We start from the raw sequence: 114,843 nt of genomic DNA, 5'->3' as shown, positions 1-114,843 counted from the left end.
GCGCCGAGTTCAGGTACGCCGCCCGGACGCCCAGCTGCCGCAGCGTGTCCACCTGGTCCTTCATCAGGGCGATCAGGGGCGAGACGACGATGCCGACGCCGCGTCTGAGCAGGCTGGGCAGCTGATAACACAAGCTCTTGCCGCCACCTGTGGGCATCAGGACGAGGGCGTTGCTGCCCCCGGCGACCGTCCGGACGATCTCCTCCTGCACGCCGCGAAATTGGCTGTACCCCCAGACACGCTGCAAGATCTCCAACGCTTGAGGGAGGACAGTGCCGGTCATCTCCTCCAGTCTACTGCGTTCTGCCATAAACAGAATCAGCACCAACACAAACCTCCCGTCATTCGTTTCCCTGAAGCATCCCCCTCCAATGGCGGCAAATTGGCAGAGATCACAATTTCCTAAGGCACGAAACCCTGTTGGCAATTCTGTTGTAAACTTAGTAAGAGTTGAGGACGTACGTCCTCCAAGGAGACCTATGGCAAAGGAAACCACAAAAGAATTCGGTGTTCCCACCGACAGCAAAGAGCGCACCAAGGCCATCGAAATGGCCATGACGCAGATCGAGAAGCAGTTCGGCAAGGGCAGCATCATGAAGCTCGGCGCCGACAGCAAACTCGACGTGCAGGTCATCTCCACCGGCAGCCTGAGCCTCGATGTCGCCCTGGGCGTCGGCGGCATCCCCAAAGGCCGCGTCACCGAAATCTACGGCCCCGAGTCGGGTGGCAAAACCACCCTCGCCCTCTCCATCATTGCCCAGTCCCAGAAAGAAGGCGGCACCTGCGCCTTTATTGACGCCGAGCATGCGCTGGACCCCGTCTACGCCCGCGCCCTGGGGGTGGACACCGATCAACTGCTCGTCTCGCAGCCCGACAACGGCGAGCAGGCGTTGGAAATCATGGAACTGCTCGTCCGCTCGGGCGCCATCGACGTCGTGGTCGTGGACTCGGTGGCTGCGCTGACGCCGCGCTCGGAAATCGAAGGGGAAATGGGCGACTCGCTGCCCGGCCTCCAGGCCCGCCTGATGTCGCAGGCCCTTCGCAAGCTGACGGCGATCCTGTCCAAGACGGGCACCGCGGCCATCTTCATCAACCAGGTGCGCGAGAAGATCGGCGTGATGTACGGCAACCCCGAAACCACCACGGGCGGACGGGCGCTGAAGTTCTACTCCAGCGTGCGCCTGGACGTGCGCAAGGTGGGCGGTAAATCCAATATGGTCGATAACGTCGCCGTCTCACACACCGTGAAGGTCAAGACCGTGAAGAACAAGGTCGCGCCGCCCTTCAAGGAAGTCGAGCTGACCATCGTGTATGGCAAGGGCTTCGACGCCATGGATGACCTCGTGACCCTGGCCACGAACTTTGAAGTCATCAAGAAGTCGGGCAGCTTTTACAGCTACCGCGAGGAACGCCTCGGTCAGGGCAAGGAGAAGGCCATCGCCTTCCTGGCCGAGCGCCCCGAGTTGCTCGCCGACATTCGCGAGCAGGTCCTCGCCCAACTGCGTGGCAACACGCCTGCCCTTCCCACCACCGCAGAAGCCCTCCCCGCCGACTGACCCTCAACTTGAAAGAGCGGCGTGCCCGTTCGGGCACGCCGCTCTCCATCTTCCTGTGAGCTCCTCGGCCTACATTCCCTGCGCGGCAGCGTACTGGGGGCGTGCTGGAGCAGCGATCAAGCCCTGGGCAGCACGCACGGCATTTATATACCACTGCCCTGAAGCGCTTTGCTGAATACATGCGAGGGCTTTTTGAGCTGCCTCGCAGCGGTCCTTCCCGTAGACCTTGAGGCTCGTCTGAGTCAGCTCGGCCGTGACCCGGTCCGGCATGACCCGCAGGAACAGCACGACACCCTGATATACGAAGCGCACCGTCGCCCCTGTCTGGTCCACGAGGGTGTTGGGCACCAAGGTAAAGTGCGGAGGATCAACCTCTCGAAGCGAGTCCGAAAAGGCCTGGAAGGTCGCCTTCAGCGCGGAATTGAGCTGCATACGCTCCTCCGTCGCAGCAGCGCGGAGCACCGTGCGAGCCGGATGCCGGGGCAGCCCGTATTGCACCGTGATTCCCCCGTTCCCATGGCGAGCCAAGCAGACGATCCGCGGTTCGCGCTGCCGGTGACGGTGCCGATCAGCAAATGCCAGTAAGGCGACTTCCCCCCACTGCGCTTCCCGCATCAGGGGGTTCACGACAGCGTTGCCCTCACCCCCTGCGACTTGCGTGCTGGGTCGCCCCACGGCCTTACTTCAGTTCGCCGTGCAAGGTGGACGCCACCTTCTTCACTGCACCTTCGTGCAGCGCGAGGAGTTCCTCAGCCGTGGCGCGCTGCAGGGCACGGAACGCATCAAAGTCACGCGCAGCACTGCCCGTGAGGCGGCCGACGTTGCCCTGTACCGTGAAGTGCGCTTCAGCCAGGGTCGCGAGGTTCGTGGCGGCATTCTTGTGCCGAGCACTCAGGAACGCCTGAAGGATGCCCCCGTCCTCGCTGCGCTTCATCAGGTCGCGCTGCAGGCTGCGGTCCTTGATCCGGGTGATGACGTCCCAGGCCGCGTCAGCGAGGAGTTCCGCGGCGCTGGTGGGACGGGCGTACTCGACGGTGAGTTGCTCACCTTCAATGGTCTGGGTGCGCCAGACGCGGTAGGTGAGGCTGTTTTTCTCAGGGGTCCAGAGCGTCTCGAACTCCCGGGCGTCCTCGATCAGCACACGCAGTTGAGCCGGGCTTTTGATTGCGGTTCGGTGGCCTTCACCGAGAACAGGCCAGGAGCTGAGGCCGTTCTCGTCAGGGGCGCTCATACTCGCGTAGGCAGAAGCGATGCGGGCCGGGTCAGCATTCAAATCAGCGGCGACACGGCCGTCCGCGAGCAGTTCAATCGTCTGCCCAGTCCAGCGCGCCGTGTGCTGCAGGTGGTGCAGTCCGAAACCCCAGCGGTCCTGTGCCTGACGCAGCAGGTGCGTGAGTTGGGCGTCCACGTCGTTGGTGTCGGGCTGAGCGGTGATGGTCTGGACGTCTGCGGTGATGGCGGCGGTGGCGAGGAGGGCCTGGAAGCGGTCGATGCCGATGCTGCGGGTGTTTGTCTTTGCCATTTTTATTACCCCTTTTTCTGCTAATGGCGTAATTATAGATGAAAGAAGAGATGAAATCGAGGCCTACGCCTCCTCGCAGACGCACAAACAGCTCATCCTGACGTTCACGGCTCAGCATCGAACAGCCCAGAAGTCACTAACATCCATAAAGCTCGAGGGCTGGTCAGGAAGCAAAGGGATCACTACCATACAGCAGGAATTCTCCAGGCCCAAGCTGAACACGGTAGGTACCAGGAGATCCACCAGGGACGGTCTCGTGCCTGGAAGACGAGGAGTAACGTATGCCCGCAGGTCGAGTGAAATGGTTTAACGCAGAAAAAGGCTTTGGATTTATTGAGACTCCGGGGAGCCCGGACGTGTTCGCGCACTTTAGCGCGATCTCGGGAAGCGGCTTCAAGAAGCTGAACGAGGGCGACGAAGTCGAGTTTGAGGTGGAAGAAGGCCAACGCGGCAAGGGCCCTCAGGCCAAGAACATCGTCGTGACGAAGGCCGCTCCGGCTCCCGCCTACGGCGATCGTCCTCAGCGCCGCGACGACCGCTGGTAAGCCAGACAGAATGGGAAAGAGAGCCTGAAACGGCTCTCTTTTTTCCTTTTACCCGCTTACACCATCTTCTACGGTCGCGCCTCAGCTCACACGGCCTCATCAGCCCTGCTGGACGCCGCGCCCAAAGAGCTTCAGGTCGACCCATGCTTTTGGCAGTGGCCGCACCCGGTGGTGAGCCCGGCCGAGGTGAACGAGGGGCGGGCGGCGAAGGAAGCGGGCGACCTGTATCTGCGGTACGACGGGCCGGCCGTGGTGCTTCAGGAGTTCTGGGCGCCCCTGAGGCAGCGTGACTGAGTCGCCTGGAAGGGTCGGCGAATGAGCGTCAAGCTGGCGTAAAGCATCCTGAGCGCCGTTCAGGCCTCATAGAACCCGAGCCGGTGCCCACTGGGGGTGCGAACCGTGAACGTGCGGCCGAAAGGCATGTCGTGCGGGGGCTCCACGACGTCGGCCCCCCGGTCCACGAGCTGGGCGTGGTACTGCTCGAGATTCGGCACGATGAAATAGACGCTGACGCCGGTCCCCACGGGTGGGGTGAGGCCCCCATCTGTGCGGAGGGCCAGCCCGGCCCCACTGGCCTGCACAAAGGCGTTGGCACCGGGGCGCTCCTCGGTGACCTCGAAGCCCAGCACCTCGGTGAAGTAGGCGCGGGCGGCAGCGTAATCGGGCGTGTGCAGCGTGACGAAGGCCAGGATGGTTTTCATATCCCCAGTCTTTGCCCTTCTCGTGACAGCCCTATGTCAGGAGCTTCGTTGCCTGTGACGAAGTCGAGTGTGTCGTGAGCGGGATGCTAATCAGTGAAGACCTGGTGGGTCACTTGCCTTAGGTGAGCGGTTTCCCAATCTCGAGGATGCCCAGGGGGACTTAGGCCAGGACAGGTTTGCGTTCTCTCATCCTTCAGGTGTCTGAACACCTACGTCCGTGGCGAGTGATCCACTACGCTCGACCTGTTGTCTCGAACCGATCCAGCGCTTTATCAGGCCAAGCGCCAGGCGCGCAGCCATGACGCGCGAGGCGGGTGACGCCACCCCTCAATCAAGGCCGTATGGGTGGCCCGATTTGGCACACATGGAGATAAGCGTCGTCCATCTGGGGACACCCTCATGACGTCCCGCAAACTCCATACCGCTGAATTCGAGCGTTTTGGCTGCACAACTCGCTCAACACAGCTGAGGGAGATCCCTCCAACAACTGGATACGAGCGCCGCATCGTCCTGCGCGCCCGGAAAGGGACCTTGCGCCCTTATCCCTGCACCCAGGAGTCTCCATTCTCGTCGTCAATGACGAGACCTAAGGGGCGGAACTTGACGCGCTGCGCTAGGGAACACTGCTCCGCGACACCGGAAAAGTCACGATTCCGGACGATTCCCCACCTGCTTGCGTACCCATACCCCAGGATCACAAGCCGCCGATTGACTGGACTTGTTTGACTCAAGACAGCAAAGAAACACGCCCAATTCAGGGCGCGTTCTCCTTTATGGTCGGGAAGACAGGATTCGAACCTGCGACCCCCTGGTCCCAAACCAGGTGCGCTACCGGCCTGCGCTACTTCCCGATTATTGGGGTGATCAGCCAGACTTGAACTGGCGTTTCCTGGTCCACACTCAGGCGTCTTGCCGTTGGACGATGACCACCATACAGGGAAAAGATGAGTCTTTGCCTTTGGTCGAAACGGAGGGAGCGAGGGCCCTCAACAACACGGTCCTTCATCGTGGGCGTCTACGAGGTGCGCCACGTTTCGAGAATGGAGCGGTCCTAACGGGATTTGAACCCGCGACCTTCCGGCTGACAACCGGGTGCGCTCCCCCTGCGCTACAGGACCACGAAGATGACCTCAGCCGGGTTCGAACCGGCGCTCTTCTGGGTGAAAGTCAGATGTGTTTACCACTCCACCATGAGGCCAGAGAAAGGCGACGAGCAGATTTGAACTGCTGAAACCCCCTTTTGCAGAGGTGGGGGTTAAGCCGCTTCCCTACGTCGCCGGGGACGGAGAAGCAGGGCAACCAGAGTCTGAGGGGCGCGCTCAGACCCTGAGGCGGTGTTCTGGACAGACGAGAGATTCTCGGAGATCTCGCGCCGCTGGCTGGCCACCGTGTTCCGAGGGGCATACGCGCGGCCGCTCCAGATCCTCCAGGCGGCCAGCAAGATGCGGCGCGAGGTGGGGGTGGAAGTAGAGGAGCGTGTTCATGCTCGGCAGTCTACGGGCGCGGCAGAAGCCCGCCATGCGCCAGGTGGCGGGGCAGATCTCTAGGCCACGTGGTCAGGACGCTTTCCGGCACAGGCGCTGGATGGCCAATTTACGTACATGGTCGGTAGGCTGGTGACGTGGGTCCATCTTTGCCGTCCTGGCATTCCACGCGTCGCGGGCGGGCCGGCTGACCGCCCACGACCTCTCGGGCCCCGGCTCTGCCCAGCTCTGTCCCACGGCGCGTGGAGTGAAGCCATCAGGAAGAAGCATGACCGGGCCCACGTGCGCGCGCCACCACCGGGAGCGCGTCATTCGTCGGTGTCTTTTGCTGGCCTCCACCTGGGCAGCGCCCCAGGAACCTGGCCGCTGGACGCTCTGGGTCTTCAACAGGTGCCTGGGCGTCTTATCACCGCGATCTCCCCCCACGGGCGGTATGGTTCTCCAAATACAGTCGGTTGACCGCCTCAGGACACGGGCGGGTAACTGCCTGTCAGGTAGCGCTGTACCGACGGCGCAACAGCGTGAATCAGTGCGTCGAATTCGACTTCGACCATCGCTTCAACCTGCACGATGTACCGTGCCAGAGCGACCCCTGTGAGCTGGGCGGTGGCCAGAGCGACGCGAAGATGAGGTGCGTCTGCTGGAAGGTACTTCGCTGTGGGGGCCAGCAGGGCCGCTCCCAGAAATCCCCGGAGGAGCTGGGCTGCGGATTCGTGCGAAACTGCTGAGCTCAGCATGGCCCGCAGCGCCATACCCGTTTCCGGTTCTTCCCAGAGGGAGAAATAGGTGCGGGTAAGACGCTCTCCAATCCTGGCCGGGTCACCCTCAAAAGCGGCGGGCATCCGTGCCAGGACGTCAGGGGGGAATGAGAGACAGGCAGCAAAGAGCTCATCTTTCGTTTTGAAGAAATGCATGACCAATGCAGGATCAACTTCTGCTGCAGTGGCGACAGCGCGAATGGTTGTTCCCGCGTAACCGTATCGCGCAAAGCTTTCGCGGGCGGTAGAGAGAATGGCCTGGCGGGTTTCGCTGTTTCCGGGCCGGCGGCCTCCTGGACGCTTCATCCCCAAAGTATATCAACGGCTGTTGAATTCAACAGTTGTAGAGTTTATGCTGGACCCAAGCGTGAAGGACGTCGGCGTCCACCTCGCCCCATCCGCACTGCTCCGTGCATTGCCGGTCACTGCTTCATACCCCTTCGAAAGCTTCATCTGAGGAGCGCACCGTGTCAGAGAAACTGCGAATCATCGGCCTTGAGGAACACATCGCCTTACCTGTCGTCCTGGAAGCGTGGGCACGCGCGGGTGTCCCACAGCTTGGACACAGCGGTTTCGGCGACGATCCTTTCGCCCTCCGACTGCGCGACTTCACTGACCAACGCCTGGCTGCCATGGACAATCAGGGAATCGACGTCGCTGTTCTGGCCCTCAACTCCCCCGGCGTCCAAAACCTTCCGGCTGCCGACGCTGTCACAGTTGCCCGTGAGGCAAACAACGTCCTGGCGGAGATTGTCAGAGGCAATCCGCAACGCTTTCAGGCGCTCGCTGCCCTGCCGACCGCTGACCCTGACGCCGCTGCGGAGGAACTCGAGCGCGCAGTCACGCAACTCGGCTTACGCGGCGCGATGCTCTATGGCCGCACCGGTACGGTTCTGGCAGACGCTCCTGAATTTGATCCCGTATATGCCGCGGCAGAGCGGCTCCGCGTCCCCCTGCACTTTCACCCACAGACGCCGGTGCCGGCTGTCCTCGACGCATACTATTCTGGTCTGGGCGGCACGGGAATGGGCCTCGCCACCGCTGGACTCGGATGGTATTACGACCTGGGGGTACAGTTTCTGCGCATGATCTTTTCTGGTGTCTTTGACCGTCACCCAACCTTGCAGGTGATCGCCGGTCACTGGGGAGAGGTCGTGCTCTTCTACCTCGACCACACGGGTATCCTCGCGCACAACGCGAAGCTCGAACGTCCCCTGATTGATTACTTCCGCCAGAACTTCTGGGTTACCGGCAGCGGCACCGTGAGTGAGCGCTACATGCGCTGGGCAGCAGAAGTCATGGGAACGGAGCGAATGATGTATTCGACCGACTATCCGTACACATTCGGCACTCGGCCAGGTGGTTTCCCCTATCTGGATACGAGTCGGGGTGTCGCAAGGTCCTTCCTGGAGCAAGCACCGTTTACTCAGGCCGAGAAGGCCGCTATCGGTTCTGGAAACTGGGAACGCCTCACCGGTCACGTCACAGCGAAAAGTTCAGCCTCATTTCCGCGTACTCGCTGAACGTCCGCTTCATTGGCACTTCGAATTTCGGCATATCCACTCCTGGTGGCAGCGCCTTCGTGGGTTTCTTTCAGTCTCGCCTCAAATCCAGCCAATCACTCTGTGGTGAGGTTGAGGTGTAGCGCGGGTGTCCCCTCACTGGGACGCTGGCCACACATCGCTTTGAGCACGTCGCCCACCCGCTTGAAGGGGAGGAACTGGAGCCTGCACGCTCCCTGGGAACGCCGCCTGTCGTCTGTGGTGACAGCGTGGACAAACCTTCACCTCGGCCGGGTACTCGGTCACGCGCAACCAGACTTCGGGCAGGTCGAGCACTTGCCAGGCCATTACGCCTTGCACTTTCGACTTCGTTCCAGTGCTGCCCGCAGGGACACGTTCCCGTGACAGGCAGCACCACGACTTCATTGGGTGAGGCGCTCATCTTCGAGGTGGTTCCTGGTGCCCTCCCTGACCACCAGGAGGGCGAACGCCCTTCTGAAGTTCTCTTCTGCCAGGCTTGGTTTTGCTGGGGGTTGATGGGAGGTCTGGCTGGTCTTCGCGAGGCTGGCTTCCAATTCGCGAATCTGCGCTTGTAGACGTTCACAATGGCCCGTCATGTTGCCGGAGTAACTGTTCCGGTCCCTGGGAAAGAACGCTCATGCTCCGATCTGCCGCTTCCTCCGTCTGCCTGTTCTCGGAAGCGGCAGGGCTCGCGTGTGGCAGAACATCGTCGGTGCGGTAGGTCGTAGGCTGCGCAGCGATGATTGACGCCGTAATCTCTTCCGCTCACCGCGCAGTCCTGTGGTCTGCCCTCACGTCTCTGCCCGTCGCCTGGGACGCGGTGCCCCAGGCGGGCGTGACCTTGCCCGGGGCATTCGTCTCGTACACAGCAATGCGCCGGACAGCGAAGTGGACCATCTGATTGTGACGCTTCACGAGTCCGAAGCCCTTGAGGATCTCACGTACGGGATTGGTGATTACACCGAGGAGGAGCTGGCAGATCCCTACGGGGTGATCGACCGGTACTACGCGCAGGGTCTTGAGCTGGTGCGCGACATGGTGGCTGAGGCCGCAGGTGTCCTGGGCGAGCCCACGGAGACCAACCCGGAGGCCCGGGTCAAAGCGAGAGCGGGCTGCTGCGGGACCGCACCATCTCGGTGGGACTCACGCAGGCAGATAAGGAGTGCCCGATTGAGGTGTGTGGCTGCTGCCTCCGGGCATCACGGCGTACGGCCTGGGGCTTTGAGCGGCCTCTGCCTTGAGGGTGGCGATCAATCTCCCGGATCTCGGTCTGGACCGCTGCAGGGGCCGTGCCAAGGCGCTCTTCGAGCACGCGTGTGCACCTGGGGGCGAAGTGATTGATCAAGGAGGCGCCGGGATCTGCCGGGCTTTTGCAGGCGCGCCTGCGCTCGTTCTCGACCCCTCTGAGCAGGCGGTCAAATCCAGCGGTGCGTGTTCCAAGGAACACGCACCGCTCGTCACTTGGGCGGATCCACACTGCAGGCACAGGGATAATGACCGCGGTGGGGCAGGAAGACTCGCCTACCCCCCCACATGCACCATTGGGCGGAGCTGCCGGTTGGGCTCAGCCCGGCGCAACACCTCCCGGGTGAGTGGGGCGATGTCACCCTCACCAAACAGCAGGAAGCGTCCTGCCGCTGCCACCGGACTATCCTCGATCCACTCGAAATACACGTCTGGACGCTGCTTGTAGGTGTCGCGGACATGCAGCAAAAACGCCGCGATGGCATTGGGGACCGCGCTCGACTCAATCCGCAAAATGCGGTACCCGGCCACCTCCACCCCCTGAACCTCCAGCACATCGCTGAACTCGCTTGGATCTGACACCGTGACTTCCAGGAACAGGACGGGCTCGCCGCTCGGGATGTGCGTTTCGGCGCGCACCTCGCGTTCCTTCTCGGTGTATTCGGCGGCATCACCGGCATTGAGTTCGTTTGCAATGAAGCGCAGGTCCTTCGCTGCCGCTGCCTCCTCCAGAAAGCGGCGGGCCAGATCGTCGAGTTCCACCCGCTCGGTCCGCAGTTCAGTCGCGCGGCTAATGCGCGAGATAATGGATACCGCCAGGATAGCCAAGATGAACAGCGCACCGAGTCGCAGGCCGCTCAAGTCATCGATAAATGTGACAACGAGGGTGTAGCCAAAGACCAGGCTCACCAGGCCAAAACCAAATGCTTGTCCCCGGGCCTTGCGCCGGAGCGCCGAAAGGGTCACCGCCACCGAAGCGCTGCCGATCAAGACCAGGACGCCCGTGGCATAGGCGGCGGCCTGGGCGTTGACGTTGGCGCGAAAGATCAGGGTGAGCAAGACGCTGACCGCCGTATAGATCAGCACCAGAGGACGGTTTGCACGTGCCCATTCTGGAGCCATGCCGTAACGTGGCAGGTACCGGGGCACGATGTTGAGCAGCCCCGCCATCGCGGAAGCGCCTGCAAACCACAGGATGAGGATGGTGCTCACGTCGTACACCGTGCCGAACGTCTCTCCCAGCCGCTCGTGGGCCAGGTAAGCCAGGGCACGTCCCGACGCCTCGCCGCCCTCCTTAAAGGCCTCAGGCGGAATCAGCAAGGTGGTCGCAAAAGACGAGCAGATCAGCATGACGCTCATGATTAACGCCGCACTCGTTAGCAGCGTGCGGGTGTTCCGAATGCGGCCGGCTGGGTTCTCCTCGGTATCCTTGGAATCTCCCTTGACGAGGGGCATGACGACGACGCCCGTCTCAAATCCCGAGAGCCCCAGCGCGAGGCGGGGAAATACCAGCAGGGCTGCGCCAATCAGGGCGAGTGGATTGGCATAGCTTCCTGAAAGGGCCTGCATCCAGTGGGAGAACACGCTGGGGTGAGCCAGCACATACCGAAAGGCGTCTACGATGACCACGGCGTTCAGACCCAGATACGCGATCACGAGGACCACCGCGATGCCGATGGCCTCGCCAAAACCCATCAGGAACACACCGCCCAGAAGCAGAATCAGAATCAGGGTGAGGGGGACGTTCCAACCCTCGACGTAATGGGCAACGAGGGGGTTTTCGACGATATGTGCGGCCGCATCTGCCGCCGACAGGGTGATGGTAATGAAAAAGCCTGTGGCGACGAACCCCAGCAGGGCGAGCACAAGAAGTTTGCTCTGCCAGCGGGTAAGAAGGCGCTCCAGCATGGAGATGGAGCCGTCACCGTGTGGACTTTCCCCAGCCACCCGCCGGTACATAGGTAACGCGCCAAACAGCGTGACGAGGACGAGGACGAGGGTGGCAATGGGGGAGAGGGCGAGCGTCCCAGCGGAGATGGCGGCCAGAGCCGCGATGCCCGGTTGATAACCGAGGGTGCTGAAATAATCCACGCCCGTGAGGCACATGACTTTCCACCAGGACTGGGTGTGGTGCTGGGCATGGGGTTCGCGTTCGTAGAACCCTTCGGGGTTTTCCCGCTGTCCCTGGAGCAGCCATCTGCGGAAGGAGGAAGGCTTTTGGGAGACGGTCGGACGTTCAGCCATACCGCCCATAGTGGGGGACGAAAGGAAGCATGCAAAGCAAAGGTGACTCTGAGCACGCTGCTCGTCCTCGTGCTAATCAGTCACGAGAGAGGTCAGGACAGCCCATAACGCCGTCCATTTCGTATTTTTTGCTCTCGGGGTCAACCCCTATTCGCGGTGAAGTTGTCAGCGCTGTTCTGCGGGCGGACACAGAGGTCATAGGTGGCGGCAGGACCACGTTCAGATCGCACCGATAACGGCGCTGCCACCGTTGCCCATTGACCGTGCGCAGGTAAAAACCTTTTGGAACCTCGAAGTGTGGAGCTAGTGCGTCTGAATCAGATTGGGGTGAACGTTTGGTCCAGGGGCGGGCCATCAAGCGGATCTTCACCTGGTACACGAGGTTCTCCACTGTTTCCGTTGTCCCCTACCGTGGGTCTGGACTTCGAGGGCCAGGCAGAGGCCAGCTCCATCACCCAGCGCCGCTTCAATACCACGAATCCCGTGGGCATGGGAGCGGTGGGAACGACGCGCACACCATACCAGGCTTTCGCTTCCTGCACAATCTCCAGATCAGCCGGGTCCCGTTCCTCGAAGGAAAGGCCGCGCCGCGCGAACCACAGGCGCAGGGCGTGGCAATCGGGGCAGGTAGGGAGTGTAAAGGGGCAGACCCACATCCGCCCCTCTGCACCGAGCGTGCGGTGTCAGAGATACTTGAAGACGTCCATCAACTCGTCCACGAGTTCTTTTTCGTCGCCGCGGGTCGCGGCGGTCGCGACGTGCGCTTCGAGGTGCCCGCGCAGGACTACGCCCGCCGCTCCGTCCAACGCGCCCTGAACGGCCTTGATCTGCCGCAGCACGTCCACGCAGTACACATGTGGGTCTTCGAGCGAACGCCGGATGCTCTCCAGATGGCCCCGGGCAATAGCGAGACGACGCGCGGCCCGCTTGCGGCTGTCCTCCGGCATGCAGAGATGACCCGCATGTTCGTGGCCCTGCGTCCCCTCCTCGGGGATTTCAACGGGTAAGGGGATGGTCGTCTCTTTGGCCATCAGAGGTTCGCCACCTGAGCGCTGTAGCCTTCTTCCGCTACGGCGGCGATGAGCTGTTGCGGTTCGGCATCCCCCTGCACGACGGCTTTGCCGGTCTTCAGGTCCACCTGGGCGTCCTGCACGCCAGGAACACTTCTGAGGGCCCTGGTGACGCCCGCCTGGCAGTGACCGCAGGTCATCCCAGTGACGTTGAGTTCAATTTGGGGCATAGGTCTTCCTCCTAACCCTACGTTATATCCCCCCCCCAGGGATGTCAAGAAACATAGGGAGATAACGCGAACAAAAGAGGATTATTGCTTCTTCTACTTGCCAATCCTCCTAACATGGGTCTATGCTGACGCTATTCGGACCCCCTTAGGGGGGATAGGGGGAACAGGGCAATGTTGAAGACCATTGAACTCGGTGTGCAGGGCATGACCTGCGCGAGTTGCGTGGGCCGCGTGGAGCGCGGACTGAGGAAGGTCGAAGGCGTCTCGGAGGCCAGCGTCAATCTCGCCACCGAGCGCGCCACCGTAACTTTTGATCCCAGCGTCACTACACCGCAGGCACTGCTGAACAAGGTGCAAGACGTGGGTTATGAGCCCGTTGCCAGCACAGTAGACCTGAGCGTGCAGGGGATGACCTGCGCGAGCTGTGTCGGAAGGGTGGAACGCGCTCTACAAAAGGTGGACGGGGTAGTGGGCGCCAGCGTCAACCTCGCCACCGAACGTGCCACGGTGCAGTACCTCCCCTCCAGCGTTAGCCCCGGTCAGCTCAAGTCCGCCATCAGAGAAGCCGGATACGAGGTGTTGGAAGAGCAGGTGGGCCTCAGCCGTGAGGACCAGGAACGCGAGGCGCGCGAGCGCGAGGTGACGCACCTGCGCCGTCAGGTACTGTTCAGCGCCGTGTTCGCCGTGCCCCTGCTCCTTCTGGCGATGGTGCCCATGCTGGTTCCCGGCGTTGAGGACTGGCTGATGAACACCTTCGGGCACGGCGTGATGACCACCTTGAACTGGGTCATGCTGGCCCTCGCGGTGCCGATCCAGTTTGGCCCGGGGCTACGCTTTTACCGCCTGGGGTGGAAGAGCCTGAAGAGCAGGTCACCCGACATGAACGCGCTGGTCATGATTGGCACGTCCGCGGCCTTCTTCTACAGCCTGGTCGCCACGCTCGTTCCCCGTATCTTTCCTGAGGGCACCGCGCACGTGTACTACGAGGCGTCGGGCGTCGTGATCACGCTGATTCTGCTCGGCAAGTATTTCGAAGCTGTTGCCAAGGGCCGCTCCAGCGAGGCGATGAAGAAGCTGCTGTCCCTGCAGGCCAAGACGGCCCGGGTGGTACGTGGTGGGCATGAACTGGAACTGCCTACCGATGAGGTGTTGGTGGGCGACCTGATCTCCGTTCGCCCCGGCGAGAAGATTCCTGTGGACGGCGAAGTGGTGCAGGGCGCGAGCTTCGTGGACGAAAGCATGATCACCGGTGAACCCGTCCCCGTCAGCAAACAGGCCGGAGCGGGCGTGGTCGGCGGCACCATCAACGGGAATGGAGCGCTGACCTTCCGGGCGACCAGGATTGGCGCGGATACGGCACTGGCTCAAATCATCAAGCTGGTAGAAACGGCACAGGGCAGTAAGCCGCCCATTCAAGGTCTGGCCGACAAGGTGGTGGCAATCTTCGTTCCAGTTGTCCTGGGCATTGCGGCCCTGACCTTCCTGCTGTGGCTGATCCTCGGCGGGCAAACAGCGCTCTCCTTCGCCCTCATCACAACGGTGGCGGTGCTGATTATCGCCTGCCCCTGCGCGATGGGACTGGCGACCCCCACCAGCATCATGGTGGGCACGGGCAAGGCCGCCGAACTCGGCGTGCTGTTCAAGGGCGGCGGCGCGCTGGAAGGCTTGCAGGACGTGCAGGTGGTGGCCCTGGACAAGACGGGTACCCTGACGAAGGGCAGGCCGGAACTGACCGATCTCGTCGCCGCGTCCGGCTTTGACCGCATCACCGTCCTGAAGCTTGTGGCTGCTGCTGAGGAGCAGAGCGAACATCCCATTGCGCGGGCCATCGTGGACGCCGCGAAACGCGAAGGGATCGCGGTCGTGAAACCCGAAACCTTTGAGGCGGTGCCTGGATACGGCCTTGAAGCGCGTGTTGAGGGGCACCTCGTGCAGGTGGGAGCAGACCGGTACATGGCAAAGCTGGGGCTGAATGTGGGTCTCCTTGCATCCAAGAGCGGACAGCTCGGCGACGAGGGCAAGAGTCCGCTGTACGCGGCTGTGGATGGTCAGCTTGCGGCTGTGATTGCGGTGGCCGATCCCATCAAGGCAGGAACTCCGGAAGCGGTGCAGGCCCTGCACCGGATGGGCCTCCAGGTCGCCATGATTACTGGAGACCATGCCCGCACCGCCAACGCCATCGCCCGTCAACTCGGCATTGACACCGTGCTGGCCGAGGTACTGCCCAGTGGCAAGAGCGACGCCATCAAGGAACTTCAGTCCGGGGGGCGGAAAGTCGCCTTCGTTGGTGACGGGCTCAATGACGCTCCAGCGCTTGCTCAATCCGATGTGGGCCTCGCCATCGGTACTGGCACCGACGTGGCCGTCGAGACAGCGGACGTGATCCTGATGTCGGGAGATCTACGCGGTGTGCCGAACGCCTTTGCCCTCAGCCGTGCGACGTTGCGCAACATCCGCTTGAATCTCTTCTGGGCCTTTGCCTACAACATCGTCCTGATTCCCGTTGCGGCGGGCGCGCTGTATCCGGCATTCGGCATGCTGCTCAGCCCTGTTCTCGCCGCTGCTGCAATGGGATTTTCCAGCGTCTTCGTCCTGACCAACGCCCTGCGGCTGCGCGGCTTCCGGCCTCCTGTAAAGCCTGACGCGCTCCCCGTCCGCGGAGTCTCCCCCGTACACGCCTGACCACCTTCATCCGGCGGGAAGCTGTCACTTCCCGCCTTTTCCCCAAGGAGATCCATGCCCAAGTTGAACGTTGGCCCCTATGTCGCTTCCCTCAAAACCACCCCCGCCCTCGTCCGTGACCGTCTGGCCTTTCTCGAACGTGCACGCTTGCGAGACGAAGTGCCCACTGTCGCTGGAATGCCCCTGGTGGGGCTGGGTGGCTCCTGCGGCAAGCCCGCGTTCTTGTTGCCCTACCTGGTGCAGTGGAACGAGGAAAGCACCCTCACGTTGGAGGAGGTGGCCACTGAGTTCGACTGTTTTGTGGAATACGGCGCGTATCCCCACCTCAAGCTCAATGATGGAGGGCAGGAGGTGGCAGCGGTGCAGGACTGGAGCAACATGGGAATGGTGTTCGTCCGGCCAGGTTACGAACGTGGCGAGGAACTGTTGGTGCGCCTCAAGCTGGCCCTGGCTTCCGCCGTGGGCGCCTGATCCACCGCAGCAGTAAAAGGCCCGAGCTTAGCTGCACTTCGGGGAAGATTCACAGGCCACGCGCGTCCTAGTCGTGCAACAGCCTTGTCGGCCTGAGCACTCAGGGCCGAATGGTGCTGTTTTGAACCCCTTGATCTGGGTTTCACGATTGGCGCCGTGAGCCCATTCCTCCGCCCGATCGAAGGGCAGCCGCGCCTTCTCTCCGTCACAGCACGAAGTCGTTTCAACATTGTACGGGTGCGGAAATGCTGTGCCATGCGGTTTCCGGATCATCCGTTCCATCCCCTTCCCTCCGCCCCGGTGATTCCACGCCTCTCCGTCACCGTTTTTCCTGCATGCTCCGCTCGGGTTCATTGGTTGTGAAATAACGGATGAACCCGAATCATTGGCACACAGCAAACGCACGCTCTCCTGAATCTCCCCAAAGTACAGTTAGGGGACCTCTTTTTGCACCGTAACTTTCTCGCGAACAGCGGGGAGGGTAAACGTGAATGTGCTGCCCCCGTAACTGGACGTGACGTCTATTCGCCCACCCATCTGCTCGACAAGGCTCCGCGCGATGGTGAGACCAACGCCACTGCCATCCCCACGTGTTCGCGCCGCATCCACCCGGTAGAAGCGCTCGAAAATGCGGTCCAGATGCTCGGGAGGAATGCCGCTGCCCGTGTCCTGCACCTCAAACGTCACCTGCTCTGCTCCTCCCCGGGCCACCATGCTGACCCGCCCACCTTCAGCAGTGTGCCGGAGGGCATTTGTCAGCAGGTTTGACAGCACCTGCAACGCGCGCTCGAAATCGGCGTGCACGGCCAGAAGTTGCGGTGCTCCCGTCCATGACAGCGTGACTCCCCGCTCTTGGTAGGCTTCACCAAAGCGGTCTACAGCTGCAGTGAACAACCGTTGTGAACTGAACGTATGGGGATGCAGCGTGACTTGCCCCGCTTCCACCCGGGAGACGAGGCCCAGGTCCGCGGCCAGGCGTTCCATGACGTGAACTTCCCGCTGGACGGCTGGGGCCACTTGCTCCGGCCGCATCACACCATCGGTGAGGGCCTCGGTGTACCCCCGCAACGCTGCCAGAGGGGTACGGAGTTCATGCCCAACGTTCCCGATTAAGGTGATGCGGTCCTGCTCCACCCGTCCCAGCGAAGCAGCCATGACGTTAAAGTTGTGGGCGAGTTCCGTCAATTCGTCCCTTCCCGTTTCGGGGAGTCTCCGGCTGTACTGCCCAGCGGCAAGGGCCTGACTCCCCGCAGACAGGAGCTGTACGGACCGCACGATGCGGCGGGAAGTCAGAAAGGCCGTCAGCGCTGCCATCAGAACCGCGAAGGGCAGGGCGGCGATGAGGGCATTGTTGAGGGTGCCGCGCATGCCGCGTTCCAGGTCCGGGCGCAGGGCACTTCCCTCCGGACCGAGGAGCGTGACCATCTGCTCGACGTGATGCCGGTAAAAGCGTGGGGCGGTCAATTCAGCGATCAGGAACAAGGCGGCCAGGGCGATGAGGATCACCAGCAGGTGCCCGAGAAACAGGCGCGGAAACAGCTTCACCAGACTTACCCTACCGCCTCGTCCCGGAAGCGGTAGCCCATGCCGCGCACAGTCTCAATGAAGCGCGGCTGCTCCGGCTGCTCGCCCAGCTTTTTTCTCAGCCCGGCCATATGAACGTCCACCACACGTTCTACCCCTGGAAAGTCGGCTCCCCAGACCCGTTCCAGGAGACGGTCCCGGGACCAGACAAAGCCCGGATGGCGCGCGAGGGTCAGCAGCAGGTCGAACTCCAACTTCGACAGGTTGAGGTCCCGGCCATCCAGGCGGGCCGTACGGGTCTGTTCCGCCAGTTCCAGTCCTCCCAGGATCACGCTGTCCTGAATGCGGGCGCGGCGGAGCAGGGCCCGAACACGGGCCACCACTTCACGGGGAGAGAAAGGCTTGGCGACGTAATCGTCCGCCCCCACCTCCAGGCCCTGCAACCGGTCCTCCTCCTCCCCCCGGGCAGTAAGCAGCAGCAGGGGAAAGTCTGGCTGCGCCCGCCGCTGCTGCCGGGCCAATTCCAGACCACTGACGCCCGGCAGCATCCAATCCAGAATCGCCAGGTCAGCCTCCAGAAGTCGCGCGCGTCCCATCAGACCGTCCTGCGCCTCCAGAACGGTGTGTCCTTCGGCACGCAGGTAGGCCCCCAGAATTTCCAGGATGGCAGGGTCGTCATCAACAATTAAGATGCGCGCCATGGTCGCCTCCAGCGTAAGGGTGGCCCGACCATCTGATGGGGCCGCGGGCCTGGCAAGGCCAGTTTTATTTGGTGAGCCACTGCTTGAAGGCGTACATCTCGTCAGCTTGCGCCTTGATGATGTCGCGTGAGAGCTTTAGTACCCGGGCGTCACTGCTTTTTTGCAGGGCAAGGCTCGCCATATCGAGCGCGGAGGCGTGATGGAGCAACATGCCCTGTAAGAAGACCTGATCCGGGTTCTTGGCCGTTTTCACCGAAGCCGTCATGCCCTTCATTTCGCTTGCCATCATGCCCTGCATCCTCGTATCCGTACCGCCCAGGGTCCCCAACCACGGATTCATGGTGTTGATCTCGCGGGTCTGGTCCCGGATGATGGCGGCGGCCCAGGCCTTGACCTGCACGTCCTTCAATCGGCCTTGCGCGGCCCTGCTCATATCGGCGGCCCTCTGATGGTGGGTGACCATCATGGAGAGGTAGGCGCGGTCAAAGGCTTTCCCGCTGAGTGTGGCGAGACCACCCATGTCCTGCATCTGCTGGGAAACAGGGGCTGTGCTGGAGGTCATGCTGTGCATGCCGTGGTCCATCTGGGCCCGACCGGGCACGCCCGTGAGGGTCAGGGCCGTGAGGGTCAGGGCCGTGAGGCCGATTCGGAAGAAGGAACTCGTCTTCATGCGGCCAACCTACAGCGGCTCTGTTCAGCTTCTGTAAAGGCAGTGGCAGGGCGAGAACTCCCATCAGCACAAAGAAAGTTACCTCTTTATCTGCTCCTCGGGACAGCGTTACAGCAGTTTTACAAAAAAGAGTCGGGGCGGAAAACCTATGGCATGGGGGATGGATAGGCCAGCCGCCCGAATTCCAGGGGCTGCAAACCGTGCCCTCGCTGTGGCCACGCTACTACAGGGCCAGCACAGCGGGCAACGTCAGCTCGGAAGTCATTCAGCGGTACAACGCGGAACAGAAGACGAGGGATTGATGGACTGCGAGGCATTTTGGCCAGGAAAGCGTATTGTGAGGCATACGCGCACCATAGGGCAGCGCTCCTATGGTGCTGGCTTTCCATCTCATGGGAAGGGCGTGTCCTTCGCAGCCCAGGCGCACCCAGTTCACTCCGTCGGCTCCAGGCCCCCCCTGAAGCCTGACAGGGCGGCATCGCCGGTGAGGAGCGTCAGGAAGGCGGGCACGATCTCCGGGTCGAGGTGCGCTCCAGCCACCCGTTCAAGCTCAGCCCTCGCCTCCTCACGGGTCCACGCTGCCTTGTAAGGCCGCTCACTCGTCAACGCGTCATACACGTCCACCACCGCGAAAATTCTGGCGAGCAGCGGAATACCCGTCCCCGCCAGTCCATCCGGATATCCCCCGCCGTCCCACCGTTCATGGTGGTGCCGCACGACCCCCAGCGTCTCGGCGGGAAGCGTGGGAATAGGGGCGAGGATGGTGTACCCCACCTCTGGGTGCGTCCGCATCTCCCCCCACTCGCCTTCGGTGAGCATGCCCGGCTTGAGCAACACCCGGTCTGAAATGCCCATCTTCCCCACGTCATGCAAGTACGCCCCCCACCGCAACGCGTCGAGTTGTGCTCCACTCAACTCAAGCGTTCGGCCCAGACGCTCGGCCAGATCCACAACACGTGCGGTGTGACCGTGCGTGTCGTGGTCCCGGTATTCGAGCGCCCGGCCAAGTGCTTGAAACGTCTCCTCCCGCGCCGTATCCAGTTGTTGCACATGCTGCTGGCGCTCCAACATCACGTTGACGTGGTCAGCGAAACTTCGCATCAGCTGCCGGAGGTCAGGACTGATCCGGTCCTCCGTTCCAGACGCGAAAACGAACACACCCCGGACAAGCCCACCCGTTATCAGGGGGACCGAGCAAAATGACCGCCAGAAGCGCCGCGGCAACGCTTCTGCTGGGTCAAAAAGCGCTTCATCAGCCGCCGCGAAAAAGAGTTCACCCCTCAGCGTGGCCAGGCCAGACCGGCCAAGGGCGCGTAAGTCGTTCTTGTGGGGCAACAGGGCCAGCGCCTCATCGGTGTGGGAACCCCGTGCCCACCGGAGGGTGAAGACCGTGTCCACGATGTCAACGTAGAACGCCTGTGGAAATCCCGTGACGGCCATGGCCCGCTCGAGCACCGTCAGGATGAGGGCGGCCGGGTCCACGGTCAAATCAAACGCGTTCACGAGGTCCAGCAGGTGCCGGTAACGGTCAGCGGCTTGCCGGTGTGCACGGTCTGATGCCCTGAGTGCCTCAATGGCCCGTACACCGCTGCTGACGTCACGCGCGTTCACCACGAAACCCTGCACGTCCGGATCCGCCAACAGGTTTTGCCCCATCACGTCCAGCCAGATCCACCCCCCTGCCTTGTGCCGTACGCGAACCCGGGTTCGCAACGGAGCGCCAGGTTTCGTCAGAACGTCACCCACCATGTGCGCGTCATCGGGGTGCAGCACGTCCAGCAGTTGGAGGTGATGCAGGTCTTCCTCGGTGTACCCGAGTAGCGCCGTTACGCTGGAACTCAGGAAGTTGACCTTCCCGTCCTCTCCGAACACCAGCACGATCCCGCCGCTGTACTGGAGCACCTTCTGGTCCCATGCCGCCCGGCGCAGACGGTACAGCACGCCCGCACACTGAAGCGCGAACCCCTCCACAAAAGCCCACTCAAACCCATCGAGGGTACGCCCGCTGTCCCAGCTGAACGTCAGGGTCCCGTTGACCTTCCCCTCGAGCAGGAGGGGAAGGGCGACAATGGCCTGCATCTCCGGAAGACGAATGAACGTGAGGTGCGGATACCGCTCCTCCCAGTCGCGCACTGTCAGGTAGATGGTACGTTGCTCAAGGACAGCGTCCGTAATGGGCAGGCCCGGTTCTACGGGAACATCACGGAACTCGTGGAGGCGCTCCTCGCTGTATCCCATAGCGTTCACCCGGTGCAGGCTTTGGGTTCTGGGGTTGTAGGTGCAGATGCTCGCGGAGTGTGCCCCCAGGGCTTGCCCTGCCCACTCCAGAACCTGCTGTATGACGTCATGGGAAGCGGGATACACCGTGAGGTGCCGCGTAATTGCGCGCTGTATGGTCGACAAATCCGCAGACGTCACTGACTCTTCGCTGTTCACGAAGCCCTCCTCAGCGGCCCATCTCGCCGGCGGCCACCGTCAGCTTAACGTCTGCCTCTGGTCTTGACGTGCTGATTCACGCAAAGGGGTTGTCACAGCAGCGAATTGCGCCCCAGGCCACAGAGTAATCAAAGTTCTTCAATCGTGACTCCCCAGCAGCCCCTAAAGTATTTATCTAAATTACGCCGCGAGTGGAAGGGCGCCCCTCACGGTTCCATTCTCCCCGATGATCGTTCACTTTCACTCGCCCTGCTCGGTCAAAAAGGGAACTTCTTTTTGACAAATGCTGTAAGCCGCGTAGTATCTCTAGCGGTTGTTCCTCACACCCAAAGGTGTTGGGACGCACGGGGTATGCTTGCCCGTTAGTCCCGTTCCCGCCAGCCATTGTCGGGGACGCTCTTCGTCTTGAACGTTGCCGCCAGACCGCTGGGCAGCGCATTCTTACCCGTTGTGGTCAAGGGGCACGGTGGTCAGGGCAAAGAGCCCTGGAGTGGGAAGGACCAGGAGCGGAATTCAAGGTTGCCCCAGCCATCAGGGCTATGGCGAAGAGTGTTGTGGGCCCTGAGAGAGGGAGCGCAACAGTTGGAGTGTCTCCCGTTTGCGCTCCGTTGGGAAGAAGGCCCGATCGACTGCCTCAACGACTGCAATCGCGCGAGGAGCCAGCGCCTCACCCTGTTCGGAGACCGTCAAGCGTTTGGCACGGGTGTCTTGTGGGTCTGTTGTCCGCTCGATGAGTCCTTTCAGTTCCAGGGTACGAAGGACCGGGGAGGTCATTTTGACGTCGATCTCTGCCTGTTGTGCGAGGCGCAGCTCATTCGGCTGCCCCTCGTGGGTGTTGAGCCACCAGGTACATGCCAGAAGTACGAACTGCACGTGGGTCAGGTCGAGCGGATCCAGTGCGGCTGTGACGGCGCGCTGCCAACGTAGAGTGGCGTGCCAGAGGAAAAACCCTGGACTGTCACCAGGGGCGAGTGCCATTCGGCCTCGGCGAGACGGACCAGCGCGGCAATCGTCGCCGGGAAGTCTCCTGTAATGGCCGGTCCGATCTCAGGGCCGAGTTGGTCGGCGTTGGCCCCCTCAATCTGAAGACGGTAGCTGATTTCGGTTTGCCCGTTCGGCAGGTCTCGGAGCGCATGCACGGTGCGGATGCCTAGGCCCTCCATAGCAACTTCATCCGTGAAGCTGGTGTTCTCCTGCACGTCGTCCAGACGAAGGCTGAGGGTGTCGTTCGCCGTCATCATGTTGATGTGACTGTCGACGGCGAACGGGCCGGTGAGTTTGGCTTGGACGACATCTGCATTCCAGCGGGGCCAGTTTTGGACATCTGCCCAGAGGGCATAGATGTGTTCTGGTTTGGCGGTGGTGGTCATGGTGTGCCCCTAGGTCCACATGGTCTTTTCCTCTTGTCTCTGCTTAGATTATCTATATGTGGACTACCGTCAAGAGTCGACGGGATTGCGCCTGCCAACCCCTGGGGGAGTTTCGCCGCCAGCTCACCAACAAGGCCCAGTGGGACCGGAAGTGGTTGGCGGTCATAGAGCGCTGGTTTCCGTCCAGCAAGCTGTGTGGAGAGTGCGCCGGCATCAACGCGAATCTGAGACCCTCCTGGACCAGGAGTGGCCGTGCGGGTGCGGAGCGGTTCACGACCGCGACCTCAACGCCGCCCGGAACGTTAAGCGGGAAGAGCGTTCGCAAATCGTCGTCGCGGGGCACGCGGTGACGTTCAATACCCGGGAGAGGGTGTCAGACCTGCGAAAGCAGGCAGTCCTCGATGAAGCGAGAATCCGACGGCCAGAGCCATAGGATTCTTAAACCCAGCAGTATCAAAGCAGATGCCTGGACCCTGATCTTCGGGACTGGGAAAGGTCACGTGAGTCCCGCGTGAATGCAGGTGTTTCCGGATCACCTGATAGCTGTGGCCCTTGTCAGCCACGCGGTGGGCTGGGCAGGACGAAGCCTGGGCCGTCCTCGTCCTGTACGGAGAACCGATCCAAGTCGGCATAGTGGAGGGGAAGCGAGCGATCCCGCTTCCCCTCCAGTCGTTGAAACAGCCCGTCCTCAGCGGCTGGCGTCCTTGGCGTCATGCTCACTGGCATTTTCGTGAAGTTCAGCCTTCCCGCGATCGACCAAGCCCTTGCCCTTTTCAACAGCACTCTCGATGGGATTGTCGGTGGTCTCTGCCTTGAAGTCGTGCCCTTCGGCACGGGCACGATCTGCACCCTCGTTGACCTTGTGTTTGACCGCGTCTACAGCATTCCCCAGGCGTTCGCCGATGCTCTTGTCGTCGCTCATACCTCAACTGTAGCCAGCGCCTGCCCAGTTGGATGACACTATCCTCAAGAGGCACCCCCCTTTGAGGTGGCGTGGGCTCATTTCCTCTGCGTTCGACCTCCAGGGCAGGGACGATCTTTTGGCAGGAAAGGCGCGCCATGCGGCCGCGTTCCAGTCCAGATGGCGTGAACCTCCACTTTGTGCCGTTCTACCTTGGCTTCAGGAGTCACGGATTTTTCAATACATGGAGTGCAGGCGTTTGAAAGCGTTCTTGGAGAAACCGCCCGTGCGTTTCGAGGGCTGTCGCGTCGTCCCCCGCGAGGTCCTCAACGACCTGGTTCATCACGCCTTCGAGCAACGCGAGTTGGACAGAGAGTGACTCGGCGGGTGTCTTGCCATCTGGACGGCGGTGCAGCCGGGCGTAAGCTGGGGGAAGCGTAAGGTAAGCCTCGACCGCTGTGGGAAGGTAGCTCAGCGCTGTTTCCCGGACCAGGTACGCGCCCCGGTCACCGAGTTTTTCCAGGTTGCGTAAGCGCGGCAGGGCTTCACGGATGGCGCTGATCACTCCGTGCAGACGAGTCTCTGCTTCCCGGGGGAGACGTCCGCGCGTTCGGTCTTCGAGTTCCTGCAGGCGGGCGAGAACGTCGGCAGTGTGTACGGGTGCCGGGGTGGGGAGCGCACCCCGTGGCTCTCCAGGCACCGCCAGCGCCCCTGCGGCGTACAGCGCGAGCGTAATCAGTGGCCACCCTACGCCAATCACCCCCGTGAACATGAGCAGCAGCCCCAGCAATGCGAGGGCACTTCCCGCCAGGTGTTTGTTCGAGTACAGGTACAGGACAGCGTTACTGGTACGCACGAATTTCCTTGAAGATGCTGGGCAGCGGTCTGGAACGCGCGTCGAACACTCGCCCACCGGTCGCGCGGGCAAGCTCTTCCATCTCATCTGGGCTGGCTTCACCGAACAGAATTGGGAAGATTCGTACGTCCCGCACGTGCTGAGGCTTTGCGGCGCGTACCGCGAGAAAGTCGTGAAGGCCCATGCCCTCGTTGTTCTCGCCATCCGTCATCAGCACCACAGTGCGGATGCGGTTTGGTTGTGGCCCTTCGCCCTCAAGCTGTTGGAGTGCACTGGTCAGGGCGTCGTAGATCGCCGTTCCGCCCTGAATCTGTAGCTGTTTCGCGTAGTCCTTGATCTGCTGCAGGGCAGCTCCCTCATGGCCGCTTGACCCCACCTGGTACTTTTTCAGGTCGTGAACCTTGCTGGAAAAGGTGAGGAACCGGACCTGCTCGCGTGGAGCGAACTGCGCGTATCTCCCCGTGACGCTCACATCACCACCCGCCAGGGCCTGCAGGGAGCTTTTGAGTGCGTCCAGTCGCTCTCCTTGCATTGAGCCGCTCACGTCCAGCACAAAGGTCGTGCTCGCTGGACGGCGGTTCTCGTTGAGGTAGGCGCTCAGCGTCGCCTCAATGGCTGCGAGTGAGCCAGGAAAGGCCAGTTCAAGCGGCATGTCTTCCTGCCCTCCCAGTGGGTGGCGGCCCGTCCTTTCCTTGACCAGGGTTTGCGCTGCTGATGTTTTCAGGTAATCCGTTACCCGTCCGTAGGCCTCGCGGGCGTCAGGATTCAGGAGGATCAGCGGGTAGTCCGCAGTAACAACGCCTTCGTCGGGAATCAGGACGCGCAGCGGCTGGCGCAGCTTTCCGGACGCGTTGAGTTGTGTGATGACGTTCTCGTAATTGATCATCCCCCCAAGTTTGTCTTGATCACGGATGTACGCCTCGCCGAGAAATCCACTCGACCCCGCGCTCAGCACGACCCCTCTGGCGAAGCCGCGCACTTCCGGCGTGTCCAGTTTGTCCAGTGCGACGGCGTCGCTGCCACCTGCAAGCGCAGCAGTGACGCCGACCAGAGCGCTGAATCCAGAGTTGGAGGCCACGGGGTTGGTCATGGCAAAACGGAATTCCCCGCTGCCTGCCTTTCTCGCAACGTCTTTCCAGGAGACCGCCTTATCCCAGCCCCACTTCTGCGCGAGGTCTGCGCGGACGGCCAGCACCACCGGACTGAGCATGGTGGGGGTACGCGTCAGCAGGCGTTTGGCAACTTCCGGTTGCAGCCGCAGGTAGCGGTCGCTGGACAGCCACGCGAAGTCCGCTTGTTCGCCCGCAGCGAGGCGTTCAGCAGCGTCGATGGTGCCCGTGTACTTCAACTGGAGCCGCACGCCCGTCTGGGAGGCAATCGCGTCCAGGACTGGACCTTCGAGGTCGCGAAGTTCCGATCCCGCAAGGACCGTGAGCGTGGGCGATGTGGGGTGCGGCGCGCAGCCCGTGAGCAGTGCACCCAGGAGGAGACTCAGGCCTCTGCCAGCGCGCTTCACTGCGTTCCTCCCGTGACGCCCTGTACGAGGGCGTCGAGCACCGGTGCGGCGGGGAGATCCACGGCGTCACCCGTATCTTTGGCTGACGTGTTCGTGTTACCGCTTTGCATGGCCGCTGTGAAGACCTTGGGGTCAAGGGTGCGCCAGCCGTGTTTTGCTGCGAGAACCTGCAACTCCGGTTCGGTCATCGCTTGCGCGAGACGCTGGCCGCCGTCACTGAGGGACACCAGTGCGTGCCGCGTGTAGGTGTTGGGCGTTGGGTAGACCAGGCGCATACCGCTGCTCAGGCGACCAGCGCGTCCAGCGGTGATGAACTGGGCCTCATACACCAGCACCAGCGGCGCTTTGCCCATTCCGATGGCGAGGTAATCCTCGAAGGGCCCCTGGGAGGTGGCGTCCTGGTAGCCCTGCAGTGCGAACAGTGGCCGCAGCTTCGGTAGCAGCCCGGGGACATTCCGCGCGTCAGGCACCTGCTCTCTGTTCTGCGTGAACGCAGCCACCCCGAGGAATGCCGCGGCAGAACTGGACGTCCTGGGGTCAGTGGTGGACACCAGGACGGTCCTGGCACTGCGGTATGGACTGCCTGTCAGGTCCCGCCAGCGTTTCCCGTTCTGCGCGAGGGAGAGCAGGCGCGCGACGTTCAGCGTCTCTCCCTTCAGCGCGCCTGCCCGTCCCAACGTTGGCATCAGTTTCTTCCAGGTAGCGACGGCCAGCGGCGTGTAGAAGACTTCGGTCACCTGCGCCTTTTTCCCGGCTATGCGCGCAGTCTGCTGCGCGGCGGCACTTCCAGAAGGAAAAGCGAAGTCATAGCCGATCAGGGCGCGGGTGGCGATATCACGCGATCCGGCAGTCTCGGCCGTGACCCTCAAACCACGTCTTTCCAGCGCAGCGATTACGTCCGGGTCAGCGAAGAACTCGGCTTTCTCTGAGCCAATGACGCCTTTAAGGACTGTGACTCCCGGGGAATTGTGCACGTAACTGCGGTATCCGCCGTAAACAGCACCGAGAAGTAGGGCAGCGCTCAGCAGTGGAGCGAGGGCGCGCTTCATCAGTCACTCCGCTGCGAGAAGAGGGTAGGCCCGCTGTGCGGGGCCCGTGCGCAAGCCCTGGTCATCGTTGCCGGGCCGTTCTGGGTCGTGTAGGCGCTCATCCTGAGTTCAGGATGAGCGCGTTATGTCACGCTCTTGTCAGCACATGTAACGTTAGGGAGGGCCACGAGTAAAGTGTGTCACGGCAAAGTACGTTTCAATCCAACCGCTTTTAGAAACGGGGGTAAAGCGTCAGGAGCACCACCCTTCATGGACCCACATCCCCCTAAATAAGGACAACAAAAAACAAGCCGCCCAGGACCGGGGAGCCGGCATCTCTCCCCTGGGCTACTTGCTGCCTTCGGAGTTCGAACGCCAAGCTGTGGTGCTCAACTTCAGTTGCCCACAATCGTGACAGACCCAAAGCCCGATTTATTGATACCGGCTCAAGTCTGGAACGAGTGGTAGGGTAGACTGGGGTCGTGGTGCAGGTCTGGCGACCCTTGAGGCTGAGCCGGGCGCAACCCGAAGAACGACGGCTATATGTGCAGCAACTTCTCCAAGATCCTGAAGTGCTCGACCGCCTTGGTCTCAGAAGGCACTGTGCGGACTTGAATACAACGACTCCGAGAACGAGGCAGTCTCGAGGCAACGCGGGCCACTGGTCCTCGGCGTCGCCTGACTGCTGAACAACTCAAGCAGCTCCAAGCCCTACTCGGGGCGGGTTCGAAGGCCGCGGGGTACAAGGATGAGCGCTGGATCACCTCCCGCGTGCGGGAGGTGATCGGGGTGCTATTTGGGGTGTGGTACCACGGCGATCACGTGAGGAAGGTACTCCATCAGCTGGGCTGCCCTCCTCAGAAACCCGATCCACGCGCGATGGAACGGGACGAACAAGCCGTTCAGACTTGGGGGCAGATCGTCCGACCCGAGTTGGAAAAAAAAGGTCGCTCAGGGCGCAACGCTGGTCTTCGTTGACGAAAGTGGCTTCAGCCTGAAACCGACGGTCACGCGGACCTGGGCTCCTCGTGGGCAGACCCCCATCATTCACGCCAAAGCTGGGTGGGATAAGCTGTCGACCCTGGGTGCAGTGATGACGGGTGGTCAATTCCTGCAGCACACTGTACCAGGAGCCGTTCGAGGGCCTCAAGTGCTCGCGTTCTTTGAACATCTGCTCCGACATATCAAAGGCGACTTGGTCGTCGTCCTGGACAACGCTCGCATTCATCACACGAAGGCCCTCTTGGCCTTCGTTGAGCAGCAACAGCGTCTCACCATCCAATACCTGCCGCCATATGCTCCTGAGCTCAACCCGATCGAGCACCTCTGGGCCCATGTCAAAGGGCACCTGCTCGGCAATTTCTGCCCCAAAGATCAGGGCGAAAGGTCGCTTGAACTTCGCCGGGCGTCGCGTTCGCGCCTCACGACTTCCCACCAAGCTCACCCACGCATATCGCTCGTCTCAAACCTGAGCCGATAGCAATAAAAGGGTGGGATTCTCGCATCAGCGACAAATGGCGGCGTGGGCTGGTCTTCTTCTGTCTCCACAAGCGTTTCGGGAGTCGCCTCCCCCGTTCTGGTAGGACACACCAGACGGAGTCCGAGCTTCAGGATGTTGAGAGCGGCGTTGTGGTCCTGTTCCGCTCGCGCTGCTCCTCAATCTTGTGACAGAGCGATGGGTTGGATTCGAGGCGTGAAAGAAGCGCTACCTGCTGAGCTGGTCCTTCAGGCGGAGGAGACGGGCAGCAAGGTCGGGGGTAAGCGCGCGGCGCGTCATTCAGTACTATTGAGCAGTCTCTCAAAGGAGAATACCTATGACTCGATATTCCATTGCTGCTGGCCTGCTTATGACCGTCCTTGCGCCCGCATCTGCGGTACGCGCCCCATCCGAGCAGAACGATTTGAATTTTAAAATGTTCATCACTTCGACAGAGCAGCGCTACAAAACAATGAACGACCCTGACAGTAGGGTGGTAAAAATAGTGAGAGGCTGCGATCCCGATGGGAGCAACAGTGTCTACACCTGTATCTACGGGGTTGTGGTAGAAAACACCCAGCCTGGAAAGAAGACCACCACAATTGATTTGTACGAAGACAATTCGGGGGTACGCATCTGCTGGATTACCTTGCCACGACAAAGCTTTAGCACACAGTACAGCATCGTTTTCAAGGGTGAGAACTGGAGTGTATATACCAAGACCAGGGGGAAAACGATAGACCTGCACGATAAAATAGAGTGCCCTAAGGACTAGGCGTAATTACTCAGGGGTACTGTTGCACAGCTTCTTCATCTCAAACCATCTGCTTGGACTGGTGTAGCCTAATACCGACCTCTCCGATCAGAGCCCGAGATATTAATGTAACCGACTTGGCTCATCTATAATAAGTGGCTTTGTGTTTTACTTAATATGACTTCTTGGCAACATATCATTTCCCATGCCAAGTAGTCTCTACAAACCTTCAGCCATAAGAGTAAATAGGTCTGTGTCTCTGTAGGCTTTGCCATAAGGCTTAAGATGGGGCGACAGCAGTGGTGACCTACTTATAGAGCCAGAAACTACCAAGATGGATTCACCTGACATTAACCGCTTTCAAAATGCGAAACAGTGTCAAAAAGGAGATAGCAACTTCATAATAAGACTCCCTTTAGCTCTTCAGCAAATTACTACTGAATGAGCCAATTATACTCCACCAGGCAGGAATTGTCTCTATTACACCTTGACCTTGTCCGCAAGGATGGAAACCGGGCATCTTACAGGCTAGAACTGAGCGAATGAACCACGAACGATAATTCTCGTTCCACTATTCACCGTTTTCCCCTTTCTTTGAAGCTCTGGGGATCCACCTGGTTCATGTTGGCAACTACACTTCTAGGGTACCGTTAATTCCAAAGTTGCCAAGCTGAGGTCCGCTCCCCACAACGTTATGGAATAAATGCGTGAGACGCGTGACGCCTTCGCACAGTTCTTCTACGGGACGTGTAAATGGAAGGCGTACGTGCCGCGCAAGGAGACCGTCGTGTGCGAAGCGCTCTCCAGCTGTCAGGCGCAGTCCAAAGCGATCGGCGTGAGCAACCAGGGACATTCCGACCGGCTGCGGGAGCATCACCCAGAATGACAACCCACCTTCCGGCAAGCGGTACGTCCACTGGGGAAGATGCAGGGTAAGTTGCTCCGCCAACACGTCCCGCTGCTCCCGGAGTTGTTCACGGCGCCGCTTTAAGAATGGGTCCGGATTTTGCAGTAGCCAGGCACCCGCCAGTTGCTCCATCACTGGCGTGCCCAGATCAACAGTTGAGCGCGCCGCCCCCAGCCGCTCAGCAAAGTGCCGTGGGGCACGGATCCATCCCAGGCGTAAGCCACCCCAGAAAGATTTGCTCATTGAGCCGATGCTTACCACCACGTCATGCTGGTCGTAACACGCGAAAGGAGATGGAGGCAGAACATCCAAGGCCAGTTCGGTGAGCGTTTCGTCCACTACGACGAGGGTGCGAGTGTTTCGAAAGAGACGCGTGAGTTGCATCCGCATGGCGGCCGGCATCAGGTGCCCAGTCGGGTTGTGGAAGTCGGGAATGAGATACGCCAGGCGAGGCGAGGTCTGCAGGGCGGCGGCTTCCAGCCCTTCAAGGTCCCACCCCTCGGGTGTCAGGGGGACGGGTACAGGTCGGCAGGACGCGCCCCTCAAAGCGTCAAGGGCGTGAGGATAGGTGGGTTGATCAATAAGGACGCGGTCCCCCGGACTGGTGAACGTACGAACAATGAGGCTGAAGGCGTGCTGGGCACCGGATGTGACGATGATTTGTTCCGGAGTGGTGGGTAAACCTCGGGCGGCATACCGTGCAGCGATGGCCTCCCGTAAGACGGGTAGTCCGAGCGGTGTGTACCCATGCGTCGGAAGGTAGGCAGGCAGCGCTGTCAGGGCATGCGTGAATGCCTCGTGGATAACGCCTTCTGGAGCATTCGGGGCAGCTGCGGCAAAATCAATGAGGTGCGGGTTGGACAGCGGGGGAAGAGGGACGCCCGGCGTGCTGGCGAGTGGTGGGAGAGTAATGACACCGCGCACACCTGGCCGGAGTTGCAAGAACCCTTCGTCCTGAAGGACGTCATACGTCGCCTTGATGGTATTGCGGCTGAGCCCCAGAGCTTCGGCAAGCGCACGCTCACTCGGGAGTTGCGCCGCCAGGGGAAGGCGGCCGTCAAGAACCAGGTGTTGAATGCTGCGCGAGAGGTTGAGGTACGCCGGTCCGCGGCCTGTCCATGGTCCAAGAAGGTGTACCAGGGCCGTTGCGGTGATTTTGCGCTGGGTCATGGTACCAGTTTATCCAAACTGGCTCTATCCAGTAGCACCAGATTCTCCTAGATTACATCAAGGGGGACCAGAAGTGACGATAGCAATTAACAGTCAGTTGAACGTTGACACCCACAAGGCTGTGACGATTGCTCCGATGAAGGACGCAAATGACCAACAGGCCTTTTATGACCTGAACGTGGAATGGATTACAGCGCACTTCGAACTAGAGGAGAGTGATTTGGACATTCTCCATCATCCCCAGCGAGAGGTGATTGGGCCGGGTGGACAGGTGTACTTGGCTTATTGTGAGGGCAGGGCTGTCGGATGCGTTGCACTGATGGCTTACGGACCGGGGATTTACAAGATCGCAAAGATGGCAGTGACGCCTGAATACCGTGGGAAAGGGATTGGGCGAAAACTGCTCTTGCATGCCATAGAGCAGGCCCGGTCGCTTAGGGCGCGCACACTCTTTCTTGCCAGCAGCGATATATTGGTGCCCGCGATAGGCTTATACGAGACAGTAGGATTTCAGCGCTTGAGCATTGAAGAATGGCCCTTTATGCGGTTTGCCCGAGCGAATGTATTTATGCGCATGCACTTGTGACACCAAGCCGACAGATCTGATTGAGTTTGATACATACACTTGAGCCGTCTTACCAATTAATTCATTTTAACAATTTATACTAGACTCCTACAAGTGTTATCACCAACTGTGTCGTGTTTGGCGTGAGGTGGTTAAGCAAGAGGCCTGAACTTCAAGTTCAGGCCTCTTGCACATGGGTGTCAACTTCCTCGGTGGTGGAATTCTCGGAGCTGGCCGTGCCGCACGCCATTTGCACTCGGGTACAACCCCCCAAACAAGTCGCGGTCCTCCAACCCGGGCGGCGACCGATCATCACGAGGTGCGCGCCTTCCGTCACCGTTGCTTTAAATCGCGCTCGTCGTCTTGAACGTCGCTGGTGGCCCGTGAGCAGCACGTTCTCGCCTTGCCGAATCCACCGAACAAGCCGCGTGACAAAGGGGCTCGGTGTTGCCGTGTACACCGGTATTTTCGATTCGGGCCGAACAGCCGGGCAGTCCCTTCCTTTCGGGGAACCACCACGGCCTCCTCTGCGAGGGTGACCTGTTCCTGCTCCACTCGGGCTTCCACATGTGCGGAGGCTAGAGAAGGGGTATGCCGCACCTATCAAGGCTCAGCTCTGGGCATGAAACACCTCCCAAACACCATCAAGTCCTTCTCCCATGCCATGGTGGACGGGTACGCAGGGATTAAGGCACCGCAGCAGTACGCGGAGAACCAGCGAGCGGACCGTGGGTTCGTCGCCCATCTCAACTCTGGCGTATTGAATGAATTGCTCTGCCTTCTCTGGGGCGAAGCGCAAACTCACGCGGGTGGCAGTTGCGGGAGTATCACGGTCCAGGGCATTGGCGTGATCGCGGAGACTCCTGCGCAGCTCAACCCCAGCTGGAAGCAGGTGACGAATGCACAGGAAACCAGTGCGCTGCACATCGCGGAGAACGGGATCCCCCCGGAGGACACGACGGACCCCTGGTGAACGTTGGTCCAGCGAGTGCTCTCTGGTGGGTACACTCTGCCCACTTCCAGACAGGCCTGGAACACGCTCAAGGGCTGCGAGGCCAGAACAGGGACGCTGGTCCGGTGCCCGCTGCTCAGACCGTCGCTCCCGGACGGCGACGCCGTCACGCCAAGCGCCGTTGACAGAAGTCGCCCTGAGTATTAATCTCCTAATATTAAGGACTTAAGACTATATGACTGAATCGGCCTCGTATCTTCTCCACCGGCTCGTCTTCGAGCTTGATCGCGCCGCTGACCGACTGCTGCGCAGCCACTTCGGCATCTCATACAGTCGCGCACTCTTCCTGTTCATGCTCCAGCACCATGGAACCGTTACCCAGCACGAACTCGCTACCGCGCTCGGCTACAGCGACCCGGCGATCAGCACCATGCTCAAGGGACTCATTCAAGACGGTTACGTACAGGTCGTGCCCAGTCCAGAACACGCCCGCAAACGCCTGGTCAGCCTCACGCCTCAGGGAAGCCACTTTGTGGCACAGGGGCGGAAATTACTCGACGGCAAATTTGACGAACTCATGACCCAGGCCGGGGTTGACCTTCAACACTACGCCGACCTGACGCAGCGGCTGAACCAGGCTCTGGTCGGCCAGAGGAGCCCCGATGAATAACACTCCACTCCCCTTTGGCGAAGCCTCCACTGTCCTTTCCCGGGACGGCACGCGGATCGCATATCACACCCTCGGCCAGGGGCCGTCGGTGATGGTAGTCCCCGGAGTCCTTTCGACGGCAGCCAACTATGCGCGCTTTGCTGATGCCCTCTCACGGCGCTTCACAGTTCATACCGTTGAACGGCGCGGGCGAGGCCTGAGCGGCCCCCAGGGCAAGGATTACAGTGTCCTCAAGGAACAGGAGGACGTCCTCGCTGTCCAGGAGGCGAGTGGCGCAACATTTCTCGTCGGCCACAGCTTCGGTGGCCTGATCGCCCTTGAAGCGGCCCGCACCCAGCGCCTATTCTCCCGAATTGCTACCTATGAGCCTGGCGTATCCATCGGCGGCTCCATCAATATGAACTGGATTCACACGTACCAGCAGAAACTCCTCCAGGGGAAATCCCTTGATGCCTTCGTGGAGTTTATCCGAGGTACGGGCCCAAAACGTGCCCAACGGACTCCGAGTTGGCTCATGAAGTTCCTCCTCCCACGCCTCGTCAAGCCGGATGAACTCCGCGAACTGCTCAGCCTGCTCCCCGAGAACCTCAGGGAGCATCAGGCCCTGGCAGCACTCGACAGCACCCACCACCACTACCGGGACGTGGCAGCGGAAGTACTGCTTCTCCGGGGAGGACGCGATCCACTCGACTGGGTAGAGCCCACCATTAGGCAGCTCAGCGAGGTTCTACTCCACGCCGAGGTGCAGGTCTACCCGACGCTCGATCATTTTGGGCTCGATAAGGGCGCGCCTGAAGAGGTCGCGCGTACCGTCGGTCACTTCTTTCTTCGCTGAGCTCCTGGGCCGCCACAGCGCCGGTTGACCGATAATCACGTGCGCCCCTGGGCCGACGACCCAGTCCTGTTCCCCGTGCAATGCTGCCCGCATGTGACCAAAGGCGTCCGAGATCAACCAGCCCGTGGTGCACCAGGGCTTCTAAAACGGGCTCAGGAAGCCTCGCAGGTCATGCTCGGCATCTCCCCCTGCGCTACCAGTCGGCAGGGTGCCCTTGGCCTCCTGGGTGCCCGGGGAGGGGAGCGGGGTGGTGTTGGGACGACGGTCCTGCACCAGCAGTTCCCGGCGAGCCTGTTCGAGCAACCGCCCAAGTACATTCCGACTTTCCCCGTTGCAGATCTCTCCATACGTATTGCCCCAGGTGTTCCCTTCCGCGGTGGGGGAAGAGGCGTTCACGAGCTGTTGAGCGAGTTCCGGGCGTCTGAGCTTCTCCCGGAGGAGGTTCAGCATGAGGTCAAGTTCGACCTCATGCTGGTCAGGGCAAATCCCGACGGTCTTCCCGAGCTTCTTGGCTTATGCGGCCGTGATGCTGAGGAAGCGTGCAGGAGCCAGGAAGTACTGCTACTTCAAAGTTTGCAAAAATCGGACAGGCAGGTCGAGCGTCTCTCCCGCCCCCACGTGCTGAACGAGTAGAGCAGGTTCAATTGCCGGGTGGTGCTCGTGCTTTTCTCCTGGCAGGGATCGGCGAACAGCTTGATGCCCGCTTTCTTCAGCCCGTCAGCGATCACGCCATACGCTTCCTCCGCGAAGTCATCGTCTTCGCCTCCAAGCCGACATCGGCGCACACTATGCGGAAGTCCTTGATGTCGGCGCTGGTGTGGTCGGCTCTGGCAGCAGGGGAGAGCCGCAGCGCGGCGAGGAATGGCAAGGCCCTGCGTTTCAGGTTCATGGGCCTCCTGGGTGGCCAGGGAATGGCACGGTCCACATGCCCCTGAATATGAAGGCAAATGGCTTTTCTACCAGGCCGGTGGGCCAGATTCAGCGCCCGTAAGCATGTCCGTTCGACGCGACGGACACCGTTTACCAGGGAAGGGGCTTGCGGTCATGGAAGAACCCGCCGGTGGGTCCGCCCTCAGGCAGGGTGGCGAGCCACACGACCGTGTCCGCGCCCTGCTCGACACTGCGCGGGGCCCGAGGGCCCCCCATGTCGGTCCTCACCCATCCGGGATCCACGCTGTTCACCAACACCCTTGGCCCCCCCGCGTGCGCCATCAAGCGCGTCAGGGCGTTCAAGGCGGCTTTGCTCGCCGAGTACGCTGGGGCATACCCACCCATGCTGGAAAGCTGCCCGGCGCCGCTACTGACATTCACCACGCGGCCGTACCCCCGCTCCCGCATGCCTGGTACGAACGCCTGGCACAGCCGGAGCGGACCCATAAAGTTCGTCTCCAGGCTGTCCTGATACGCCTCAGGTGGCGTCATCAGGGCACTGTCCCCCTCACACAGCAGCACCGCAGCATTGTTTACGAGAATGTCGAGGCGCCCGAAGGCACGCTGTACGTGGGCCGCGAGCGTCTGAATGGAGGCGTCGTCCCGCACATCGAGGGAGACGGCCGTGACGGCTCCCCCGCCCGAGTGCAGGGCCGCAGCAGCCTGCTCTCCCTGGGCCTCACCCCGCGCGGCAAGCAGCACGTGCAGGCCCTGCTGGGCGAGCTGGCGGCAGACTTCCAGACCAATACCGCGGTTACCCCCGGTCACGAGGGCTACCTTCTGTCTCGTCATGTTTCATTCTCCCCGGTTTTGCACAGCGGGAGAGGGCGCCCGCATGTTCTCGGCGCGCCACTGACGGTTCGTCATAGTCGCCGAACCCTTGGTAACGTCGGCTGACCACACGCCCGTTTGGCGTGTGGTCCATCAGGTGGAGCGTCGAAGTTTCCCATACAGCGCCGTTGCTTCGCACCCGATCACCCTAAACAGCTCCAAGGCACGACGTGAGCGCCGTTCAGGGAAACCAGCCATGTGCCGCTTTGAAGTTTCCTTCCGTCCGTGGCGGCGAGGGACTCCTCGCCTCGCCGCCGCAAGTACCTTCCTGAACCTCTGCAGCAAAAACAGAGGTGGTGAGAATCACCAGTGTTCGGCCGCCACCGGTAAGACCCGGCAACAGACAGGAGCGCACCGCATGAATGATGTTTTTTCTTTAATAAAAGAAGAAAAAGATTGATGTCATCATCATAGAGCAGAGGTAAAGTCCGTCTGGCACAGCGCTTTTGGCACTTTTCCCCCAAGTTCCACGATGTTTTCCCCCAAGTTCCACGGTACTTTTGAGGCGTGTTCCCCCAAGTTCCACGATAGTCCAGACGTTGAATCCCCCAAGTTCCACGATATTTTTCCCCCAAGTTCCACGAGGGTCACGGCGGACACTGCCGCACCTCATACGCCCTTTCTCCTTGATTCCCCCAAGTTCCACGATACAGCGAGCTCAAAATCCCCCAAGTTCCACGTGAGTTGAGGGGAGGTGGGTAAAACATGTTGTCAGACGAGTTTGACGAGCCGTTTCCCCCAAGTTCCACGATAATAGGAATTCCAAAACCCCCCAAGTTCCACGATTGGCCCCCCACGTTGAACCCGAGAAATATCTCTCCAGATCCCCCAAGTTCCACGAGGGCTGAGGGGTGAAGCTCAGCCGCGTGTACATACGCCGGACGGCAAAAACCACCTCGCCGAAACGGCTCAGACAGACGAGGGGAAGGAGAAGTCAGAGCAGCGCGCGGAGGTCGCGGATTCCTACCTCCGGCGACATGAGCACCCGGTTGAGAATGGCGTGCATCTGCGCCGCGTCCACTCGGCGTTCAAGGACCGCGTTGCGGACTTGATCAATTTCATGCAGTTCCAGCCCGTGCCGCTGAAGTTGCCGGACCTTGAAGGAGGTAAGCATAAACTCGACCGCCGCTTCTGGCCCCTCTTTCTGGATGGCCAGGTGCAGCTCTTCCTCAAAAAGATGGTTCTGCTGCGCCTCTGCCTTGACGATTTTCGCCTGGGACGCCTTGCGGGTGCGTTGGATATCCTGCTTGCGCAACTCGTCACTGCGGGTTTGCGCGACGATCGAGTCCACGTCCTTGAGCAGGCTGACGAGGTATGCAGCGGGATTCTCGATCTTCTTGTTTGGGCGCTTGAGTTCCTCTGCAAATTTTGCGACGACGACGACAACTTTCTCCCCCAAGTTGCGGGCGTACTTCTCGGCCACACCCCGGTGAACACCGTGTTTGACCAGCAGGGCCACGTGTTCTTGGTTGATGGGAGAGGTGGTCTCCCCATACGTGTAGTGAACGGTGGTCTTCAGACCCTTCCCGACGTAATTGACCGTGGCGAGGTAACCCATCTTGATGAGGGGCTCGTGCATGCTGTCGAGCGCCCGGCGGACGTGGTCAGGACGGCGGTTGAGGACGCCGCAATTCTGCGCGTGCGTCATCAGGGAGACCGCCATCCGGTAAGGTTTGGGATCGCCGCGCGTCGCTGCTTCGTCGAGGTACATGTCCAGCAGGCGGTACAGCGTGCGGGAGCCGACCGTGGGCAGGCTCTGGTAGTCGGTGAGGTTCAGGGGCTTGATGTAGCCGTTGCGGATGGACTTGGTAATTTCCTCGCTCAGACGAATGCGCAAGACGCTGCGGCTGTCAAGCGTAATGTCCGCGCCTGTTTCCTCACGATGTGTGCGCGTCAGGCTGTCAATGATGCGAAACGACACCGTCGTGTACCGCTTGGCGTGAAAATCAAACCAGCCGTCTGTGATGTGGTACGTCGTGTTGAAGACCCGGGCCAGACACTGGGAGAGGGCCTGGTAGTGTTTGCCGCTGGTTCCCTGCCCCGAGAGCTTAAGCAGCGCATACGCACTCGTGGTGATGATCCCGTCGGCAGGGCAACCCGCGTCAATGTACACGTTGATCAGCGCCACCAGCAGGTCGTTGTCGCTGCCGCGGGCCATGCCGATGCCGGGCACGCCAGTACACACAATTTTCGCCGGTTGACCGTTGGTGCGGATGACCATGCGTTCCAGGCGCAGCAGGTCCTCGGGCAACCGCTCCTGAACAGGAATGAAGTTGAGGGCCGCCACGTTCCGCTCGTCGTGGCCCCTCAACACGTCCTTCTCCTGATCCTTGCCCCGCGGCTGCCCCATGCGGTCACTGTACTTGCCGCGCCACTCCGCGGTCTATTGGGAAAGGAACGCAGCGCATCGTGAGATGGTGGCGTGGGGCAAACCACATCTGACCTTCTGGTCAGGCGGTGTTCTCGCAAGTCCTGGTGCCGGATTCTCAGACGTTTATGACCCACACGGGCTGCGGGGGCCGGTCCTGGGCGAGGCGGCGCGCGAATTGCTCCAGTACTGCGACGAATTCAGGCGCTCCACCCAAGCTGACCGTTTCCCGACGCATGTGGCTTCAGGGTGACGGGAAGGAGCGCAACCGTGCAGTGCCGGGCAGGGCAGCGGCGCACGTTTCTACCCGTGCGGCACCTATACCCGGCAGTCTGGTGGGGCCTGGGCCATGTCACGCAAACATAACGCTGTCCCCCCTAATGCGTTCGGGAAGGGGCTCCTGTACGCCCGACGTTGAGGTCATGCGCTCCCACCTCCACGGTGATCCCCGGGCGGCGCAGCGGATTCCAGGGGCTCCGCGGTGCAACTGCCTCTCGTCTCTGCCCGGGCCTCGCCTCAACAACCTCTGGAAACTGCGCAGACTCGGTCAGGCCGCCTGGACTGTTCTCCCGCAGGCGGCTGACGGTCTGTGGGTGGACGCGCGCGTTTCATGTGGGCGTTAAGGCCCGCAGGTACGGTGCGAGACTGAAAGAACCCTGGACCTGTCGGTTGGGCAGCAGGCCCCGGAAGAGGTGCGACCTTGATCTACTTCATGTTTGCCACGGGCATCGAGAACTCGTACCCCACGGTGCAGGGCGGGCGGGTGAGGCAGGACGAGATGGACAAGTGCGGGCACTACACGCACTGGCAAAAGGACTTTGACCTCGTGGGGGAACTGGGCGTCGGGTACCTGCGCTACGGGCCGCCCATCCACACCACCTGGCTGGGTCCGGACCATTACGACTGGAGCTTTGCCGACGAGACGTTTGCGGGGCTGCGCTCACGCAACATCACGCCCATCGTGGACTTGTGCCACTTCGGGGTACCCGACTGGATCGGTAACTTTCAAAATCCCGATTTCCCGGTTCAGTTTGCCCGTTACGCGGCTGCTTTCGCTGCGCGCTTTCCCTGGGTGCAGCTGTACACGCCCGTCAACGAGATGTACATCTGCGCCCTGTTCTCGGCGAAGTACGGCTGGTGGAACGAGCAAATGACGACCGACCGCAGCTTCGTGACGGCGCTGGGCCACATTGTCAAGGCCAACGTGCTGGGGATGCAGGCCATCTTGAATGCCCGTCCCGACGCCATCTTTATCCAGAGCGAGTCCAGCGAGTACTTCCACGCTGAGAATCCCGCCGCCATTGGCCGGGCGGAATTCATGAACGAGGTGCGCTTTCTGTCGCTGGACCTGAACTACGGGCACCGGGTGGGGTCGGAGATGTACGAGTACCTGCTCGACAACGGCATGACGCGGGAGGACTACCACTTCTTCCTGCAAAACAACCTCAAGCACCACTGCATCATGGGCAACGACTACTACGTTACCAACGAGCATCTCGTTCACCCCGACGGTTTGACGGAGGCCAGCGGGGAGATCTACGGCTACTCGGTGATCACAGGCCAGTATTACGCCCGCTACGGCCTGCCGGTGATGCACACCGAGACGAATCTCTCTCAGGGTGCGGGAGGCGACGAGGCGGTGCGCTGGCTGCGCAAGGAATGGGCCAATGTGCTGCGCGTTCGCAACGATGGCCTGCCCATCGTGGGTTTTACCTGGTACTCGCTGACCGACCAGGTGGACTGGGACACGGCGCTGCGGGAGAACAATGGGACGGTCAATTCGCTGGGCCTGTACGACCTGAACCGCAACATCCGGCCCGTGGGCGAGGCGTACCGCCGCCTCATCACGGAGTGGCGTGACGTTCTCCCCACCCAGAGCGTCGTGCTGACCGTACCTGTCTTTCCTCCCAACCAGCAGGAGAGCGAGGCCGTGCGGGACCTGCAGGACAAGGCCCGCCATGCCCGCCGGACCCAGGACGCCACCGCCCAAGGCAATGAGCCCACGTCCCCCACACCCACCTCTTCGACAGGAGCCTGACATGACTGCATCTGATTCCCCCAACACTGCCCAGTCCACGCCGTCTGCGCCCCCTGCCCTGCCCCGACGCTTCGGCAGCAAGGTCGTTATTGTGACTGGCGCGGCAAGTGGGATTGGCCTGGCTGCGGCCAAACGTTTTGCGCAGGAGGGGGCGCGGGTGGTGATCGCGGACCTTCATGGTGACGCTGCAGAACAGGCCACCGAGCAGATGAAAGCTGCCGGGGCGCCCGCCGCGTTGGGGGTGGCCTGCGACGTATCGGACCCTCAGCAGGTGGATGCCTGCGTGGACGCAGCCGTGGCCCGTTTCGGGAGGCTGGACGTCGTGGTGAACAACGCCGGGCTGATGACCTTCAAGCCCATCACTGAACTGACGGTGGACGACTGGCAGCGCGTGCTGGCAGTGGACCTGCTGGGGGCCTTTTCCTTTCTGAGGCGCAGCTTTGAGGTGATGAAACCGGGGTCGGCCATCGTGAATGTTTCCAGCATCCACGCCCATGAGACCGAAGCGCTGGTGGCCCCCTACGCCGCTGCCAAGGCGGCCCTGGTGTCACTAACGCGCAGCGCCGCCATCGAGGGCAAACCGCGCGGCATCCGCGTGAACGCCGTACTGCCGGGCGCGGTGGACACGCCGATGTTGTGGAACAATCCCAATGTGAAAAGCGGCGTGGAGAAGATCAACCCCAATGACGTGGGCCGTCCCGAAGACCTTGCCGCTGCCATCGCCTTCCTGGCCTCGGACGACGCCGCTTTTGTGCAGGGCACGGAACTGATCGTGGACGGCGGGCGACTCGATCACCTGTAACTGCCGGCCAAACGGTGGGCGGTCTGACCGCTGGGTTGGCACATCACCGCCGAAAACAGGCCCACCTCAACCGGCCTCCGGTGGCCCCTTCCGCCACACCGCCCGCGTCAGGGCGCTCAGACCCAGTGTTGCCGGAAGCGGGTGGGGGCAACAGGAGGTATGCGCCTTCCCAGTGGGTGCCGGGAAACTGGGCCTTGAAGCGCAGGAGCCTTTCGCAGTTGTAATGGCGGGAGAGCAGTGGGCGCGGGGCATGGGCACCTCATTCCAGCGGCCAGGAGCGTGGGAAATCCTCGCCAGGCAGGTTCAGGTCGGCGAGGGGCGCGCAGCCCAGGGTAACGCTCTGCGTACCTTCCGCAACGCAGCAATGGCCTCCTGCACGAGGAGGGCCGCGGTGCCGCCCGGTGCGCCGGAAGCGCGCACCACGTCCTCCAGATACCAGCCACCCCGGGCCCCCAAGGGGATGCAGGCCAAAAAGGCCACAGCCGGCCCCTCCTGCCGCGCCAGGAAAAAACGGCGCTGGGCTGGGTGCTGCCGGGGTGAGGGGTCCAGCACCCAGCCCAGCGCTCGCCCGCGAGGCGAGCCACGGGCAGCCCAGAATTTCGATCTCGGTCCACACCGCGTCGCTCGGCTGAGGTTCGGGCTGCAACCTCCACCCCGCGCGCCGCGTCCGGTTAACGTTGTTGCGCATGGTACTTCCCGCATTGTCCCGGGAGGATCAGCGCTGCGCGTCCAGGTGCGGCGTCGCTCCAAGGCGGAGTGCCCGCCGCACCTCGCCACCTGCCGCACGCGCGAACGCTGCCGAGCAGCCTGTGAGCGCGGGCGTGACCCGTTGGGCCCGCACAGTGTCCCGAAAAACACGTGCAAAGTCGCTCCAACCTTCAGCAGGTGCAAGGGGATTACCTGCCGCCGGCCGTGCCTGCCCTACCGCACGATAGGGCAGCGGTCCCAATAGGCCCGGCACGGTCAGGGCCTGAACGTCCAGCATCAAGCTGGCAAAACTGGCGGACGCGTGGCCAAACTCGCCGTGTAGGGCCAGCCATCGCGCGGCCAACAGCCGCTGCTCCCGGGCCGTGGCGGCGCAGGTAGACGTGGCCACCAGGGGCCGGCCGAAGGTGGAGGTCACCGCTGGGACCGTGGCCGGGCTGTCTAAAAGCCGGATTTAGGTTCACCTCACCGGGGGTCTCCATCTGAGTTCGATGTGGCGGGCGTAGCTTGAGGCATGCGTTTCCTGGTGGTTGAAGATGAACCCGAAATCCGCCGTCCCTTAGCGGCCAGCCTGAGAGAAGCCGGGTACGCGGTGGACGAGGCAGGCTGTGCCGAGGAGGCCCGCGAACTCGCCGCCAGTTTCCCCTTTGACGCCCTGATGGTGGATGTGGGACTGCCGGAGGGTCCCCGGTCGGGCTTTGATCTCGTGCGGGAGCTGCGCGAGGAGGGCATTCCCTTTCCGGTGCTGTTCCTGACGGCCCGCGACGCTGTGGAAGACCGTATTGAAGGCCTGGACACTGGGGGCGACGATTACCTCGTCAAGCCCTTTCATCTCGGGGAGGTCCAGGCGCGGCTGCGGGCCCTCGTGCGCCGGGGCCGGGCGGAGGTGCAAAGCACGCGGGTCTGGCGCGACCTCCGGCTCGACTGGACCGCACGGGCGGTGTACCGGTCAGGTGCACGGGTGGCGCTGACGGCCAAGGAGTTCTCGCTGCTGGAGGTGCTGGCCTCGCATCCAGGTCGGGTCTATACCCGCGAGGAACTGATCGACCGTGTGTGGGACGGACGCTTCGGGGCCGAATCGAACGTGGTGGACACCTACGTGCGCAATCTGCGCCGCAAACTCGGCGACGATGCGGTGCGCACCCTGCGGGGCCTGGGTTACAGCTTTCCGGAAGGGGAGTAAGGGTGGTGGGTTCACCCCCGCCTGACGCACTCCCCCGCAGCTGCGCCCGTTCCACCGGGGAGCGGGTCAAAGCGAGCTTGTCCCTCCCGCAATTGCCCTGAGTGGTGTTCTCACCTCTTTCCCCCTTTGCATTGAAGGCCGGGAGAAGGAAGCGGCAAGACCCTCTTAAAGCGAATCTTTCGGATCAGCACCCTTCGTGACTTCGTCTCAGCACGGAGAACGAGGGCCTTTCTTGCATCTCCAGGGTGAGGAGGGAACAGCGGGCGAAGCTCGCCCTCAAGACGTTGGCCCTGAGTCCCGCCCCTTGCCTCTCCACCTGGAATGCGCCACCATTCCAGCAACGCCACCCCTGAGGCCCCTGACCCTGCGCACCCGGCTGACCCTCCTGACCTTTGGTGTTTTGCTCTGCACGCTGCTCGCATTCGCAGGAGTGGCGGGGGTGGTGCTGTGGCAGGTGGAACTGCGTTCGGTGGCCCGGCAGGTGGCGTCGCAGGCCGACGCACTGCTCGCGGTGGTGCAGTCCACGCCCAGTCAACTTGACGATATCGGCGACGATATCCTGGAAGAAAGCGGTATTACGGCGTCAGCGCGCGTCTATGTGGATGGACAGCTGCGGTGGGCGGGTGGGGCTTCGGGGCCCGACACCCTGGACCCCGAGTTTCTGAAGGGGAGTGGGCCTGCGTGGGCGCGGCAGGTGGGTGGGTATCAGGTGATATCGCGGCGCGGCGGCATGGTCGTGGTGCAGGTGGGGCGCAACCTGCTGCCCCTAAAACATTTGATGCAGCGCTACGCGTCGGTGGCTGCCATGACCCTGCTGCTGCTCAGCGTGCTGGGGGGCTGGCTGGTGGCCCGCGAGGTGCGCCGGGCGTTGCGGCCCCTGGAGGCACTGGCGCGGCGGGTGGGGCACCTCGACGGGCCTGGTCCGCTGCCGGGCCTGGAGGAACGCGACGAGGTGGGCGCCCTCGCCCGCGCCTTGGCAGAAAGCCTGCGGGCGCTGCGAGCCGAGCGCGAACGTGAAACCCTCTTTCTTGCGAGCGCCTCGCACGAGTTGCGCACGCCCGTCACAGCGATGCTCGCGGACCTGCAACACACCCTCTCGCGGGAGCGGCCCCCGGAGGAGTGGCACGCGGCCCTGGAACGTACGGAGCGTACAGCGGGACGCCTGCGCCAGCTGACAGGCAACCTCATGACCCTCACCCGGGCGCAGCGCCTGCTTCCGCTGGGGCCGTCGCGTGGGCCCACCGTGGACCTGCTTACGCTGGCGGGCGAGGCGGTGGACCTGCTGCAACCGCTGGCGATGCGGCGCGACCTCGACCTGTGGCTGGACGGGGCCTCGGCTCCCGTGCGCGGCGACAGCACCTTGTTGAGCAGCGTGCTCGAAAACCTGATCGGCAATGCGGTGAAGTTCACGCCACCGGGGGGGCGGGTCCTGGTGGACGTCTCAGCCCAGCCTGGTGGGGGCGCGGCGCTGCGGGTGGAAGACACCGGCCCCGGCTTTCCGGGAGGCGTCCTGACAGACGCCTTCGTGCGCGGACTGACCGAGGTGGAAGGCTTTGGGCTTGGGCTTGCCGTGGTGCGGCGGGTGGTGGAGGTGCACGGGGGTACCCTGCACCTGGGGCGGGCAGAGGGCGGTGGCGCGCGGGTGGACGTCACTCTGCCGGGCGAGGAGGCCATTTCGCCTTTAACCAACTTTTAGAAGATGAGAGCATAAGCGAGCCCACGCTGCCCGTCTTCGCCGCCCTACAGGACCGACGACGTCACCTCAACCGGGCGGCGTTCCTGATGGGCGCGGCGCTGCCCTGCTGCTCTCGGAAGCGGGCATGATGACCGCCCTGTGGCACCCCGACGCTCTTCCGTCCCTGGCGCTGGGAAGGCACCACTCGGCCCTGCGGCCCCTGCCGGGCGTGGCAACTCACAGCCGTAGACCAGGAACAACCCTCGATGGCGGTTGGACGGGTAGCCCCACTCAGAGCAAGGCCACCCTGAACATCACTGGCTTTTTCGTGGCCTGGGACGACAACAGTTTCACGTCCTTGAAGCGCAACCTGGGCGCGTTGGGTGTCCTTGTGTCCGAATGGTGGCGTCTGGAAGCGGGCGGTACGCTGAGCCCCGAGTCCCCCGGAAAGAACGCGAACATGCGCGCGTATGTTGCGGTGCACTGCCCAGGGCTGCCCATGATGCCGCTGGTGAACAACTACGACCCCATAATGAATTGCAAGGGTTTAGTGGAGGCGTAGTTCAGGATGGGTGGTTTGTTCCTCAAAGGCCACCGGGGAACGGTAGCAGGGCGACGAATGGCGACGTTGCCGGTTGTAAAACACCTCGATCCACGCGAACACGTCACTGCGGGTTTGGGCACACGTCCCGGGTTCCTGGCGCAGGTCGAGTTCAACCTTGAGGGTTGAGAAAAAGCGTTCCTGCACGGCGCTATCCCAACACTGCCCTTTGTTGCTCATGCTCTGAACCGCCTCCAGGCGCTCCAGGGCTTGTCGGTAGACCTCACTGCTGTATTGGCTGCCTCGGTCGGAGTGGTGGAGCAGCCCGGTCTCGGGCTGCCGTCGCTGCCAAGCCATGTTCAGCGCCGCGGTGACCAGCGGCGTGTGAAGACGTTCGCTCATCGCCCAGCCGACAATTTTTCTGGAGAACAGGTCCATGACCGTGGCCAGATACAGCCAGCCCTCCGTCGTCGGCAGAGAGGTGATGTCCGTGACCCACTTCCGATTCGGCCGGTCGGCACTGAACTCTCGGTTCAGCAGATTTTCTGCGGTTGGGTGAGCCGATGAGGCCTTGGTCGTCACGCGAAACGGCCGCTTGCAGCGGACCTCAGCGTCCGCTGCCTTCATCGGTCGCCCGATCCGCTGTCGGCTCACCCGCTCTCCCTCATCTGCGAGATCCGCTTGAATTCTCGGGGTTCCGTAAGTCCCTCGGCTTCGCTGATGACTCGCCCTGATCTTCTCGGTCTGGGCGCGGTCTTTTCGCGCTCTGACACGCTCTGGCCTTCCCCGCGTCTGCGTAATACCCGCTCACACCGACCTCCAGCACCTGACACATCAGCTCCACCGGAAACTCTTCCTGGTACTGCTGAACGAAGGCGAAGATCAGCTTTGTTTGGCGAAGAAGGCCACGGCTTTTTTCAACACATCCCACTCCTGACGGGCAATCTCCAGTTCACGCTCCAGATGCTTGATCCGTTCTTCCTGTTCAGAACGCGCAGGGAAGCCACGCCCCGTCAATACAGGGCGTCCCACAGCCTTCTGCACCTCCTGCCGCTTTTTCCAGCGCACGACGTAGTGGGGAGGGACGCCGAGGTCGCGGGCGATTTGGGCACAACTTTTGCCCGTGGCTTCGACCAGCCGCACGGCCTCCTGCTTGAATTCAGCGGTGTAGTTCTGCCGAGGGGTCGTCATATCTCGCTCCAGTCTGAATCAGACTGAACTTTCCCTCCACAAAACCCTGGCAAGGCGACAACCGAGCTGCTCCGGTATAGGCCATGCCGGCCGACACCGCGAGAATCGTTTTTGCCCCGCCGCCGACGATCGCTGCGGTGTGATGCGACCGGCTCAATCGCTCCAAGGTCGCACGTTCCTCTTCCGTCAGGGCTCGCAGAGGGTTTTTCGGGACACGGGGTATCCTCAAAGCCTACAACTATGGCAAGTAACCCACCAGTAGAAAGAAGATTGCACGTTACATAGCCTCTCCTCTTCCTCCTTCGAAAACGCCACAGGCGGCGTGCAATGGCCGCCCATGGCGCTCGATACACATCCAGGAGCATTTTGGGATTGCATTGACAGAGGTGTGTGTCTGGGGCTACTTGGAAAGACTTGGCTTTACTGCTCAGGTTCCTCGACCGACGCATACGGAGGCGGCTTCTCCCAAAGAGCAGGGGACGTTCATAAAAAAGTCGAGGCGGCGCTGAGCGTTGCTCAGGCAGCCTACCCCGAAAAGCAAGTTCGCCTTTGGGTCCAGGACGAAGGACGTTTTGGCCTTAAGCCCGTGTTGAAGCGCTTCTAGGCGCTTCGAGGTAAGCGGCCTGTGGTTGCTCAACACCGGCGTTATCAATGGCTCTACACGCCGTTTAGGGCTTGAGGCTGGGGTAGCCGAGTAGGACGGAGACGAGGAAAAATGGAGACGGTATGTGCAGATACCGTCACCATCATAGTTTAGGTCGTCGTGCGGTGATTCGTCAGCTCCACCGTTGGGCGAAGCGGCACTTCAGCGATCTGAAGCGATTTAAGCATCAGAAGCTGACGGATGCCCTGCTCGTGGCCCTCTTGCTCGCTCGCTTCGTGTTCAAGCAGCCGTATCGCTCGATCTGGTGGAACATGTTGAGGGAAGACCGCGTCGGTCTTCCCTCCTACAGCCAGGCGTACATGCGAAGCGTGCGTCTGCTGGAACGCCTCGAAGCCTTGGTCAGCCCCGCCAAACGCTGTGCAGAAGTGATCATTGACTCCATGCCGCTCCCGGTGTGTCGCCCGAAACGAGGCAAGCGGTGCAAGTTCCCGGGAGCGAAATGGGGGTTTGGGACCCAGGGCGACGTGTACGGGTACAAGCTGCATGCCTGGGTGACACCCGCAGGGGAGATCGTCCAGTCCCTCCTCAAACCCGCCAATCTTCACGACACCACCGTCAGCTATGAGTTGAACCGGAGGTGGCCTGAGTTCGGCGGGCCAAAGATCATTGGGGACAAGGGCTATTGCTGCCTGGGCGACCTGTTCCCACCCAAGAAAAACACCCGCTATGACAACGGGTGGCGGCAAGACCGCCACCCAAAGCTCCGCAAACGCATTGAAACCGTCTTTTCACAATTGGTCGAAGCTCAAATTCGCTCCGTTCAGACCAAAACACTTCCCTCTCTCCGGCTCCGCGTCGTCCTGGCCTCGCCCATAACCTCGCTCAGCCCTAAACGGCGTTCTACACCTACATTTTCGTCGAACCTCAGACGGGCCAAGGTGAATTCCTGATCTTTCCCACGGTTAACATCCCATGAATGGAGACCGCTCTGAGAGAGTTCAGTCGGGCTGTCGACCCTCAGGGTCGACAGCTTATTGTACTTCTACTCGACCAAGCGGGCTAGCACATGGGCAAGAAACTCAGTGTTCCTCCCAATACCTTTCTACTCCCATTTCCAGCCTATACACCTGAACTTTCCCCAGCAGAACCCATGGTCATGAAACTGAAAGCACCATTGGCCAATAAAATAATACGAGACATTCAAGAAATCGAAGATTTGATCGTGCGAGAATGTGAAAAACTTAGAAGTTGTCCTCAGGAAGTAAAGTCGCTGACGCTCTTTTCATGGATCAATCACGTTCTAAACTCATCTTAATCACGTATAATGGTACTCCGTTGAGTCTGTAACTGCTGGCGAAGAACACGGGGGATTCCCACTCTTTGCGTACCGCGCTGACCCCAGAAACACGGGCGCCATCCATCAGGTTCCCGCCAGTCAACGGAGTACCAATAAAGGAGGCTCCAAGAACCCTATCAAATACTAAGAAATGCAGTGTATTCAGTGTAAAACGCGATAGGGAGCCTGTCTCAGGCTCCCTGTTTTCATCAGAAGCGGTCAGGTGAGCTGTTCCAGGATGGTGAGATCCTGAATCTTCTTGTCCTCCGCGAGGAGCAACACCTTACTGACGACTTCAGAAGTGCGGGGGTCCGGATCAGCGAATGGCAGGAAGATGCGGCCCTGGTGCTGGTTGTGCACCGGAATGACGCACAGGAATCCCCCGGGGAGGCGGTGAACGGTGCCCGAGCCCAGGTGCACGGTGTAACTGGCGTAATGCCCCTGGATCAGCGCGTGGGAGTTGTCGATGCGGACGTTGGTCAGTTTGAGCAGGCGCAGGGTTTCGCGCAGGAGGTCTGCCCGCATCTCCACGGTGCTCTGGCTGGCTTCGGGGTCCACACCGCCCACATGCGCCACACTGACCACCAGGTCGAGGTCACGCATGGTTTCACTGAAGAGACGGGGAGGCACGGCGCTGAGCAGCATCGCTTCCTGCTCGTCACGGCGAACGAAATACACAGCGCTGAGGGGTGAGCCTTCCACTTCGTTGGGCGTGCCGTACCCCACGGGCGTGTCCACCCAGACGTTGATGCCTTCGGCGTGGTAGGTCTTGCGCACGCCCTCCTCGTAGACGGTGACCCAGCCGCGCGTCTTGAACAGCCCAGCGGCCTGGGTGGGCTGCACGTGATGACCGGCATACCGGGTGCTGCGGTAGGCGTCACTCTCGGCGGGGGTGATGGGATAGTACTCGCGGAACACCTGCTTGAACGGCTGAACGAGCCCTTCGAAGATCACGCGTTCCTGAAAGGTAATCCAGTGACCGGATACGAACAGGTCATGCGGGTGCGCGAGGCGCAGGGCCTGTTCGCCAATCTGCTCGTCTCCACCCACCGTCTGGAGGCTGTCGCCCTGCCACCATCCGACCGGACCTTCGTTGAGCACCCACACCAGCGAGCGCAGCATGGGAGAAATCACCGGGTGACGGGCAAGGTCGCGCAGTTCCTGAGGCTGGAAGTGGTCACCGCGGACCATCGCCTCTTCGAGCGCAGACCGCATCCGCTTGCGGGTGGCCTGCAACTCCGTCACAGCAGCGCGAATCGCCACGACTCCGGGGTCCTTCTTCAGCGCGGGCGGCAGGGCTTTGAGGGTCTTCTCGCCGCGGATGACGCGTAAGCTGGCTTCCCCCGCCGCGCTCAGGTCAACGGTAAGGGTGACGCCGCCCGATTCCACGGCCTTCTGCCAGTCGGGCGCGAGCCGCGCTTCCATCGCCCACATCAGGCGCTGAGGATCGAGGTACCCGGCGGTGCGGGCCAGGTTGTGCATCCCGATGTCTGCCGCAAGGCGCTCACTGGCCTGACGCTGGGCACCGAACTGCTTGGCTTCCCGGCGGAAATCCGACAGCAGCCGGTACCGGCTTTCGAGTTCCGCAGCGGCCACCGCCTTCTTGCGGCTGAAGGGCAGCAAGCCCAGGGCGCGCACCGCGTCGCCGTTTCGCTTCTCGGTGATGCGGGTGCGGAGCGCAGCTTCGGAAATATGCCCCAGGAGCGTCTGGGCGAACAGTTCAGCGCGCTTGTGCCCGCCGCTGCTGGACGCGTACTTGGCGGCGCTCAGCAGGGCCGTGAAAGACGCTGCACCGAGCGACTTGTACATCTTGCGAAACCACGCGACGTCCACGGCCCCTTCTGTCAGGCTGTCGGTGCCCAGGGGCGTGCGCTCGCTGATCTCCGCTTCCCAGGCTTCGCGCACTTCCGGAGGCACACTCCAGCTGTTGTCGCGGGTGTGGGCGTGCAACCAGTAGACCCCATCTTGCAGGCCTTTCCACTTCAGCTTCGCTTGCACCAGCGCGGACCACTGCGGCGCGAACATCGCCAGGTCCAGCAACCGGGCGTCGCTGACCTTCAGATCCTCCACCCCCTTGCTGAACGCCGCGGGGGTGTCTTCCGGCGCAGGGAAAGACATGCGGATCAGGTGACTGAACGTTCCGTCCCGGCTGGTGCCCGAAGAGCCGCGCCTGAGGGGGTTTTTGCCCAACGAAGCCAGCAGGGGCAGGGTCCAGCGGGCACCAGCGACGCTTCGCAGATTCAGGGCAGCGTTCGTCGCGGGCGTCTCCAGGTCCCCACGGACCGATTCGACCTCCAGGACGCGCTCGCACACCTGATTCACTGCCTCCAGCCACAGGGGCGTGACGGGCAAGTCCTCGCGGAGCGTGCGCGAGGTGTAGGTCTGGAGTTCGGGGTGCCCGCCGCCACTCGCGCGTGGTCCAATCAGGGTATCGAACAGGTCGTGCTGCGACGCCCACCCCTGTTCCTGCGCGTGAAGCAGTAACGTCAGATCCGGACGTGAGCGGGGAAGATTCGCAAAGGCGCGGTCTTGATAGACCTGGAGCGTCCAGACCCGCTGGAGATGCTCGGGGAACCAGCCGGTGTTGTTCATCGGGCGTGCGAGCCAGGCCACGAGATCTCGCGGATCTTCTCGCCGCCAGGTGTACTGGGGGTGCGTCACCACCTGCGCGTCACGGGGCACGTAAGTCAGGCCGGTCTCCCAGGCGCCCAGCGCCAGTTCGGCATCCACCGCATCGGCGTTCTTCCCCAGAAAACCCACAATCATGCTGACCACGCCCCGGTAGCGTAGGTCGAAAGGAACGCGCGGTCCCAGAACGCGCTCGATGGTCTGCGCGCGCAGCCTGGCCAGGGTGACCTCCGCCTCCACGACTTCGGGAGCCACCGGCACTTCAGGCTCAGGAGTGTTGTCGCCGAGGTCCTCGCCAAAGTCCTCATCGCCCAGGTCGTCGTCGGCGGTCTGCTGCTCTTTCAGGGCGATCTGGTGCCCGAGGGCCCAGTGCATGCGGATAAGGTCACCCGGACGTGCGTCAGTGCGGCGAGTCCACCACTGCTCCCACAGCTCCATCAGCGGCGGCGGGTCACCCCGCAGTTGCCACGGCTGGGCGTTCCCGAGCAGCAGGGTCTCCTGCCCGTCCCATCCCGCGCCTGTCAGGGGACGCTCACGGTGCGTGTGAACGTACCCGTCGAGGTGCTGCAAGAGGGACGCGCCCCGGCGCGCGTCCTGCGCGTACTCGCCTTCCCGCGCGTGTAGGTCAGGCACGGGAACGAGCTGCTGAGGATCGAACAGGCCCAGCCCGTCCGCGAGGGTCAAGGTGCTACCCGGATCGGTGATCTGGGCCACCAGCGTCTCTTCGGTGGTTCCGCGCGGCTGGAAGTCCGCCGGGAGTTCCCCACCGACCTCCAGCAGCAGCTGAAGTCCCGCCTGGCGCTGCCCGGCATTGCGGGTGGCAAGCAACTTCGCGGCGCTGAGTTGTCCCCGTTCTGGGTCACGCGCGAGCAGGCGAATCAGGCCCCGCCGCAGGTCCGCACTGCGGCGCTTGAGAAGGGTGCAGACCACGTCCGCTTCCTCAGGAGTGAGGTCCAACTCGGCAACCACCTTCAGGGCCTGCTCGGAGACCGCACTCTGGGAGTCTTGCAGCAGGGCCAGCACGAGGTGACGGCTTGCGGCATCCAGAACCTGGGGTAGCTTCTCCTTGAGCAGCGCTGCGACGCGGTACTTCCCGTTACTGCTCATCTGGGACAGGTGTGGGGTCAGGACGCTGATGTGCTGATCCCCCACGAACGCGGTGAGGGCGTCGGTCACGTCGCTGCGCGCGGGGGTCTGACCCCACCAGGGAAACACCAGGGGAACGTGCTGCTCGTCCCTGGGGAGCCGCGCGGCGTACGCTTCCAGCGCCTGGAAGCTCAACGCGCTGGTCTGGGTGCTCCAGGCGTTCACGTGGCCCACGACCAGCGCACTGATGCGGACGTCGGGGTCTTCCAGCAAGGGGGCAAGCTCGGTCTGGGGCAGGAGCCCAGCGGCCAGCAGGAACTGCGCAGCGGCCATACGGCGCTCGGCCTCCGCGTCGGCCAGGAGCGGTCGGGCGAGTTCGCTGGCCTGCTGGGCGTCGCGCATGGCGAGGGTGAACAGGGCCAGGTACGCGTCCACAGCAGTACCGGACTGTACGGCGACGTGCGCCGAAGCGGGGTCTTCCAGGTAGCCCAGCGCCTGGGCGAGCAGCTTGCGAACAGTCTTGACGTCTCCCACGTCGTAGTTCAGGCCGAACCACACGTCTGCCGCACGCAGGCACGTGGCGAAGCGCAGCAGGTCTTCTTTGAGAATCAGGTGCAGGAATCGCACGAAGGCGTCCAGGTTGGCCTCATCGACCGTTTCGAGAATGATCTGCCTCAGTCCCTCCTGACGCTGCGCGGCCACCAGCAGGCCTTCGGCAAGGTCCCACGCCTCGGAACGGCGGCTGGCAAGCAGGGCCAGGGGAACGTGGCGTCCCATCCGCGCGGTCTCGTGCTGGGTGGAGGCGGTGTCCCGCAGCACCTGAAAGACCGTGTCGTCTCCGTCATCGAGGGCCTGAGCGAACAGCAGCCCCAGGGCGTGCGATTGCCAGCTGGACAGCAGGCCCGCGTGAACGGCGAACCATTCCAGCTTCTGCGGGTAATCGCGCGTGGCGTTCCAGGCGCTTAGCATCCACGTCGCCGCGCGCCTGGCCTGCAAGGGGTGCCCGGGCGCGCGGAAGGCGCGTCGGCCCGAACCCAGCGGATAGGAGTGGCGGGTCAGCAGGGCGCTGAGCGTCCGGGCGGCGGTCTCGGAAAAGGCAGGGAAGAAAACAGAGGTGAGTTGCTCCAGGGTGGAGGTTTCACCCCCAAGAATGGCGCCGGCAAGACGCTCGGCCAACAGATTGAGTTTTTGGTAGTGGTACTCGGTGGCCAGCTCGGCAGCGATGTCGCGCAGCGGTTGAGGAAGCGACTGGGCGCGCGCCAGGAAAGGTTTTTTCCAGGGCTGCTGGAAGGTGGCAAGGTGCTCCTGAACGTTCATGCTCAGCCGCCTGCCAGGGCGGTGAGGCGCAGCAGGAGCAGGGTGCTGTCGGGCTTCAGGGCAAGGGGTTGATGCAGGGCTTCAATCTGCTGGTCATCCACGAAGACGTAGTACAGACCGTCGCCGAAGGCCTGGAGCGCGCGGCGCACAGCGTCCTCGACGTTGACCTCTCCGGAGCGTTCCTGAGGAGCGACCACGATCTTGCCCTGCGCTGCACCCTGGGTGAGTTCCTTTTCGGTCAGGACGCGCAGGAGACCCACGCTGTTCTGGCGTTCCTGGTGGCGCTGCACTTCGTCGTGGACCAGGTGGGTCAGCAGGCTGGCAAGGGTGTGGGCTTCGTCTGGGAGCTCAACTGGTCGGCGCTCAAAGGGAGTTCGGCGACCGACGACTTTCGTCTCGACGATCACGGGAAAGTCGGGCCCGCAGCTGGAAATGTGATGGTTTTCACACTACAATTGTAGAACAACACGGTCTTTATGTAAATAGCGTAACAGGTCACGACCAGCGTTGCTGCCGCGCAGGCAGGTCAGGACGCGGCCGTGTACTTCAACGGCCAGCCTATCAAAGGCGTGGGGATCACCGAGCAGGGCAAGACGTACGTGAAACTGCCCTGCTCGGACCTCAAAAAGGCCGGAGCGCCAATGTGGCAACCCCATCCGCGCGCGGCTCGGCCACCAGCACATCCAAACCGCTTCGGTGACGCAGAGGTGAATGACCCCACCGCCGGTGCAGAAGTGCGGAAATGCGGGAAGTAAGCTCAATTTCAGTGTATTCATCGCCCCTTCTTTCCACGCAATAGAATCGTTGGGTGACCATCCTCGCTGTACCCACGGTCCTTGACCAGCTCAAGGCCCTGTCCCATGAGATCCGCTACGGGTTGATTCGGCACCTTGCCCAGGGCGAGCGCTGCGTCTGTGACCTCGAAGCGCTGCTGGAGCTGCCACAATCCAAGGTCTCCTATCATCTGGGCATCCTCCGCGAGGCGAAACTTGTTCGCGCCGAGCAGCGTGGCAAGAACACGTACTACACCCTGAAACAGGACCAACTTTTCAAGTTGGGTGGCGCGCTATTGACCGAGATATTTCCAGACAACCTTGCCTTGACTCATCAAGTTAAATCCATATGCTGATGGGATGACTCGCGTCCTGATCCTCTGCACCCACAATTCCGCCCGCTCGCAAATGGCCGAGGCCCTCACCCGCGAGGCGGCCCGGAAAACAGGCCTTGACCTTGACGTTCACTCGGCGGGGACCGAGGCCACCCGGGTCAAGGACGACGCGAAGACCGTCATGGCCGAGATTGGGCTGAGTCTGGAGGGGCACACCAGCAAGACGCTCTACGACGTGCCGGATCCGCAGAACTTTGATTACGTGGTCACGGTCTGTGATTCTGCTGCAGAGGCGTGCCCCGTCTATCCGGGCAAGACCACCCGGCAGCACTATCCCTTCGCCGATCCCAGTGGCGGCAGTCTGGACCGCTGGCGAGTGGTGCGGGACCAGCTTGGGAAGCAGTTTGAGGCGTTTGTGCAGGCGTTGAAGGAAGGGCGTCCCGTGCCCGAGACCTATGCGGACAGCCCCACCGTTACGGTTGCCTGATGACCGTCCCACTCCTGCGCGCCCTGGCCGCAGAACTCACCGGCACCTTTGCGCTGATTTTTTTCGGTCCTGGTGCAGCGGTGGTGCAGGCCCAGACGGGTATGCTCGGCCACCTGGGCGTTGCTGTGGTCTTCGGCTTAACGGTCATGTCGGTCATCGCGGCCCTCGCGCCGATAAGCGGCGCGCATATCAACCCCGCCGCTACCTTCGCGCTGACCCTGGCGGGGAAATTCCCCAGGGAGCGGGTGCTGCCTTACGTCGGCGCGCAGCTCACCGGCGCCATCCTGGCCGCCTTCGTGCTGCTGGTCATGTTCGGTATGAAAGGGAACCTCGGGGCCACAGTTCCAACCGGCAGTGTTCTCCAGGCATTCACGCTGGAGACCTTCCTGACCTTCTTCCTTCTGCTGGTGGCCCTGCGTTCGGGGCTGCCCTGGGTGGTAGGCGGCACGGTGGCGCTGGAAGCGGCAATGGGCGGCCCTATCACGGGCGCGAGCATGAACCCGGCGCGCTCCTTTGGTCCGGCTCTTGCCAGCGGCATCTGGACGGCCCACTGGGTGTACTGGCTCGCCCCGCTGCTCGGTGCCGCGCTGGCTGCAGCCGCCAACCACTTCCTCAGCCCCGGAGAAGTCATTGAAGCGCAGCCTCAGCGGGCGCAGGAGTTCGTGTCTGAAGGAGAACCGGTATGACACACCAAGCTCTCCACAGGCCCCCGTATCCTCTTCCTCTGCACCGGATACCGCTCTCGTCGGGCAGGAAGATGGAAGCAGACCGAACTCGGGTGAACAGCTGGGAAATGGGACGGGCAGGGCGGAGTAGATTGAGGCCGGCACAGGGAACGCCATAGGCGGCGTGCTGTGCCTGAAGGACGTCCCTCTCAACATCCAGTCTTTGGGTACGGACGTCGTGTCATGCGTGCACCACGTTCGCCTCATCATTCCTCCATTCGGTAAACCAGGAAAAACCGCACCAGCATGTTTTTCAAACCGCACCAAGACACATCCAATGATCAAGTTCATCCTGATGCGGAGATAGGCGCGGACGCAAAGCCGATCAGCATGAGTCAGATCAATGCGGTGGTCGACGAGGAGGAGCGGTCAGACATCCAGTGGCGTCTCACTTATGGTCACCGACGGGCACAGCATCTGCCCCATCTCTCACCGGCAACGCTCGGGGTCATCTTGCCTCACCGTGAGCGGGGGGACGGGACAAAATATCCACTCGGCCTCTGTGGTGAGCGTATCCACCGTTTAGCTCGACTCTTTGGTGTGATTGATAGCCACGACGGTCTCACCTGTCAGCCGGTGTCTAAGACGGCGCAGACATCTGAGGAGGCCCAGGCAGAATTCTGGCAGCAGCGGGGGAGACAGTTCGATCCAGCAGCAGTTGATGCCGCATTGCCACGTCACGCCTCCCGCACGAGAATGATGTCCAGCACGCGGGGGCCGTGCACGCCCTCCACACGGCTGAGCTCAATGTCTGAAGTGGCGCTCGGGCCGCTGATCCAGGTCATCGGTTGTCCGCGCAGCGCACTGCCGCGAAGGTGCATCGCCGCTTCTGGCACGCTGTCCATTACCTGACGTTCAAACACGACGCAGATGTGATGGTCGGGGACCAGGGTCAGTGCCCGGCGTCCTTGCCCAGCGCCATGGTCGAGCACGACAGTGCCCGTCTCTGCGATGGCTGCCGCCGCTCCCGTCACAACGGAATGCACCGCCCTCAGGTCGGTGACGCCCGGTTCATCACGGATGACTGCAAGGCCTCCGGGCAGCCATTCAGCAGGCAGATCCTGCGGAACGGCCACACGGCCACGCCCCCTCAGCAGGTCTCCGATGGCCTGCTGGAGTTGCGCTCGCGTCGTACGCAAGACGTTGGCGCGGTATTCCGCCGCGTATTCCGCGAACTGCTCGGCGATGTCCCACTGATCCCGGACGGAGGGACGAACGGGAACACGCTCAAAGCGGTCCTGCGCGCGTCCTGCCGCGCGGTTGGTGCGGGTGAGGATCTCCAGCCTCGCTTCTGCGGTCATACCGCCCCCCGGTTGTCACGCTGCGGTGCGGTGACTTCCCCTTCGCTCGTCTGGGCGTTGCCGTCGGTCTCCCTAAGCTCGGGAGCCGGGCGTTGCCTCCACCACTCCCGGAAGGTCTGCTTGGGAAATGCGGGGAGGTCCCGGGTGTTTGTCCAGCCGCTCAACATGCCTGGAAGCGCGTGAATGGCCCCGTGCTTCACGAGAGGTCCCTGTCCGGTTCGCGCAAGCTTGATGGCACCTTCAAAACGGAAGGGTTCGCTCATGACCCAGGCGGCCGTCTTGAAGGCCGCAGCCTCTAACGACAACGGCTTGGCCTCATTGATCTTGCCGCGTAGGTACAGCAGCACTTCCGGGATGTTGATCTTCACGGGGCAGGCGTCGTAGCACGCGCCGCACAGGCTGCTTGCCCACGGGAGGGTATTGGCGTTCTTGTCCTCCAGATGCAGCAGTTGCGGCGTAAGGATCGCGCCGATCGGCCCGGGATACACGCTGCCGTACGCGTGCCCCCCCGCCCGCTCGTACACCGGGCAGACGTTCAGGCACGCCGAGCACCGGATGCAGCGCAGCGTCTGACGGCCCACTTCATCCGCGAGGACGTCGGTCCGGCCGTTGTCCAGCAGGACCAGGTGGAACTCTTGCGGGCCATCTCCCGGAGTCACGCCGCTCCAGAAGGAGGTATAGGGATTCATGCGCTCGGCGGTGCTGGAACGGGGGAGAAGCCGCATAAACACCGCGAGGTCCTCCCACTTCGGCAGCACCTTCTCGATGCCCATCACGCTGATCAGCACGTCCGGCATGGTCAGGCACATCCGGCCATTGCCTTCGGATTCTACAATGCAGACCGTTCCAGACTCTGCAACGGCGAAGTTCGCTCCGGACACCGCCACTTTCGTACTCAGGAACTTCTCTCGGAGGTATACCCGGGCCGCTTCCGCAAGGACTTTTGGGTCGTCCGTCAGGAGTTCCGCACCCAGCTTGCGTTGGAAAAGCTCCCGGATTTCCGCACGGTTGCGGTGAATCGCTGGAACCAGAATGTGGCTGGGGCGGTCATCCGCCAACTGCACGATGAGTTCCGCGAGGTCCGTTTCGATCGCGTGAATGCCGTGCGCTTCGAGCCCCGCATTGAGTTCGATCTCGTCGGTGGAGATCGACTTGACCTTGATGACTTCCCGCGAACCGTACGACGCGGTGAGACGGGCAACGATCTCCCGGGCTTCTTCCGCGTCCCGCGCCCAGTGCACCTGTCCTCCCCGAGCTTGTACGGACGCTTCCAGTTCCAGCAGGTAATCGCTGAGGTTGGCCATCACGTGGTCCTTGATGGCGGCGCCCTCATCCCGCAGCGCTTCCCAGTCGGGCAGTTCAGCGACCGCGCGTTGACGCTTGTCGCGAATGGTCGTTGTGGCGTGCCTGAGGTTGCGGCGCATCTGCGCGTTGCTCAGCGTGGTCCGGGCAGCCTCCTGAAAAGTCCGGGCAGGCTTGATCCCACCGGCACTCACGCGTAGACCTCCCCTTCGGTGCTGGCGAGGATCTCCGCAAGGTGGACTGTGCGCGTACCGCTCTGCAACCGGCTGAGCCCTCCGCCGATGTGCATCAGGCAGGAGTTGTCTCCTGCGGTACACGCCTCCGCCCTGGTGCTCATCACGTTCTGGACCTTGTCCGCGAGCATCGCGGTGCTGGTATCGGCATTCTTCACGCTGAAGGTCCCACCAAACCCGCAGCACTGGTCCACCGCAGGCAATTCAATGAGATTCAGGCCCCGGACGTTTTGCAGGAGGCGCAGCGGCGCGTCTCCCACCCGCAGGACCCGCATGGCGTGGCAGGTCTGGTGGTAGGTGACGCGGTGCGGGTAGTACGCGCCCACGTCCTCGACCTGCAACTGGCTCACGAGGAACTCGCTGAGCTCAAAGACGCGCGGAGTGAGGGCCTGGACTTCCCGCAGCAGCGCCTCGTCGCCGGCCCACTCGGCGGCCCTCGGGTACAGGTCGCGGACCATCCCCACGCAGGATCCACTGGGGGCGACGACGGTGTCCGCGTCCCGGAACGTCTCCACGAAGTGCCGGACGAGCCGGAGCGCGTCTTCCCGGTAGCCGGAGTTGAAGTGCATCTGCCCGCAGCAGGTCTGCCGGTCGTTGAAGCGCACCTCATGCCCGAGGCGTTCGAGGAGACGCACGGTCGCCTCGCCCGTGCGGGGAAACATCGCGTCGTTAAGACACGTAATAAACAGGTCGATCTTCACAGGGAAACCTCAGGCGAAAAGGAGCGCTGGGACGTTCAGGGGCCTGTGCCGTGCGCGTCCCGGTCGTCCCCCGCCGGTTCAGGAGTGCAGGGGTTGTGCTCGGCCCAGCTGAGCGAACAGCGCGAGCCGCTGGGATGGGACGGCAGTCGTGGGTTCAAACGTATCCAGGGCTTCGGACTGGAGGACGACGCTCCGCAGACTGCCAGCGGGAATGCTTCCGGACGCTTCGGCCTGCACGAGGAGATTGCCGATCAAGGTGGCCTCGACAGGACCGGCGATCACCCTGCGGCCCGTGGTGTCGGCGAGCAACTGGTTGAGGAAGCGAACTTGCGATCCCCCACCCACCACGTGGAGGGTGGAGATCATGCGGCCCGTGACGTCCTCCAGCTGGAGGAGGACTTCCGCCGTACGCAGGGCCAGGCTCTCCAGGACGCAGCGGGTGATTTCCGCGGGCGTCGCGGGAACAGCCTGACCAGTCTCGCGGCAGTACGCCTGAATCCGCTGGGGCATGTCGAGGCCGGCGTGAAGGAAGCGTCCGTCGTCCGGATCGACCAGGGGTCCTCCTGCGGCGGCCTCAGCATCCGCGTACAGCTGCGCGAAGTCGGGACTGCCCCACGCGCGGCGGCACTCCTGCACGATCCACAATCCCATGACGTTCTTCAGGAGTCTGGTGGTGCCGTTCACGCCCGCCTCGTTCGTGAGGTTGTACTGCAGGGCCTCGGGCGTCACGACAGGACTTAAGGTTTCCACGCCGACCAGGGACCACGTGCCGCTCGACAGGTAGGCCCAGTCGTTTCCAACGGCAGGCACGGCCGCGACTGCACTTGCGGTGTCGTGCGTGGCGGGCGCCACCACGACGGTGCTGGTCAGCCCCGTCTCCTGCGCTACGGCGGGCGTAACTTCACCCAGCACGGTACCCGCGGGAACGATATCCGGGAAAAGGACTGGGGGGAGCCCGAAAGCCGTGATGACCGGGGCCGACCAGGCATCCTCGCGGGGATCGTACAGCTGCGTGGTGCTGGCGTTGGTCCGTTCTGTGGCCCGGCGTCCACTCAGCCAGAAGTGCAGCAGGTCCGGGACGAGCAGCAGCTGGCAGGCACGGTTCAGGATGCCCGGTGCTTGACGCTCATGCGCCACGAGCTGATACACCGTGTTGAACGGCAGGAACTGAATCCCAGTGGACGCGTACACCGCACTTCTGGGCAGAACGTTCAGGCAGTCGTCCATCACGCCACCGGTCCGGGGATCCCGGTAGTGGTGAACACCATCCATCAGCAGGTCGTGCTCATCGAGCAGCGCGTAATCCACTGCCCAGGAATCCACTCCCACGCTGTGAATGTGGCCGTGCTGCGCCGCGAGGCGCAGGCCGTGCAGAATCTCCTTCCATAGGCCAAGGACGTCCCAGTACAGCCGGCCCTGGACGGGCACCCCCCCATTTGCAAAGCGGTGCACGACGTTCACGGAGAGCTTTCCGTCCTGGATGGTGCCGATCGCCACGCGGCCGCTGGACGCGCCGAGGTCAATGGCGACGTGACGCTTCACTTCAGCGGACATACGCGATGGGCACCCCACCGTCCACCGTGAGGATCCCCCCGGTGGTCTTGCTCGCCGCGGGCGTGGTGAAGAAGTACGTGGCCTCCGCGATGTCCTCGGGGAGGATGTTGACTTTCAGCGTGTTGCGCTGCTTGTAGAAGTCTTCGAGCTGATCTTCGCGGATGCCGTACGTCGCGGCCCGCTCGGCGCGCCACTTGCCGTCCCAGATGGCCGAGCCGGACAGGACGCTGTCGGGGAGGACGCTGTTCACGCGGATCCCGTGCGCCCCGCCTTCTTCCGCCAGGCAGCGGGCCAGGTGAATCTCAGCGGCTTTGGCCGTGCTGTAGGCCGCGGCATTTTTCCCAGCAGCGAGGCTGTTCTTGCTCCCGATGAACACCAGGTTTCCGCCGGTCCCCTGGACCTTGAGGACCTTGAACGCTTCCCTGGCCACCAGGAAATACCCAGTGGAGAGGATGTTCTGGTTCTTGTTCCACATCTCCAGGCTGGTTTCTTCAATGGGCGCGCTCGAAGCGATGCCGGCGTTGTTGACTACGACGTCCACGCCACCGTACTGCAGGATGGCGTGGGTGTAGGCGGCCTGCACCTGCTCCTCACTGGTGACGTTCATGCCGGTGCTGGTGGCGCGCTTGTATCCCCGCTCCTCCGCAATCTCCTGCGCGACCTGGCGGCCCCCCTCATCGTTGAGATCTGCAATCACGACGTGGGCTCCGTCCTGGGCAAGGCGGCGGGCGATGGCGCGTCCGATGCCACTGGCTGCGCCAGTTACCAGGGCAACGTGCCCTTCGAGGACCTTGGGAGCGGGTTTCTGCGCGAGCTTGTACAGTTCCAGCGGCCAGTACTCCACCGCGTAGGACTCCGCAGCCGTCAGGGAGACGAATCCGCCAAGGCTGCTGGCACTCTTCATGACCTGAATGGCGCGTAAGTACAGCTGACGGGAGACGTCAGCACCTTGAGCGTCCGGTCCACTGTTGATCATGCCGAGCCCGGGAATCAGGACGACGCGGGGGCTGGGCGTGAACATCACGTCCCCTTCGCCCTTGTTCTCCTCGAAGTACCCTGCGTACTCTGCTTTGAACCGCTCGACAGCGTCCTTTGCTGCGGCGAGCAGAGCGTCTTTGCCCTGCTCGGGTGTCCAGCTTAAGAAGAGCGGCGTGCGCTTGGTGTGCACGAGGTGATCGGGGCAAGCGGCCCCCACCTGCGAGAGTTCGGCGGCCGCATTGGAATTCACAAACTCCATCACTTCAGGGCTGCGGTCGACATTCAGGACGACGGGCCGCGCGCCTTTCATGGCGCCGCGCAGGACGGGAAGCACCTCAGCGAGCAGGGCGTTCGCCTCGTCCTCCGGCAGGCTGTGCACCTTCACTCCGCCGAATGGTTGCTCTTCTTGATGGGCGTCGAGGTATGCCTGCGCTTCGCCAATGATGCGCAGGGTGGTCTCGTAGCTTTCCTTGGCGGTGTCGCCCCAGGTGACCAGGCCGTGCTTGCCCATCACGACGGCTTCGAGCCCCGGGTTGTTCCGCACGGCGGCGCCAATCTGCTGGCTGAGGGTGAAACCGGGGCGGATGTAGTCCACCCACGCGGCACGGTCTCCGTAGATCTCCCGCATGATGTCCGGGCCGTTGGGCGTGCAGGCAATGGCGATGATCGCGTCCGGGTGCGTGTGGTCCACGTGTTTGGCGGGGACAAAGGCGTGCAGCAGCGTCTCGATGCTCTGCCGAGGACGTCCAGGCTCGAAGACGGTGCGCTCCAGGTACGCGGTCATCTCCTCGTCGGTCATGCTCGGCCGCTCAAAGAGGGGGAGCACCTCGTCGAGTTTCAGACCTGCGAAGCCCTTCTCCGTGATGGACGCGATGTCGCTGCCGGAGCCCTTGACCCACAGCACGGTGACGTCCCGGCCGAGGTGATCTTTCTCGACGCTCTTGGTGCTGGTGTTCCCACCGTAGATGTTCACCAGCGTGCGGTCGGCACCAAGGAGGTTCGAGCGGTAGGTCAGCGCGGCGAGGTCATCGCTCTGAGGGGCCTGGGCGTCGTTCCAGCGGTTCTGAATCACAGTCTTGGTCTGGGTTGCGGTCATGGGGTCCTCCGGAGTTGGGGGTGTGGGAGAGCTGACCCAGCTGGAAAGGCGGGCCTGAGGCAAGGCGTGCGGGAGAGGGTGTCAGCTCTTCACGGGAAACCCACCACCGGCGGCGGTGGCAGTGCCGCGGTCACGCCTGACTTTGTCCTGGTAGCCGCTGGCACGGTGGACGGCGACGGGGTCTTCGGGAAGCCCTTTCGAGCGGCGCCAGCCCGCCAGCAGGGGGCGGACGTCTGTGCGGAAGGCGTCCATCAGGGTGCGCTGCGCTTCGAGGACGTCTCCGGCCTGCTGGGCAGCGTGGAGACGTTCGCGGTCGATCAGCAGGGCTTTGGCATACGCTTCCTGGCAGTTCAGAACGCTCTGAAGCATGGCTTCGACTTTGGGTTCGATGTTGTGGCTCTGGTCGATCATGTACGCGACGTTGTGGGCGGTGGTCTGCGTCAGGGTGTCTTCGGACCGCTCGGCGCTGAGCAGTTCCGCGTAGATGCAGAAGAGTTCGAAGGGGTTTGTCGTACCGACGATCAGGTCGTCGTCCGCATACCGCCTGGCGTTGAAGTGGAAGCCGCCGAGGCGCCCCTCATCGAGGAGGAACGCGACGATCTGCTCGATGTTCACGCTCTGCGCGTGGTGGCCGAGGTCGACAAGCACCTGCGCTTTGTCACCGATGGCGAGGCAGTGGGCGTACGCCGCGCCCCAGTCGAACAGGTCCGTGGCGTAGAAGGCGGGTTCGAAGAGCTTGTACTCGACGAGCATGCGGCCGCCTTCAGGAAGGGCGTCATGGACTCGCTTCAAGGCCTGACGCACACGTCGTTTTCTGGCGCGGAGGTCGTCTTGCCCGGCGTAGTTGGTGCCGTCTGCGAACCAGAGCGAAAGGTCCCGGGAGCCGGTCTGCTTCATGATTTCCACGCAGTCGAGCAGGTGGGTCATTGCCTGTTCGCGCACCTGCTCATCTGGATGGGCGATGCTGCCCAGCTTGTAGGCGTCGTCCTGAAAGACGTTGGGGTTGATCGCGCCGAGGGTCACGCCGCGGCTTTCGGCGAAGCGGCGGAGTTCGGCATAGTTGCTCACTGCGTCCCAGGGAATGTGCAGGGCGACGCTGGGGGCGATGCCGGTGAGTCGGTGCACCTCGGCGGCGTCCTCGATCTTCTCCCACACGTCCCGCGCGGCACCTGGAGCGGAGAAGGTCTTGAAGCGCGTGCCGGAATTGCCATAGCCCCAACTTGGGGTTTCGATGCGCTGCTGGTCCAGCGCGGTGGAGAGGGCGTCAGCGTTCATTGTTCCTCCTGGGTCACGAGTTTGACGTCGGCCGCGTCGAGCGCAGCGCGAATGTCGGCTGGGGGTGCGCGGTCGGTGATGAGAATGTTGACCTGATCCAGCGTGGCGATGGTGGCCAGCGCGCGACGCTCGAATTTGGAAGCGTCGAGCATGGCCACGACGGTGCTTCCAGAACGGATGAGGGCCTGCTTGGCTCCGACTTCCGGCAGGTGAGGGTCAGTAAATCCAGTGGCGAACGAGAACGCTTTGGCGGAGAAAAACACCTTGTCCGGGTGGAGGCGGGCGATGGTGTCCATGAAGAAGGCGCCGACAAAGGAACGGGCGGGCGCGTGGAAGTTTCCGCCGACCATCAGGAAGGGCACGCCGTTTTGCGCGAGGACGTTGGCAGCGTCAAGACCGCTGACGATGGCAGTGACTTTGCGGGTGTGCAGGATCTGCGCGAGGGCGAAGGCGGTGGTGCTGGCGTCGAGGGCGACCACGTCGCCGTCCTCAATCAGGTTGAGCGCAGCTCGGGCGATGCCTTCCTTGGCCTCAGTGTTCTTGGTGGCGCGCAGCTGGTGGGCGATTTCCTCACTGGCCTTTTCCAGCAGCCGGGCGCCGCCGTGGACGCGTTCCAGCAGGCCCTGTTCGGCGAGCTGATCCAGGTCACGCCGAATGGTCATTTCGTGGACGCCGAGTTCAGCTGCCAGGTCCTTGATCTTGACCACGCGGTCTGCCAGGGCGCGGCGCAGGATCAGGTGCTGACGCTCAGCGCCCACCTTGAAGACTTCGGAAACCATGCGCATAATCTAACACCACTCGCACCAAAAATGACAAGACCTTGCAATTTTTCGAGTACGGGTGTTAGATGAGCACAAGAAAACAACACAACCGCACACCGTTGCGTGCCCCTCGTTCGTTGCCAAACCCTCGCCCTGGAGCTTTTTGTGCCCTCAACCCCCCCCTCAACTCCCCCTCAGCAGCACCGCGTGTGCTTCCTCTTGCGTGTGAAAACCGAACATCTCGTGGAGTACAAGGCGCGGCACGCCCAAGTCTGGCCGGACATGCTTCAGGCGCTCCGCGAGACCGGCTGGCACAACTACTCCCTCTTCCTCGGGGAAGACGGCCTCCTGGTCGGGTACTTCGAAACGCCAGACCTTCTAGCGGCGCAGACCGGCATGCAGCAGCGTGAAGTGAATGCCCGCTGGCAAGCCGAAATGGCACCCTTTTTCGAAGCCCTGGACGGTAAAGCCCCAGACCAGGGCTTCTTCCAGCTGGAGGAGGTGTTCCACCTTGACTGAACCCACCCCCATCCTTGCCCTGCGCCACGCCAGCAAAAGCTTCGGACCCGTGAAAGCGCTTCTCGACGTGAGCCTTGAGCTCTTCGGTGGTGAAGCGCACGCGCTCCTGGGCGAGAACGGCGCGGGGAAAAGCACCCTCGTCAAGATTCTCGCGGGTGTCCACCGCGCGGATGGAGGGGAACTGCTGGTCGGCGGACGACCCCGCACCTTCCACAACACCGCCGAAGCCCGCGACGCGGGAATTGCCATCATTTACCAGGAACCGACGCTCTTCCCGGACCTCACGGTTGCCGAGAACGTCCTGATGGGCCGGCAACCGCTGAAAGGCGGCGGCCGGATTGACCGGCGGGCCATGCTCGCCAGGGTTGGAGAGATCCTGCGAGAACTGGGTGTGGTGCTCGATCCTGCCCGACCTGTTCGCGGCCTTTCCATCGCGGATCAGCAGATCGTCGAGATCGCCAAAGCCCTCTCCTTTCAGGCCCGCGTGCTGATTATGGATGAGCCGACCGCTGCGCTCACCGGGCAGGAAACCGAACGGCTCTTCCGCGTGGTCCGCACCCTCCGCGCCCGCGGCGCAGCCGTGTTATTCATTACCCACCGACTGGAAGAAGCCTTCGCGGAATGCCAGCGGTTGACCATCATGCGCGACGGCCGCTGGGTGAATTCCGGTCCCAGCGAGGAGTACACCATCGACAGCGTCGTGCACGGCATGGTTGGCCGCGACGTTCAGGAACTGTACCCCAAGCTGGCCGTCACTCCCGGAGAGGTGGCGCTGGCGGTCCAGGGCCTCACCCGCCGCGGGGTGTTCCGCAACGTAAGTTTCCAGGTGCGGCGCGGCGAAATCGTAGGTCTCGCCGGCTTGGTCGGAGCGGGACGCAGCGAAGTGGCCCGGTCGATCTTCGGTATTGACCCTCTGGACGGCGGCACCGTCTGCGTGCAGGGCCGCGCCATTCGCAGCGGCGACACCCTCGCCGCCATGAACGCCGGCATTGGCCTGGTGCCCGAGGACCGGCGGCAGCAGGGCCTCGTGATGGACATGTCCATTGAGCGCAACGCCACCCTCGCCGTCCTGAACCGGCTGCGTCAGGGTCCCCTGATGAACCGCACGGCGGAGTACCAGACGGCCAGTGACTGGACGAGCAAACTGCGCCTCAAGGCGCACCGCCTCACCGATCCTGTAAGCACCCTTTCGGGCGGCAATCAGCAGAAGGTCGTGCTGGCCAAATGGCTGGCCACTGGCCCTACGGTCCTGATTGTGGACGAGCCGACCCGCGGCGTGGATGTCGGCGCCAAAGCCGAGGTGCACCGCACCATCGCTGAACTCGCCGCCGAAGGGCTCGCGGTCCTCATGATCAGCTCGGATCTGCCGGAAGTCCTCGGGATGGCCGACCGAATCCTGGTCATGCGCGAGGGTGAACTCGTGGGGGAACTGGCGCGGCGCGACGCGTCCGAGGAGGCCGTGATGTACCTCGCGACGGGGCAGCGGAATGCGGCGGCCATCGGGGGGGCGGCGTGATGACGCAATTCTCCTCGACTGGAGCGGCGGGCAGCGCCTCACCGACCCTCCTGACACGGCTCTTTCAGGCGCGGGAAGCCAGCCTGCTCCTGATTCTGCTGGCCCTGGTGGCCGTGACCACCGCGATCAATTCCCGTTTCCTGAGTGCCCAGAGCCTGCGAGACCTGGCGCTGAACGTCGCCATCGTCGCGCTGGTGGTGGTGGGGCAGACCTTGGTTTTGCTGATGAAGCACGTCGATCTGAGCGTGAGCAGCGTCCTCGGCCTAACGGCGTTCCTGACCGGCTCCCTCTTTGTCGCCAATCCCGGCATGCCCATCGGGGTGGCGTTCCTGGCGGGCCTGGGGATGGGCGCCGTACTCGGCGCAATCAACGGTCTGCTCGTCGCCTACGGAAAGGTTCCGGCGCTCGTCGCCACGCTGGGCACGCTGTACGTGTTTCGCGGAGTGGATTATGCCGTCGTTCACGGTGGGCAAATCACCGCCAGCAATCTCCCCGCAGCCTTCAGCGGCTTCGCCAGCGGCAGCATTCTCGGTGTGCCGAACCTCGTGCTCCTCGTCCTGGCCGTCATGACCGGGTTCGGCATCTACCTGCGCTCGTACCGTTCGGGGCGCGAGTACTACGCGGTCGGCTCCAACGTCGAAGCGGCCAACCTCGCCGGCATCAATGTGAACCGGCGCGTTCTGACGGGCTTCGTCCTCTCCGGCGCCATCGCGGGGCTTGCGGGGGTGTTGTACCTGGCCCGGTTCGGAACGGTGGACGCCGCCGCCGGGAACGGCCTGGAATTGCAGGTCATTGCGGCAGCCGTCGTCGGCGGCGTGGCCATCACGGGGGGTGTTGGCACCATCGCCGGTGCGGGCATCGGCGCCCTGCTGCTGGGCGTGATCGGCAGTGCCCTGGTCGCCCTGCGCGCTCCGGCCTTCTGGCAGCAGGCCATTCAGGGCGCACTGCTGCTGCTCGCCATTAGCATCGACATCATCATTGCCCGCCGCGCGGCCCGCGCCATGCAAGAAAGGAGTCACCGGTGAGCGTTCCTCACAAGCCTGCCCGCAGCCTGCTTGGCTGGGAAGCCGCCGTCATTGTCCTGGTCGCCCTCGCCCTCCTGATCGGTTCGTTTCTGCACGACGCGTTCCTGACCGCTGCCAACCTCTCCAACCTTTCCTCGAACCTTGTGGAGATCGCGCTGATCGCGCTCACCATGACGCTGGTCGTTATCGCCGCCGAGATTGATCTTTCCGTGGCGTCCATCGTGGGCATGTGCAGCGCCCTCCTCGGCGTGTTGTGGGCCGCCCACGTTCCTATGCCCCTGGCGATCCTCGTGACCCTCGCGCTCGGGTCACTGGCGGGTTTTCTCAACGGATGGTTGGTCACCCGCCTGGGCCTCCCTTCCCTCGCAGTCACGATCGGCACACTCGCCCTGTACCGGGGCCTGGCATATGCCCTGCTGGGCGACCGGGCCGTCGCTGACTTCCCGCCCTTCTGGACCAACCTGGGATTTGGCCTGGTGCCCGGCACGCAAATCCCTATCCCCATCGTGGCCTTCGTGATCCTCGCTGCAATCACCGCGGTGGTCCTGCACGCCACGCCCTTCGGGCGTTCGCTGTACGCCATCGGGGCGAACGAAGTGGCCGCGAGGTTTGCCGGTCTGCGCGTCGAGCGCACCAAGCTGGTGCTGTTCATTCTTTCCGGCCTGATGAGCGCCTTCGCGGCCGTAATCTACACCTTCCGCTTCTCCAGCGCCCGTGCGGACAACGCCAACGGTCTGGAACTCGCCGTCGTTGCCGGGGTGCTGCTGGGCGGCGTGAGCATCTTCGGTGGGCGGGGCAGCGTTATCGGCGTTATCGCGGCCGTCTTCCTGATCGGCATCATCCAGAACGCCCTGACGCTCGCGGACGTTCCCAACGAAATTCTGACCATCGTAACGGGGCTGCTGCTGATCGTCTCGGTCCTCGGACCCAACCTCGCCGCACGCGTGAAAGCTGCTCGGCAGCGCCGAAGTCAGTTGATCCCTCCCAAAGGAGGCGCGGCGTGACCGGTTGACCCCTCCGTGCCAGCACCTGACCCGCGTCCTACTTCTCCCGCCACCATCTTTCATCCCATGGAGGAACCCCATGCAACACCGCAAACTGATGCTCGCTGCCCTCACCCTCTCGCTCGGCGCTGTGGCCACCGCTCAAACGGGCATCCCCAAGGGCATCACGGTCGCCTTCCTGCCCAAGCAGGTGAACAATCCCTACTTCGCCACCGCGTGGAAGGGTGGTCAGGCCGCCATCAAGGAGTTCGCGGGGGTGGGCAAGCAGGTCGGCCCCTCTGACGCGGGGGCCAGCAGCCAGGTGAGCTACATCAACACGCTGCTCGCCCAGCGCCAGAAGGCCATCGTGGTGTCCGCCAGCGACCAGAACGCCCTGGTGCCCTACCTCAAGCGCGCGATGGGACAGGGCGTGAAGGTCGTGACGTACGACAGCGACGTGGCGAAAGACGGACGCAACGTGTTCGTCAGTCAGGCCAGCGCCGACACCATTGCCCGCGATGAGGTGAAGCTGCTCGCCAAGCAGATCGGCAACAAGGGAGAAATTGCCATCCTCTCCGCCACACCGAACGCCACGAACCAGAACGCCTGGATCAAGGTGATGCAGGAAGAACTGAAAAAGCCGCAGTACAAGGAGATGAAGCTCGTCAAGATTGCGTACGGCAACGATGACGACCAGAAGTCCTTCACCGAGATGCAGGGCCTGATGCAGGCCTACCCGAACCTCAGGGGCGTGATCTCCCCGACCACCGTGGGAATCAGCGCGGCCGCACGTTACCTGTCGAGCAGCCCCTACAAGGGCAAAGTTGCGCTGACTGGCCTGGGTACCCCGAACCAGATGCGCGAGTTTGTGAAGAATGGAACCGTATCGGGTTTTGCCCTTTGGAACCCTGAAGACCTCGGCTACCTCGCCTCTTACGCCGCCGCCGCCCTCGTGAGTGGGCAGATCACAGGCAAGGAGGGGGACAAATTCAGCGCCGGCAAGCTTGGCCAGCGTACAGTTGGCAAAGACGGAGTCATCATCCTGGGGCCGCTCACCGTTTTCGACAAGAGCAACATTGACAAGTTCAATTTCTAAGCGCTGAACGGTTTAGGTTAAAAGTCCCCAGATATGTTCTGGGGGCTTCTAGTTTTTACCGTCTCCGGATCGTCCGTTACACCCCCGCCGATCTGTGTCGGTGACTCGACTCCTATTGGTCACTGTTTTTCCTGTTCGCTCCGCTCGCGTCAACCACTTGTTTCATAACGGATGAACCGGAATCCTTATAAGAGGTCCACCGAGCACAAGGCGCCGCTCGACGAGTTCATGAACAACCTGAGGAAGGGTGGGGCCGTTTTGCTCAACCCCACTTCAGCGGGGCCCCTCACAACCCCATAGCGTATTCACATCTGGGGATAGAGGGCGTTGGCCCGGCGTGAATGCCTTTCAGATGTGATCCATGATGGTCAATGGTGGGAGCTTGCTCAAGCGTAAGCCGCAGTTGCTCTTTGGTATCACCCTCTACCCTACAGCGTGCTGTTTTCCTCACCTGTTCTATGTGCTCGACGCTGTCCCCACCCCTGTGTGGACAGTGAGTGGGTGTACGCGCATTCTGTAGGCCAACCGGCTGCGCCAACCCCAGTGGGCAGTGCAGCATTGTCTAAGGAGGAGGCAAACCTGGCACTGTTTGTCCATGCTGAAGACCTCCCCTCTCTCGTGAGCGCGTTCAGCACAGCGGTACCTCAGGTGAAGTCCCTGGATGTTGGGCTCCACGTCACCCATACGGATGGCTGGTGCCGGCTTGACCTCCAACCATTGCCTTTCAGTGAAGCCGGGCATTGGCTCATCGGGGGGAGCGAGGGTCGCCGGCTGCGCGCCAGGCAGGCCGCCGCTCGGCTGCTCGGCTGGCTTTCGCATACAGGGAAAACAGGAGATGCGGTCATTGGCCTTCCTTCAATTTCTTGGTGACTTCCTCAAGTGACTTTCCCCAACTGAGCATGCCCATGATCTTTTCGAAGTTGCTTCGCGCCACCTCCGCCCCAACATCGTTGACAAAATCGAGGAACGAGGCCTCGTCACAGGGCCTTGGAACGTCGAACCTCCCCTGCGCCTGAAAGATGGCTGTCGCGACCTGCTCTGCCGTTGGTGTCTTTTTGCTCATATCGCTCCTGAAGGTAGTCGCATTCTGGGCCTGGAGTGACAACAGGGCTTTCCTTGCTGGTGTGGCCCTTCCCGGAACACGGCCGGACGAAGTGGCTTTCCTCGTGAGTGAGCTAACCCCGGGTCACGGGTCAAGGCTCTGGCCGTGATAGTGGGTGAGGGCGTCGGTTGGGTGCGGATTTGGTTCCCGAAAAGTGACTTCTTCCCGCTCTCCTGGGTTTCCAAAGAGACAATTTTCCAACGAGTCAAAGGCGATGGAGTAGAAGGGCAGGGAGAGATGGGGGTCGGCGGAAGTACTGTCACGACGCCTTCTCGTGCTCGTCCGGGACGTACTCAGAGGGGTGGACAACCCCTATTCCTACTTCTGGAGGATACATCGCCATCAATCACCCCTATTCGCCCTCTTGGTCACCGTGCCCGTCAGTCGGTCCAGAAGCTCACTGGGAAGCAAAGAGAGGCCAAGACGTGCCTACGCCGAATGTTGGATCAAGCGGTCCGGGCTTGGAAGGTCAGGACGGTGCACCTTCTCAGTCCTGGCGATGGCCGGGATCAACCCGAAGATCGGGACTTCTTGACGCTCGGCATGGGCGGGCCGATCACAGCTACTTACCTACAGACGCCTATTGGTGACTGTACGGAGCATAAGGTGGGGACAGTGATCAAAGGGCTGTCGGGCAGCAGCGTGCCTGACCACCGGGCAATTGCTTGCCCGTCTACGTGGGCCGCACCGGACACTGGATCATCACCTTGGTTTCGGATGTTGATGGGGTGTATTTCAACAGGCTCCGGCCAGAGAGAAGGTCAACACCAGGAGCAGGGGCAGCCATGACGAGGCCGTGACGCCCCGGGCCCTAACGTCATCGGCATAGGGCGCGCCGAGTGTGACGCGCCCCGAAAGGGGACTTCCGTGACCGACGACCAGATCCAGCTCGTGCAGCACTCCTTCACTTTCATCGAGACGCAAGCCGAATTCGTGGCTGCCCGCTTCTACGAGCGCCTATTTGCGCTCGACCCGGCTCTAAAGGCGCTTTTCCGTGGCGACCTCGCGGAGCAGGGCCGCAAGCTGATGTCGGCCCTGCGGTTGGTGGTGCGTGGCCTCGATCACCTGCCGCCCCTGCTACCCGCCGTGCGCGAACTTGGAGCGCGCCACGCAAGCTTCGGTGTGCAGCACACCCACTACGCCCTGGTGGGCACCGCGCTGCTGGGCACCCTCAACGAAGTGCTGGGCGACGCCTTCACAACAGAGACGCGCGAAGCGTGGTTGGAGGCCTACGAGACGCTCGCCACCGTCATGCAGGACGCGGCACTTGACCTCGCCGCCGCTCCCCACCGGTACCGGGGCGGCTTGCGCTGATGCGGCGCAATGATTCCTGCCATGACAGCGTCGTGACGCTCTCCTCTCCAGCCACTATTAAGCGCTGAAAGCTTCCTTCAAGTCAGCCAAGACGAGGAGAAAACCTAAGTCTGGAGTGAACCCAATCGAGCGGACCGCAGGGCAAGTCACATCTGGGCGGTAGTGTAGCGGGCGGCGAACTCGGCGGGTGGAACGTACCCCAGGCTGGAGTGCAGTCGGCGACGGTTGTACAGGTCCGCAATAAAGAACTCGATGTGTCGTCGAGCGTCGTCCAGATCGACGTATTCTTGCAGATCGACCTCCTCAGTCTTCAGGGTCTTGTAGAAGCTCTCCATTTTGGCGTTGTCATAGGGATTGCCTGTCCTGGACATACTTGGCGTGATTCCTGCGGACCGCAAGCGGTCCACGTACACCCGACTGGCGTATTGCACGCCCTGGTCCGAATGGTGCAGCAGACCGGGGGCAGGACAACGCGCTGCAAGCGCGTTGTTGAGCGCTGCCAGCGGTAAATCTGCGTCCAGAAACTTTGACATGGACCAGCCCACCACCTCACGGGTAAAACCGTCCAGCACGCAGGCCAGGTACACAAAGCCTTGGCGGACTCGCACGTAGGTCAGATCGGCTTGCCAGACCTGATCTGGCCGTACTGGGACGACTTCGCGTAGCAGATTTGGGAAGCGCTTCTCGTTGTGGTTGGAATCGGTTGTCGCCCGATAGCGGCGCTTCGGGCGGCAGAGCAACCGGCGTTCCCGCATGACTCTCAACACGCGCTTGTGGTTCACTGGGCGGCCTCGTCGGGCCAACTCGCGGGTGACACGCCGATATCCGTATCCGTCGAACTCCACCACTACGGCCTCAATGTCCTGGGACAACGCCTGATCGGCGTCCATCTCCTCCCGGCCCTGCTGTTCGTAGAACCACGAGCGATTAACCCCGTGCAGCTCACACAGACGACGCACCGACACCTCTTTTGGGCGCGCTCCGCGCATCCTCGATCATTTGGTGCCTTGTTTCGAGCGGTACGTCGCCAACGACTTTTTTAGGATTGTGTTCTCCAACGACAACTGCCCGCAAAACCGTTCCAACTCGGCGATTCGCTGTTCCAACGACTGGTCGGGCTTGGCCTGGTCGGTGAAGGCCATTTCCCCACGCACCTCGACCTCCTTCCGCCAGCGGTGGATCAGACTGGGCGAGAGAGCGTGTTCTCGGCAGAGCTGAGCGGTCGTCTTTTGACCCCCGTCAACTTGATTCACGATGTCGAGCTTGAACTCACGGCTGTGGGTACGTCCGGGCATACGGGCTCCTTCGGTGCCGTCAGCCTACGGGCTGACGGGGACGAAGTGCTTGGTCTCTTGGTCCGCTCCTAAGGGTTCAGTCCAGTCATATACCTTGCCAGTGCCCTCGCATCCTGTCACGCCAACACTACGTTGCCGAGTCCCTCGAATGGAAGTGGCCCTGACGCCACGCGACCTGTACGCTTTTCTCCGTTGAGGGCGACCAAACGCGCGTAGTCGAGTTGCTACTCGGTGACCTGCCAGATTACGCGGGAAGCGGCATTATCGGACGTCATAGCTTCATAGCGCAAATGTGGGGTTCAGTTCGTGCAGTAAGGTCGAAATCATTGAAGTGCAGTTCTGGGAGGCGAGCAGCCTACACCTGTAATTACTCGGGTTGTCTTTCGCCGAAAGCTATGCCCGTCCTAACCATTCCTTCTTGAGGCGCTGATTTTTGAGGTGTTCGTGCCTGTCCATGTTCTGCTGTGCGCCAATCACCCGACCATCCGCGCTGGGCTCCTGAGCCTGCTCTCAAAATGGCCCGACGTGCAACTAATCGGGTGCTGTTCAGATGGGCGTAGCTGCCTCGAGGCATTGGAGCGTCACGCCGTGGACGTCTTCCTTCTCGATCTTCAGGGACCACCGCGCAACCTGCACTGGCTGCCACGGCTGCACGCCCGGCGACCAGATACCCGCTTCCTGGCCCTGACTCCCCCGGCACGGGTCCCCAGCCAGGACGCCCGACTGGAGTCCACTGGCTACACCGAGCAGATCGACGGCGCGAGTTCACCCGACGCGCTGCTGGCCGCCTTGAAGGGCACACCGAGCGCGGCCCCGTCTTCCCCAACATCCCCGACCACGCTCACACCGCGCGAAAGCGAGGTGCTGCGCCTGATGGCATGTGGGCACAGCAATAAGGCCATTGCACGCGCGCTGGACCTCAGCGAATACACCGTCAAGAACCACGTCAAGCAGGTGCTGCGCAAGCTTGGGGCGCGCAACCGCACCCAGGCGGCCCTCTGGATGCGGACGGCGGCCCCCTGACTCTTACGGGCCATTGACACGAATTTTTCACAGGCCGCTTTCGTTGGGCTTCCCATGCTGTGCACGGAGGTCCACATGAAACCGACCGTATCACTGACTGCCAGCATCTGCCTCGCCCTCTCGCTCGCGTCCTGCGGGACCCCACCCGTGACGAGCGCAGCGGAGAGCGGCGGGACGCCGACTCTCTCCGCCCTCGCGCTCCCGGTCGCGCCAACTTTCCCCGTACCCGCACCTCAAACTTTGCCAGGACCAGCCACGCCTGAACTCACCGTACCAGTCGACTGCCGCGCCACGGGCACGGGCCGTGACATTCAGGTCGGTAACCCGGTACCAGCCTCTGGGGCGGGCACCGTGCAAGTCGCCTCACTCGGTGCGGTGGACTGGAACCGGCTCGGACCGGGTGACACGGTCCGGGTCTTCTGGCGCGCGACGCCCTACTTTGAGAAGTTTACGATCAGCACGGGCGGCACCGCCGCACAGCCCCTGCGTGTTTGCGGGGTACCAGGGCCGGGAGGCGCACTCCCGGTGATCAGTGGCCGTGGGGCGACGACCCGAACAGACCTCAACGCGGGCAGTCTCTCCAGCGGAATTCAAGACCTCGCCGTCATCAGCGTGTTCAATCCCGACTACAGCAAGCGGCCCGAGCACGTCGTGATCGAGGGACTGCGCGTGCAAGACACATTGGCCGGCGCGGGCGCAGCGCGGGACACGCTGAGCTATACCGCCACAAACGGCGCGCTGCGCCGATACGACCCGGCGGCGGCCTGCATCCGTGTGCAGGAGGGGCAAGACATTACCCTTCGGGGCAATACGCTCACGGGCTGCGGCAACGGTCTTTTCGTCCTGAGCCGCGTCCCCGAGGCGCAGATGAGCCGCGACCTCGTTATTGAGGGCAACAACCTCTATGGCAACGGTGTGGTGAACAACTACTACGTCCACAACGCCTACGTGCAGGGCGTGAACGTCCTCGTGCAGTTCAACCGTTTTGGTTCCAACCGCTCGGGGGCGCTGGGCGGCAACCTCAAGATGCGCACCGCCGGCGACGTGATCCGGTACAACGCCTTCGAGCCTGCAGCGCGCATCCTCGACCTCGTGGAAGTGCAAGACCACGCCGAACTCGTGATCCCGCGGCGCTTTGCTGCGCTCAAAGCCCAAAGCCCGGATAGCGTCACGCCCGGAGACGACGCCCGGGTGGCGCAGGCATGGGCCGCGTATAAAGCGACGTTCGTCTACGGCAACTTCATACGCAACGCGGGGGCGGCTGCCGCCACCCACCTCATCCATTACAGCTACGACAACCAGCAAGACGACCGCCGCCCTGGCACGCTCTACTTCTATGACAACACGGTCGTGAGCCCGGTGGAGCGCAGCACGACGAATTTTGTGCGCCTCCTCGACGGTGGGCCGTGGACCGGCAACAGCGACCTCACGCCGATGGTAAATGCCAGCGCGCGTCCTGAGGGCTACGCACTGACACGCGTGTGGAACAACGTCTTCGTTCTCGGCGGTGTGGGCGTGCACAATCCCGCCTACTGGGAGTTTGCACGCTACCGCGCCGACCGGCTTGCACTCGGGCACAACTTCGTCTCGGCGGGCTGGAACACTGATCCCTACTGGGGCGCGCCGTACGTCTTTCCAGGCCTGGCGAGCGCGCTCGTTGATCCGGCCTACACCTACGCAGGAGCCAACAACGCACCGCACATCACGGGGGTGACCGCCCTCGTCACAGCGGCCACCTCGCCTGTCGATGTCCAGAATGGGCGACCGATAAACCCGGCTCTGCTCACGTCAGAAGGCACGCCGGTTACGCTCATGCCGGAACTGACTCCTACTTGGCAGATCGACCCCCAGACGATGACGCGGTTGGTGCGTCCCACAACTGCCAGCATGGGTGCGCGGGAATAAGTCTGAGAAAGAACAGCGGTCTAGTGGTCGAATGGGGAAGTAAGTTGGGGGATAAGTTTCCCTCCGAACCATAGAGAGTGTAATCACAACGCGAAGCCAAAAGGACCCCTTCTATTCAACTCCCGAAGTACCTCTCCATTCGACCACTAGAGGGCGTTTTGGAATTCATTGAAGTGGCGGAAGTGGACATCACCGCTGTGCGAGACGACGGAGAACCAAGCGACTCATGGCGAGATAGCACCAGGTTTCTGTCGTTTCGGGTAATACCTCAAAGTCTTTTGATAAACGGCGGTTCCGGCCCATCCATGCAAATGATCGTTCGACAACCCAACGTCTCGGAAGAACATGGAAGGCCTTCGGGTCAATCCCCTGTGCCTCGAGGTTGTCGGGAGCATAGCGCTTCAACTGCCGCCACCAGGGACACACGACTTCAAAATCTACTTGTAGCTCCTGACTGGCCCAACGCTTAAACTCACCAGTGTATCCCTGATCTGCCCAGATCTTCTTCAAACCAGGGAATTGACCTTTCACCGCCTCTACCAATAAACGTCCACCCTGCCGATCTGCAAGATCGGCAGGGTGGACGACGACTTTCAACAGGAGTCCAAGCGTATCCACCAGGATATGGCGTTTCCGACCCTTGATCTTTTTATTGCCGTCGAGTCCTCTGACACCGCCGTTTTCCGTGGTTTTGCTGCTCTGGCTGTCAATGATTGCAGCATGCACCTCAGCGGTTCGTCCAATATGTTCGCGGCATATGCGTCTGAGTTGATCATTGATCCGTTCCCAGATGCCTGTCAGGCGCATCGTACGAAAGTGGTAATACACGGTTTCCCAAGGCGGGAAGTCATGCGGAAGGGCTCTCCAGGCAACCCCTCCTCGTAGAACGTATAAGATTGCATTCAGGATAAGCCGAGGGTGCCATGTGGGAGGTGCGCCTCGCTTTGGACGAGAGGGCCAGACCTCTTCAAGGAGTTCCCATTCGGCATTCGTTACGTCGGAGTCGTAGGTTCCAAAGGGCATGCCTCAAGGTAATGAGACACCATGAGAACTAATCCATTTCCAAGACGCCCTCTAATACATTCTGCCCAGCCTGCACACGAGCACGATCAATCAGTTCGTCCTAGGCGGTGATACTGACCAACGGGAGGGCCGCTGCCTCAGCGAAGGTAAGACTTTCGGGTTTCATGGCGAGGAGGTCAGCGTCCGCGACCATGTATTCAGCGAGGGCGCCACCCGTACCCCGTATTCCTCCTGCACATCCATACACCTCATCGCCTACCTGGAACCTCGTCACTCCCTCACCAAATTCGGTGATAACCCCAGCGACGTCGCCATGTAAGACTGCAGGGAGGGGAGGTGTCGAGGGCGGTCCGTGTTGACGCAGCTTCGTGTCTACAGGGTTCACGCTGCTCGCATAAACTCAGAGAAGTACATGCCTTCGAGTCACAGAAGGAATTTGCACTTCAGCCAGCTCAAATACATTGGGATCCCCGAACTCCCGAATAACCATAGCCTTCATGTGATCTCCTGTCATCCTCGTTCGTGGGTATCCACATCGGCCAGTGTGCTTTCTTCAAGTGAGATTTACAAATACGGTCAAGGATATTACGTAGTAACACCTTTGATACTCCCATGAAGAAGCATGCTTTGGATATCGAAGGATTGTGTGAAGTTGGAGTCAGTCTGTCGGTTTTGGAGGGCCGGTGGAAATGCATCGTCTTGTTTTACTTGTGGAAGGAGCCACAACGTTTTGGCCAACTGAAACGCCTGATCGGTCAAGTTGCTCCCCGTATGCTGACGCTTCAACTGCGTGAGCTGGAAGAAGATGGACTCATTACCCGCAGTGTGCTTAATCAAGTTTCAGCTTACGTGGAGTACCGCTTGACCCCATTGGGGAGAGCCTTCGCGGTATTGTTACCGCCATGCGCGATTGGGGCAGCCTGCACGGAGAAGTGCTCAGAGCGCAAGAGCGCAGCAGAGGACAATCACGAAGCCGGGTTGAGCGGGCACCTGCGCTTCCCCGAGTGGCATGCCGGACGGGAAGCTTCGTACGACTACACCTCTGACTTCATCTCTTGCGCCTTGCACCACTGTGCGTCAATTCATCAGGCGTTTTGTACCAGAACCTTACGCTCAAAATCTATACCTGAGTAGGAAGGTAAGGAGTTCGTGGGGAAGAGATTATGCGGCGGTGCCCCAGTTGGCGGCCTGAACAGCCCGGTGACGGTCTGCTTTGGAAGCGAGAGGCTGTGGTATTTGAGCTTGCGCGGTTGTCCCTCCTCCGGAACAGCCATCCTGTTATGGAGTGCTGACGGAAAGAGGCTCAAACAGGTTGGCATGTGTCCGTACCCAGGATTCAAGAGACGTTAACTGGACTGGGAGGACAGCGAGGGCAGCGTTCACGTCTATATCCGTTGAGAAGCGCTCCGGTTGGGTAAATGCGCCTTCATAAGCCTGCGCGGTGGCGTCACCTGCACCAGGGAAAACCGCTTCGACCCTGTCACCAAACTCCCGGGGTGACATGGATCGCCAATGAATGGAGCGCTGCAGGGCGCGTGAAAAGCGTTCGGCAATGCCCTCGATATTAAGATGCTCAGGCCCGGCCAGCTTAAGGGCCGCGGGTGCGATCTCCGGGTGGTTGAAGGCAGAGGTCGCAAATACGGCGACGTCGTCAATCGCCATCAGTTGTGTGAAGACACCCGTTGGGAACGGATACGCAAAAGTATTACGCTCTACCACCTCGCTGCGGGTCCATGGGCCAAGGAAGTTCTCAAAGTAGCCTGTGGGTTGTAGAGCGATGTACGGCAGACCACGCTCCTGGAGTCGAGCAAGGAGCAGACGTCGGACGTCAATCGCAGGGTTGCCAGTGTCATGCTCTGGGACATCACCAGTGGGATTCCACACAACGAGCTTTACGTTTGCGCGCTTTGCAGCATCTATGACGTGTGAACCGTATCGTAGAGCATCATGCGGCGCGGCGGCGAAGGGCACGATGAAGAACAGGCCGTCGACGCCTCTGAGTGCATCGTCGAGCGAAGCAGGGTCGTCTAGATCGCCACGAACCACTTGTGCGCCGAGCTTGGCGAGCGCGCGTGCTTTTTCGGGCGTTCGGGCAAGGACTCGCACAGCACGGCCGGAAGCGAGGAGGTAACGGGCGACGGGTTCGCCTTGAGCGCCAGTAGCGCCGAGAACAAGCACGTTGGAGATAGTCATACCAGATCAGATTCCTTTCCAAGGAGTACGGCAGGTTATACGCCGCCTTGAGGCGCCGTGGACAAAGCGTTCGCCGTGCAGCGGGACATATTTGATAGACCCCGCTTCCTTTGGAAGACTAAGTTAGCAAGTATACATCAATAATTGAAGAAGTATGATTTTTTTGCGCTAGTATCAAAAAATGAAGTACAGCGAACGAGTGGAGCAGTCCGGATGTCCGGTAGAGAGGACGGTCGATATCGTGGGAGGACGCTGGACTACCCTTATCGTAAGTGAACTCCTGAGGGGTACGAAACGCTACGGGCAATTGCGCTCGGTGCTCACGGGCGTGAGCCCCAAGACTCTGACGGACAAGTTGCGTGAACTTGAGGAGCACGGCGTAGTCACACGCACGGTCTACGCGAGTGTCCCGCCCAAAGTGGAATACACCCTAACGGAGAAGGGGCAGGCTCTGGACGTTGTGATTGACGCGATGCGTTTCTGGGGGCAGCACTGGACCTGATATTGGCAGAAGGTGTGACCATGCGGTGTGGTGAAGCCTGACAGGTGCACCACCTCCAACGTCCCAGGCGCTGACTGGTCTCGATGCCTCGACGCGCAATGATGCCGCGCGCACGCAGGGCCAGGCGACACCGAGCCGCGCCGTACCCCTTCTCCGCGCGCAGCTTTGTCAGTACGGCGCCGAGGTCGGCCGGGACAGCCGTTTCGTAGTGCGGCAACAGCACTGAGGGGCGTCCCAAATCCCTGGTTGTCGTGCACCTTGGGAATTGGGGCCTGCGCGTATCCAGCCGAGGTGTTCCCGCTGTGCGGCGTGGTTGAGCAGGACGTAGTGCAGTTGACGCCACACCCCATGTTGTTCGCGCCACTCCTGAAACCGCCGATGTAGCCCGACCTCCACGCCGTCGGACGGTCCTGCCAAAGTTTGGAGGACCGTCCGAAAAGCAGCTGTTATTTACAGATGGCCCGCTCTTGTCCGGCCGCACCACTGCAATTCAGGAGACGCTTCCACGCCTGCTCCACGTCATCAGGGATGTCAACATGTGTGATGAACCCTTGGCCTTTCGGCCCATAACCCTGCCCATCATCGCGCAGTCGGGGAACTTCACCCATCAGCAAAGAGAAAAAGCGCTCAAAGGGCCAGGGTTGTACTTCCTCCACGAAGCGCCCATCTATGCCAAAGTGCGGCTGATATCCGGGGTAATTCACCACGATCGGTTGCCGCCGCCTTTCACGCCATACGTGCTGAAACGTCGCTGACGTACGGCGCTGCAAGAGTGGATCCTGCATCAGGATGACCTGTTCTGGAACAAACCCCTGCTGAGCCATCAACTTGTCTGTAAACAGCGCGTTCTCTCCCGTGTTGCTTGAAGCATTTTCAACGTATATGTGCTGTTCTGGAAGATGCCAAACTTGCACTGCCATATCGCGAATCACATCTGCTTCTGCCCGTCCGGCAGTTGCGATACGGTTATAACGCTTACTGCTGGAAATTGCTCGTGCCAGCCAAGCTGTGGAGTGCCCGATCCCTCCACTTAACCACAGCGGAATTTTACGGGTTTGGGTTAGAATAAATGCGCTTTCCAGCGTTTGAATTACTCCGTTGCCCATCAACACGATTGCCTGAGCGTCAGATTGAGATACAGAGAAATCATCGACAGCCAACCAGGCCGCAATACAGTTCATGTCCGCCAGAGTCGCGTCAGTCAGTAAGGGTAGGGACATTGTTTTCTCCAGGGGGATCGCCCGTTAGGTGGGTCGCAAGTTCGGGGACCTGTAGACCACCCACAGAGGGGTTTCCTGATCAACAGCGGTTGCATCCACCGGCACTTGACGCCTTACGGGCCTTAACATTTTGCAGACAGCTGGGCTGCGACAGCGTTTTTCCTACGGCGAGCGTTCGGCAGTGAGGTGCCTTGCATTTCAAAGGTTTCATATGTCATGGAGCTAAGATACGGTCACCTTGTGTTCTTGGTTGTGATATCACCAGAAACTCTACAAATGCGTCCGACCGATTGAGGGCTTGATGGGCCTGAAGAGGGGCAACTTCATATCCCTCGTGACGTCTTAATTCGTGTGTGGCTCCCTCAACTTCGAGGGTTAGACTTCCCTGTAATACGAAGAAAAATTGCCGGGACTGCTGATGATAATGCCGCACCTCCTGCCGATCGGGCGGCATCCTCTCATGGATGACGCTCAGCTCTGCAGCCTGCACAAGTAGCCATCCGTCGCAGTTACCTCCCCAGACATAGTGCTCTGCCGTTTCTCGACTAATCACGTTGGATCTCCTCTGCTTTTTAGCCAGTGCTGTATCAGAAGCCTGGCAATGGGAACGTGGACGAGCGCAACCACATCATAGGCTGTTTCCTATCTTTGACACCTGCCTGAGAGGAATTTGACGTGGCCCCAATACTCCTTGAGCATGGTGTCCCTGCAATTTTTCTCATGCTGTCGTACACAGCAGGGCTACCACTACCAGAGGCTGGACTCAGGACGTGGTCCAACACTTCTCTAGGAAACAGCGTCGATCTCCCCCTGAACTCGTCCACCGCTCAAGCTCCAGTTTTCGCGAGGCACCTCAAGGACCTGGATGACAACATCGTCGGGTACGATGTTCGCTTCCTCTTGAAGCAGTGCCGTAACCCGTTGGTAAAACGCACGTTTCACATCCGTCGTGCGCCCTGGGTTACACACCACCTGAATTAGCACAAGTTGGTGGGTACGGGGTGTGCCCAGGTATGCAGGGTCATAGATAAAGGTGTGGTCGTCATGCTCGGTCAGAATCTGCATCAAGTCGTCGTGCGGTACGCCAAACGTTTCGGTGAGGGCGCGGTGGATGGCGTGGGATACGCGGCGGGAGTGTTCGGGCCCGTTTTGGCGACGAAGAGAGATACGGACGTGAGGCATAAAATTCTCCAATTAATGAGGATGAGGGAAGCGGAAGGCGAGTTTGCCACGTACGCCCCCACGCTCAAGGGCAGAAAAGGCTGCATGGGCCTGTGAGAGTTCGTACACATGGGCCAGTGGCAAGATGATCTGCAGGCGTTTCCAAGCGGTAGTCAAACGCTCAAAAGTTTCGGGCGAAGCTGTGGCGCTGTACTCCTTCAGTTGTCCAGGTGCGAACGCTGGAAGGTCACGAACACCACTGGGAACGGCGACACGCGCGTCGGGCCCAAGGATTTGCGCAATCTGTGCAAGAGCTGGGCCACCAGCGTTCGCGAGTACTGCCGTGAGACCTTCGGGGGCGAAAGCGCGTGCGGCCTCCCTGGGATCGTCACGCCGAGGATCAAAGGAAGCGTGGGCCCCGAGGCGTTCCACGAGCGCCGCACCATCCGCACCTGAGGCGGTGGCCAGGACGCGAGCACCCGCTTGACACGCGAACTGAACGGCCAGGATCCCTACTCCTCCCGTAGCGCCAAGGATAAGGACGTCGTCACCTTCGCGAACCCCGAGATGGGTCTCAATGCCTTGAAGGGCTGTGAGTCCCACGGTGGGCAGGGCGCCAGCCGTGACGGAATCAAGTTGATCGGGCACAAACGCCACGTACGCCTCGTCAACGGCGACGAACGGGGCGTGAAAACCTCCCGACGGATTGGCGAAGCGGTAAGCAAAGACGCGGTCACCGGGGCTAAAACGCTGGACACTGGCGCCAACAGCAGCGACGCACCCCGCACCATCGGTACCCGGGATGAGGGGAAACCGTTCTTTGCCAGTTGCCCAGCGGCCCTCACGGAGCTCCGTATCCCAAGGCCCAAGACCAGCGGCGTCGAGGCGCATGAGCACCTCATTTGGGCCGATCTCAGGGAGTGGAACGTTCCGGAGAGCAAGAACGTCAGGCCCACCAAATTGGTCGTAGACAAGGGCTGTCATGCTCGAAGGCAACGCGGTGGACTGAACGTAGAACATCGGTACTCCTGGGACGAGGTGGGTTCGTATGATGTCTCGGTACACCTGTCAGGGGCGCGCCAAAACGCTCAGATTGCTGGCGTGAGATGCCGGACAACACGCACCATGAGAAGGTGACGTCTGTTCAGCGCCCCTGCGTGATTAGGGCAACGAAGTGCGGCGCAACAGGGGTTTGGTCAGGCATGTTGGACCACCTTCGGCTTTGAGCGACAACTCGTTTCCTACGTACGTATGAACGGTGAAACCAGCATCCTGAAGGCGAGCCTGGGTGACCGGATTCCCCTGGAGCATCAAGCACGTCGTGGGATTCAAGGCGAGTACATTCGGTCCTTGCGAGGCGAACTCAGCGTCGGGCACCTCAATGAGCCGCATGCCTCGCCGCTTCAATTCCTGCCAAAGTGCCACGGGCAACAAGCGGGGGTAGATTACCGCCGCATCATCGGCTACGGGACTGATGACGGACATCAGGTGTAAGCAGGCGTCTTCACCGTCCCACGCGGGAAGATCAAAGGACATGACCTTCATCCCTTGCGGCTGCAGCAGCGAGGAGAGTGCCTGTATCCCAGCGTCGTTTGTTCTAAATGTACGGCCAACAGCAAGTGTGTTCGGGTCGAGCCAGAACATGTCTCCTCCTTCGGCACGTTGCTCCCCCGTCAACGAGCCGACGATTGGGACGTCCAATGCGGCCAGTTGGCATGCCATAGCTGCCTGTTCACCCTGGCGCAGGGCCTTTCCGGGATTCAGAAGAATGGCACCGTCGTTGGTGATGAGAGCTGGGTCGTAAACGAAGATGGCGTCTGCTTTGTTCGGTTGTTCGACCGTGTGATATACGACGTCTGCTCCACAGGAGCGGAGAATATCCACGAAAGCGTCGTGTTCCGCTTGGGCTGCGGTGAGGTCAGGCCGCCCGGCGTAGTGCCAAAGTTCAGGATCGTCGACCGCAAAGGCTTCGTCTGGACGCCGAACGAGTACTCGGCGTAATGGCGCAGTCATGCTCTGGTGGAACAGGGGAGGGGAGGGAATCATTGTTCTCCAGGCCGCAACTTATTTGCAGCGTATGTCGGTTTTGAAATACTTGTGCGAGAGATTAGCGTAGGTGCCGTCGCTGAGAATGCCCTTCAGTGCAGAATTGACTGCAGCCGTGACACGCGTGTTTCCTTTACGTACCGCAAATCCAATTTGTTCCTGGAACAACATGGATCCCACCTGGAGCTTGGCTCCAGAGAATTTCATCTGTGCGCCCAGAGCCACGAAACGGTCCGTCACAAAGGCGTCGGATCTACCAGAGAGCAAATGCTGAAGTGCCTGGGGATCACCAGGCAGTGTCTTGATCGACTGCAAACCAGGCACCTGGCGCAACCGTTGATAGTAGGTGGTGCCCACCTGCACGGCTACCACTTTGCCCTTCAAATCAGCCGGTGAGCTTGGGCCGCCTGGGCGGCTGAGAATGACACCACCAGAACAGTAGTCCGGGAGTGCGAAGTCAACAGCTTTAAGCCGTTCGGCAGTGATCCCATGTGAACCTACCACAACATCAAAGCGGCGCTGAGAAAGCCCGATCAGTAGGTTGTCAAATGGCTGATAGACCCACACGGGTTTCAGGTGCAGGCGGCGAGCCACTTCATTCATCAACTCCACCTCGAACCCAGTGAGTACCTTGCCCTGCGTGAAAATAAAAGGTGCGTACGTTGGATCCGTGCCGATGGTCAACTGACCGGCAGTCAGGGTAGGCGTGGTGGCAGCCGTTTGCGCCGTTGCCAAGGCGCTGCAGGCCAGCAGGGTAAGGGCACACCGCCCGACAATCCGGTTGAACACACTTTGGTTCTTGCGTTTCATAACATCTCTCCTTGCATGCAAGGGAAAACTGCTGTGTGGTGGCGCGGAGCGCACCATCCAGGGGGAGAAGTCCTTTCCCATTGCAGCTCAACTTTCTCCGGTTCTTCGCTATCAGACTGGCATGAAGGGGAATTCCTGGGGGCCATACTCCCTTGCGGCGGTTGTTCATCGTGGCCAGGGGACGCAGCCAGCTGTACGAACCAGCAACCTTCGAAGGGCAGATACGGAATCCGGAGCGCTTTGCCGATTTTCTGACGATGCACTTCAGATGCAGGAGGACACGGCGCTCGGCTTTAGCAGGTGTTCCGAACGTCGAAAAAAGGTTAAAGGGTTGGGCGTCATTGCCGCGTCACAGAGAAAGTCTGGACGACGCGCGCAGCACCTATTGGTACTCCGTTGACTGGCGGGAACCTGATGGATGGCGCCCGTGTTTCTGGGGTCAGCGCGGTACGGAAAGGGTGGGAATCCCCCGTGTTCTTCGCCAGCACTTTCAGACGCAACGGAGTACCACTATTGATCTCGGCTTAAGTTTGAGTTGCGAGGAGGCGAGCGGGGAGGCGGGTGTGCCGAACGCGTTGCCAAGCAAGGGGCAGTTTCTTCTTCAGCTCATCAAGGGTGCGGGCACAGAAGTTCCCGAGCAGGTGCTGCTTGACGTATGCCCAAACGCGCTCGATGGGATTGAGTTCAGGAGCCTACGGCGGCAGATACACCAGCGAGAGGCGAGGGGTCTGCTCGACGAAGGCCAAAAGGGCCTTCGTCCGGTGAATACCCGCATTGTCCAAGACGATGACCAAGTCCCCTTGGAGATGCTGGAGAAGGTGCTTGAAGAAGGCGATGACATCGTCTCCTCGGATCGCGCGTGCTTTGGTGTGCTGAAAAAAGTGCCCTGAAGAGGCGATGGCGCCAATCGTCGAAAGCTTTTCCCAGTTGGCAGGCAAAGGGAACCAGGGGCGTGACGCCCCTGGGCGACCAGGTTCTCCTCTTGACACCCTTGAGGCTGAAGCCCACCTCATCGAGATAGACCAGCGTGGTCCCCTGGGGCCACCTTTTTTTTCGACCTCGGGTCGTACGGTCTCGACCCAAGTCATCACGCGTTTCTCGTCACGCTCCAGGGCTCGGCTCTCCGGTTTCTGGGGTGTCCAACCCAGTCCGTGCAGCACCTTCCGCACATGGTCGCGGTGATACCAGATCCCCAGCAAGCCCAGCACTTCCCGCACCCGCGGGGTCGTCCACGTGGGGTCCGCAAAGCCGTGTGCCTGCGGGCCCTCCTGCAGGAGGGCCCGCAACTGTTCGCGCTGCTCCTCGGTCATCTGACGGGGACGTCCTGTCGACACCGTGGCACTCCAGTGGCCCTGCTTCTTCAGCCGCTCTTTCCACGTCTCCACCGTGCGCAGCGAAATGCCGAAATGATCCGCGATTTCCTGGTGTTTATGCTGTCCAGCGTTGATCCATTCCAGGGCCGCGAGGCGGCGTTCTTCGAGCTGTGCGCGTGTCCGTTTGGAGGGCATCCATCCAGCCATACCCCACAATTCACTCCTCCAAACTTATGCCGGGATCAATAGAGCATTCCCTTATTGCTGCGCCACATCAGGCCAGAAGTACACCCAGCAAGGGGTGTCCCACCGCTCTGAATCTGCGGTGTTCTCCCTGCTGAGCTTCTAGACGCTGATCAAGAGGAGCGTAAACGACTTCCCTCACGCATCTCGTTGGTCAGCAGGACGTAGACCGCTTCCCAGGCAGCCCGCACCTCTGACGTGAAGTTTCCAGCGAGCGTTTGCTCTAGCGCCCAGAGCAGGGCTGCACCTACCGTGCCGTAGTGAGCGTCCAGAACGCCGTAGTCCGCGTGCCGTGCTCCCAGCCGTCTCGCCGCTGGACGCAACACTTCCCACCGGGTGAGATCACCAGCAAAAACGTCCAACATGTCAACCAGCTTTCGGCCCTGCCGGTTCATGTCCGGTGGGAAGAGCATGCGGGTGGAAGGGTCAAGCTCAAACAGGCGGGCATAGAACAGTTCTGCCAGCGCGGCAGCGTGAGGAAGGGCGTGGGTTAAGCTTGTCCGGACGAGGGCAATTTGGCGTGAGGTTATCTGAATAGGAGATGGACTCACAGGCGCACCGCAAGTGAAGGTGCGAAGCCATCCAGGCTAGGCGAAGGTCGGATTGAAAACCCTTCTGTCAATGGTAGGGAACTCCCAGCTTCTAGAGCATTTGCCTGAATTCCGCTATGAGTGGAAGGGTACCCCTCACGGCTCCATTCTCCCCAATGCTCATCCAAGCTCGCTCGCTCTTCTGGGTTAAAAAGGAGTCCTCTATTTGAAAAATGCTTTAAGCTCATGCTAAGCCCACCATGCTCCCGACCAGGAAGGATGCGCAGAGAGAGCAGGGGTTGGACTCGGTGGTTTCGAGCGCCTGCGGTGCATGTACCCAGCACAGCGGTGTTAAACGCTCGTTTGTAGGAAAAGCGGAGTTGGTAAAGGTGGCCGAGCGGAGCGTCTCGTTTCATCAGACTTTGAGGGGAGGGCGAAGCAACGCTGGTGGGAGGCAAGGGTTCAGGCATACAAGTCCTTTCTGAGCACGTCGGTATGGTCTGGATTGGCCATGAGGCTAATGGAGCCGGCGTCATTGGCTTGTCATTGTCCTGAACCCGCTAGACTCCACCTTTGAGGACAAGCTCTGCTTAGGGGTGAATCTACGCGCAACTGCTGGGAATGCCAAAAATTACTGTCAACGGGGAGGTCTTACGGTGGCCTTCGCGTAACACAGTAGGGATCCTAACTTACCTGGCGTTATTGATCCCGGCATAAGTTTGGAGGAGTGAATTGTGGGGTATGGCTGGATGGATGCCCTCCAAACGGACACGCGCACAGCTCGAAGAACGCCGCCTCGCGGCCCTGGAATGGATCAACGCTGGACAGCATAAACACCAGGAAATCGCGGATCATTTCGGCATTTCGCTGCGCACGGTGGAGACGTGGAAAGAGCGGCTGAAGAAGCAGGGCCACTGGAGTGCCACGGTGTCGACAGGACGTCCCCGTCAGATGACCGAGGAGCAGCGCGAACAGTTGCGGGCCCTCCTGCAGGAGGGCCCGCAGGCACACGGCTTTGCGGACCCCACGTGGACGACCCCGCGGGTGCGGGAAGTGCTGGGCTTGCTGGGGATCTGGTATCACCGCGACCATGTGCGGAAGGTGCTGCACGGACTGGGTTGGACACCCCAGAAACCGGAGAGCCGAGCCCTGGAGCGTGACGAGAAACGCGTGATGACTTGGGTCGAGACCGTACGACCCGAGGTCGAAAAAAAAGGTGGCCCAGGGGACCACGCTGGTCTATCTCGATGAGGTGGGCTTCAGCCTCAAGGGTGTCAAGAGGAGAACCTGGTCGCCCAGGGGCGTCACGCCCCTGGTTCCCTTGCCTGCCAACTGGGAAAAGCTTTCGACGATTGGCGCCATCGCCTCTTCAGGGCACTTTTTTCAGCACACCAAAGCACGCGCGATCCGAGGAGACGATGTCATCGCCTTCTTCAAGCACCTTCTCCAGCATCTCCAAGGGGACTTGGTCATCGTCTTGGACAATGCGGGTATTCACCGGACGAAGGCCCTTTTGGCCTTCGTCGAGCAGACCCCTCGCCTCTCGCTGGTGTATCTGCCGCCGTAGGCTCCTGAACTCAATCCCATCGAGCGCGTTTGGGCATACGTCAAGCAGCACCTGCTCGGGAACTTCTGTGCCCGCACCCTTGATGAGCTGAAGAAGAAACTGCCCCTTGCTTGGCAACGCGTTCGGCACACCCGCCTCCCCGCTCGCCTCCTCGCAACTCAAACTTAAGCCGAGATCAATAGAAGGGCCGACACCGCGGGATCGCCTCGCGGAGTTTCTGTAGCCATCAGGTATGGCTCGGCCCAGCGATGGATCACGCCCTGCTACGCAAAGAAGCTGGATGAAAGTTCGAAGACGGATGCGACGTTCGGTAGAACAACAGCGTTGCAGACAGGTTGGCGGTCGCCAATCGGTTCTTAGAGGTCCGTAAAGCTGCCCGAGTTCCAGGAGGTGAACTCGGGTTCTAGGCGATTTGCACTCTCTTCGCTTGGTAAGGGAAGTGGAGACAGCGTAATTTTGAAGTACCAGGTCCAGATGATGTATGGCAATCCGGCCCACCTGCTCAGGCCCTTGGCTTCTGCGCCCAAGGGTAGCTAGTCCACAATAAAAAGGGTTGCGCCCAGAGGAGACGAGGAGCGGTGCGCTTCCGCTCCATCAGCCACTTGGTAGCTCATGCCGGCTGTGAGCGTGAAGGTACGTCCATCTTCAAGCTCAGTGTCCAACTGTCCGGACAGTACCAGGAGGATATGACCCTTCCGGCACCAGTGGTCAGCAAGATACCCCGGCGTGTATTCCACATAACGAACCCGGATCTCGCCAAAGTTCTGCGTTCGCCACTGAGCACTTCCGTGTTCTCCGGGATGAGTCGTCGGTTCAACGTGTGACCAGGTGGTTGTGCCAAAGGGAATATTACGTAACTGCATGCACCAACTCCTTTTGCTTTATACTACTAAAATGAATCCCGTCTGTTCGTTGGCAAAGTGAGAGAGGGCTGGTTTGCCAATTCGGCGGCCAGAACCCGTTTTTCTCCTTCTCGCTCTCCTTCGCGGCTTTGTAAGTTGGTTCTGATTGAATGACTTTAGAATGGTTCAGCTGGAGTCGGTATAAAACCCATTCTACTTATGCTCTATACCACCAAAAAACTGTACAGTAAATGGTCTAAAATATCTTTTTTCTGCAGACCATAAGATTCCGTTGTTGAGCTCGGTTTGTCTCACCGAGTTCCAGCCTTTCTTTAAAAGAAGAGCAAATTTGTCGTTGCCACACTGTCCTATAATTGTAGTCTCTTTTGTTAAGAACCAGTAGAGAATCTGGTCAATTTTGGAATGCTGGGTCGTGTGAACTATTGTTCCGCCACCATTTACCATATCTAAGTAAAGACCTGCGGAACTAAATTTGGCTTCGGGATCGCTGATACGTATCCCTTTTCCACAGGCCCAGTTTGTAATTGGATACGATGGCCAGTCCGCAGGAATAGACTGTGGCGCGAGAAGTAAAAATTTTCCAGTGCTGCTCAGAGATGCCTGACTCAATATACGGTATTGAGCCTGTTTTTTGGGCTGTGGATCGGAGGTGAGACGTCCAAGAATCACTTGACCTTTTGCTCGTTCTTGCAGGGCGAGACGCCCCTCGATGGTGAAGCTTGAGCTTGCTATGACTCCACTTAGTAGCGAGGGAAACAGAAGGAAGAATTCTTTAAGCGACATTAATCTCCTAGATTCAAGAAGTCTACTTGCTGGATTTATTCAGCAGCTCAGAGGATTTAGACCCTGTGAATTATTTGGGTGTACGTTGCGGACTTTGATTTTATTTGCCGAAGAGCGTAACTGCTTCTCGTAAAATCTAACTGGGCGGTGAACAGCTTATTTGCCATGCGTTACGTCAATGCCCGAAACATTGGTCAACGTCAGAAAATAACCTCACCCTCGTGCGAACTTCTGAGTCCTGACGAGGGTAGGGCGGTCATACGTCAATTTTTTGGGGTTGCGTCGAAAGTTACCCGCAGTCCCCGAACCCTGCTCGGTACTTTAAACAACGGCTGACCCGCAGCGTTAAAGCCCTCCACAATGGTCTGTGCGTTGAACGTGTTGCTGGAGCTCAGCACCACCGTTCCCGTAATTTTTGCGGTCCCGATGAATTTAAACGTTTTGTTGTCGCCCGCCAGCCAGCGGCCTGTTAGTCGCATGCTACGCTCACTGGTAGGAACCCATATGCCGTGAATGGCCGTATTTCCCCCACCCGCGACTTGAGAAGTCGTGAAGGTGCCGTCGGCGTGAATCGTGAGGAGGGAAGGGGCTTCTTTCGGGTCGGCATTGATGAGTGTCCACACACCGACAAACTGCTGAGGCTCAGCAGCGATGGACTGGGCCTGCGTGAGGGAGTGGGCGGTCAGGGTGACGAGGGTGACGAGGAAAAAATGCTTGGACATGGTGACGCTCCTTGAGGGATATTTGCAGCGAACGGTGATAGGTACCCAGGCACCACCGTTTGCCGGTGTGCCCAAGGTAGGAGGGGCAGTGTCACGGTCCCGTCATTGCGAGCAGGTGTTCTCCAGAGATCCAAGGTGGGTCAGGGCATCAGCAGCCATAACTGACATCCTGCAGTTGAGGTTGTGAAAGGAGGAAGTGCGTTGTCGAAGGCATCGAGGGCCTCTCGCTCCAGTTGAAGTGCTTAACGACGCACTTCTGGAACGAGCGAGAACCGTACGGTTCTCGCTCAGTCGCCCCAGTCAGGCCACGTTCCTGGTGTATCGATGGGCAGGTCAAGGTCCTGAAAATGACAGAGGAGGAAGGCCATCCCCGAGAGACACCGCCAGCGCAACACTCCCTGCTGACTGTACTGGGCGAAGCGTTCAAGGCCGAAGCGTCCCTTCACCGTCTTGAAAAAGGCTTCTATCCGCAGGGCGGCGCTTTTTCACCCGTGCCAGGTACTTGCCCCCCAGGTCGAGATTGGACCTCACGAAACGTTGTTCCGGTGCCTTGTTGCGGTAGAGCCACACCCAGGAAATGCACATCACGTGGTCAAGCCCTGTGGGCCTGAGCAGGCTGCCGCGGACCATCAGATGACGGACTTGCCGCCCATCCTCCAGTTTCCAGGTACAACGCACCCCCACCACAATGTCGAGGCCCCGATTCAGCACGCCCCGAATGAACTCGGCATGCTCAAAGCCCCCGTCTGCGTGCAGACGAGGCCGACGTTTCCCCTTCAGCAACGTCACAGGGACGGTTCGAAGCAACTTCAGGGCGAGTTGTGCGGGGGAAGGGGTACCCTTCCCCCGCCAGACTTGAAAAGCCCAGGGTAGACGAAGCTCCCCACAGCACAAGGACAACACCACCAAGTGAACGCCGTGGACGCTGTGGTAGGTGTGGACCCCATCGGCAAGTTCGCTGAACTTGCCGGTCTTTTCCAGATGGGTGAGACCCACCAGCAGTTCCAGCCGGGGGCGCTGATGGGGTTGCTGTCGCCACAGGTCCTGCAACGTCTTTCGAGCATGCTGACGCATGACTCGGCACAACTGCCGGGTGTTCCAGCCCGCATGGTTGAGAAAGCAGCTGAGGGCCGAGGGGATTTAACCGTAGCGCGTTCTGGCAGAGATCTGCCGGAACCATCCAGCAGCAGGTCGAGAAAGACCTCGAAGGATTCCCGGTGCTGCTTGCGGAAAAAGCAGGGCAGGATGTCAGAATAAAGTCGTCTGGAACGCTGTCCTTTTGGATTCACACCCCTCTATGGGGCCAAAAGCGCGTTCCAGACGACCTTTTCTAAAACTGCAAGATGTCAGTTGAGCCACGCGCGTGTTTCCTTGACCATCCATCTGCGAGCGGACGGTCTGGTTGAGGCAGCCCCTGTCTGGGTGCAACTGTGAAACCCAGGCTTGGCGAGGTCCAAGGCGGGTACAAATTCAGCCATCTCTATGGGATTACGCTGCGCGCCTTTGTGTGCAAGAACCTTTACGGTCAGATCTGTTCATGGCCAGGGTCACGTAGGACCAGCCCTGAAACGCCATGTCATGCGGTGGGTGCTTATGCCCTGTCGGTCAACACACCCGTTAGAAGGGCGACTCCTTAGAGTCAAAATTTTCGTCAGAGACAGTCTTTTTGAGCAATGACGGGTCCGTGACGCTCTCCTTACTACGCTTCTCTCCGTGGCTGAAGGTTACCGGAAGCACACTTGCACAAATCCGTTTCTAAGGAGATCTGACATGTTGAAACTCAAGTCGTTCACTGTATTGACCTGCGCCATGCTCCTCTTTACAGCCTGTAGCGGTCCTACCGTCCCGCCCCCCAACTCGCCTACCACCCCGACAACGCCTACACCTCCCAGTACCTCAGACGTGATCGTTAAGCCGGAAGCCCGCGTGATGGACGCTGGCACACGGGCAGCCCTCACCCAGTTCAAGCCGGTAGGCACGGGACCTGTGAAGATGTATGAGTTGCGTTACCAGGCCACCCCCCAGACTTCTGCCCTGGGCGTAGGAAATGTACTCGTCAGCGAACCTGGACCTAACGCGCCTTATGGTTATCTGGTCAAAGTACGTGCAGTTCGTAAAGAAGTTGGCCAGATCGTTGTAGATGCCGAGCAGGCAAAGCTCGAAGATGCCATTGAGAAGGGCCAGGTTGAGATGAAAATCGAGCTCAAGCCTGAAGATTTGGAATCTTCTAAGCCGTTGTCGGACGGCGTTTCCATGGTAACTACTTCGAGCGGAATCTCGGCTGAATCTCTTATTGATTCAAATACGGTGTTGCCTTGGGCAATTTCGCTGGACAAGGTGTTATATGATGGTGACGAAAAACCTGAAACTACCAATGACCAGGTGGGTACAAAAGGCAAGGTCAAATTCGCCCTAGGACTCGATCTCCACTTAAATATTGGGGGAGAAGAGGGAAACGCAGTGCGGGCCAAGGTGAGTCTTGACCAAAGCATGGACCTCAAGTTATTCGCTCACGGGAACTACAAATTCAAGGAAAGCAAGCCTCTCTATCAGTACTTCTTCACGCCAATCTCATTTCCTATTGGTTTTGTACCTGTAGTGATAGTACCAAAACTGATTATCTCACTCGATAGCAGTGGGCAGATTAAAGGTGACATGACTTTTGATGTTGCGCAGACGTTTAACACGGCGGCCGGTACCGAGTACAAGAAAGGCGCGTGGCACGATCTTTCGAGTGGGCCGGACTTTAAGCTCGTTCCCGGAGCGTTTGAAGGGCAAATGAATGCCAACCTGCAGGTAGGACCAACGGTGCGTGGCGAGTTCCTGCTATACGGTCTGGCAGGCGCATACGCTGATATAGGGGCATATGCGGATCTAAAGTTCCAGTATCCCAGTGTCCCCCTCTGGAAAGCAGACTTGTGCGCTGCAGCCAACGCCGGCGTTTCCATTGACCTTATTTTCACTGCCTTCCAGTATGGTGGCAACATCTTTACAAAGTGTGCCAACCTGGCAATGGCGCAAAACAATCCTCCTGTGGTGACGAAAATTACTGCTGAGCGGGAACCTGTATTTGGTGAGGGGACACCTACGGGCCCACTGAATACAAATGACATCGTCGATTTGTGTGTATTCGCGACGGATCCCGACGAAGCTGACAAGAAGCTCAAGTTCTTTTTCACCTCGGACAGGGATGTCCTGGGCGAAACCGTCTCACCTGAAGGCTGCATCTCCCACCGTTTTCAGCAGGAAGGATTGAGGAATATCACTGTCACGGCTGTTGACCACGAGGGACTGAAGGCAACAAAATCTTTGCCGCTCACTATTGTCAAGTTCGAGGCACCAGCTCCGACCGTCAGCATCCAGTCGCCTACCGGCAACCAAACGTTTTCTTTGCAGGGCAGTTCCGTGGCTGCGCCGCTGGTGGGACTATCGAGTCTCAACGACTGTACCCGGGAAAAATGGACCAGTTCGGAACCCAAGGACATCATTTCCTCTGTCAACAATTGCGGTGCTCCTTTCATTACTTTTAAAACACCTGGTCCCCGTACCATCACGTTGACTGCCGTTAATGCCAGCAATAAGGTGGGCAGTGCACAAACAACTGTGAATGTGGTCGAAAAGACGAATACCAATGCGCCAGCACAGGCGCTTCTGGCCATCAAGAATCATCCGGAGCGTCCCGCGAACATCAAGTTCGGAGAATCCATCACTGCACAGCTGGTCTTGAGCGATGCAGATGCAGACAAAGTCAGCTACGTTTTGAAATTAAGCCGTAAGGGTGAACCTGGGACGGCTGTGGTCGTGGCCCAGGGCAGTTCTCTACCCAAAGTTGTGGAGCACACGTTCGTTCCTAGCGCTGCTCTGCCCGGAGGCAGCGGAGCCACCGACTATATCGTTCAGTTGGAGGCCACAGACAATAATCACTCCGATAAGGCAATCAGCCTGATCGAAGTCCACATGGACGCCATCCCGAAGTGAGAAGGGAGTACTGAAGCATTGCCACACTCCCCCAGTGGCTAGAGCCAAACGCTACTGCCCCATTACGCCTGGAGCATTTTTCAAAGAGGACTTCTTTTTAACCCAGCAGAGCGAGCGAATCTGAATGAGCATTGGGGAGAATGGAGCCGTGAGGGGTACCCCTCACGGCTCCATTCTCCCCAATGCTCTAGTAGAGGTAAGAGTTCATAATTGAGGCGCTCAGGAAAAAGATAGGCACTGCGCTGCAGCTCTGCTTCCCCAGGTCCTCCACCGTAAGATCAGCTCACCGCATCCAGGAAGAAGCTTTAGTACTACAGTTGCAGTTGGCGATTCCGTCTCTCAAACACGGGAATTCTCGGGAGGTGACTGGTGACAGAAAGCCCTTGAACAACAGGTTCCTGGAGCAACTGCAACTGTAGTATTAGAGCCTATCCGGAAGATATTGGTCTACTGAGAGGCAGTGACGACGCAACCGCACCAAGATCAGATCAATGACCAGAACACGCTCTGGGAGGTATCGGACGAGCTTTGGGTCCGTCTGGGCCCAGTGCTGGTGATCAACACACCCAGGAAAAAGAGCGGGCGTCCCTCAAGGGACGCCCGCTCAATCTTCAACGGGCTGATTTGGTTGGCCCGAACCGGCAGTCAGTGGAGCGAGTTGCCCCGCCGGTACGGTCCGAAATCGACTGTCCACGAGCGGTTCTGTGCCTGGGTGGAACACGAATGCCTCCGTGCGGCATGGGCCCTCGTGCTCGAAGAGTACGACCAGGAACTGGGCATGGATTGGGAATGGCAAGCCGCCGACGGGAGCATGGTCAAGGCCAGGGTGGGAAAAAGGGGGCCGCTGGTGCCCCGGAAGCGACGGGCAGCAACCCCACCGATCGGGGCAAGGCCGGGTGTAAACGTACCCTCCTCAGCGACGCGAAAGGCATTCCACTCTCCGTCGTGCTCTGTGGTGCCAAGCGTCATGACAGCAAGATGCTGAGTGAGGCCCTCGATGCTGTCGTCGTTGCTGTTCCTGCTCCAGGAGAGCAGGAACAGCGCCATCTCCTCCTGGACCGTGGGTACGACACGCAGGCGTGTCGTCAACTGGCTCTGGATGAAGGTCTGCTCGCGCATATCCCCAAGAAATCGACGGCCGCTCCGCCCATTCCTGCTCCTGGTGATCCACAACGACACCCACCCCGGCGGTGGGTGGTCGAGGTGGGCCACAGTTGGTTCAACCGTTTCCGTCGCATCCAGACGCGCTGGGAGAAGCGGCAAGACCTCTATCTGGGCTTTGTCGAATTGACCGCTTGCCTCATCATCTGGCGCAAACTCGCCCCCATTGCTCCTCTCAAAAAATCTTCCGGATAGGGTCTTATTGTGGCTGACCAGGAGAACGCGTTATCCGTTGGACATAGAAAAGGTCCTGCATGGCTTTGGCCGAGCCATCTACAGAACGGCAGAAATACAGCGCATGCTACTCCAATAGCTGTATGGCTATTTTGAGATGCCTTCCTCCTGCACGGTCGGCTATCCATCAGGTACCCAGGGGCGCCTACTTCTCAGGCTGCTCTCAGGTGGCGGGTTTCTGGGACTTGCTCATTGCGCGGCTAGGCTCTGCGGTTAGTATGAGGTTGGCGTGTACGTACAACTTCTGGGAGTGCCGAAAATCATGTTGGAGGGTCAGGAGGTACGGTGGCCTTCGCGTAAATCGCTGGGCCTTCTGGCCTACCTGGCGTTGGAGGGGGCGACGCTTCGGGACCGGTTGGCAGAGCTGTTGTGGTCTGCATTGGAGACCAAACGTGCTCGGCACAGCCTGCGCCAGGAACTTTACCTGATCAGCCGCACAGCGCTCGGCCAGATCCTTGAGGTTGGACAAGAGCGCGTGGCCCTGCGCGTTGGAGTGGAGGTGGACGTCCTTACATTTAAGGGGCTCGCAGAGACTGGAAACATCTCCGAAGCGCTCGCACTTCCTCAGGGGGCGTTGCTGGATGGGTATCACCTGGACGATGCTGAAACATTCAATGAATGGCTTTCATTCAAGCGGGAGAGCCTGAACGCGCTGCGCCGTGAGCTCTTGGGCCGTCAAGCGGAAATACTTGAAAATCGCAGTGACCTGCGCGGCGCCCTGCGCCTCTACTTGGATCTCCTGCAGGAGGATCCCTTACAAGAAGCGCATGAGCGGGCAGCTATTCGGCTGCATATCACGCTGGGGGAGCGTGAACGGGGATTGCAACGGTTTGAGACTTTCCGGGCGTTGCTGATGCGGGAATTGGGATTGGAACCCCTGCCAGAAACAGTACGAGAAGCAGAACGTGCTGGAACGGAATCACCTCGACCTTCTGCGCTGCCGGCATTGCCTGAGGGTCCTCCTCTGTCTCCACCCTTAATTGGACGTGACGATGCCTGGCGGTCTCTGGAACAGGGGCAGTCAACGCTTACGTTGCTGCTTGGTGAGCCTGGCGTGGGTAAGACCCGCTTGGCCTTGGCGTTCGCCACCACCTTTGGTCCACCCGCCGTGTTACGTGGGCATGAGGTCTCCCGGGCAACGCCGCTCTACCCGGTCGCGGAAGCGATTCGCGCTGCATTACACGAACCTTCGCGCCGAGCGAGGCTGGACGAGCTTCCCCCAGTGCTGCAGGCAGAAATTTCTCGTTTGGTACCTGACTTCCCTACACCACTTCCGCACGCTCCGGAAGGACGAGCGCGGTTTATTGAGGCCTTGGGACAAGCCCTGATGGCCATCGCTGGACCTGATGGCGCGCTGGTGTGGGACGACTTGCAATGGATAGACCAATCGTCCTTGGAGGTCCTCTCCCACCTCGTTCGCCGGGCCGCTCAAGCGCACAAACCTCCCCGCCTGCTGGCCACCGCACGCAGAGATGAAGCGTTGCTGCGTGACGATCTGCAATCGATGCTTCTTGATCTCCAGCGCGACAAGCTGGTGGCCCGGATTGCACTTCAAGGACTGAACTCAGACGAAGTGCACCGACTGGTACAGGCCCTCTCGGGTTCACACGCTGCTCCCCTGTTTTCCCAGCGGCTGTATGCCGCGACGGGCGGCAACCCCTTGTTCGTCCTGGAAACCCTGCGTTACCTGTTTGAAACCAGGCATCTTCGTGAGGAGGAGGGCATTTGGACGTCGCCCTTCGACGAGGTCACCTCGGATTACGCTGAATTACCAATTCCACCTGAGGTCCGGGACGTGGTCCTCGGACGGGTGAAGCGCCTAAATGCAGCGGCGCGGCGCCTGCTGGAAGCTGCGAGCGTCTGCGGCGACGTGTTTCACCTGCGCGAACTGTCGGCAAGCGTTGCGCTCTCGGAGTGGGATGCATTGGAGCCCCTTGAAAGCCTTCTGGCCGCACAGATATGGATGGAGCACGGTGATGGATACCGTTTTTCACATGACCTGATCAGGCGCGCTGTACATGCAGAGCTCAGCGGACAGCGTCGCCGCCTGCTGCACGGCCGCCTGGCACACGTGTTGCAAGAACGCGAGGCTGAGCCGGCACGCATCGCAGACCACTTTGAAAGTGCTGGAGAACACCTGACCGCCAGAATATGGCGCATTCGGGCGGCGCAGGAAGCCACCCGCATCTATGCCTACCGTGAGGCGCTTCGTCAGTATGAGCGAGCGCTGGAAACGAATCCCGAACCGGAACAGGCCTATGTGTGGTCTCTGGCACGCGTAGACCTGATGCGCATCCTGGATGACCGTGAAGCATGTGAAGTTGAACTTGGCCACCTTGACCTGCTCGCCTCACAAATCGGGGAACCAGCGAAACGTGCTGAGGTTTCGGTCCGTTGGTCACTTCTGCATGATCAGGCGGGACGGTACGATCTGGCCATGAGGAGCGCTTCGCAGGCTGCATCTGAGCCAGGGCTGGTTCCAGAACTTCGTGCGCAAGCGCTGCACTGCTTGGGAACAGCGTGGGTTCGGCAACTTGATTTCGCTGCAGCCGAACCGCTTTTTCTGGAAGGTTTGGCGCACGAAAACCTCTCCTATGGGGTTCGCGCACGGCTGCTTGATTCCCTCGCCCACTGCGCGCTTCAGCGCAATGATCACCGGCAGGCAGCCGAGTACAATAAGGAAGCGCAGGCGAATTGGCAGGATGCCAGAGACAGGAGAGGACTGGCGGTGTCGCATAACACTGCCGCTCGTCTGGCCATGCTCAGCGGTAACCAGAAGAGCGCCATTGACCACATGCGTGAGGCGATGCAGCAAGCGCGGGCGGTGGGGGATCTTAACCTGACTAAGTCGTTCATCGCGAACCTGGTGCAGGTATTGCGCGATGACGGGCAACTTGACGCCGCTGTGGAAGCGGTATCCGAGGGCCTGGACCTCGTGCACGAAGCTCGGGACCGGTCTGGTGAAGGGCGGCTTCAAAACCGCCTGGGGGATGTTCAACTCCTCCGTGGACGGCTGGGAGCAGCATTGGCAGCGTACCAGCAGGCCTACACCATTGCCACAGAGTTGGGGCAAAGCAGCAATAGGGTGCATGCCTTATTCGATCAGGTAAGAACCCTGTTGCTCATCGGCCATACCAGAACCGTTCCGGCACTTTTGAACGAACTTGAGCACCTCGTCGCTTCGACAAGCGCGAGTCTCAGTAGATCTCAGATGGAACTTGAACTCGCTCGGTATGAGTGGCTGACGGGACATAGCGCTGAGGCTGAACAGCGGCTGAACGTCTTGTGGGACTCGCGGGATTCGCTCAATCCACGCATCCGTGAGGGATTGGCGGCGCTGCTCGCGCGAGTGCGGTTCTCGCGGGGGGACCGTACCAGTCCGCCCACACTCACCGCTGGGCTTGTCTCAACGCCGACGCTCAGGGCCACAGCGCTAATGCTGGCCTTGCGGTGTGAACAAGGTCTATCCGCCATAGACGAAGCGGAACTGCTGCTTGGATCTGGCCGCATTGATCCCATTATTGCCCTTGAATTGCAGCAGAGCCTGGCTGTTCAGTTGGCCTCTGCCGATTCCGAACGCGCAAAGCGGCACATCGAAGAAGCGCGGGCTTTGCTTGTCCGCCTGTATGGAACGCTACCAGCAGAATTGAAGGAAGATTTCCTCAGGTGGTACACCGTCCCTCAGACCTAAGCCAACAGGAGGGAGGCGCTGCGGGCACCAGGGTAAGGTGAAGCGTTCATTGGATGGGCCGTTCAGAAGAGGGCCTTGCTCCTCGGAGGCCACAGGAGGGTGGTGGCCTGGCGATGGGTGCCACTTTTGTCGGACGTAGAACACCCCAACGTACTCAGACACGTTACTTCTATGCGTGTGCGCACGCAGTCCGCGCGCCGGGCTATCCCTACTCTTGAACGGTGAGGTCAGCGAAAAATTGGCGTACATCCTGAGCAACAGGGTCCGGCACCTCCCACTTCGCAGGTCAACCCGCCGTACCGCCTGCGCAAGATCCAAGAAGGGGGAAGCCTGCTCAACGACGCCTCCGCCCTGCTGCTCTATATCCTGGCGATCGGCGTGGTCGCCACCGGAACGTTGAGTGCGGCTGGGGTCCTGCCCGCCGTTCTCCTGGGTGTCGGACGGGGTGGGGCAAGATGTGGAGCAAATCGGGGAGGTCAAAGGGAACGCCAGAGGTGGTGTTCGGTGGCCGTCCATGGCGCTGGTCAGGCCCATTCGCCCTGCTGTCCCCTGAGCGTGAGTTCAAATTCACGGCGAGGATAACTCAGAGGCAGTAAAAAACGAAGGAACAAACTCATTGCGTCGAAGACGACCGAACCCCACCCGCCAGCGCTACTTCAGTTCGTCCAGCTTCTGACTTCTCGGAGGGTATTGAGGAGTCACGATTCTGGACTTCCCAAGCCCTGATCTTAATAAGAGCGAGGTTTCGCAGCTGGAGGCCCCGAAATTGTGCCGTTATCAATTAGGTAAGTAGGTTGTATTGAGATTGTAGAGTTAGGTATGGCAGGACCTGCTCGACGTATCGAAATCTGAGACGAGGATGACGTGGTGCTGCGTGAGTTGGAGACCAGTCGGCACACGCACCCTAAAACCCGCCTACGGGCAAGTCCCTATGCGACTTCACCGACAGGGCTGGAGCGTTCCCCAACTCGCCAAACACTTTGATCGTAATCATCAAGCGATCCACAATGATCTGACACGCTTCATCGAGCGTGGCGTACCAGGTCGAGCCGATGATCCCCCACCCGGCCCACCCTCACGGATCACGGGACAAGCCGAGCAGTTTCTCCACGAGAAACTGCGAGAAGAGCGCTTCTGGAACGCGACCATGTTGTGCGCGGAGCTCAGCAAACAGTGCGGTGTGGTGATCGGACCAGGGCACTGCCCAATCATCTGAAGCGCATGGGATACAGCTGGAAACGCGCGAGGTACGCCCCCGCCAAGACCCTTGACCCGGAGGTTGTACACGGGCATCAGGCCTCTTTGGAGACCTTAAAAAGGGGGCGTTGGACGGCGAACTCACGCTGAAGTACCTCGGACGGGGTTGTCCCTGATGTTGTCTGTGGGTGCCACCTGGTCCAGGCGGGGATCTGGCCAGCCGTTCAAGGTCCCCACACGGTGGGGATCCGCTGGACGGCTCAACCTCATGGGTTCGTACAGCCTGCACGGAAATCAACAGGACCTGGAAGTCCGAGAACGGCAAGGCACCTGTACTGGTGAACAGGTCATGGCGTACCTCGGTACCCTGGCCGCCCAGTGCACCCCGGATCCGATCACGGTCGTCGTGCTGGACAACGCGCCCTTTCACAAGGGCGCGAAGCTCAGGGAAAAGATCGCACGCTGGGAAGAGCAGGGGCTGTACCTGCGGTACCTCCCGCCCTATGCCCCGTTTCTCAACCTCATTGAGGGCGTGTGGCGTCAACTCAAGGGAATTTTGATGCCACGCCGCTGCTCTGACTCGGTCGGTGAACTTCGAGCAGCCCTTGTCACTGGACTCAAGGTTCTCGGAGCAAAATTTATCTGAATTCTAAATGCGACGTACTTAACACGCCCAATGTCTGATCCCGTCCTGATTCCTCCTCAATATGTTCTCACGAGTCCTTCAGGGAGCGTCACGGGCAGGCGGCTAGGCTGCGAGCATGATGAAGACCAGAGCAATGCTGCTGCTCGGGGCGGCGCTGACGCTGGCCAGCGCCAGCCAGGGGAGTGCGGGAACGGTGTCGCCGACACTGCTCGAGCGGGCCAAGCGCAACGACCAGAGCGCCGTTGGGGTGATTGTGCGCTTCAAGTTTGCCAACGACGCGCGTGGACGGGGCCTGTTCAAGTCCGCCCGCGCCCAGCTGCAGTCGCGTATTCAGCAGCTCGGCCCTGCCGCGGGGTTTATCAACCAGGCGGTGAACTCGGGCAAGGTGACGCAACTGTGGCTCGACCAGAGCATCTTTTTGCCCATGACGCCGGTGCAGGCGCGCGCGCTCGCCACGCTGCCCTTCGTGGACGCGGTGTTCGAGAACTTCCGGGTGCAGGTGCCCCGGGCGGTGGCCCTGAGTGCGGCTTCCGCGCCCGCCGGCACGCCCTGGCACCTGCAGAAAGTCGGCGCGCCCCAGGCCTGGGCAGCCGGATTCAAGGGACAGAACGTGCGCATCGGTCACCTCGACACCGGCATTGACCCCAACCACCCGGAACTCGCGGGCAAGCTCGCGGCCTTTGCCGAGTTCAACGCGGACGGCGACCGGGTGCAGAGCCAGCCGCACGACACCGTGCAGCACGGCACCCACACGGCGGGCCTGCTTGTGGGCGACAAGGTGGGCGTGGCCCCGCAGGCCAAGCTGATCAGCGCCCTGGTGCTGCCCAACAACGAGGGCACCTTCGCGCAGGTGATCGCGGGGATGCAGTACGTGCTGGACCCCGACAACAACGCTGACACCGACGACGGCGCGGACGTGGTGAACATGAGCCTGGGGATTGCGGGCACCTACGACGAATTCATCGTGCCGGTGCAGAACATGCTCAAGGCGGGCGTGGTGCCTGTGTTCGCGATTGGCAACTTTGGCCCAGGCCCGTCGACGACGGGCAGTCCCGGCAACCTGCCCGACGCGATCGGAGTCGGCGCGGTGGACCAGAACGGCCAGGTGGCGCCGTTCTCCAGCCGTGGCCCCGTGGCCTGGCAGGGCAAGATCAACGGCGTGTTTGTGAAGCCGGACATTGCCGCGCCGGGCGTGGAGATCACGAGTACCTTCCCCAACGGCGGCTACGGAGCGCTGAGCGGCAGCTCGCAGGCCAGTCCCATCGCGGCGGGCGCGGTGGCCCTGCTGCTCTCGGCCAAGCCGGGCACGGGCGTAGACGCGATCAAAAACGCGCTTTTTAGCAGCGCGAGCAATGCGGGCAGCAAGAACAACAACGTCGGTTACGGCCTGATCAGCGTGCCGGGTGCCCTGGGCAAGCTGGGCGTCAATGTCGGCGGCGCGCAGCCTGCTCCGCAGCCCCAACCCGCTCCACAGCCCCAACCCGCTCCACAGCCCCAACCCGCTCCGCAACCCCAACCTCAGCCAGCCCAGCCCACAGGTCCCGCCGGATACACCCTGTGCGCGGTAGAAGGCGGTACCTGCACCAACGTCGCCAACAAGGATATGGCCTTTGGCACGGCTGGAAAGTACGTCTTCGGCAAGAACGATGCTTCCCCGAATGTGGCTTGCACCGTTAAGGAATGGGGAAACAACGACCCAAGCCCCAACGTCCGCAAGGGTTGCTTCGTCAAGAACAGCGGTGGAACACCTACACCGGCGCCACAGCCACAGCCTGCTCCAACCCAACCCACGGGTCCCGCCGGGTACACCCTGTGCGCATTAGAAGGCGGTACCTGCGCCAACGTTGCCAATAAGGCCGTTGCGTTTGGTACTGCCGGAAGGTACGTGTTTGGGACCAACGATGCGTCCCCCAGCTTCAGTTGCACCGTGCAGGAATGGGGAGGCAACAATCCAGCCCCCAACCAACTCAAGGGCTGCTTCGTCAAGAACTGAAGTAATCCGTAGCGTCAAGTTGGGTCCGGGTAGGTCAGGTGGAGTTGCAGCGCTATTTCACGCCTTGCGTGCAAGTACTGCGGGTAGGGCCGGATGTGAGTAAGCGCATCTCCGAACGCGCAGCCCGTGCCGATGTCCACGGTGTTGTGCATCCAGCGCACCCGGTACACCGGCGTGTGACGGTACACAACCAGCACCGCCCCCATACGCCGCAGCCCAGTTCCAGCGGACCGGGTGCCTGAAGCGGTACTGGCAGGTGTGCCGTCAACAACATTGATGCCTGTCATCAGGCGTGCATTTAGAGCGTTTGTCAAAAAGAGGACTTCTTCTTGACCGAGCGGCGTGAGCGAGCTTGAAGGAGGATACAGGAGAAAGGAGCCGTCAGGGAAGGGGCACCCCTCACAGCGTAATTCGGACAAATGCTCTAGTGGTACTCCGTTGACTGGCGGGAACCTGATGGATGGCGCCCGTGTTTCTGGGGTCAGCGCGGTACGGAAAGCGAGGGAATCCACTGTGTGCTTCGCCAGCACTTTCAGACCCAACGGACGACCAATAGACCCCTATACGGTTTCCGGATCATCCGTTGTATCCCTCCCGTTTCATTTGAGTGATTCCACACCTATTCGTCACCGTTTTTCCTGCTCGCTCGGCTCGGGTTGGCCTGTTTTTTCATTACGGGTGAACCGAAATCCTTATGAGCACCCACTGAGCAGCGCGATCGCTTTGGCGATTGGCATGGTGATCCACTGAGACGCTTATCCACGACGGTTAGGAAACCTCCGCACGCTCCTGGACCATGAGCATCGAGATGGGTACACCTGGCCGCCAGCTCACTGACGTGCACTTCGGCAGAAGGACGGAAGAAAGGAGTGGCACAATGCCTCCCTACCTGAGACCGCCTCTTTCGTCTCACCTAGACCCCACTTCAAGCTAAGGCATGTCCCATACCTTCACCACACCTGGCGACCTCGCGCGCCACCTCGACCAACTCCGCCAAGACCACGCTCTCCCAGGTCTCGTCTGGGCGGCTGCCCCCCTCGACGGTCCCCTCAGCGCTGGAGCCAGTGGAGTCCGCCGCTTGGACCGTCCTGAGGCCATGACGGTCCGTGACCGCGTTCATATCGGTTCCTGCACCAAACCGATGGTCGCCACCATGCTGGCTTCCTTGATTCCCGAGGTGTTGGACTGGCGCACAAAGCTTACCCAGCTCTTCCCCACTCACGGGGTTCATCCGGCCTACCACGACGTCACCCTGGCCCATCTCCTTTCGCACTGCGCTGGCCTCCCGGCCTTTGGTGAAGAGGAAGAATTCAAGCCGGCGCCCGCTCGGCGTGGCTCCCCCGCTCGGCAACGCAACGCTTTTGCCCAGTGGGTACTTCAGCAGCCTCCGGTGCGGCCCGTAGGCGAGTACGGCTACTCCAATGCTGGATATGGCCTCGCGGCGGTCTTGGCTGAACAGCTTACGGGCAAGCGTTGGGAAGACCTGATGCGGGCGCAGGTGTTTGAACCGCTCGGTTTAACCAGTGCAGGATTCGGGTGGCCTGGCCGTAGGCACGATCAGGAGCCATGGGGGCACGTCTGGCGACGTCGCCACGTGCCGCACAACCCCCATGGACGCTATCAACTGCACCAGGCCATCGGCCCTGCGGGGGACATCCACATGAACATCCTCGACTTCGCGACCTTCGCCCGCGCCCACTTACGGGGCCTACGTGGTCAAAGCGACTTCCTACCGTCAGAAACCTTCACGACCATGCACACGCCCTTCCGGCCAGAGATCAAGGCGGGCCTCGGTTGGGGCGTGACAATGTACCGCGGAATGCAGGCCAGTACGCACAGCGGCAGCGCCGACACCTTCCTGGCCTTTGTGGTGGTGCTCCCTGACGAAGGCCACGCTTTCGCCGTGACGACGAACGCAGCAGGGGGCCAGGCTGAAGAAGGCTTATCGGGCGTCCTGCGGCATCTGGTCAGCGCGTTCACCTCTGCCCATGTCGCCTGACAGGACGTTCACCGTTGAGAGCGTCCGCGCCGCCACCTTTTTGGCCGATCCGGAGCAACGGCGCTTCATAGAGCCCTTTCTCGGGCGGGAATGTACGGTGCAACGCGCCGCAGTGGAACTGCGCGTGACGCCAAACAGTGTGCTGTACCGGGTGCGCCGCATGGTATCGCTGGGGCTGGTGGAGGTGGTGCGGGAGGAAGCACGTGCGGGACGAGCTGTCCGGATTTACCGCTCGGTGGCAGACCGCTTCTTCGTGCCCTACCGCTGCACAGCCGCAACCGACCTGCTGGAAATCCTGTTGAGCGAACGCTTGGCCTTTGAGGAGGTGTTACAGCGGGCAATGCTGCGGGTGATGCGGGAGATGCAGGGGGAGCACAACTGGGGGATGCTCCTGTACCGGAAAGAGAACGGCGTCCACGCCTATGACGCCATACAACCGGAGGAGCCGTGGAGTGCGCGAAGCGCGGAAGAACCTGCGGTCCTGGACCACGCATTGACCGTTGGTCCCCTCACGCGCTGCCGAGCCAAAGCTTTACAACTCGACTTGCTGAACGTGTTGGCACGTCACACCAGGGAAGCGGGCGAGGACGTCGAAACGAAAGAAACCGCCCGGTATCTGGTTCGGCTGGCCCTCGCCCCATTGCCCTCTCTGGAAGAGAGGTGAAGCGAGAGCGCTATCTCTTGCCGACGCCTGAGCAACCGCTTTAGAGGAGGTGCAGAACGGATGGGAGGCGGTCTAAGGCAGCTGCTCCCAAGTGTATACAGCCATAACCCGCTTGAGGTCGCCAGCCCCCAGTTTTCCTGGGGCTATCCCTAAACGCTTGAAGCGGCTCAGTCGGACTGGCTTCGAGTAACGCTTGCTCAACATCTTGCGCCGTGCCGTACCGTGGTCAAAGTTGCACACGCACTCTCGGCCCACACCAGGGTGGGTTGTTGGTCCACAAGCAGTAAAGGACCAATGCGGATTGGCACACGTCCACGTATCCCCCTATGCTGCCCCTCATGGCCCTTTCCCTCCAGGAAGCTGCCCCAGGGCGCTGGTCCGCACTCGCTGGGCTGGCATTCGCCGTTGTCCTGGCGATGGCGCCGTGGTTCTCCGCAGTGGCGGTGCTGCCGCAACTGCGCGTGGTGTGGAGGCTGACGGACGCCGCAGCTTCTGGACTCACCCTGGCCGTGCAACTGGGGTTCGTGTTGGGAGCCGTGCTCAGCGCGGCGCTCAATCTGGCGGACCGGGTTTCACCCCAGCGGCTGATCCTGACTGGGGCGCTGATCGCCGCTGGAGCGAACCTGGGGCTGTTGTGGGCGGGAGGCCCGACCCTGGCAGCGGGCCTGCGGGCGCTGACCGGGGCGGCGCTCGCCCTGGTGTACCCTCCGGCCCTCAAAGCGATGTCGGCGTGGTTCCGCACTGGGCGTGGGACAGCGCTGGGCGTCATGGTGGGGGCACTTACGCTGGGATCGGCGCTGCCGCACCTTGTCAACGGGCTGGGGGGCGCCAACTGGCGGAGCGTGATCTTCATTACCAGCGCCCTTGCTGCGCTTGGTGGGCTGATTGCCTCGCGGGTGGGGGACGGGCCCTACCGCTTCCCAACCGCCCCTTTTCAGCCCAGCCAGGCGTGGCGGGCGCTCACCAGCCGCGGAGTGGGCCTCGCTACCCTGGGCTACCTGGGGCACATGTGGGAGTTGTACGCGATGTGGGCGTGGTTCTCGGCCTTTTTCACTGGAGTGCTGGTCAATGCCGGGGTGGCGGACCCGGGGCGGGGCCCAGCCCTCGCCACCTTCGCGGTCGTGGGTGTGGGTGCACTGGGCTGCGGGTTGGGCGGGCTGCTGGGAGACCGCTGGGGCCGCACCCGGCTCACCACTCTTGCCATGGGCCTCTCTGGAGCCTGCGCACTCGCACTTGCAGGGCTGGCCGGCGCCGCACCGGGGGTCGTGCTGGCCCTCAGCCTAATGTGGGGCTTTTGGATCATCGCGGACTCTGCACAGTTCTCCACCATCGTGAGTGAGATCGCCGACCCGGCGTACGTCGGCACGGCGCTTACGGCGCAACTCGCCCTGGGCTTCACCCTGACTGCAGGCAGTATCGCCCTCGTTCCCGCGCTCGTGCGCGCGGGGGGCTGGCCGCTGGCCTTCGTGGTCCTCGCTGTGGGCCCGTTGTTGGGTACCGTTGCCATGCGCCGTCTCGCCCGTACGCCCGACGCCGCCCGCATCGCTGGGGGACGCGGTTGAGGCGCATGGCGATGTGCCATTCACCCCGGATGGAGCTGCCCTACGGGTTTTTCCATGCAGGTGGGGATGTTTTCGAGAAGGGGAGTCGGAATTCCCCGCTGGATCACTCCAGGCAACCTGAGTGCGACTGGCAAGCACACCACCACGGTGGCGTTGACCGGGCTGGGGGTTGTCCAACAGCTGCGAGAACCTCCAGCCTGATTCCGCGTGCCGTCTAGGCCGGACAACAGGTGGTGCAGGCCGCACACCGAGCACCGTGAGGACACCACCCCCACTAAAATGAGTTGCATGACGGCGTTTGGCCGCACGCCAAAGTCCCCCTCTCCACCCTTGAAGCTCAGGCGGTTGGAACGCGCAGCGGTGGCCGTATGCCTTCCCTCCCATCCCTGGATCCCCAGAGTCTCTGAAACCCCTGTTGCTCAACAAACGCACAGGTAAAAACGCCGGGAACACGTGCTCCCCCTCCCACCCCCTGAACACAACGGTGCCTTATGGACGGCTGTTTATGCTGGAGCGCTCTTCTACCGTCTCGATCCGAAACGCCAACCGACTGCGGAGGACGCAGACCGATGGTTTGCACTCATAGGTCGAGAACCGTACTGGCCCTATCTGAAAGGATAGGACGAGCGTCGGCGGACCGCCTCTTTTGCCGGGGGAGCTGACTCCACGGACTGCTGGTTCGGGCCAGCCAAATGAGGCCGTTGAAGATCGAACGGGGATCCTGCGTGGGACGCCCGCTCTTTTTCCTCGGTATGCTGATTACCAGCACAGGGGGCCAGACGCAGCCAGCGCTTGTCCGGTACCGCCCATACGGTTTCCGGACAATCCGCTTTATCCCCTTCGCTCCGGCGATTCCACGCTTCTGTGTCGCCGTTTTTCCTGCTGCTCTGCGGCCCAGCGTTGCACGTCCACTCGGGTTGGCCCACTATCTCATCACGGATGAACCGCAATCCTTATCCAGCGTGTCCTGGCCATGGACCTGATCTTGATGTCCTTGCGCCGTCATCACTGGCCTTCCAGGGGAACAGCTTCTTCCGAAGAGGCGCTAACACGAGTGGAGGATGAACATCTGCAAGAATGGCGTGCGCATGCCCCTCAGCACCGAAGCGAAAATGCAGGACTGGCTCGATTTCGTCCAACTGCTTGGCCAGACAGACCAGCCGCAGCACGTCGCTCACGCCGTCATTGATGAAGGCATCAAAGCCATGGGTGCCGACGGTGGCTTCATGTCCCTCCTCAACCCTGCGGGCACAGAGCTGGCCTTCATCGGTTCATACGCCTATGCGCCGCACGCCGTCGCCTTTCTGAAAGCCGTTCCCCTCAGTGCCCAGTTGCCTTTTGTACTGGCTTACAACCGCCGGGAAGCCTTCTTCCTCGAATCCATCGAGCAGGTGCGCCACGAGTATCCTGAAGTGGCGCCTCACATCCGCGATTTTCACGGTAGTATCGTCGATCTTCCCTTACTTGTGGATCGCTCCGCACTCGGGGTTCTGGTCCTCTCCTTCCGCGAACCACGGACGTTCACCGCTTACGAACGCACCTTTCTGCAGGTCCTCGCCGCCCAGTGCGCTCAGACCATTCAACGCAGCCGCGCCCTTGATCAGGAACGTCAAGCCCGGCAGCAGGCCGAAGAGGTGCAGGAACGCTTTGCCTTTCTCGCTGCCGCCACGCAGACCCTCAACATGTCCCTTGACGTCGGCGACACCCTGCAGGCCCTCACCCGCTTGGCCGTGCCCCGCTTGGCCGACTGGTGCTCGGTGTCTCTCCCCCAGGACGACTTCTTGGTCCCCGTAGCGGTCGCCCACGAAGATCCAAAACAGATGGAGATGGTGCGGCAATTCGCCAAGCTCTACCCCGTCATGATCGGGTCCTCCGGGACGATCGCGCACGTCTACCGCACGGGGGAACCTCAACTGATCCCCGTGGTCACCGATCAGATGATTCAGGCCTCTGGCAGGGATGAACGGTTCATCGACTCGGTCCGTGCCTTGCGGCTTCACTCTATGCTCTACGTCCCCCTCACCGCCCATGGCCGGACCCTGGGCGTCCTGGGTCTGGCCAGCAGCCACCCGGACCGAACTTTCAGTCACCAGGACATTCCTGTCGTCTTGGAAGTGGCAGGGCGTGCCGCGTTGGCCGTTGAGAACGCCAGCCTGCACACCGCTCTTCAGCAGGAGCTGGAACGGCGCACACGTGCTCAGCAGGAAGTGACTGACCTCAATACTTTGCTTGAACACCGCGTTCAGGAACGCACCCAGGAACTGGAAGCGGTCAATGCCGAGCTGGAAGCGTTCTCGTACTCTGCGTCGCACGACCTGCGCGCTCCCGTACGTCACGTAAAAAGCTTTAGTGACTTGCTTCAGCGGAGGTTGAGTCCGGATGACTCCCGTGCCATCCACCTCTTGAGTCAGATCCAGAATGCAGCTACCAGAATGGATGAGATCACGCGTGGCCTCCTGGATCTGGCCACCTTTACCCGAATGGAGTTGCAGTGGAGCCCTGTCCCACTCCAGGTCCTGATTCAAGAGGGCATAGCCACTCAAACGCTTGATCTTGGTGACCGCCAGGTGGAGTGGGATGTCGGACCCCTCCCGACCATCTGGGGAGATGAGCGTTTGCTGCGGCGAGTCTTCGAGAACCTGCTGGGGAATGCCGTGAAGTACACCCGCCCCCGTTTGGAGGCGCGCATTGCCATTCAAGCGGAGACGACAGCCGCAGAGGTGATCGTCCAAGTCGTCGATAACGGGGTAGGTTTTGATCCTGCATTGGGCAGCAAGCTGTTTGGTGCATTCCAGCGTCTGCATCGTGATGAGGAATTTGAGGGGACAGGCGTAGGTCTGGCGACGGTACAACGAATCATAAAACGGCATGGTGGAGGGGTATGGGCAGATGCTGAACCTGGGCGGGGAGCCACCTTTTCGGTCGCCTTTCCTCGGGTGAGTGTGCGACTCCCTGATCGTGGGCAAGAAGCGGAGTAAGAAAGGGCATTCTAGACTTCGTCCCGGGTGCGCCGGTGTGTTCTCGGCGGGAGTTTGGAAAGGCTCCTGGGTCAGGCAAATGGGGCCGTCTTCCGTTCGGGTGGCGGCGATAACCACCTCGCCCGCTTGAGGGCGGCCATCCGCTCCTGTTCAGGTGTCCAGGCTGCCACACATCAGCCATATGATGGATTCCCCTCGGGGCAACCCCTTTTGCTTCAGGGAGGCGCCGTGGAAGACGAAGTGCTGCTGAAAAGAATGACCCTGATCCATCCAGACCCGTCACCGGCTGTTGCCCATGAAGCACAGCGTCCAGGTGTCCAGGTCTGTACGGGTCATCCCAGCAAGGCCGCGAGCGGGGCCAACAACAACGGAGGAGTACAAGGCGTCGGGAGGCCCAGATGCCTGGTGCACCCGAGTGGGAAGGGCTTCAACATGGCGCCGGTCACACCTCCGTCGAGACATACTGCTAAGGATTCGGGAAGGGGAGGCCACGTCACCCAGTGTGTAGACGCGGTCCTGCTCGATCACCTCCACTCTTTTCCAAATAAGCAAATCACTGATTGTAATTCTGTTCATGGCGTAGTATGGTGATTGCCTACACGCTCCCTCGCTGCTTAGAAGTCCCCAAGCAAAACCGCCATGAGGAGGAAAACTCGTATGGACGCATTCAATAGCGCTGCGGAGAACATGACCTGGGTACAAGGGATTCAGGCTGTCACATTATTTGTCGAAGACCTCGAAGCCGCCCGGCAGTTTTACCGGGAGGTCTTTCTTCTGCCCGTCATGTACGAGGACGGGAATTCAGCGGTGTTTGAGTTCGGAGGGACGCTCATCAATCTGCTCCGCATTACTCAAGCAGACGAACTGATAGCGCCTGCCCGCATTGCTCAGCCGGACTCAGGATCCAGACTGGTTTTCACGATTGAAGTTCCGGATGTCGACATCTTATGCGGGGAACTCGCGACGCGTGGTGTTGTCCTCCTGAACGGTCCAATCAACCGGCCGTGGGGCGTTCGAACTGCCAGTTTTCGGGACCCAGGGGGACATATCTGGGAGATTGCACAACGAATCTGATTTCGTTTCCAGGAATAGCGAACCGCGGACCGGGATGTTGCGTCTGTTCCTCGGCATTCAAGCGTACGAGGTACTTCATGCCTCAGCTGAAAACTGCCCCTGATATACCAAAGTTGACGGCCCAACAAATGAGCTGGCTAAAGTAGAGCAGGGACAAAGTCATCAGGCTTGAATCAGTGCTTGAATTTTGCAGGGGCTTCCCGCCATTCCAGCAGGGGCGGCGGGCTTTCCGACTCCAAGGCCAGCAGAATTCACCGTCAGACTCCCGGTCAACCCTGACCCTGATCTGGCTCCAAGGTTTTGATCACTCCGTGTACAGCCATGAACAGCTCTCCTCAAGCGCGCATAAAGGTGCGGACCGAGCCGGTCTCCCGCCAGAACCTGACGCCCAAGCCCATTCCTTCAGGGCTGGGAGGATGGTGAGGTTCGTCCAGCGTCCCCAGCTGAACTCCAGCATGAAGGTCATGCCCCTGACCCTGTCACGAAGCTGTCAGCCCCACTTGTCACACTGGCCTATGGAAATCCTGCCTGCCGCGCTGATCCTTTGCCTCTCGATGCTGGCGGCTCGGCAACATCGCCTGACCTGCCAGCCGGTAAAAGTGCGTTCAAGCCGCCGCTGACCCAGGAAGCCCAGCCCCTTACCACTGCCGGCTCCTGTCTGCAGAGCCGGCAGTCAGTTTCACGGGACTCCTTTGTCTGGTTCAATCGCATGGGGCAACGTCCTGGAGTGTTCCCATCAGGGTGCAGACATGACGTCCGCCTCCGAATGGCTCTAGAGTATCGCCTCAGGAGGTGGCACCACGGCTCAGCAACCTCAGTGCACCGCGCACCGTGACGTCTGGACCAACATCGCCGGGATACGGACCTACGCCTGCGTGCAGGGCTCGGGACCAGCGCTGGTCCTGGTGCCAGGCCTGGCATGTAGCCACCTGTATTACGTGAGGTTGCAACGGCACCTGGCAGCGCATTTTGAAGTGTGGGCGTATGATCCACCCGGACATGGCCTGACGCCCGCGCCACCGGGAGCGTACCTGGATGCTGGATCGCTGGCCAGGCACCTCGCGGGGTGGTTGCGGGCAACCGGGCTGATGGGCGTGCCGCTCTTCGGTCATTCGCAGGGAGGCGAGGTCCTGCTGCATTTGGCCAGTACGTCGCCGGACCTGGCGTCACATCTGGTGCTGTGCGCCCCGAGTGGCCGTGAGGAGACGGCGCCCACCGCACGGCTCCTGGGTCACCTCCTCCTGGACATCCGGCACGAACGGCCCGGCTTCCTGATGCGGCTGCTGCGCTCGTACGTCCGGACGGGGGTACGCCGATCCTGGAAGCTGCTGCGGGCAGGGCGACACGACGTGACGTTCAGACTTGCGGCGCAGGTACGCTCACCCACCTTGATCCTGGAGGGCGAACTCGACCGGGTGGTGCGCCGGGATGCACTGCTGAGGTTGTCGCTGCTTTTACCAAACGCACGCCGGGTGCGGATCAGGGGTGGGGGGCACGCGCTGCATGACCGCCAAGCGCAGGTGGTGGCGCACACCGTCACTGCCTTTGTGCAGGGGCGCCCTGTGGAACAGGTGGAGGATACCCTTGCCAGAGTGCGTGGGAAGGCCCAGGGGTCAGTAAAGTTCGCAAACCCTAAAGAAGCGGAGGAAGAGTCTGCTACCGCACGCCTCCTCCGGGCGGTTGAATAGGTTACTTATGACAGATCCCTCCACTTCCTCCGGCGCCGCAGTCCCTCCTGATCCCCTTTCTGCTCTGGCCGCTAAGCGAGTGCTGCTGGTCTTCAATCCCAGAAGTGGCCAGGGAGAGAGTACCCTCCCCGGCTTCGTCAGCCTGGTCCGGCAGGCTGGAGCTGA

General features: G+C 61.2%; 100 protein-coding genes, 5 tRNA genes and 9 pseudogenes (2 of these 114 running past the window's edge). 49 read left to right on the top strand and 65 right to left on the bottom strand.

Going from position 1 to position 114,843, the window contains the following annotated elements:
- Positions 1-283: pseudogene (locus B9A95_RS09430) on the bottom strand (RecQ family ATP-dependent DNA helicase); its annotated part reaches 264 nt to the left of the window's first position; the annotation flags it as partial.
- A gap of 196 nt (positions 284-479) precedes the next feature.
- Here B9A95_RS09430 and recA point away from each other — a divergent pair.
- Positions 480-1,556 (top strand): recombinase RecA, encoded by a 1,077-nt coding sequence (gene recA / locus B9A95_RS09425; RefSeq protein WP_084046743.1) that lies wholly within the window; start codon positions 480-482, stop codon positions 1,554-1,556.
- A 69-nt stretch (positions 1,557-1,625) separates the two neighbouring features.
- Here recA and B9A95_RS31930 read toward each other — a convergent pair whose 3' ends face one another.
- On the bottom strand, positions 1,626-1,988 hold the full coding sequence (locus B9A95_RS31930) for a hypothetical protein (protein ID WP_139806626.1): 363 nt from the start codon (positions 1,986-1,988) through the stop codon (positions 1,626-1,628).
- A 247-nt stretch (positions 1,989-2,235) separates the two neighbouring features.
- Entirely contained in the window at positions 2,236-3,078 is an 843-nt protein-coding gene (locus B9A95_RS09415; protein WP_084046740.1) for a hypothetical protein, read from the bottom strand.
- A 281-nt stretch (positions 3,079-3,359) separates the two neighbouring features.
- On the opposite strand from B9A95_RS09415, the gene B9A95_RS09410 reads away from it, so the two are divergent.
- Positions 3,360-3,623, top strand: a complete 264-nt coding sequence (locus tag B9A95_RS09410) for a cold-shock protein (RefSeq protein ID WP_084046739.1) — start codon at positions 3,360-3,362, stop codon at positions 3,621-3,623.
- Between the two features lie 353 nt (positions 3,624-3,976).
- Here the strand turns inward: B9A95_RS09410 and B9A95_RS09405 are convergent, their stop codons facing one another.
- The 9 genes and pseudogenes from B9A95_RS09405 to B9A95_RS37010 all read right to left on the bottom strand — a co-directional run.
- A complete protein-coding gene (locus tag B9A95_RS09405) occupies positions 3,977-4,324 on the bottom strand; it encodes a VOC family protein (protein ID WP_084046737.1) in 348 nt (115 codons plus the stop codon).
- A 774-nt stretch (positions 4,325-5,098) separates the two neighbouring features.
- A tRNA-Pro gene (locus B9A95_RS09400) sits at positions 5,099-5,175 on the bottom strand.
- 5 nt (positions 5,176-5,180) lie between these two features.
- Positions 5,181-5,254, bottom strand: a tRNA-His gene (locus B9A95_RS09395).
- Between the two features lie 116 nt (positions 5,255-5,370).
- Positions 5,371-5,442: transfer RNA gene (locus B9A95_RS09390), tRNA-Asp, on the bottom strand.
- A gap of 7 nt (positions 5,443-5,449) precedes the next feature.
- Positions 5,450-5,522 (bottom strand) — tRNA-Glu (locus B9A95_RS09385).
- A gap of 6 nt (positions 5,523-5,528) precedes the next feature.
- Positions 5,529-5,602, bottom strand: a tRNA-Cys gene (locus B9A95_RS09380).
- Between the two features lie 41 nt (positions 5,603-5,643).
- A complete protein-coding gene (locus B9A95_RS33495; protein WP_170928544.1) occupies positions 5,644-5,808 on the bottom strand; it encodes a hypothetical protein in 165 nt (54 codons plus the stop codon).
- Positions 5,809-6,272: 464 nt separating this feature from the next.
- On the bottom strand, positions 6,273-6,650 hold the full coding sequence (locus B9A95_RS35250; RefSeq protein ID WP_245808223.1) for a TetR/AcrR family transcriptional regulator: 378 nt from the start codon (positions 6,648-6,650) through the stop codon (positions 6,273-6,275).
- A 42-nt stretch (positions 6,651-6,692) separates the two neighbouring features.
- A pseudogene (locus B9A95_RS37010) lies at positions 6,693-6,872 on the bottom strand (TetR/AcrR family transcriptional regulator); the annotation flags it as partial.
- 161 nt (positions 6,873-7,033) lie between these two features.
- On the opposite strand from B9A95_RS37010, the gene B9A95_RS09365 reads away from it, so the two are divergent.
- Both B9A95_RS09365 and B9A95_RS33490 read left to right on the top strand, forming a co-directional pair.
- Positions 7,034-8,089, top strand: a complete 1,056-nt coding sequence (locus tag B9A95_RS09365) for an amidohydrolase family protein (protein ID WP_084046731.1) — start codon at positions 7,034-7,036, stop codon at positions 8,087-8,089.
- A 739-nt stretch (positions 8,090-8,828) separates the two neighbouring features.
- Positions 8,829-8,990, top strand: coding sequence for a hypothetical protein (locus tag B9A95_RS33490; RefSeq protein WP_170928543.1), 162 nt, complete (start codon positions 8,829-8,831; stop codon positions 8,988-8,990).
- A 620-nt stretch (positions 8,991-9,610) separates the two neighbouring features.
- Here B9A95_RS33490 and B9A95_RS09360 read toward each other — a convergent pair.
- The 4 genes from B9A95_RS09360 to B9A95_RS09345 form a co-directional block, all read right to left on the bottom strand.
- On the bottom strand, positions 9,611-11,578 hold the full coding sequence (locus B9A95_RS09360) for an APC family permease (protein ID WP_084046730.1): 1,968 nt from the start codon (positions 11,576-11,578) through the stop codon (positions 9,611-9,613).
- Positions 11,579-11,895: 317 nt separating this feature from the next.
- The gene (locus B9A95_RS35245; RefSeq protein WP_084046728.1) at positions 11,896-12,234 is read right to left on the bottom strand and encodes a glutaredoxin family protein; all 339 of its coding nucleotides are present in this window, start codon (positions 12,232-12,234) and stop codon (positions 11,896-11,898) included.
- A gap of 27 nt (positions 12,235-12,261) precedes the next feature.
- The gene (locus B9A95_RS09350) at positions 12,262-12,525 is read right to left on the bottom strand and encodes a metal-sensitive transcriptional regulator (protein WP_084047135.1); all 264 of its coding nucleotides are present in this window, start codon (positions 12,523-12,525) and stop codon (positions 12,262-12,264) included.
- A gap of 83 nt (positions 12,526-12,608) precedes the next feature.
- Positions 12,609-12,818: a CopZ family metallochaperone gene (locus B9A95_RS09345; RefSeq protein WP_084046727.1), complete on the bottom strand. Its 210-nt coding sequence runs from the start codon at positions 12,816-12,818 to the stop codon at positions 12,609-12,611.
- 171 nt (positions 12,819-12,989) lie between these two features.
- Between B9A95_RS09345 and B9A95_RS09340 the strand changes: the two genes are divergently transcribed.
- Together B9A95_RS09340 and B9A95_RS09335 are read left to right on the top strand one after the other, a co-directional pair.
- A complete protein-coding gene (locus tag B9A95_RS09340) occupies positions 12,990-15,500 on the top strand; it encodes a heavy metal translocating P-type ATPase (protein ID WP_084046726.1) in 2,511 nt (836 codons plus the stop codon).
- A gap of 54 nt (positions 15,501-15,554) precedes the next feature.
- Positions 15,555-15,971: a hypothetical protein gene (locus B9A95_RS09335; RefSeq protein WP_084046724.1), complete on the top strand. Its 417-nt coding sequence runs from the start codon at positions 15,555-15,557 to the stop codon at positions 15,969-15,971.
- A 432-nt stretch (positions 15,972-16,403) separates the two neighbouring features.
- Here B9A95_RS09335 and B9A95_RS09330 read toward each other — a convergent pair whose 3' ends face one another.
- From B9A95_RS09330 to B9A95_RS09300, 6 genes are all read right to left on the bottom strand, one after another.
- Positions 16,404-17,516 (bottom strand): sensor histidine kinase, encoded by a 1,113-nt coding sequence (locus B9A95_RS09330; protein WP_084046722.1) that lies wholly within the window; start codon positions 17,514-17,516, stop codon positions 16,404-16,406.
- Positions 17,517-17,521: 5 nt separating this feature from the next.
- Entirely contained in the window at positions 17,522-18,196 is a 675-nt protein-coding gene (locus tag B9A95_RS09325) for a winged helix-turn-helix domain-containing protein (RefSeq protein ID WP_084046721.1), read from the bottom strand.
- A gap of 64 nt (positions 18,197-18,260) precedes the next feature.
- Positions 18,261-18,866: a DUF305 domain-containing protein gene (locus B9A95_RS09320; protein ID WP_084046719.1), complete on the bottom strand. Its 606-nt coding sequence runs from the start codon at positions 18,864-18,866 to the stop codon at positions 18,261-18,263.
- A 432-nt stretch (positions 18,867-19,298) separates the two neighbouring features.
- Entirely contained in the window at positions 19,299-21,302 is a 2,004-nt protein-coding gene (locus tag B9A95_RS09310) for an HD domain-containing phosphohydrolase (protein WP_084046718.1), read from the bottom strand.
- A 537-nt stretch (positions 21,303-21,839) separates the two neighbouring features.
- Positions 21,840-22,280 (bottom strand): MarR family winged helix-turn-helix transcriptional regulator, encoded by a 441-nt coding sequence (locus B9A95_RS37005; RefSeq protein ID WP_084047133.1) that lies wholly within the window; start codon positions 22,278-22,280, stop codon positions 21,840-21,842.
- Positions 22,181-22,672 carry an SRPBCC family protein gene (locus B9A95_RS09300; RefSeq protein WP_084046716.1) on the bottom strand — a complete coding sequence of 164 codons (492 nt, stop codon included), beginning with the start codon at positions 22,670-22,672 and terminating at the stop codon, positions 22,181-22,183. Before B9A95_RS09300 ends, B9A95_RS37005 begins: the two co-directional genes overlap by 100 nt.
- Before the next feature lie 56 nt (positions 22,673-22,728).
- Between B9A95_RS09300 and B9A95_RS37000 the strand changes: the two genes are divergently transcribed.
- Complete coding sequence (locus B9A95_RS37000) at positions 22,729-23,022, top strand: zinc ribbon domain-containing protein (protein ID WP_425429928.1); 294 nt, start codon at positions 22,729-22,731, stop codon at positions 23,020-23,022.
- Positions 23,023-23,360: 338 nt separating this feature from the next.
- Here B9A95_RS37000 and B9A95_RS09290 read toward each other — a convergent pair whose 3' ends face one another.
- The 4 genes from B9A95_RS09290 to B9A95_RS09275 form a co-directional block, all read right to left on the bottom strand.
- Positions 23,361-23,594: a hypothetical protein gene (locus tag B9A95_RS09290; protein ID WP_084046715.1), complete on the bottom strand. Its 234-nt coding sequence runs from the start codon at positions 23,592-23,594 to the stop codon at positions 23,361-23,363.
- A gap of 205 nt (positions 23,595-23,799) precedes the next feature.
- A complete protein-coding gene (locus B9A95_RS09285) occupies positions 23,800-24,429 on the bottom strand; it encodes a hypothetical protein (RefSeq protein ID WP_084046714.1) in 630 nt (209 codons plus the stop codon).
- The gene (locus tag B9A95_RS09280; RefSeq protein ID WP_084046712.1) at positions 24,416-25,945 is read right to left on the bottom strand and encodes a substrate-binding and vWA domain-containing protein; all 1,530 of its coding nucleotides are present in this window, start codon (positions 25,943-25,945) and stop codon (positions 24,416-24,418) included. Before B9A95_RS09280 ends, B9A95_RS09285 begins: the two co-directional genes overlap by 14 nt.
- On the bottom strand, positions 25,942-26,994 hold the full coding sequence (locus B9A95_RS09275) for a type 2 periplasmic-binding domain-containing protein (protein WP_084046710.1): 1,053 nt from the start codon (positions 26,992-26,994) through the stop codon (positions 25,942-25,944). The genes B9A95_RS09280 and B9A95_RS09275 overlap by 4 nt, the downstream gene beginning before the upstream one ends.
- A gap of 464 nt (positions 26,995-27,458) precedes the next feature.
- Between B9A95_RS09275 and B9A95_RS34525 the strand changes: the two are divergent.
- Both B9A95_RS34525 and B9A95_RS09270 read left to right on the top strand, forming a co-directional pair.
- Positions 27,459-28,445: pseudogene (locus tag B9A95_RS34525) on the top strand (IS630 family transposase).
- A gap of 342 nt (positions 28,446-28,787) precedes the next feature.
- Positions 28,788-29,225 carry a hypothetical protein gene (locus B9A95_RS09270; RefSeq protein ID WP_084046709.1) on the top strand — a complete coding sequence of 146 codons (438 nt, stop codon included), beginning with the start codon at positions 28,788-28,790 and terminating at the stop codon, positions 29,223-29,225.
- A gap of 610 nt (positions 29,226-29,835) precedes the next feature.
- Here B9A95_RS09270 and yczR read toward each other — a convergent pair.
- Positions 29,836-31,281 carry a MocR-like transcription factor YczR gene (gene yczR / locus B9A95_RS09265; protein WP_084046707.1) on the bottom strand — a complete coding sequence of 482 codons (1,446 nt, stop codon included), beginning with the start codon at positions 31,279-31,281 and terminating at the stop codon, positions 29,836-29,838.
- A gap of 73 nt (positions 31,282-31,354) precedes the next feature.
- On the opposite strand from yczR, the gene B9A95_RS09260 reads away from it, so the two are divergent.
- The 4 genes from B9A95_RS09260 to B9A95_RS09245 all read left to right on the top strand — a co-directional run bounded on the left by B9A95_RS09260 (position 31,355) and on the right by B9A95_RS09245 (position 34,303).
- Positions 31,355-31,867, top strand: coding sequence for a GNAT family N-acetyltransferase (locus tag B9A95_RS09260; protein WP_170928542.1), 513 nt, complete (start codon positions 31,355-31,357; stop codon positions 31,865-31,867).
- A gap of 601 nt (positions 31,868-32,468) precedes the next feature.
- On the top strand, positions 32,469-32,819 hold the full coding sequence (locus B9A95_RS09255; protein WP_084046706.1) for a hypothetical protein: 351 nt from the start codon (positions 32,469-32,471) through the stop codon (positions 32,817-32,819).
- 214 nt (positions 32,820-33,033) lie between these two features.
- The gene (locus tag B9A95_RS09250; RefSeq protein ID WP_084046705.1) at positions 33,034-33,468 is read left to right on the top strand and encodes a MarR family winged helix-turn-helix transcriptional regulator; all 435 of its coding nucleotides are present in this window, start codon (positions 33,034-33,036) and stop codon (positions 33,466-33,468) included.
- Positions 33,461-34,303, top strand: coding sequence for an alpha/beta fold hydrolase (locus tag B9A95_RS09245; protein WP_084046704.1), 843 nt, complete (start codon positions 33,461-33,463; stop codon positions 34,301-34,303). The genes B9A95_RS09250 and B9A95_RS09245 overlap by 8 nt, the downstream gene beginning before the upstream one ends.
- A gap of 141 nt (positions 34,304-34,444) precedes the next feature.
- Here the strand turns inward: B9A95_RS09245 and B9A95_RS09240 are convergent, their stop codons facing one another.
- From B9A95_RS09240 to B9A95_RS09230, 5 genes are all read right to left on the bottom strand, one after another.
- Positions 34,445-34,753: a hypothetical protein gene (locus B9A95_RS09240; protein WP_084046702.1), complete on the bottom strand. Its 309-nt coding sequence runs from the start codon at positions 34,751-34,753 to the stop codon at positions 34,445-34,447.
- A gap of 116 nt (positions 34,754-34,869) precedes the next feature.
- Positions 34,870-35,031 carry a hypothetical protein gene (locus B9A95_RS33485; protein WP_170928541.1) on the bottom strand — a complete coding sequence of 54 codons (162 nt, stop codon included), beginning with the start codon at positions 35,029-35,031 and terminating at the stop codon, positions 34,870-34,872.
- The gene (locus B9A95_RS33480) at positions 35,028-35,192 is read right to left on the bottom strand and encodes a hypothetical protein (RefSeq protein ID WP_170928540.1); all 165 of its coding nucleotides are present in this window, start codon (positions 35,190-35,192) and stop codon (positions 35,028-35,030) included. Before B9A95_RS33480 ends, B9A95_RS33485 begins: the two co-directional genes overlap by 4 nt.
- Before the next feature lie 131 nt (positions 35,193-35,323).
- Positions 35,324-36,025, bottom strand: a complete 702-nt coding sequence (locus B9A95_RS09235) for an SDR family oxidoreductase (protein WP_084046700.1) — start codon at positions 36,023-36,025, stop codon at positions 35,324-35,326.
- 973 nt (positions 36,026-36,998) lie between these two features.
- Positions 36,999-38,414, bottom strand: a complete 1,416-nt coding sequence (locus tag B9A95_RS09230) for a replication initiator protein A (RefSeq protein WP_084046699.1) — start codon at positions 38,412-38,414, stop codon at positions 36,999-37,001.
- 718 nt (positions 38,415-39,132) lie between these two features.
- Here B9A95_RS09230 and B9A95_RS09225 point away from each other — a divergent pair.
- Positions 39,133-40,470: a family 1 glycosylhydrolase gene (locus tag B9A95_RS09225; RefSeq protein ID WP_212648283.1), complete on the top strand. Its 1,338-nt coding sequence runs from the start codon at positions 39,133-39,135 to the stop codon at positions 40,468-40,470.
- A gap of 1 nt (position 40,471) precedes the next feature.
- Positions 40,472-41,272 (top strand): SDR family NAD(P)-dependent oxidoreductase, encoded by an 801-nt coding sequence (locus B9A95_RS09220; RefSeq protein ID WP_084046697.1) that lies wholly within the window; start codon positions 40,472-40,474, stop codon positions 41,270-41,272.
- A 715-nt stretch (positions 41,273-41,987) separates the two neighbouring features.
- On the opposite strand, the gene B9A95_RS09215 is transcribed toward B9A95_RS09220, so the two are convergent.
- Entirely contained in the window at positions 41,988-42,395 is a 408-nt protein-coding gene (locus tag B9A95_RS09215; RefSeq protein ID WP_084046695.1) for a hypothetical protein, read from the bottom strand.
- A 96-nt stretch (positions 42,396-42,491) separates the two neighbouring features.
- On the opposite strand from B9A95_RS09215, the gene B9A95_RS09210 reads away from it, so the two are divergent.
- The 3 genes from B9A95_RS09210 to B9A95_RS09200 all read left to right on the top strand — a co-directional run bounded on the left by B9A95_RS09210 (position 42,492) and on the right by B9A95_RS09200 (position 45,397).
- Positions 42,492-43,160 (top strand): response regulator transcription factor, encoded by a 669-nt coding sequence (locus B9A95_RS09210; protein ID WP_084046693.1) that lies wholly within the window; start codon positions 42,492-42,494, stop codon positions 43,158-43,160.
- 304 nt (positions 43,161-43,464) lie between these two features.
- Positions 43,465-44,856 (top strand): sensor histidine kinase, encoded by a 1,392-nt coding sequence (locus B9A95_RS09205; RefSeq protein ID WP_245808222.1) that lies wholly within the window; start codon positions 43,465-43,467, stop codon positions 44,854-44,856.
- Between the two features lie 124 nt (positions 44,857-44,980).
- Entirely contained in the window at positions 44,981-45,397 is a 417-nt protein-coding gene (locus B9A95_RS09200; protein ID WP_084046691.1) for a glycoside hydrolase family 18 protein, read from the top strand.
- Here the strand turns inward: B9A95_RS09200 and B9A95_RS09195 are convergent.
- Both B9A95_RS09195 and B9A95_RS09190 read right to left on the bottom strand, forming a co-directional pair.
- The gene (locus tag B9A95_RS09195; protein ID WP_139806624.1) at positions 45,383-46,177 is read right to left on the bottom strand and encodes an IS3 family transposase; all 795 of its coding nucleotides are present in this window, start codon (positions 46,175-46,177) and stop codon (positions 45,383-45,385) included. The genes B9A95_RS09200 and B9A95_RS09195 overlap by 15 nt on opposite strands.
- 81 nt (positions 46,178-46,258) lie before the next feature.
- The gene (locus tag B9A95_RS09190) at positions 46,259-46,567 is read right to left on the bottom strand and encodes a transposase (protein ID WP_084046688.1); all 309 of its coding nucleotides are present in this window, start codon (positions 46,565-46,567) and stop codon (positions 46,259-46,261) included.
- 269 nt (positions 46,568-46,836) lie between these two features.
- On the opposite strand from B9A95_RS09190, the gene B9A95_RS36995 reads away from it, so the two are divergent.
- Positions 46,837-47,076, top strand: a complete 240-nt coding sequence (locus B9A95_RS36995; protein WP_084046687.1) for a helix-turn-helix domain-containing protein — start codon at positions 46,837-46,839, stop codon at positions 47,074-47,076.
- A gap of 217 nt (positions 47,077-47,293) precedes the next feature.
- Positions 47,294-48,121, top strand: a complete 828-nt coding sequence (locus B9A95_RS09180; RefSeq protein ID WP_245808221.1) for a transposase — start codon at positions 47,294-47,296, stop codon at positions 48,119-48,121.
- Positions 48,122-48,726: 605 nt separating this feature from the next.
- Here the strand turns inward: B9A95_RS09180 and B9A95_RS09175 are convergent.
- The 3 genes from B9A95_RS09175 to B9A95_RS31920 are packed head-to-tail and all read right to left on the bottom strand — an operon-like array spanning position 48,727 to position 54,314.
- On the bottom strand, positions 48,727-53,538 hold the full coding sequence (locus B9A95_RS09175) for a DUF4132 domain-containing protein (RefSeq protein ID WP_084046686.1): 4,812 nt from the start codon (positions 53,536-53,538) through the stop codon (positions 48,727-48,729).
- Between the two features lie 2 nt (positions 53,539-53,540).
- A complete protein-coding gene (locus B9A95_RS09170) occupies positions 53,541-53,945 on the bottom strand; it encodes a hypothetical protein (protein ID WP_245808220.1) in 405 nt (134 codons plus the stop codon).
- A 42-nt stretch (positions 53,946-53,987) separates the two neighbouring features.
- Positions 53,988-54,314, bottom strand: coding sequence for a hypothetical protein (locus B9A95_RS31920; protein ID WP_139806623.1), 327 nt, complete (start codon positions 54,312-54,314; stop codon positions 53,988-53,990).
- Between the two features lie 32 nt (positions 54,315-54,346).
- Here B9A95_RS31920 and B9A95_RS09160 point away from each other — a divergent pair, with 32 nt between their 5' ends.
- The 4 genes and pseudogenes from B9A95_RS09160 to B9A95_RS36990 all read left to right on the top strand — a co-directional run.
- Positions 54,347-54,667: an ArsR/SmtB family transcription factor gene (locus B9A95_RS09160; protein ID WP_084046683.1), complete on the top strand. Its 321-nt coding sequence runs from the start codon at positions 54,347-54,349 to the stop codon at positions 54,665-54,667.
- 4 nt (positions 54,668-54,671) lie between these two features.
- Positions 54,672-55,133 carry an arsenate reductase ArsC gene (locus B9A95_RS09155; protein WP_084046681.1) on the top strand — a complete coding sequence of 154 codons (462 nt, stop codon included), beginning with the start codon at positions 54,672-54,674 and terminating at the stop codon, positions 55,131-55,133.
- Positions 55,133-55,819, top strand: a complete 687-nt coding sequence (locus B9A95_RS09150; protein ID WP_084046680.1) for an MIP/aquaporin family protein — start codon at positions 55,133-55,135, stop codon at positions 55,817-55,819. Before B9A95_RS09155 ends, B9A95_RS09150 begins: the two co-directional genes overlap by 1 nt.
- A gap of 285 nt (positions 55,820-56,104) precedes the next feature.
- Positions 56,105-56,500 (top strand): annotated as a pseudogene (locus B9A95_RS36990) (HD-GYP domain-containing protein); the annotation flags it as partial.
- A 35-nt stretch (positions 56,501-56,535) separates the two neighbouring features.
- On the opposite strand, the gene B9A95_RS09140 reads toward B9A95_RS36990, so the two are convergent.
- The 7 genes from B9A95_RS09140 to B9A95_RS09110 form a co-directional block, all read right to left on the bottom strand.
- A complete protein-coding gene (locus B9A95_RS09140; RefSeq protein WP_084046677.1) occupies positions 56,536-57,159 on the bottom strand; it encodes a LutC/YkgG family protein in 624 nt (207 codons plus the stop codon).
- On the bottom strand, positions 57,156-58,655 hold the full coding sequence (locus tag B9A95_RS09135; RefSeq protein ID WP_212648282.1) for a LutB/LldF family L-lactate oxidation iron-sulfur protein: 1,500 nt from the start codon (positions 58,653-58,655) through the stop codon (positions 57,156-57,158). The genes B9A95_RS09140 and B9A95_RS09135 overlap by 4 nt, the downstream gene beginning before the upstream one ends.
- Complete coding sequence (locus tag B9A95_RS09130) at positions 58,652-59,395, bottom strand: (Fe-S)-binding protein (protein ID WP_084046675.1); 744 nt, start codon at positions 59,393-59,395, stop codon at positions 58,652-58,654. Before B9A95_RS09130 ends, B9A95_RS09135 begins: the two co-directional genes overlap by 4 nt.
- A 78-nt stretch (positions 59,396-59,473) precedes the next feature.
- Complete coding sequence (locus B9A95_RS09125) at positions 59,474-60,949, bottom strand: rhamnulokinase (protein ID WP_084046673.1); 1,476 nt, start codon at positions 60,947-60,949, stop codon at positions 59,474-59,476.
- On the bottom strand, positions 60,939-63,023 hold the full coding sequence (locus tag B9A95_RS09120) for a bifunctional aldolase/short-chain dehydrogenase (RefSeq protein ID WP_084046672.1): 2,085 nt from the start codon (positions 63,021-63,023) through the stop codon (positions 60,939-60,941). The genes B9A95_RS09125 and B9A95_RS09120 overlap by 11 nt, the downstream gene beginning before the upstream one ends.
- Positions 63,024-63,104: 81 nt before the next feature.
- Positions 63,105-64,298 (bottom strand): L-rhamnose isomerase, encoded by a 1,194-nt coding sequence (rhaI, locus tag B9A95_RS09115; protein ID WP_084046670.1) that lies wholly within the window; start codon positions 64,296-64,298, stop codon positions 63,105-63,107.
- Positions 64,295-65,077: a DeoR/GlpR family DNA-binding transcription regulator gene (locus B9A95_RS09110; protein WP_084047121.1), complete on the bottom strand. Its 783-nt coding sequence runs from the start codon at positions 65,075-65,077 to the stop codon at positions 64,295-64,297. Before B9A95_RS09110 ends, rhaI begins: the two co-directional genes overlap by 4 nt.
- 207 nt (positions 65,078-65,284) lie before the next feature.
- On the opposite strand from B9A95_RS09110, the gene B9A95_RS09105 reads away from it, so the two are divergent.
- The 5 genes from B9A95_RS09105 to rhaS all read left to right on the top strand — a co-directional run bounded on the left by B9A95_RS09105 (position 65,285) and on the right by rhaS (position 70,198).
- The gene (locus B9A95_RS09105; protein ID WP_245808219.1) at positions 65,285-65,578 is read left to right on the top strand and encodes an L-rhamnose mutarotase; all 294 of its coding nucleotides are present in this window, start codon (positions 65,285-65,287) and stop codon (positions 65,576-65,578) included.
- Positions 65,571-67,094: a sugar ABC transporter ATP-binding protein gene (locus tag B9A95_RS09100; RefSeq protein WP_084046666.1), complete on the top strand. Its 1,524-nt coding sequence runs from the start codon at positions 65,571-65,573 to the stop codon at positions 67,092-67,094. The genes B9A95_RS09105 and B9A95_RS09100 overlap by 8 nt, the downstream gene beginning before the upstream one ends.
- Positions 67,094-68,119 carry an ABC transporter permease gene (locus B9A95_RS09095; RefSeq protein ID WP_084046664.1) on the top strand — a complete coding sequence of 342 codons (1,026 nt, stop codon included), beginning with the start codon at positions 67,094-67,096 and terminating at the stop codon, positions 68,117-68,119. Before B9A95_RS09100 ends, B9A95_RS09095 begins: the two co-directional genes overlap by 1 nt.
- The gene (locus B9A95_RS09090) at positions 68,116-69,123 is read left to right on the top strand and encodes an ABC transporter permease (protein ID WP_084046662.1); all 1,008 of its coding nucleotides are present in this window, start codon (positions 68,116-68,118) and stop codon (positions 69,121-69,123) included. Before B9A95_RS09095 ends, B9A95_RS09090 begins: the two co-directional genes overlap by 4 nt.
- 79 nt (positions 69,124-69,202) lie before the next feature.
- Positions 69,203-70,198 (top strand): rhamnose ABC transporter substrate-binding protein, encoded by a 996-nt coding sequence (gene rhaS, locus B9A95_RS09085; protein WP_084046661.1) that lies wholly within the window; start codon positions 69,203-69,205, stop codon positions 70,196-70,198.
- An 841-nt stretch (positions 70,199-71,039) separates the two neighbouring features.
- Here the strand turns inward: rhaS and B9A95_RS09080 are convergent.
- A complete protein-coding gene (locus B9A95_RS09080; protein ID WP_139806621.1) occupies positions 71,040-71,261 on the bottom strand; it encodes a hypothetical protein in 222 nt (73 codons plus the stop codon).
- A gap of 906 nt (positions 71,262-72,167) precedes the next feature.
- On the opposite strand from B9A95_RS09080, the gene B9A95_RS09075 reads away from it, so the two are divergent.
- Positions 72,168-72,614 (top strand): globin family protein, encoded by a 447-nt coding sequence (locus tag B9A95_RS09075; RefSeq protein WP_084046658.1) that lies wholly within the window; start codon positions 72,168-72,170, stop codon positions 72,612-72,614.
- 146 nt (positions 72,615-72,760) lie between these two features.
- On the opposite strand, the gene B9A95_RS09070 is transcribed toward B9A95_RS09075, so the two are convergent.
- A complete protein-coding gene (locus tag B9A95_RS09070) occupies positions 72,761-73,603 on the bottom strand; it encodes an IS3 family transposase (protein ID WP_084044985.1) in 843 nt (280 codons plus the stop codon).
- A gap of 6 nt (positions 73,604-73,609) precedes the next feature.
- Positions 73,610-73,909, bottom strand: a complete 300-nt coding sequence (locus B9A95_RS09065; RefSeq protein ID WP_084044986.1) for a transposase — start codon at positions 73,907-73,909, stop codon at positions 73,610-73,612.
- A gap of 588 nt (positions 73,910-74,497) precedes the next feature.
- Between B9A95_RS09065 and B9A95_RS09060 the strand changes: the two genes are divergently transcribed.
- Positions 74,498-74,932, top strand: coding sequence for a response regulator transcription factor (locus B9A95_RS09060; RefSeq protein WP_084046657.1), 435 nt, complete (start codon positions 74,498-74,500; stop codon positions 74,930-74,932).
- A gap of 75 nt (positions 74,933-75,007) precedes the next feature.
- Complete coding sequence (locus tag B9A95_RS09055) at positions 75,008-76,837, top strand: right-handed parallel beta-helix repeat-containing protein (RefSeq protein WP_139806620.1); 1,830 nt, start codon at positions 75,008-75,010, stop codon at positions 76,835-76,837.
- Positions 76,838-77,026: 189 nt separating this feature from the next.
- On the opposite strand, the gene B9A95_RS09050 is transcribed toward B9A95_RS09055, so the two are convergent.
- Both B9A95_RS09050 and B9A95_RS36985 read right to left on the bottom strand, forming a co-directional pair.
- Positions 77,027-77,860 carry an IS5 family transposase gene (locus B9A95_RS09050; RefSeq protein WP_084046655.1) on the bottom strand — a complete coding sequence of 278 codons (834 nt, stop codon included), beginning with the start codon at positions 77,858-77,860 and terminating at the stop codon, positions 77,027-77,029.
- Positions 77,861-77,960: 100 nt separating this feature from the next.
- Positions 77,961-78,248 (bottom strand): annotated as a pseudogene (locus tag B9A95_RS36985) (alcohol dehydrogenase catalytic domain-containing protein); the annotation flags it as partial.
- A 224-nt stretch (positions 78,249-78,472) separates the two neighbouring features.
- On the opposite strand from B9A95_RS36985, the gene B9A95_RS09045 reads away from it, so the two are divergent.
- Complete coding sequence (locus B9A95_RS09045) at positions 78,473-78,994, top strand: winged helix-turn-helix transcriptional regulator (protein ID WP_139806619.1); 522 nt, start codon at positions 78,473-78,475, stop codon at positions 78,992-78,994.
- A gap of 144 nt (positions 78,995-79,138) precedes the next feature.
- Here B9A95_RS09045 and B9A95_RS09040 read toward each other — a convergent pair whose 3' ends face one another.
- Positions 79,139-80,053: an SDR family oxidoreductase gene (locus B9A95_RS09040; RefSeq protein WP_084046653.1), complete on the bottom strand. Its 915-nt coding sequence runs from the start codon at positions 80,051-80,053 to the stop codon at positions 79,139-79,141.
- A gap of 181 nt (positions 80,054-80,234) precedes the next feature.
- Between B9A95_RS09040 and B9A95_RS09035 the strand changes: the two genes are divergently transcribed.
- On the top strand, positions 80,235-80,555 hold the full coding sequence (locus tag B9A95_RS09035; protein ID WP_084046651.1) for a winged helix-turn-helix transcriptional regulator: 321 nt from the start codon (positions 80,235-80,237) through the stop codon (positions 80,553-80,555).
- Between the two features lie 49 nt (positions 80,556-80,604).
- Here B9A95_RS09035 and B9A95_RS35235 read toward each other — a convergent pair.
- From B9A95_RS35235 to B9A95_RS09000, 9 genes and pseudogenes are all read right to left on the bottom strand, one after another.
- Positions 80,605-80,782: pseudogene (locus B9A95_RS35235) on the bottom strand (IS5/IS1182 family transposase); the annotation flags it as partial.
- Positions 80,783-81,001: 219 nt separating this feature from the next.
- Entirely contained in the window at positions 81,002-81,775 is a 774-nt protein-coding gene (locus B9A95_RS09030; protein WP_084046650.1) for a YdcF family protein, read from the bottom strand.
- Between the two features lie 214 nt (positions 81,776-81,989).
- On the bottom strand, positions 81,990-82,229 hold the full coding sequence (locus B9A95_RS09025; protein ID WP_139806663.1) for a cupin domain-containing protein: 240 nt from the start codon (positions 82,227-82,229) through the stop codon (positions 81,990-81,992).
- A gap of 332 nt (positions 82,230-82,561) precedes the next feature.
- Entirely contained in the window at positions 82,562-82,957 is a 396-nt protein-coding gene (locus B9A95_RS09020; protein WP_084046646.1) for a tautomerase family protein, read from the bottom strand.
- A gap of 12 nt (positions 82,958-82,969) precedes the next feature.
- Positions 82,970-83,827, bottom strand: a complete 858-nt coding sequence (locus tag B9A95_RS36980; protein WP_170928538.1) for an NADP-dependent oxidoreductase — start codon at positions 83,825-83,827, stop codon at positions 82,970-82,972.
- A gap of 270 nt (positions 83,828-84,097) precedes the next feature.
- Positions 84,098-84,982, bottom strand: a complete 885-nt coding sequence (locus tag B9A95_RS09010) for a dimethylarginine dimethylaminohydrolase family protein (protein WP_084046642.1) — start codon at positions 84,980-84,982, stop codon at positions 84,098-84,100.
- A gap of 18 nt (positions 84,983-85,000) precedes the next feature.
- Complete coding sequence (locus tag B9A95_RS09005) at positions 85,001-85,792, bottom strand: ABC transporter substrate-binding protein (protein WP_084046641.1); 792 nt, start codon at positions 85,790-85,792, stop codon at positions 85,001-85,003.
- 692 nt (positions 85,793-86,484) lie between these two features.
- Positions 86,485-87,300: an IS630 family transposase gene (locus B9A95_RS34520; RefSeq protein WP_245808216.1), complete on the bottom strand. Its 816-nt coding sequence runs from the start codon at positions 87,298-87,300 to the stop codon at positions 86,485-86,487.
- 161 nt (positions 87,301-87,461) lie between these two features.
- Entirely contained in the window at positions 87,462-87,899 is a 438-nt protein-coding gene (locus B9A95_RS09000) for a globin domain-containing protein (protein ID WP_212648280.1), read from the bottom strand.
- Between the two features lie 720 nt (positions 87,900-88,619).
- On the opposite strand from B9A95_RS09000, the pseudogene B9A95_RS34515 reads away from it, so the two are divergent.
- Positions 88,620-89,613: pseudogene (locus B9A95_RS34515) on the top strand (IS630 family transposase).
- Between the two features lie 365 nt (positions 89,614-89,978).
- On the opposite strand, the gene B9A95_RS08990 reads toward B9A95_RS34515, so the two are convergent.
- The 4 genes from B9A95_RS08990 to B9A95_RS08980 all read right to left on the bottom strand — a co-directional run bounded on the left by B9A95_RS08990 (position 89,979) and on the right by B9A95_RS08980 (position 92,887).
- The gene (locus B9A95_RS08990) at positions 89,979-90,308 is read right to left on the bottom strand and encodes a DHCW motif cupin fold protein (protein ID WP_084046640.1); all 330 of its coding nucleotides are present in this window, start codon (positions 90,306-90,308) and stop codon (positions 89,979-89,981) included.
- Positions 90,309-90,500: 192 nt separating this feature from the next.
- Entirely contained in the window at positions 90,501-91,091 is a 591-nt protein-coding gene (locus B9A95_RS31900) for a hypothetical protein (RefSeq protein WP_139806618.1), read from the bottom strand.
- Positions 91,092-91,354: 263 nt separating this feature from the next.
- Positions 91,355-91,813 carry a hypothetical protein gene (locus B9A95_RS08985; RefSeq protein WP_084046638.1) on the bottom strand — a complete coding sequence of 153 codons (459 nt, stop codon included), beginning with the start codon at positions 91,811-91,813 and terminating at the stop codon, positions 91,355-91,357.
- A 423-nt stretch (positions 91,814-92,236) separates the two neighbouring features.
- Positions 92,237-92,887: a hypothetical protein gene (locus B9A95_RS08980; protein ID WP_084046636.1), complete on the bottom strand. Its 651-nt coding sequence runs from the start codon at positions 92,885-92,887 to the stop codon at positions 92,237-92,239.
- A 696-nt stretch (positions 92,888-93,583) separates the two neighbouring features.
- Between B9A95_RS08980 and B9A95_RS08975 the strand changes: the two genes are divergently transcribed.
- From B9A95_RS08975 to B9A95_RS08950, 7 genes and pseudogenes are all read left to right on the top strand, one after another.
- On the top strand, positions 93,584-95,791 hold the full coding sequence (locus tag B9A95_RS08975) for a hypothetical protein (protein ID WP_139806617.1): 2,208 nt from the start codon (positions 93,584-93,586) through the stop codon (positions 95,789-95,791).
- A 460-nt stretch (positions 95,792-96,251) separates the two neighbouring features.
- Positions 96,252-96,515 (top strand): annotated as a pseudogene (locus B9A95_RS36975) (transposase); the annotation flags it as partial.
- Between the two features lie 65 nt (positions 96,516-96,580).
- Entirely contained in the window at positions 96,581-97,147 is a 567-nt protein-coding gene (locus B9A95_RS08965; protein ID WP_425429927.1) for an IS5 family transposase, read from the top strand.
- Between the two features lie 418 nt (positions 97,148-97,565).
- Positions 97,566-100,877: an ATP-binding protein gene (locus B9A95_RS08960; protein WP_170928537.1), complete on the top strand. Its 3,312-nt coding sequence runs from the start codon at positions 97,566-97,568 to the stop codon at positions 100,875-100,877.
- Positions 100,878-101,736: 859 nt separating this feature from the next.
- Positions 101,737-102,093 carry a helix-turn-helix domain-containing protein gene (locus B9A95_RS37535; RefSeq protein ID WP_483863747.1) on the top strand — a complete coding sequence of 119 codons (357 nt, stop codon included), beginning with the start codon at positions 101,737-101,739 and terminating at the stop codon, positions 102,091-102,093.
- A gap of 156 nt (positions 102,094-102,249) precedes the next feature.
- Positions 102,250-102,720 carry a transposase gene (locus B9A95_RS08955; protein WP_084046631.1) on the top strand — a complete coding sequence of 157 codons (471 nt, stop codon included), beginning with the start codon at positions 102,250-102,252 and terminating at the stop codon, positions 102,718-102,720.
- Positions 102,721-102,835: 115 nt separating this feature from the next.
- A pseudogene (locus tag B9A95_RS08950) lies at positions 102,836-104,513 on the top strand (S8 family peptidase); the annotation flags it as partial.
- A gap of 214 nt (positions 104,514-104,727) precedes the next feature.
- On the opposite strand, the gene B9A95_RS08945 reads toward B9A95_RS08950, so the two are convergent.
- Positions 104,728-105,000, bottom strand: coding sequence for a hypothetical protein (locus B9A95_RS08945; RefSeq protein WP_139806614.1), 273 nt, complete (start codon positions 104,998-105,000; stop codon positions 104,728-104,730).
- A 650-nt stretch (positions 105,001-105,650) separates the two neighbouring features.
- Between B9A95_RS08945 and B9A95_RS08940 the strand changes: the two genes are divergently transcribed.
- From B9A95_RS08940 to B9A95_RS08905, 7 genes are all read left to right on the top strand, one after another.
- The gene (locus tag B9A95_RS08940) at positions 105,651-106,712 is read left to right on the top strand and encodes a serine hydrolase domain-containing protein (RefSeq protein WP_084046628.1); all 1,062 of its coding nucleotides are present in this window, start codon (positions 105,651-105,653) and stop codon (positions 106,710-106,712) included.
- Complete coding sequence (locus B9A95_RS08935) at positions 106,702-107,376, top strand: helix-turn-helix domain-containing protein (protein WP_084046627.1); 675 nt, start codon at positions 106,702-106,704, stop codon at positions 107,374-107,376. Before B9A95_RS08940 ends, B9A95_RS08935 begins: the two co-directional genes overlap by 11 nt.
- Positions 107,377-107,714: 338 nt before the next feature.
- A complete protein-coding gene (locus B9A95_RS08930) occupies positions 107,715-108,938 on the top strand; it encodes an MFS transporter (protein WP_084047116.1) in 1,224 nt (407 codons plus the stop codon).
- Positions 108,939-109,999: 1,061 nt separating this feature from the next.
- Complete coding sequence (locus B9A95_RS08920) at positions 110,000-111,916, top strand: ATP-binding protein (protein WP_084046623.1); 1,917 nt, start codon at positions 110,000-110,002, stop codon at positions 111,914-111,916.
- A gap of 657 nt (positions 111,917-112,573) precedes the next feature.
- Positions 112,574-112,990 (top strand): VOC family protein, encoded by a 417-nt coding sequence (locus B9A95_RS08915; RefSeq protein ID WP_212648279.1) that lies wholly within the window; start codon positions 112,574-112,576, stop codon positions 112,988-112,990.
- Between the two features lie 875 nt (positions 112,991-113,865).
- Positions 113,866-114,678 carry an alpha/beta fold hydrolase gene (locus B9A95_RS08910; protein WP_281255832.1) on the top strand — a complete coding sequence of 271 codons (813 nt, stop codon included), beginning with the start codon at positions 113,866-113,868 and terminating at the stop codon, positions 114,676-114,678.
- Positions 114,679-114,685: 7 nt separating this feature from the next.
- Positions 114,686-114,843 carry the beginning of a diacylglycerol/lipid kinase family protein gene (locus B9A95_RS08905; RefSeq protein ID WP_084046620.1) on the top strand. The gene runs 817 nt beyond the window's last position, so 158 of the gene's 975 nt are visible here — the first part of the coding sequence; the start codon lies at positions 114,686-114,688; the stop codon falls past the right edge of the window.

This window comes from Deinococcus hopiensis KR-140, from assembly GCF_900176165.1.
Taxonomy (GTDB): Bacteria; Deinococcota; Deinococci; order Deinococcales; family Deinococcaceae; genus Deinococcus; species Deinococcus hopiensis.
The sequence above is the reverse complement of the archived record's forward strand: the minus strand, read 5'-3'. Positions and strand labels throughout refer to the sequence as shown.

Excerpts from the sequence above, each read along its gene's own strand:
- B9A95_RS08945 (WP_139806614.1), bottom strand. The coding sequence starts at position 105,000 with ATGACAGGCATCAATGTTGTTGACGGCACACCTGCCAGTACCGCTTCA.
- B9A95_RS09190 (WP_084046688.1), bottom strand. The coding sequence starts at position 46,567 with ATGACGACCCCTCGGCAGAACTACACCGCTGAATTCAAGCAGGAGGCC.
- B9A95_RS09415 (WP_084046740.1), bottom strand. The coding sequence starts at position 3,078 with ATGGCAAAGACAAACACCCGCAGCATCGGCATCGACCGCTTCCAGGCC.
- B9A95_RS08915 (WP_212648279.1), top strand. The coding sequence starts at position 112,574 with ATGGACGCATTCAATAGCGCTGCGGAGAACATGACCTGGGTACAAGGG.
- B9A95_RS09200 (WP_084046691.1), top strand. The coding sequence starts at position 44,981 with ATGATGACCGCCCTGTGGCACCCCGACGCTCTTCCGTCCCTGGCGCTG.
- B9A95_RS08935 (WP_084046627.1), top strand. The coding sequence starts at position 106,702 with ATGTCGCCTGACAGGACGTTCACCGTTGAGAGCGTCCGCGCCGCCACC.
- recA (WP_084046743.1), top strand. The coding sequence starts at position 480 with ATGGCAAAGGAAACCACAAAAGAATTCGGTGTTCCCACCGACAGCAAA.
- B9A95_RS08930 (WP_084047116.1), top strand. The coding sequence starts at position 107,715 with ATGGCCCTTTCCCTCCAGGAAGCTGCCCCAGGGCGCTGGTCCGCACTC.
- B9A95_RS09010 (WP_084046642.1), bottom strand. The coding sequence starts at position 84,982 with ATGATTCCCTCCCCTCCCCTGTTCCACCAGAGCATGACTGCGCCATTA.
- B9A95_RS09070 (WP_084044985.1), bottom strand. The coding sequence starts at position 73,603 with ATGCGCGGAGCGCGCCCAAAAGAGGTGTCGGTGCGTCGTCTGTGTGAG.
- B9A95_RS35245 (WP_084046728.1), bottom strand. The coding sequence starts at position 12,234 with ATGTGGGTCTGCCCCTTTACACTCCCTACCTGCCCCGATTGCCACGCC.
- B9A95_RS09080 (WP_139806621.1), bottom strand. The coding sequence starts at position 71,261 with ATGAGCAAAAAGACACCAACGGCAGAGCAGGTCGCGACAGCCATCTTT.
- B9A95_RS09150 (WP_084046680.1), top strand. The coding sequence starts at position 55,133 with ATGACCGTCCCACTCCTGCGCGCCCTGGCCGCAGAACTCACCGGCACC.
- B9A95_RS09290 (WP_084046715.1), bottom strand. The coding sequence starts at position 23,594 with ATGAGCGACGACAAGAGCATCGGCGAACGCCTGGGGAATGCTGTAGAC.
- B9A95_RS09240 (WP_084046702.1), bottom strand. The coding sequence starts at position 34,753 with ATGCTGAACCTCCTCCGGGAGAAGCTCAGACGCCCGGAACTCGCTCAA.
- B9A95_RS09320 (WP_084046719.1), bottom strand. The coding sequence starts at position 18,866 with ATGAAGACGAGTTCCTTCTTCCGAATCGGCCTCACGGCCCTGACCCTC.
- B9A95_RS09405 (WP_084046737.1), bottom strand. The coding sequence starts at position 4,324 with ATGAAAACCATCCTGGCCTTCGTCACGCTGCACACGCCCGATTACGCT.
- rhaI (WP_084046670.1), bottom strand. The coding sequence starts at position 64,298 with ATGAACGCTGACGCCCTCTCCACCGCGCTGGACCAGCAGCGCATCGAA.
- B9A95_RS09345 (WP_084046727.1), bottom strand. The coding sequence starts at position 12,818 with ATGCCCCAAATTGAACTCAACGTCACTGGGATGACCTGCGGTCACTGC.
- B9A95_RS09180 (WP_245808221.1), top strand. The coding sequence starts at position 47,294 with ATGTGCAGATACCGTCACCATCATAGTTTAGGTCGTCGTGCGGTGATT.
- B9A95_RS08990 (WP_084046640.1), bottom strand. The coding sequence starts at position 90,308 with ATGCAGTTACGTAATATTCCCTTTGGCACAACCACCTGGTCACACGTT.
- B9A95_RS09235 (WP_084046700.1), bottom strand. The coding sequence starts at position 36,025 with ATGACGAGACAGAAGGTAGCCCTCGTGACCGGGGGTAACCGCGGTATT.
- B9A95_RS31930 (WP_139806626.1), bottom strand. The coding sequence starts at position 1,988 with ATGCAGCTCAATTCCGCGCTGAAGGCGACCTTCCAGGCCTTTTCGGAC.
- B9A95_RS08980 (WP_084046636.1), bottom strand. The coding sequence starts at position 92,887 with ATGCGTCAGCATGCTCGAAAGACGTTGCAGGACCTGTGGCGACAGCAA.
- rhaS (WP_084046661.1), top strand. The coding sequence starts at position 69,203 with ATGCAACACCGCAAACTGATGCTCGCTGCCCTCACCCTCTCGCTCGGC.
- B9A95_RS09045 (WP_139806619.1), top strand. The coding sequence starts at position 78,473 with ATGAAGAAGCATGCTTTGGATATCGAAGGATTGTGTGAAGTTGGAGTC.
- B9A95_RS09245 (WP_084046704.1), top strand. The coding sequence starts at position 33,461 with ATGAATAACACTCCACTCCCCTTTGGCGAAGCCTCCACTGTCCTTTCC.
- B9A95_RS09040 (WP_084046653.1), bottom strand. The coding sequence starts at position 80,053 with ATGACTATCTCCAACGTGCTTGTTCTCGGCGCTACTGGCGCTCAAGGC.
- B9A95_RS09055 (WP_139806620.1), top strand. The coding sequence starts at position 75,008 with ATGAAACCGACCGTATCACTGACTGCCAGCATCTGCCTCGCCCTCTCG.
- B9A95_RS09120 (WP_084046672.1), bottom strand. The coding sequence starts at position 63,023 with ATGACCGCAACCCAGACCAAGACTGTGATTCAGAACCGCTGGAACGAC.
- B9A95_RS09140 (WP_084046677.1), bottom strand. The coding sequence starts at position 57,159 with ATGACCGCAGAAGCGAGGCTGGAGATCCTCACCCGCACCAACCGCGCG.
- B9A95_RS08975 (WP_139806617.1), top strand. The coding sequence starts at position 93,584 with ATGTTGAAACTCAAGTCGTTCACTGTATTGACCTGCGCCATGCTCCTC.
- B9A95_RS09035 (WP_084046651.1), top strand. The coding sequence starts at position 80,235 with ATGAAGTACAGCGAACGAGTGGAGCAGTCCGGATGTCCGGTAGAGAGG.
- B9A95_RS09220 (WP_084046697.1), top strand. The coding sequence starts at position 40,472 with ATGACTGCATCTGATTCCCCCAACACTGCCCAGTCCACGCCGTCTGCG.
- B9A95_RS09250 (WP_084046705.1), top strand. The coding sequence starts at position 33,034 with ATGACTGAATCGGCCTCGTATCTTCTCCACCGGCTCGTCTTCGAGCTT.
- B9A95_RS09300 (WP_084046716.1), bottom strand. The coding sequence starts at position 22,672 with ATGACCACCACCGCCAAACCAGAACACATCTATGCCCTCTGGGCAGAT.
- B9A95_RS09335 (WP_084046724.1), top strand. The coding sequence starts at position 15,555 with ATGCCCAAGTTGAACGTTGGCCCCTATGTCGCTTCCCTCAAAACCACC.
- B9A95_RS09360 (WP_084046730.1), bottom strand. The coding sequence starts at position 11,578 with ATGGCTGAACGTCCGACCGTCTCCCAAAAGCCTTCCTCCTTCCGCAGA.
- B9A95_RS09175 (WP_084046686.1), bottom strand. The coding sequence starts at position 53,538 with ATGAACGTTCAGGAGCACCTTGCCACCTTCCAGCAGCCCTGGAAAAAA.
- B9A95_RS09110 (WP_084047121.1), bottom strand. The coding sequence starts at position 65,077 with ATGGTTTCCGAAGTCTTCAAGGTGGGCGCTGAGCGTCAGCACCTGATC.
- B9A95_RS09030 (WP_084046650.1), bottom strand. The coding sequence starts at position 81,775 with ATGTCCCTACCCTTACTGACTGACGCGACTCTGGCGGACATGAACTGT.
- B9A95_RS08940 (WP_084046628.1), top strand. The coding sequence starts at position 105,651 with ATGTCCCATACCTTCACCACACCTGGCGACCTCGCGCGCCACCTCGAC.
- B9A95_RS36980 (WP_170928538.1), bottom strand. The coding sequence starts at position 83,827 with ATGCGCCTCGACGCCGCTGGTCTTGGGCCTTGGGATACGGAGCTCCGT.
- B9A95_RS08985 (WP_084046638.1), bottom strand. The coding sequence starts at position 91,813 with ATGTCCAAGCATTTTTTCCTCGTCACCCTCGTCACCCTGACCGCCCAC.
- B9A95_RS09410 (WP_084046739.1), top strand. The coding sequence starts at position 3,360 with ATGCCCGCAGGTCGAGTGAAATGGTTTAACGCAGAAAAAGGCTTTGGA.
- B9A95_RS09230 (WP_084046699.1), bottom strand. The coding sequence starts at position 38,414 with ATGGGGCAGCCGCGGGGCAAGGATCAGGAGAAGGACGTGTTGAGGGGC.
- B9A95_RS37000 (WP_425429928.1), top strand. The coding sequence starts at position 22,729 with ATGTGGACTACCGTCAAGAGTCGACGGGATTGCGCCTGCCAACCCCTG.
- B9A95_RS33495 (WP_170928544.1), bottom strand. The coding sequence starts at position 5,808 with ATGAACACGCTCCTCTACTTCCACCCCCACCTCGCGCCGCATCTTGCT.
- B9A95_RS09050 (WP_084046655.1), bottom strand. The coding sequence starts at position 77,860 with ATGCCCTTTGGAACCTACGACTCCGACGTAACGAATGCCGAATGGGAA.
- B9A95_RS31920 (WP_139806623.1), bottom strand. The coding sequence starts at position 54,314 with ATGAATACACTGAAATTGAGCTTACTTCCCGCATTTCCGCACTTCTGC.
- B9A95_RS09025 (WP_139806663.1), bottom strand. The coding sequence starts at position 82,229 with ATGCCGCCCGATCGGCAGGAGGTGCGGCATTATCATCAGCAGTCCCGG.
- B9A95_RS35250 (WP_245808223.1), bottom strand. The coding sequence starts at position 6,650 with ATGCCCGCCGCTTTTGAGGGTGACCCGGCCAGGATTGGAGAGCGTCTT.
- B9A95_RS09350 (WP_084047135.1), bottom strand. The coding sequence starts at position 12,525 with ATGCCGGAGGACAGCCGCAAGCGGGCCGCGCGTCGTCTCGCTATTGCC.
- yczR (WP_084046707.1), bottom strand. The coding sequence starts at position 31,281 with ATGACCCAGCGCAAAATCACCGCAACGGCCCTGGTACACCTTCTTGGA.
- B9A95_RS08920 (WP_084046623.1), top strand. The coding sequence starts at position 110,000 with ATGAACATCTGCAAGAATGGCGTGCGCATGCCCCTCAGCACCGAAGCG.
- B9A95_RS09275 (WP_084046710.1), bottom strand. The coding sequence starts at position 26,994 with ATGAAGCGCGCCCTCGCTCCACTGCTGAGCGCTGCCCTACTTCTCGGT.
- B9A95_RS09020 (WP_084046646.1), bottom strand. The coding sequence starts at position 82,957 with ATGCCTCACGTCCGTATCTCTCTTCGTCGCCAAAACGGGCCCGAACAC.
- B9A95_RS09125 (WP_084046673.1), bottom strand. The coding sequence starts at position 60,949 with ATGTCCGCTGAAGTGAAGCGTCACGTCGCCATTGACCTCGGCGCGTCC.
- B9A95_RS09155 (WP_084046681.1), top strand. The coding sequence starts at position 54,672 with ATGACTCGCGTCCTGATCCTCTGCACCCACAATTCCGCCCGCTCGCAA.
- B9A95_RS09340 (WP_084046726.1), top strand. The coding sequence starts at position 12,990 with ATGTTGAAGACCATTGAACTCGGTGTGCAGGGCATGACCTGCGCGAGT.
- B9A95_RS37005 (WP_084047133.1), bottom strand. The coding sequence starts at position 22,280 with ATGGCACTCGCCCCTGGTGACAGTCCAGGGTTTTTCCTCTGGCACGCC.
- B9A95_RS09325 (WP_084046721.1), bottom strand. The coding sequence starts at position 18,196 with ATGGCGCGCATCTTAATTGTTGATGACGACCCTGCCATCCTGGAAATT.
- B9A95_RS33480 (WP_170928540.1), bottom strand. The coding sequence starts at position 35,192 with ATGAACCTGAAACGCAGGGCCTTGCCATTCCTCGCCGCGCTGCGGCTC.
- B9A95_RS08955 (WP_084046631.1), top strand. The coding sequence starts at position 102,250 with ATGTTGTCTGTGGGTGCCACCTGGTCCAGGCGGGGATCTGGCCAGCCG.
- B9A95_RS33490 (WP_170928543.1), top strand. The coding sequence starts at position 8,829 with ATGATTGACGCCGTAATCTCTTCCGCTCACCGCGCAGTCCTGTGGTCT.
- B9A95_RS34520 (WP_245808216.1), bottom strand. The coding sequence starts at position 87,300 with ATGCCCTCCAAACGGACACGCGCACAGCTCGAAGAACGCCGCCTCGCG.
- B9A95_RS31900 (WP_139806618.1), bottom strand. The coding sequence starts at position 91,091 with ATGTCGCTTAAAGAATTCTTCCTTCTGTTTCCCTCGCTACTAAGTGGA.
- B9A95_RS37535 (WP_483863747.1), top strand. The coding sequence starts at position 101,737 with ATGACGTGGTGCTGCGTGAGTTGGAGACCAGTCGGCACACGCACCCTA.
- B9A95_RS09210 (WP_084046693.1), top strand. The coding sequence starts at position 42,492 with ATGCGTTTCCTGGTGGTTGAAGATGAACCCGAAATCCGCCGTCCCTTA.
- B9A95_RS09255 (WP_084046706.1), top strand. The coding sequence starts at position 32,469 with ATGAAACACCTCCCAAACACCATCAAGTCCTTCTCCCATGCCATGGTG.
- B9A95_RS08965 (WP_425429927.1), top strand. The coding sequence starts at position 96,581 with ATGGCAAGCCGCCGACGGGAGCATGGTCAAGGCCAGGGTGGGAAAAAG.
- B9A95_RS09065 (WP_084044986.1), bottom strand. The coding sequence starts at position 73,909 with ATGCCCGGACGTACCCACAGCCGTGAGTTCAAGCTCGACATCGTGAAT.
- B9A95_RS09095 (WP_084046664.1), top strand. The coding sequence starts at position 67,094 with ATGACGCAATTCTCCTCGACTGGAGCGGCGGGCAGCGCCTCACCGACC.
- B9A95_RS09270 (WP_084046709.1), top strand. The coding sequence starts at position 28,788 with ATGACTCGATATTCCATTGCTGCTGGCCTGCTTATGACCGTCCTTGCG.
- B9A95_RS09005 (WP_084046641.1), bottom strand. The coding sequence starts at position 85,792 with ATGAAACGCAAGAACCAAAGTGTGTTCAACCGGATTGTCGGGCGGTGT.